We start from the raw sequence: 115,343 nt of genomic DNA, 5'->3' as shown, positions 1-115,343 counted from the left end.
GGGCAGCTGGGAAACAGCGAAAAGTTGTCTCGATATGGGTTTCCATCTCTCCTTCGGAGGACCGATTACATTCAAAAACGCAAAGCAACCCAAAGAGGTGCTGGCGAAGGTTCCAATGGACCGATTTTTCATTGAAACCGATGCTCCGTATTTGACACCTCACCCTTATCGTGGGAAACGAAATGAGACAGCGCATGTACGTCTGGTTGCAGAGGCAGCTGCGGAAATTAAAGGCATTTCGGTGGAGGAAATTGCTGCAATAACCACCAAAAATGCCATGGAACGATTTGGAATTCGTTAAAAAAACGAGCAAATGAGGTGAAAAAGGCAGGTAAGCGGAGTTAATTTGCCCTTTGATCCAAATAAATCAAGAATATTACAATATTTTAACCAAATATTCAGAAAAACGTACTTGATCAACGCTTTACAACATGCATCAAAACAGGATATCATCTTTTCAGTGAATTGTTGTGCGGAAAATTGGACAGATGTTCGGGGGATGAACAAAGGGACACTTTCCGATGAAACAACATTACTTTCATGAATCAGTCTCGCTGAGTCTCCGTTAACGGAGAGCGGGGGAACCAATAGGGCTTAAACATCGGTGTATTTGGCCGATGCGCAACGTTCGCTGACCCAAAAGCAGCGAAGAGAACTGCGAAGCCGTATTTGATTTCTTCTTTGGGTCTCGGGGTGAATTCAAGGGCGTCCGCCATGAGCGGGTGACCTAAGATAGGGCGGCTCTCTTTCGCCCGAACCCGACAGCTAACCTCGCAAGCGGAAAAAGAGAGGCAACCTCGTGCATGAATTTCCGATATTCAAAATCATTCGGAAGCCACGAAAGAGTTCCTCTTACACTCTTTCTTTGGCTTTTTTGTTTTGAATAAAAGAAATGTTGTCATCATACGGTAGGTATTCAGGAGGATGACATCATGTTGCGAAGATTGATTCATGGTGCAGAACCGATCAGTTGGTCCGATCTGTGTTCTGTAGAAAATTTGGTATAGTCACGTCAAAGACATCATGCGTTACTTTAGACGGCGAGGCTATGAAGGAGGACGGAGAAGTGGGCACATTCCAACCAGAAGAGACCCATGAGTCACGATCATCCAGTAAGTCTTTCGCGTTGCGGTGGAAGCATGAGAACATGCGTCAAATGGCATTGATCGCGATTTTCTCAATTGCGCTTACAATCATGATCTTGTTAGTCGTTTACGGTCAGGCCGGGAAACAAATTTCACTGGTTATTGATGGCAAAGCTCAGGTGGTAGAGACTCGTACAGGAATGCTTCAGGAAATGCTGGAGGAGCAGTCGATCACAGTCAGCCCTCACGACAAGGTATCCATGTCCATGAACGGGGCGATTACTGATGGAGACCGAATCGTTATTGAGCGGGCCGTTCCAGTTAACATTACGGCAGACGGAGACACCAAGACTCTGTATACAACGGATTCATCCGTAGAAGATGCAATTCAAAAATCAGGTATTCAAGTTGAAAGTAATGATAAGGTGTATCCGGCGCTTGGAACTGCGATCAAAGCAGATATGAAGATCCGTGTAGTGCGCGTAACAAAGCGTACAGTGGATGTAGAGCAGCCAATCGCTTACAAAGTCATTAAAACGGCTGACCCTAGCTTGTACAAAGGGGATAACCGTGTCGTTGTGAACGGCAAAGAAGGCACACTTGTACAGCACATCGAAAAGGTATTTCAGGATGGAGAATTGGTCTCCAAAAAAATGGTCGGCAAATCTGTCGCGAATAATCGTGTAGATAAAGTGATTGCTGTCGGCACCAAAGCAAAACCTGTTGTGAAAAAACCAGAGATTCAGACCGTATCAGCTCAAACTTCAACGACGAAGAAGGCTACAACAACGAACTCGAAGAAAACATCTGCCTCGGGCAGCAAAGTGATTACCGTATCCGGGACTTCTTTTAAATACTCCAAAGTACTTAAGAATGTATCCATGACTGCCTACTCTTCCGAAGAGCCTGGCATTGGAACTAAAACAGCTTCCGGTACTCGTGTAACGGAAGGGCGCACCATCGCGGTTGATCCCAAAGTCATTCCAATTGGCTGGTGGGTATATATCGAAGGTCTGGGATTCCGTCGTGCGGAAGATACAGGCGGCGCCATTAAAGGCAACAAAATTGACGTATATTATGACAGTGTGAAGCATGCCCTGAATTTTGGACGCAAGAAAGGCAAGACGGTCTACGTGATCGGTCCGGTGAAGCCGGAAGCGAACTAAAATCGTTTTACTTTGAAATGGGAATGCTATAAAATAGTTGCATGAATGATTCATGCGGAATATGCGGCGGAGGGGTCTGAATTCAGTCTCCCCCGCCGTTTGGCAGAGAAGAGGATATTCCTCTTCTTTTTGCGTTAGAAAGGAAGAAATGGAACATGATAAAAGAAGTCATTGTGGTAGAAGGCCGTGATGATACGGTAGCCATCCGTCGGGCCGTGGAAGCCGATACCATAGAAACAGGTGGATCAGCCATCAACCAACGCATTCTGAAGCGGATTGCGCTTGCTCAGGAGAGACGGGGAGTCATTGTACTGACAGATCCGGATCATGCCGGCGAACGCATTCGTAAAATCATTGCGAATAAGGTGCCTGGCTGCAAACATGCTTTCATTCCGGAAGCCGATGCCACACGCAAAGGGGATATTGGGGTGGAGAATGCCTCACCGGAGGCGATCCGTCATGCTCTGGCACGCGTACATACTTCATACGAAGGCGCTCCTAGCCTGATCGATTGGGAGGACCTGATCGCGGCAGGACTTATTGTGCATCCGCAGGCTGCTGCACGTCGCATGGAGATGGGCAATCTGCTGGGAATCGGATATTGTAACGGTAAGCAGTTCCACAAACGTCTCGGTGTATTTCAGATTACACGGGAAGAGTTCTCTACAGCATTAGCGCAAATTGAACGTGAAGGATTGTGAGCATATGAAGGATATGGAAGAGACGATAGAAATTGCAACGCCCAAGCGAACCAAAGAAATTATTCAAAGACACGGATTCTCATTTAAGAAAAGTCTAGGTCAGAACTTTTTGATCGATCAAAATATACTGAACAAAATTGTGAATGCAGCCGACTTGGACGAGTCCAAGGGTGCGTTAGAGATCGGACCGGGAATTGGAGCCCTTACGGAACGATTGGCCCGGGTAGCTGGCCCTGTCACAGCCGTAGAGATTGATCAGCGCTTGATTCCCATTCTCGGAGAAGTGATGCAGCCTTATCCGAATGTACGTGTGCATCATGGTGATGTGCTGAAGCTTGATCTGGCTGAACTGTTCCAAAGCGATTTTGCATCGGTGGACAAAGTCAGTGTTGTGGCTAACCTGCCTTATTATGTAACGACTCCAATTATGATGAAACTGTTGGAAGAGAAGCTGCCAGTGGACAGCATTGTTGTCATGATCCAAAAAGAAGTGGCTGAACGCATGGCTGCTGCACCGGGATCGAAAGACTACGGCAGTCTGAGCATCGCAGTCCAGTACTATAGTATTCCTGAGCTTGTGTGTATTGTGCCGCCGACGGTCTTCATTCCCCAACCTAATGTGGAATCAGCTGTTATTAAGCTGAAGGTGCGTGAGCAACCACCAGTTGAGATTCCCGATGAAGCACACTACTTCGAAGTGGTACAGGCTTCTTTTGCCCAGCGGAGAAAAACAATCTCGAACAACCTGAAGGCACGTTTCTTCACAAAGGAGAACCGGGAACAGGCAGACATTCTGCTGGAGCAGGCAGGTATCCAGCCGTCCCGACGCGGAGAGACGTTAAGTCTGCAGGAGTATGCTACACTCAGCACCGTAATGTGGGAAGCAGGGGTACGCGCAGCATTATAAAATTCGAATGAACCAAACCGGGTCTCTGCCCATACGATGGGGTAGAGGTGATTACGTTGATGAATATCGGAGACTTGGTCGTTCGGAAGTCATACGGCGGCGATGTGACTTTTCGGGTGGAAGGCCTTCAGTTGGATGCTGCGGTCATTAAAGGGACTGAGTTCCGGCTGCTTGCCGATTCCCCAGTGGACGATTTGATACAGGTTCCCTACGAACCGCAAAGCGCCAAGACCAGACAGGCGCATATTAAAGCACATCAGACCCTTTCCCGCCTGCAACAGATTCGTATGGAACAGGCTGAGCGGAATCGTGAAGGTCTGGTACAGGACTGGTCTGCTCAACAGGAGCCGGCTTATTTTGAAATGCCGGGAAAGGTGCTTCATCTGGATGGTGATCCGAACTATTTGAAAAAAAGTATGGATCTCTATGAGCAACTTCGTGTTCCCGCAGAGGGACAATACGTTCATGAATCGGCAATGGCAGATACCTTATACCGTTTATTACCCAAAGTACGTCCAGATATCGTGGTCATTACGGGTCATGATGGGGTGTTAAAGACACGTCAGCCCTATGACTTATATAGTCTTGGTAGTTATAAGAACTCGCAAAATTTTGTGGCGGCCATTCAGGTGGCCAGACAATATGAACGTCATCTGGATGCACTCACTATTGTGGCAGGGGCCTGTCAGTCCCATTTTGAGGCACTGCTGCGCGCTGGAGCGAACTTTGCCAGTTCTCCAGGCAGAATCCTCATTCATGCACTTGACCCGGTCTACGTGGCAGCCAAGGCTTCCTTCACATCGGTACGGGAAACGGTCAACATGAATGATGTGCTGCACAATACGATCAGTGGTAGCCAAGGAGTGGGTGGTGTCGAGACACGGGGGAGCTACCGGGTAGGCCTGCCGGGGCTGAATGATTTATCTACGCTAAAAGTGAACCCGTCGGCAGTCTGATGTAGGCCATTTAAAGTCCCAATTTGGGGCTTTTTTTGTTTGCAAAAAAATTCATTGACAACAACTTTTTGATGCTGATATAATAATTAGTTTTGATTTGACAATGACTGTAAAATCCGGTATAATGGACAAGAAAAGAGGTGGTCGTCGACAATGGCTAAAAACACGCTGTTGGATATCAAACGCAATCTCGATGCACATATTGGTCAGAAAATTATGCTGCGGGCTAATGGTGGCCGCCGTAAGACCATTGAGCGTACGGGTGTATTGGAAGAAACGTACCCTTCTGTTTTTATTGTTAAGCTTGATGAAGAGCAAGAAACCTTCAAGCGAGTATCTTATAGTTATGCGGATATACTTACGGAATCGGTGGAAGTCATGGTTTTTGACCCGGGCAGCCAGACGCATAGCTCCTATATGGAGACGTAAGTATCGTTGTACAGGCGATTCGCCCCTTGGGTGGATCGCTTTTTTATGTCTAGAAAATCAAATCAACCATTTATCTTCTAAAGTAACCCATACATACGCAGGAATGAGTGAGGAACGGTCGCGGCATACTATATGTACAAGTGAAAGGACAGTTTCTTAAGCAATACAGGAAACTTCATTTGGCCTGATGGCAATATGTCCAAAACGTGAATGAACTCATCACATTATGATGGATACTTTGGAGGAGGATGGTTCATGAGTCGCAGAAGAAGAAGTGTCATGTCCGAGGATCTGAAGAATGAGCTCGCGAAAGACCTGGGCTTCTATGATACGGTCCAACAGGAAGGTTGGGGTGGAATCAAAGCCAAGGATGCAGGAAACATGGTGAAAAGAGCCATTCAACTTGCTGAACAGGCTGCCCGCAAATCTTAATCCGGTTCAAGCAGATTGAAAAGTGGGGAAATCCGTCAGGGACAACCCCGCTTTTTCCCCTTAGATGCGGAATAGAAATGACTTGACAGCCCCATTTTGATATAATATGTTAAGTTGTCTTAGGGAAAAGGTGAGGACGGGTGAACGCCTTGAAAATTTACGAAAAAGCGCCTGCTAAAATTAATTTGATGCTGGACGTTTTACATAAAAGAAGCGATGGATTCCATGAAGTTGAAATGATCATGACCATGGTCGATCTTGCTGATCGGCTGGAAATGTCGGAGCTGCCGCGAGATACCATTTTCATCTCCAGTCAGGCGGGTTATATCCCGCTGGACGAGAAGAATCTGGCTTTCCAGGCAGCCAGACTGATTAAGGAGCGCTATAACGTGCGTACGGGCGTCCATATTCATCTGGATAAAAAGATTCCAGTTGCAGCCGGCCTTGCCGGAGGCAGCAGTGATGCAGCAGCAGCTCTGCGTGGATTGAACCGTCTGTGGCGATTGAATATACCGGATCACGAACTGCAGGAGCTTGGAGCTGAACTCGGTTCGGATGTTCCATTCTGTATCACAGGAGGGACTGCACTCGCTACAGGCCGTGGTGAGAAGTTGACTCCCATTCCTAATCCGCCGCAATGCTGGGTAATTCTGGCCAAGCCTCCAATCAATGTGTCTACAGCCGATGTATACGGACGGTTCCGCAGTGACAAGATTGTTCGTCATCCGAGTGCTGCTAAAATGGAACAGGCAATTCGCAACCAATCCTTTACGGAAGTCTGTGACCAGATGGGCAATGTGCTTGAAGATGTAACGTTGAAGCTGTATCCGGAAGTTCAGCATCTGAAGGATGCCATGATTCGGTTGGGCGCAGACGGTGTGTTGATGTCCGGTAGTGGTCCAACGGTATTTGGACTGGTCTCCAAAGAATCCAAGGTTGCCCGGATATACAATGGCCTGCGTGGTTTCTGTAAAGAAGTGTACGCTGTACGTATGTTGACATGAAATTCGCTTTTATAATGTACAAACACGTATAAAGGTGGTATATTTTTAAATAATTATTCGGATTTGGATGTTTCCGTGATCGTGAGGATGGATCTCTGTGAAGAAGTTAAAACGAAGCGCAAGGCTGGTTGAAATGACGCAATATTTATTGTCCAGACCGCATACGGTTATTCCGCTCACCACATTTGCCGAACGCTATGGTGCCGCAAAGTCTTCAATTAGTGAAGATTTGGCGATTATCAAGGAAGTGTTCGAAGAAGGTGGCTCAGGAGAACTGCATACACTGGCTGGAGCAGCCGGGGGAGTAAGGTGGATTCCGAAGGTATCCCGAGAACTGGCACTTGCATTTGCGGAACGGCTCTCGACCCAGCTCGCGCAACCTGATCGGATCTTGCCTGGAGAATACCTGTACATGTCCGACTTGCTTGGTCAGCCCGCATTGATGAATGAAGCCGGCAAGATCTTTGCAACTGCCTTTGGCAATATGAATATTGATGTGGTTATGACGGTAGAAACCAAAGGAATTCCACTGGCTTATGCGACCGGAGCCCAGCTCAACCTGCCTGTCGTGCTTGTACGCAGGGACCATCAGGCTACAGAAGGATCGGCCGTAAGTATCAATTATGTATCCGGGTCCCATAAAAGTCTGCATACCATGTCCCTCTCGCGTAGGGCGATGCGTGAGCATTCCAGAGTACTTATTGTGGATGACTTCATGAAGGCTGGGGGTACGGTGCAAGGAATGATCGATCTTTTGGCCGAGTTTAATGCTACAGTTGCCGGGGTAGGGGTACTGGTGGAATCTGGTTCTGTAGATTCAGAAGAACGGCTGTTAACCGATTACGTATCTCTCGCGAAGCTGACAGCGGTTGATGCCAAGAGCAGACAGATTTCCGTCAAGCCTGGCAACTATTTTGACCTGTAGAAAGATGACGAATGTTATGTCGTTAAAGGGTCTTTTCCATCGACCTGGCATGAACGTTGTCGAATTGTGTATTAAATAAAAAAATTCCTGAAATTAGGAAATTTTTATGGTTATAAAAAGAAGGAGTTCGTATATGCCGTGTGGAATTATACACCAAGTTCTGATGGAAAAAGGTGGTGAACACACACATGCAAATTACGGATGTCAGACTCCGCCGTGTTAACTCGGAGGGGAGAATGAAGGCTATCGCATCCATTACCATCGATAACGAATTCGTCGTTCATGACATTCGTGTCATTGATGGTAACAACGGAATGTTTGTTGCTATGCCGAGCAAGCGCACTCCTGATGGAGAGTTCCGTGATATCGCCCACCCGATCTCTTCCGGTACGCGTGAGAAGATTCAGGCAGCAGTTCTGACTGAATACGATCGTGCTGCAACTGAGGAAGAAGTCATTGAAGAAGGTGCCTGAGAACATTATTGGGGTTCGAAGGAAAAGAGAGCCATGTCTTATGGCTCTCTTTTCTTTTTGATCGGAATAAGATATATTCAGTATTGAGTTTATTAGCAGAGAACAAAAAGCGCATCGTGCGCTTGGTGGCAGGGCGGCATCTTAGGAATCATTGGGATTCGGTTAAGCTCGCAGGTACACGGCGTATACATATAGGTCACATTTCGTTGGTGTCCGCGTTGTTACGTGTGATTACAGAGACAGCAGGCGATGAACAAGACCGGCGTGAAGCCGGCTGAACGATACTCATTGGATATAGATAAGCAATGCATTTCAATGGGTTTTTCAGAACAGGAGGTCGTTAACTTTGAAACGAATGGCAATTGTTCTTGCCGCAGGGCAAGGCAAACGAATGAAGTCAAAATTGTACAAAGTACTGCATCCCGTATGCGGTAAACCTATGGTTGGACATGTGCTGGATGCAGCACTCAGCGCAGGCGTTGAACGCAGTGTGGTAGTTGTCGGCCATGGTGCCGAAGCGGTGCAGTCATTTTTAGGTTCCAAGGCGGAGTATGCACTCCAGGCGGAACAACTGGGCACAGGACATGCAGTACAGCAAGTTAAATCCTTGCTTGGCGGCGAAGCAGGATCCACAATTGTGGTCTGTGGGGATACACCGCTCGTGACTCGTGAGACATTGGAAGGTCTGATGAATCACAATGAGAGTCGCGGAGCAGCAGCTACAGTACTTACGGCTCAGTTGGACAATCCCAAAGGCTACGGCCGAGTAATACGTGGAGAAGATGGTTCCGTACAGCGGATCGTGGAACAGAAGGATTGCAACGAACAGGAAGATGCTGTGAATGAGATTAACACAGGCACATACTGCTTCGATAATGCAAAATTGTTCGCTGCCCTGGATAAAGTAACGAACCAGAATGCTCAGGGAGAATATTATCTCACAGACGTAATCGGCATTTTGCGTAATGATGGAGATGTGGTTGAGGCTTACATGTCGGATGACATCGCGGAATCCATCGGGGTTAACGATCGATTGGCGCTTTCGCAAGCAGAAGCCTTCATGCGTGAACGTCTCGCTGTACGTCATATGTTGAACGGTGTTACAATCATTGATCCGTCATCGACATATATCGGAGCGGATGTTACGATTGGAGCAGATACAGTATTGTATCCGGGAACCATTCTCAAAGGTACAACTTCGATCGGCGAAGCATGTCATATTGGTCCTCAAGCAGATGTGGAAGACAGCGTTATTCAGGACGGAGTTACAATCAAACATTCGGTGTTATCCAATGCCGAAGTTGGTTCTGATGCAACGGTTGGTCCATTTGCTAATTTGCGTCCAGGAACTAAACTGGGTCGCAACGTAAAAATTGGTGACTTTGTTGAAGTGAAAAATGCTACAATTGACGAAGGTTCCAAAGTATCTCATCTCAGCTATATTGGGGATGCCAAAGTAGGGAAAAACGTAAATGTTGGATGCGGGGCAATAACTGTCAATTATGATGGTTATAATAAGGCTGTAACGACGATTGAAGATGATGCTTTCGTAGGTAGCAACGTCAATCTGATTGCACCAATTACGGTAGGAAAAGGCGCATATGTGGTTGCTGGCTCTACCGTTACCCATTCCGTTCCCGAGAATGATCTGGCCATTGCTCGTCCACGTCAGGAGAATAAACCTGGTTATGCGGAGAAGATTCGCGGACGTGCTAAAGCCAAGAAACAAAATGCCAAACCCCAATAAGGGGTTTTGATAACAAGATTGCCTCCCGAAGATCCGGGAGGTGCCGACATGTCGCAGACGCTTATAGATTCCAATGAACCAGCACGGAGGGTTTTTATTTTATGACTTATTTTGATTCGAAATTAAAAATATTTACTTGCAATTCTAACCCCAAGCTTGCCCATCAAATTGCTGATTATATCGGGATCCCTATGGGTGAATCCCACACGACCAGCTTTAGTGATGGCGAGATTCAAGTGAAACTCTCCGAGAGTGTTCGGGGCTGTCACGTTTACATCGTGCAGTCCACTTGCTTGCCGGTTAATGATAACCTGATGGAAATGCTCGTGATGATTGATGCACTCAAACGGGCATCTGCCAAGACGATTAACGTTGTTATACCTTACTACGGCTATGCAAGACAGGATCGCAAGGCACGTTCGCGTGACCCGATTACAGCGAAACTGGTTGCTAACCTGATTGAAAAAGCGGGTGCAACGCGTGTCATCGCGATGGACTTGCATGCAATGCAGATTCAGGGATTCTTCGACATTCCGGTTGACCATTTGCTCGGCGTGCCGATTCTGGCTCAATATTTCCGGTCGAAACAGATCGAAAATCCGGTTGTTGTGTCGCCTGACCACGGTGGCGTAGTGCGTGCACGTAAACTGGCTGATTTCCTGAATGCACCCCTGGCGATTATTGATAAACGACGTCCTGAGCCAAATGTGAGCGAAGTGATGAACATTATTGGTAATATCGAGGGCAAAACAGCCATTCTGATCGATGACATTATTGACACGGCGGGAACGATTGTACTGGGAGCGAATGCCCTGATGGAAGGCGGCGTAAAAGAAGTATACGCGTGCTGTACTCACCCGGTATTGTCCGGACCTGCGATGGAACGTTTGGAGAATGCACCATTGAAGGAAGTCATCGTAACGGATACCATTCCAATTACGCATGCTAATCCGACAAGCAAACTCAAAGTGTTGTCTGTAGCGCCTTTGCTCGGAGAAGCCATTATCCGGGTTCATGAGGAATTGTCAATCAGCAAGCTGTTTGAAATTGAATAAGGACGTCTGCATAAAGTAGTAGAGGGGTTACGTTTTCCGGTTCAATGGAAAATGTAACCCCTGTCGGCGTGCCGTTTTATTAAAAATGAAAAATACACCCTGATCAGTCCATATAAGTTGAACTACTCATTTACACCGAAAGATGTTTCTACACGCGTAGTGATCCGGTGTAAAATGGTTCGTTCATCTTATATGGTTAATACCCGGGACGGGAGATAAATCGGAAACGCCGCCGATGAAAAAGTGTATCGGCAATTTCGACAAATTGATTATCAAAACGGGTGATGAGTCCAATCTCAATATGGGTGTCGCGGTCGTATACCTGTACAGGTACGTGATATTCGAGATGATAGATAAAATCGCTATGTTGAGTCAGTTGTCCGTTGTCTTCGCGCAAAACCCGCTCACCTTCCTGGGTTGATAAAATATTAACTGTGAATACTACAGTAAATCGGAACTTTACTTTCCTGATATTATATGAAATATAACATTCGAAGTCTATGCCTCACCTCAGGCTAATCCGAAGGAGGGAACAAGATGAAGTGGATTGTCGGACTTGGAAATCCAGGCTCGAACTATGCCAAAACCCGTCATAATATCGGTTTTATGGCACTCGATCGGTTGGCTGATCGTCATAGTATCTCCGTTACACAGAGTAAATGTAAGGCTCTGATTGGAGAAGGCCATATTGGCGGTGTGAAAACCGTGCTGATTAAACCTATGACTTATATGAACTTATCTGGTGAATCAGTTCGGGCGTATATGGATTTTTATAAAGTCAGTCTTGAAGATCTGATTGTTGTGTACGACGACATGGATACAGAGATTGGCAAAGTCAGATTGCGTTACCAAGGCAGTGCAGGCGGGCATAATGGGATCAAGTCCATCATTCAGCATACCGGTACACAGCAGTTTAACCGGGTACGCATGGGAATATCCCGGCCTGAACCAGGACATGCCATTGTCGATTATGTACTGTCGACATTCATGAAGAAAGAAAAGGAAGCCCTTGATCAGACCATTGAGCAAACATGTGATGCTCTGGAGCATAGCTTGACTCATACGTTTGAACAAACAATGGCGAAGTTTAACGGATAATGTTGTAAAACAACCTGGTAAAATGATCAAAAAGACGGGTTCGATTCAGCCATACTGGACATACTGGACGTATAAACCATGTTCAGGAGGCATAAACATGTCAGTGAATTACGTATGTAGGCATTGCCGTACCTTTATCGGACGAATCGATTCTGCCCGGATAACGGAAGCAGAGCTCGGCTTTCATTTCTTGACCCCCGACGAGCGGAGGGATATAATAGCGTATAATTCCGGTGGTGACATTACCGTTCGGATTACATGTGATTACTGTAAGGAAGCCCTGGAGCACAATCCAGAGCTTAGCCTGCTCGCGAGTCCGCTTCAGTAGACATCGCTAAGCAGGAACGAATGACAGTTGAGGGCGGTTGCGTAATAACGCTCCACCTTTTATAGCCTTGGCAGCCTGCTGAGGCTTCTTTTCAGTTGGCATGAAATACACCGCTATCTCCACACCAGGTCCCGCCACATCAACAGATGTGGCAATGTTGCGAGTAATCCTTTATGATGAAACAGGACAAAAAGGAATTTGTATCCATTTTATTAGTGATACTACGCGTATGCGTGAGATAATCAAGTAAGTTATAAGAGAGGTGCCCCTTTTGTTACAAGCACTTATACAGGCTTTTTCCAAAGATCCGGACTTCGGGTCCATTACAGCCGGAATCAAGTCCGGCATGAAGGAACAATTGGTTTCGGGTCTATCCGGCTCGGCGCGTCAGATTATGCTGGCAGCTCTGCATCAGGAAATGAACCGACCATTGCTCGTAGTAACACACAATATGTTTTCAGCTCAAAAAATTGCAGAAGATTTACAGGAAGCGCTTTCACCTGATCAGGTGTTAATCTATCCTGCCAACGAACTTGTCGCTGCTGAAGCTGCTGTTTCCAGCCCGGAAACATTGGGTCAGCGTATTGATGTGTTGGTCCGCTGCGCCCAGGGATTCAGGGGCGTTGTTGTTATTCCTTTTTCCGGGGTAAGACGTTATGTTCCGCTTCCGGAAGTGATGGCCAATGCTCGAATTTTAATTAAACAGGGTAACACACTCCAACTGGACTCCTTCCTGCTGGAGATGGTAAAGCTCGGATATGAGCGTGTGGAGCGCGTGGAATCTCGTGGTGAGATGAGTGTACGCGGAGGTATTATCGATTTCTATCCGGTTACTTCATCGATCGCATATCGAGTGGAGTTATTTGATGACGAAATCGATTCCATTCGGACATTTGACCCAGCCGATCAGCGTTCGATTGAACGAATTGAAGAGATTACGGTTTTGCCATGCAAGGAGTTAATTGCAGATCGTGAACGGATGGAAAAGGCTGCCGATGCGGCTGCTCTTTTGCTTGAGCAACAGCTGGAGAAAATGACGGACCGGCAGGCGAAGCTGCGCCTTCGTGAAGAAATTCACCGGGAGATCGAGCTTTTGCGGGAGCATGTGTATTTCTCCGAAATGTATAAATATATTTCTCCGCTTTATCCGGAGAACAAAACGATTTACGACTATATGCCAGAAGATACCCTGCTGGTCCTTGATGAGCCTGCCAGACTATCAGAGACATCAAAACAGCTGGACCGTGATGAATCGGAGTGGAACCTGCATTTGATGCAAAACGGAAAAACACTTCCGGATCTTCCATTATCCGCAGACGGTGATGAACTCTTGTATGAGCGTCCATTCCAGACGCTGTTTATGTCGATCTTTTTGCGCCAAGTTCCACATACCCAACCACAGAACATTCTGAACTTCATCAGTCGTGGCATGCAGGATTTCCATGGACAGATGAACGTACTGAAGGCTGAGATGGAGCGCTGGCATAAGGCCGGAGTTCAAGTACTCATGCTGGCGAACGGTGAGGAACGACTCGACCGAATGCGCCGGGTATTGATGGACTATGATATTCCAGAGCCAGAGATGATGATCGGTAACTTGCAAACGGGATTTGAAATGCCGTCCATTCATTTGGCTGTCGTGACCGAGGGCGAGATGTTCTCGCAAAAACAGCGTAAAGTACGCAAACCGATTCGGAATGTAGACAATGCGGAACGAATCAAATCCTACAGCGAGCTAAAAGTGGGCGATTATGTCGTTCACCAGAACCACGGGATTGGTAAGTACCTTGGAATCGGCACCCTCGAGGTTGGCGGTATTCATAAGGACTACATGCATATTCTCTATGCCGGTGGAGACAAACTGTCTGTACCTATTGAGCAGATCGATCTGATTCAGAAATATGTGGGTTCCGAAGAAAAAGAACCAAAAATATACAAGCTGGGCGGTAATGAGTGGACACGGGTTAAAAATAAAGTCCGCACATCCGTACAGGATATTGCTGATGATCTGATCAAGCTGTATGCAGAGCGTCAGACCTCCAAAGGGTTTGGATTCGACAAGGATTCTGCAGAGCAACAGGAGTTTGAGGACATGTTCCCTTACGATGAGACACGTGATCAGGTGCGTGCGATCGAAGAAATCAAGAAGGACATGGAACAAAACCGTCCAATGGACCGTTTATTGTGTGGGGATGTTGGTTACGGCAAAACTGAGGTGGCTATTCGGGCTGCATTCAAAGCAGCTATTGAAGGAAAACAGGTGGCTGTACTCGTTCCGACAACGATTTTGGCACAGCAGCATTTTGAGACGTTCCGTGAGCGGTTCTCCGGTTATCCGTTCAACATCCATGTGCTTAGCCGGTTCCGCTCCCGTAAAGAGCAGAATGAAACTGCCAAAGGCATCAAGGCAGGCACAGTAGATATTGTCATCGGAACGCATCGATTGCTGTCGCAGGATCTGGTGTTCAAGGACCTGGGGCTGCTCATTGTTGATGAAGAACAGCGCTTCGGAGTAACCCATAAGGAGAAACTGAAGAAGCTGAAAACCAATGTGGACGTGCTGACGCTAACGGCAACCCCGATTCCGCGTACGCTTCACATGTCCATGCTGGGTGTGCGTGATCTGTCCGTTATTGAGACTCCGCCAGAGAATCGTTTCCCGGTACAGACCTATGTGGTTGAACACAGCCAGGCGCTTGTTCGTGAAGCCATTGAACGTGAGCTTGCTCGTGGCGGGCAAGTGTATTACCTCTACAACCGTGTTCAGGGAATTCAGGAGATGGCTGCCGAAATTTCTGAACTTGTGCCTGAAGCCAAGGTTGGTGTGGGACATGGTCAGATGTCGGAAACAGAGCTGGAGAAGACGATTCTGGACTTCCTGGATGGTGAATATGACGTGCTTGTGAGCACAAGTATCATCGAGACCGGGGTAGATATTCCGAACGTAAATACACTAATCGTACATGATGCGGATAAAATGGGGCTCTCCCAGCTGTATCAGCTGCGCGGACGTGTGGGGCGTTCCAACCGTATTGCGTATGCCTATTTTACGTACCAACGGGATAAAGTGCTTACAGAAGTTGCTGAGAAGCGTCTGCAATCGATCAAAGAATTTACCGAACTGGGTTCAGGATTCAAAATTGCCATGCGTGACTTGTCGATCCGTGGTGCAGGAAATCTGCTAGGCGCAGAGCAACATGGATTCATCGCTTCCGTCGGGTTCGATCTGTATTCTCAGATGCTTGCAGAGGAGATCAACAAACGCAAAGTTACGATGCTTGGCGAAGAGCCGGTACCTTCCGACCAGTGGAACACAACGCTGGATCTCAGTATCGATGCCTACTTGCCGTCCGATTATATTTATGACAGTATTCAGAAGATTGAGATCTACAAAAAAGTGGCGGTCATTGCATCCTTCGACGATGCGATGGAGTTGGAAGACGAATTGGTTGACCGGTTCGGTGATCTTCCGGAAGCCGTCATTAACTTGCTGGCTGTTGCGCGGATGAAAGTATACGGCAAAATTTACGGTATTGAGTCCATTTCCCAACGTGGTGAGGACATTACCGTGAAGTTTTATGAAGGGCGTGAACATGCCTTTGAACTCTCGAAAATCGCGCACATTGGAAATCAGTTCGAAAGACGTGTACAATTTGAACAAGGACCCCATATGCTGATTCACGCTAAAGGCAAGGGGCTTGGGGATAAGCAACTGATGGAGCTGGTAGAGAAAATTCTGGAGTCCATGAAGACGGCTTTTAAATCAAAGGGGGAACTAAAAGATGTTACCAAAGTATAAAAAAGTAGGAAAAGTACTGTCTGTGAGCATGGTCGCAGTACTATCCTTATCACTGCTTGCTGCATGTGGCAAGAAGGAAGAAGCAAAAACACCTGAATCGACGGATACGAGTGCTGTAGTCGCTACGTATGATGGTGGTACCATTACAGCCAATGAATTCGACATGGAGCAACGTGTCATGAAATTCCTCTATCCGGAGTATGCACAAATGATGGATATGGACGATTTCAAAGAGTATTTGGTGAAACAGGAAGTTGCTTATGAATATCTGAGTGGCAAAGCAAGTGAGGAAGCCAAAACAGCAGGTTCCAAAGCGGCAACTGAGCAATTCGATAAAATGAAAGCTTCTGTACAGGCAGATCAATGGACTGAGATGCTGAAAGCTCAGAACCTGACAGATGATAACATTAAAAACTACATGACTCGCATCATGACAGTTATTAAAGACAAAGAAACAGGCGTTACGGAAGATGCAGTTAAGGCTGAGTTTGAGAAAAACAAAGATCAGTTCACAACAGCTTCTGTTCGCCACGTGTTGATTAACTTCACAGATCCAAAAACGCAAAAAGAGCGTAAAAAAGAAGATGCATTGAAAATTGCAAAAGAAGTAAAAACGAAATTGGATGGCGGAGCTGATTTTGCTAAAATTGCAAAAGAATATTCCGAAGATCCAGGTTCTGCTGAAAAAGGTGGATTGTACGAAGAAACACCTGTAGGCAGCTGGGTAGAGGCATTCAAGGAAGCTGCAAAAACATTGCCACTGAACAAAATCAGTGATCCGGTTGAGACGGAGTATGGTTACCACATCATGAAAGTGGAAGCTCGTACGGAAGCGGACTTCACCAAATTGACAGCTGAGCAAAAAGAAAGTCTGAAGAGCCAATTGGCAGCTGCTGAGATTGATACGTTCATGCAAAATGAATTGGACAAAATCGTAAAAGAAGTTAAATTGCCAAAAACAGAAAAAGCTGAAGAAGGCACGACTGAAGGTACAACTGAGGGCACAACGGGTACAGGAACTGAAGGAGAGAAAACAACCGAACCAAAAACGGATGACTCCAAAGGTACAGATGCCAAGACGGACCAAGGTACGACTGGAACAGACAAAGACGCAACTACTGATGAAGGTACAAGCAGTAAGTAATGCTGTGTTAGCACACGTTCAGGGTTAATTCTGCCCGAATATGTCTTGTACTACGTAAATATGGACAACCATGCAGAGAAGCAAGGGGAGGACTTAGGACCTCCTTCTTGCTTCTTCTTGTATATATTCAGGCTGTATGGGTACATGGTCGCCTTCTTCGAAAGTTACACAACTATATTCTCCGAAGCATGTATAAGGAAATGGGAACAGATGAATACTATGGTCAAGATATCACACTAAACGTTCTGGGACTTTCCTCTACCCATTAAGGAACAGTAGTTGAAAAATCTTCTCGAGAAAGTGGGGCAACATGTGAAATGAAAGCTACTGGTATTGTCCGCCGTATAGATGACCTTGGTCGTGTGGTCATTCCAAAAGAAATTCGCCGTACGTTACGTATTCGTGAAGGTGATCCACTGGAAATTTTCGTGGATCGTGATGGAGAAGTTATCCTTAAAAAATATTCGCCAATTGGCGAACTTGGTGATTTTGCCAAAGAATATGCAGAATCCCTGTATGAGAGTACGGGTCATGTAACGATGATATCCGACCGGGATACGATCATCACGGTGGCAGGTGGTTCCAAAAAAGAGTATTTGGACAAGCAGGTAGGTCAACTGTTAGAGGGCTGTATGGAAAACAGAAAGACCATTTTGGAAACAAACAACGGTTCCTATGAGCTTAGCAAAGATCATGACGAGACGTTATCATCATTTGTTATTGCGCCGATTATATCAGGTGGTGACCCCATCGGAACGGTTATCCTGTTCAATAAGGATGAATCGGTGAAGATGTCTCAGATGGAAGTGAAGATGTCGGAGACAGCTGCTGGTTTCCTTGGCAAGCAAATGGAACAATAGATAGCAAATCAACTCCTGGTGCCCTAGTTTGGGCATGCGGGAGTTTTTGCGTTTTAAGGGAAAGGAGTTGATCGAGACGGGTGTCATGGTGCAGAGTTAGTCTGTATGCCCTCAGGCAGGTATAATAACAAGGTATGCTTAAAAGGATTATGTAGGAGGGACTTATGAAACAGCCGTCTACAGGCTCAAGGCTACTACAGGGTGCATTTGTTCTTGGGCTTGCCGCCATTATCTCCAAAATCATTGGTGCTTTTCAAAAGATTCCGTTGCAGAATCTGGGGGGAGACGGTGTTTTTGGCATTTACAATACGGTGTATCCGTTATATATGCTCATTGTTACGCTTGCTGCTGCCGGGCTGCCCCTGGCCGTATCCAAATTCGTAGCAGAGCAAAATGCACTGGGGAGACAGGAAGAGAGCAGAAGGATTATCCGCTTATCTTCCGTACTGCTCGGGGGAATAGGACTTGTTATGGCTCTCTTGATGTATGCAGGTGCGCCGCTAATCGCTGACATGATTGGCAATCGACATGTGGTTCCATCGATTCGTGCAGCTTCATGGGCGTTATTGTTCGTTCCGGTGATGACCGGACTGCGTGGATATTTCCAGGGGTTACAGCAGATGGTGCCAACAGCGGTATCGCAAGTGGTGGAGCAGACGATACGTGTCACCGTCATGATTGTTCTGCTTGTATGGTTGATGAGACGAGACGCTTCGCTTGAGACGATTGCCGCTGGAGCCATGATGGGCTCCGTTGCCGGCGGAATGGTTGGACTGTTAACGATGTTAGGGTACATGGTCCGTCATCGGCGGAAACGTAGGGAAGTGGGAACCGGACCATTGGATTTGGGAAGGAGCAGTAATGGCAGAGAGGTTGGATCAGATCGTCATGAGCGTCAAGAGCATCAGGAGCATAGGCCGGTTACGCCACAGAAGAAAACGGTGAGTGTCATTAACCCCGCTCTGGCAGACCAATCTCGATCCAATGCCGAATGGATCAGGACGCTGCTCATGTACGCCATTCCGGTCTGTCTCGGGTCGCTTGCTGTACCACTGATGAATCTGGTGGACACCTTCACCGTGCCACGGCTTTTGCGGGGAGAAGGACTGGATGAACTCCAGTCGATGGTTTCCTTCGGCATCTACAACCGCGGATTGCCGCTGGTTCAACTGGTGACGATGCTGGCTACGTCACTGTCTGTGCTGTTTATTCCGGCGATGGCGGAAGCCCGGTTAAAGGGCGGGCCAGAAGCCGTCCGGCAGCAAGCAGGCCTCGCGCTGCGCTGGTTCTGGTTGATCGGCCTGGCGGCATCCGCGGGTCTCGCGGTGCTGGCGGAGCCGATTAACCGCATGCTGTACGGAGATGCCGCAGGCACCGAAGCACTGCGGTACATGGCGCTGACGGCTGCGGGAAGCACCGTCAGCATTATTGCGGCGGCGCTGCTGCAAGGTCTCGGCGCCGTGCGCGCACCCGCGTTCAGCATGCTGGCCGCCGCAGGCGTCAAGGCGTTGCTGAACGTTATGCTTGTGCCGGCGCTGGGCATCAGCGGCGCGGCCATGGCAGGCGCAGTCGCCTACATGCTGGCGGCTGGCCTGAATGTGGCGTTGCTGGCGCGACTTGTCGCCCTGCGCCCTGCCCCTGGCGCCGTCCTGGCGAAGCCGGCGCTGGTGATCGCCGCCATGAGTCTGGCGGCGGTAGGCATGGCCTTGGCCGCCGAAGCGGTACTCGGCGGCATGGGTATCGCGGCCGACCGCAGGCTGGCCGCAATGGGCGTGAGCCTGCTGGGCATCGCCGCAGGCTCGGCCGTGTTCTTGCTGGCGGCGGCCCGGACAGGGTTGCTGACCGCCGCAGAGCTGGCGGCTGTGCCCAAGTTGGGGCCTCGCCTTGCCAAGCTGCTGCGCAGACTGCGTGTGCTGCGCTAACTTCATGCTCACGGTGCTTCTGCATGAGCACAGCCAATATGCAATTATAGGATATCGACTGATTCTGGTATAATACGTGGTAATTATAGAGCGCCATCCTGTATAGGCACGATAATTGTAGGCTTGCAACAGGATGGTTCGGATGGAGGTTTACGTAATGAGTGCAGCTTTAACCGTAGTAGGTCTTGGATCTGGAGATGCAGACCAACTGACCGTAGGTATTATCAAAAAAATGAAACATGCAGCTACGCTGTATGTGCGTACGCTGGATCATCCCGTATTGAATGATCTGAAGCAAGAGGGGCTGGAGATGACCTCGTTTGATGCCATCTATGAGGCGAAGTCCTCCTTCCCCGAGGTGTATGATGAGATCGCGAACCAATTGATAGAGGCTGCTCGCAAGGGTGAGGCTGGAACGGAGATTGTGTATGCCGTACCCGGTCACCCCATGGTGGCAGAAGCCAGTGTGCGACTGCTCAAAGAACGCTGTCCACAAATGGGCATTTCACTGCGCGTAATGGGTGGAGAAAGCTTTCTAGACGAAGCCTTTATACGGCTTGGATTTGATCCTATTGAAGGCTTTCAACTCCTGGATGCCAGCAGCTTGAATACAGAACTGGTACAACCACAGCTGCATACGTTGATCGGACAAGTCTATGATGTGTTCACTGCTTCGGACGTGAAGCTGTGCCTGATGGAAGTTTACCCGGATGACTATCCCGTATTTGTCGGTCATGCACTGGGTGTACAGGGCCAGGAGATCATTCACAAAATTCCGCTACATGAACTGGACCGGATCGAAGGGTACGGCAATCTGTCACTGATCTATGTACCGAAGAACACCGATGATGCCCTGCGTCGCCGATCCTTCGCACGTTTGCATGAGATCGTGAATATTCTTCGCAGCCCGGGTGGCTGTCCATGGGATCAGGAGCAGACGCATCAGTCCATTCGCAAAAACCTGATTGAAGAGACATATGAAGTCATTGAGACAATCGATGAGGATGACCCTGACCATATGAAAGAAGAGCTGGGTGATCTGCTGCTGCAGATTTTATTGCATTCCCAGATGGAAGAAGAAGTGGGCACATTTAATGTCTATGATGTCATCGAAGGGTTGAATGATAAGCTAATCTTCCGTCATCCCCATGTTTTTGGCGAACATCAGGCAGAAGATGCGAATGAAGCTCTTCAGAACTGGGAACAGATGAAAGCAGAGGAGAAGAAGCGCAAAGGTCAGGATCAGCAGAAGGTTTCCGTGCTGGATGGTATACCGCGTGACTTGCCTGCACTGATGAAGGGATACAAGTTACAGAAGAAAGCAGCCAAAGTTGGCTTTGACTGGGATGATGTTGACGGTGTGTTTGCCAAGATCGAGGAAGAACTCGCAGAATTGAAAGAAGCGGTGCAACAAGGCCAGTCTGCGGAAGAACGGAAGCTCGAACTGGGTGATTTATTATTCGCAGCCGCGAACGTTGCAAGATTCATCGATACAGACCCGGAAGATGCACTTGCTGCGACGAACCGCAAATTCATTGGGCGTTTCCAATACATTGAGGAGCGCCTTCATGAACAGGGGAGAACACCAGCAGATAGCAATGTGGAAGAGATGGAGCAATTCTGGCAGGAAGCGAAGAAGGCAGGATTATAACGGGTTCAATTTTCTGGAAAATACCGATTAGCCTTATTCCATCATGCTTTGCAGTGTGTTATGATATACGAACATGTGTTCATCTGTATGGATTAGGCTTGGTGTTTAGCGACAGATGATTTCGGGTACTGGTCTTAGACTGTTCCCTGCGGACCATCGACAAAAAGCTAAAAAAAGTCGCGGACCAAGGCAGGATTTCAGATGCCAAGCCAGAATACATGTGTAGTGACCTAACGCGAATCAGCGGCAATCGATGTATTGTCAGGATCGCAGATACTTTTTTTTCAATTTGGGAGGCTTTTAAAAATGAACAAAACAGATCTGATTAACAACATTTCAACCAAAAGTGGTTTGACTAAAAAAGACGTTGAGTCCGTATTGAACGGCTTTTTGGGAGAAATTACAGATGCACTTGCCAGCGGAGACAAAGTACAATTGATCGGCTTTGGCACTTTTGAGACCCGCAAACGTTCCGGTCGTACCGGACGTAACCCACAAACAGGGAATGAAATCGTGATTCCTGAGTCCACTGTTCCTGCATTCAAAGCAGGCAACAAACTTAAAGAAGCCGTAAAATAATGCGTCTTGATAAATTCCTGAAGGTCTCCCGGCTAATCAAACGCCGCACTGTGGCCAAGGACGTCTCTGAACAGGGACGTGTTCTGGTGAACGGACGTGAAGCAAAGCCCAGCGCCAATGTCAAAGTGGGCGATGAGCTGACGGTTCAGTTCGGTCAGAAACTGGTCACCGTGAAGGTGGAACGAATTGCCGAGAGTACCAAGAAGGATGAGGCGAGTAGCCTCTACACCTTGGTGAAGGAAGAGCCGATCGCCAAGGATAACGGGATGAACTGGTAACAGTACATCTGGTATTGAATATGCATTCAATGCAAGTTGAATCGAAACGTCCTCCTATCACAGGGAAGGGCGTTTTTGTTTTTACTGGAAGACGGGTTATTTGTTCAACAACGCTGGTTCTATTCCGACCTCCACATCCATAAGCTAGGTGTAAGAAGGAGGGGTACATGCCATGGTTGAGCACGGTAAGGCCAAACAGCATCATCTGAGCATGCAGAATCGGAAACTGCTGGATCTGACGGGTGTCTCCAACGTGGAGAGCTTCGACAGTGAGGAATTTTTGCTGCAGACTGAACTTGGGCATCTGACCATCCGGGGGCACAATTTACATATCAAAAACCTGAGCCTTGAGGAAGGTCTCTTATCCATTGAAGGCACAGTTAGCTCTCTGCAATATCTGGACCCCGGTTCCCAGAACAAGAATAGTAAAGGCCTGTTCGGCAAGATGTTCCGATGAGTCCGGATACTCAATGGATCACATTGATGTGGATGCTTACTTCGGGGGTCGTGATGGGAATGGCCTATGACAGTTACCGGGTACTGTCCGGACAGCTGCGGTTTCCGAGATGGAGTATTCACACGCTCGATCTGTTGTATTGGGTTGCTTCCGCGCTGTTCGTTTTTCGGATGCTATACGCCGGAAACCACGGACAGTTGCGGTTTTATGTCTTTTTGGGGCTGATTATAGGGGTTTGCTTCTATTTTTGGCTTTTAAGTGTTACAACCCAGCGTTTTGTGGTAATGTTAATTAAACTCGCAAGAACGCTGATTCATTGGTGTGGACATATCCTTAACATCCTGATCGTTATGCCGGCTAAAGGAATTTATAAGTTCATTCGCGTATTATTCGGTTTTGTAATTGCGATACTATTATTCCTGGGCAGGCTGGTACTGCAATGTTTGGTACCTTTCGGCAAGTTGTTCCGCTGGATGTTTAGGCCGCTCCTGAAATATTGGGTAACGCCACGCTTCATGATCCGTGTGGGTACAAGAATTGCAGCGATATGGAAACGCTGGTTTTAAGGAGGTCCGTAATGGGTAAAACACCTGTGGGCAGATCAAAGGCTCCAACTAACCAAGGAAAATCTGCCGGTGCAAAAAGGCGCCTCATGCTTTGGATGACGTTTATGATTGTATTTGTAATATGGGCAGGATATACATTCCTTGTGCAGAATGCACAAATTTCGGACAAGAGTTCTCATCTGGCTACTCAGCAAGCTTCAAAGGCAGATACGTTGAAGAAGCTGGAACAGTTGAAGTACGAAGTCAGCCGGTTGAATGACCCTGAATACATAGGACAGCTGGCACGGAAAAAAGGATATTATCTTCCTGAGGAAACGCCAATCCAGGTTGAAGAGTCAGGGAACTGATGGAATTCGGTCCATTACCGAGCTAGGTTTGTTATCCGTGTGTCTGAAGCCGTTAAACCGGAAAAAATAGGCTCTCTGATGGGGTAGTGTTCAGTTGACCTTGGTTTACGGCATAAGGTATAATTACATTAGCGCAGCATTGATTTTGGCATTCAAAAAATCGGGTTGTATATTTTTAAGGGAGGATCATTTTATTCTATGGCAATTGAAGTGGGCACCAAGTTAGAGGGCAAGGTGACAGGAATCACGCATTTTGGAGCATTTGTGGATCTGTCAGGAGGTGTCACGGGTCTCGTTCACATCTCGGAAATCGCCGACAATTACGTCAAAGATGTCAACGACCACCTGAAGCTGAATGACCTCGTTACAGTGAAGGTTATCAACGTTGACAAGGATGGCAAGATCGGACTTTCCATTAAGCAAGCTGTTGACAAACCGGTTGAGCAACAAACACAATCCAGACCCCCGAGAGCTCCTAGACCGGAACGCAGTGGAGGAGATCGCGAACGATTCAGCGGCGGAGGCCCAAGTGGTGGCCAAGGTCGTGGTGGCGGCGGCGGTGGATTTAACCGTGGTGACCGCGGTGGCCGTTCTTTCAAGCCCGCAGCAGGCAAACCTTCATTTGAGGATAAAATGTCACGCTTCCTGAAAGATAGTGAAGAGCGGATCTCTTCGCTTAAGAAGAACACAGAAGGCAAACGTGGAGGCCGCGGAGCCAAGCGTGTGTAATCTGGCACAACCTGATCTAAACATATAAGTAAAACCGTTAGCCCTTGGGCTAACGGTTTTTTTGCATTTCTTTCACAAATGATTTTCACAGATAAGAGTGGAATAGCTTTTTTTGTAAAGTGAATCTCCATATCCCCGGTTTTTCTGCACGACAAAATGGAACCATAAGAACATTTGTCGTCTACCATTTTTTACCGACAGGTTTCCGTGGCATTCCACAGCTATCCTGCTCAAATGATGGCGAGACCAAAGCATCGCCAGTTCAAAATCAGACATTGCCTTTGTCGGAATGAAGTAAGGGAAGGACAGAAACCACAATAAGGCCGGGGGTTTTGCTCCACCGCGCCAGGTTCGTTTCTTTTGTCGTAAACTTTTTGGACCCTGCCCACCTATTCTGACAAACTACGTCTTCTATTCTATCTATAATCAGAACCATCGAGAACGAAACACGAAAATTCAAATTAATCGAATGGGGTGCCTTGAGGATGATGGAAAAGTGGAATGTCATTCAATTTCCGGGAATGAAAGCAGGTAAAGGTGGTACGGAAGCTCGGGAGGAGTTGTCTGTACGTCTGAAACAGTGGCTTGGCTCCCGCAAGGCTGTCCAAATGGTGGCTTCCCGCAAATGGGTACTGCTGCTTACGTTTATGGGATTTCTGCTCGGAAAGGCGATGATCCTGAATGAGTTATCTCCTTTTGCCATTGCGTACTTCGCCGTAATTGCTTTCATGCGCAGGGATTACATCATTCCGGTAGGCGCCGCTCTACTCGCAGGTAGTCTCTTTGCACCGTTTCCCGTACCACTCATTGTTGCATCAGAGATCGCCATCTTTTATCTGCTCTTCCGCGGTCTGGAGTCATATGATCGTGCTGAATTATCTTATGCGCCGACGATGGTGTTTACCACTACATTTATGGTCAAATTATTCGCGGTTGTGATCGGGCCATCCTTCAGCTGGTACGCTATGTTGATGCTCACGATGGATTCGGTACTAAGCTTCGTGCTTACCCTTGTTTTCATACAAGCCATACCGATCTTCACCTACCGCAAAAAAAAGTTCAGCCTAAAGAACGAGGAGATCCTCTGCCTGATTATATTGCTCGCTTCCGTTATGACGGGAGCCGTGGGGTGGACCATTCAATCCTTATCCGTCGAGCATATGCTCTCCCGTTATCTCATATTAATCTTTGCGCTGGTGGGCGGAGCCCCCCTCGGAGCCTCAGTTGGGGTCATTACCGGCTTGATTCTGAGTCTGGCTGACATGTCAGCGGTGTATCAGATGAGCCTGCTTGCTTTTGCCGGGATGCTGGCAGGGATGCTTCGAGAGGGTAAAAGTGCGGGGGTTGCACTGGGCATGCTGCTAGGTTCGTCCATTCTATCCATCTACTTGGGTGGGCCAGGTGATGTGATGAATTCATTATGGGAGACATGTGCGGCTATCGTTCTGTTTATGTTGACACCTAAGAGCCTGATGACGGCGATATCGAAATATGTACCAGGTACGCAGGACCATACTAAATCCCAGCATGAGTATGCCAAACGGATTAGGGATATCACGGCAGAACGGGTCACTCGCTTCTCGCAGGTATTCCGTCAATTGTCACGCAGCTTTGATCAGATGTCCGGTGCGGGCGAGCCAGTACAGAAAGAAAGTGGAATGGATCATTTCATGAATGCGGTTGCCGAGGGCACATGTGCAAGCTGCTTCAAGCGTACGCAATGTTGGGATGCCAAGTTTATTCAGACCTACAAATACATGACCGATGTGATGAGTACCATTGAAGGGAACCCGGAGATTTCAGGTAAGCAGATTCCAGTGGAATGGAACAGGGTGTGTTCGAAGCCGGAAGAGGTACTTGAAGTCATGCGTGCCCAATACGGGCTGCATCAGCATAACATGCAGTGGAAACGCCAGATTATTGATAGCCGGCAGCTGGTTGCAGAGCAATTGTCCGGTGTATCTCAGGTCATGGAGGACCTGGCCAAAGAAATTCAGCGGGAAAGTGAGGAAATGGTGCAACAGGAGGAACAGATTCGGGATGCACTGGAGTCACTGGGCCTGTCCATTCACTCTATTGAAATCATCAATCTGGAAGCGGGCAATGTGGAAATTGAGATAGTACATGCATATACACGGGGATTCGATGAGTGCCGGAAAATGATCGCTCCGCTGATCTCGGATGTACTGGACGAACATATCGCCGTCTTGCATGAGACGATGACCGACCCTCGCCAGGGACTGGCGACTGTTACGTTTGGTTCAGCCAAAACGTTCGAGGTAACCACCGGTGTTGCTGCTGCTGCCAAAGGGGGAGATGTGATGTCAGGCGACAGCTTTAGCACGGTTGAGTTAGGAAACGGTACATTTGCGGTTGCACTCAGTGATGGAATGGGCAATGGGGAACGGGCTCGCATGGAGAGTAGCGCGGCACTGAACATACTGGAGCAGTTGCTACAGTCAGGCATGGACGAGAAACTGGCGATCAAATCCGTGAATTCCGTTCTGATGCTGCGCTCCCCTGAAGAGATGTATGCCACAGTGGATATGGCACTGATTGATGAGTATACGGCAGAGACAACGTTTATGAAAATCGGATCAACACCAAGCTTTATCAAACGTGGACAGGAGGTTATTCAGGTTTCAGCCAGCAATTTGCCAATTGGTATTATTAAAGATATTGAAGTGGATTTGGTGACGGTACAGCTACAACCAGGTGATATCCTCATTATGATGACGGATGGCATCTATGATGCACCGGGGTATGCTGTTAACAAAGAGCTATGGATGAAACGGCTCATTCAAGAGATTGATACAGACGATCCACAAGATTTGGCCGATTGCCTGCTTGAAAGTGTCATAAGATATCAGCAGCATGAAATTCTGGATGATATGACCGTCGTTGTTGGAAAAGTAGAGCATTTCCGTCCTGAATGGGCCACACTGCGTGTGCCCGGCATTAATCGGATGGAGCGACCACGGACCGTCAGCTAATTGCATATTCTTCTGTTTGAAGTCTCTTCAATCTGGCAATGCTAGTCATAGAGTTGGAGAGTAACGAATAACGGAGGGATATCGGATGAAGCAAATCTTATTGATCACCGACGGTTGTTCCAATGTAGGACCAAGTCCGGTGCTGGCAGCGGCCGAAGCACAGGAAGAGGGCATTACGGTTAATGTAGTTGGCGTGATTGATTATGGAACCATTGGTGAGTTGGGCAGTCGGGAGATTGAGGATATTGCCAGAGCCGGAGGTGGAATCAGCCAAATCGTAGGTACACGGCAGCTTGCCCATACCATGCAGATGATGACAAGGAAAACGGTGGTTCAGACTATTCAGCAGGCGGTTAATAGAGAGTTAACACAAATTTTGGGGGAGAAGGAGCCCAAAACGGTAACCGATCTGGAGCCTGCACAACGCGCCCGGGTCGTGGAAGTGATGGATGACATGGCTGAAACTACAGCCTTACAGGTGATATTGCTAATCGACGTCAGTGCCAGCATGAAGCCCAAACTGGCAGCGGTTGAAGAGGGCATTCGCGATTTAATGTTGAGTTTGCAGGCGCGTGTAGGTCAGAGCAAGCTTTCCGTATTTCATTTCCCGGGACGACACAGTGGAGAAGATGCGGTAATGGATATTGACTGGACAACGGATCCAGGTCGTGTTCGGTCCCTGTTTGGAAGGTTGCAGATGAAGGGTGCAACACCGACAGGTCCTGCAATTCAGAAGGTGATTGATTTTTACCGTTATGGTACACTGGAGGAACAGCAGGAAATAGAAGGGAACTATCGCATTGAAAGAGAAGGGATGCTCGGTGACAACGTTGTCTGACGCCTCTTTCCCGCCAGGAACAGTGGTTACAGGGAAATGGAATCGCAGTCGTTACACGATTCGGAAGCTACTGGGCAAAGGAGCCAATGGCATCGTTTTTCTTGTCCAACGGGGTGAAAATGGCAAACACTACGCGCTAAAAATGGGATTTGATCCGGTAGATCTACAATCGGAAGTCAATGTGCTCAAATCTTTTCAACTACAGCGTAATCATGAAGCCCTTCGGCAGAGCGGCATTCCTTCCTATCTCAAAGATGTGGATGATTATGCCGTTCGTGGCCGGGATATTCCCTTTTATGTGATGCGTTACGTTAGAGGTGAGGCTCTTCATCACTTCATTCGGCGTCAGGGGACAGACTGGACACTTCTGGTGGGACTTAGGCTCTTGCAGAAGTTGGCACAATTGCATCAGGCAGGATGGGTGTTTGGTGATCTCAAACCTCAGAATGTGCTGGTGTCCGATTATGGGCAGGTAGAACTGATCGACTACGGCGGAGTTACGTCTATTGGTCGAAGCGTCAAGCAGTTCACCGAATGGTATGATCGGGGCTTCTGGAATGCAGGCAGCCGTACAGCCGATGGTACCTATGATGTGTTTGCATTTGCATTATTGTTGATTCATGTACTTGAAGCAGACGCGCTCAAGGCACTGGCAGCAGAAGGATTACCACAACTGCGAAGTGTGAATCAGCTCGTAGCGCTGGTGGAACGCAGTGAACGACTGGGTCCTTTTCGCAATTGGACGATTCAGGCACTACGAGGTCAGTTTCGTGATGCAGGTCATGCGGCACAAGCGTGGAAGGAAATGATGGCTCGTCCCACGCCTCTACGCCGTCGTTCCAAAAGTACAACACCGCGCTGGCTTAAGAACGCATTCGCTGTATCTGTGATATTACTTATTGGAGTGCTCATCTATGCACTGCGTTTCTGATCTGTGAGAGTGCATATACATAACGCAAGGAATGAGGAACAGGTATGGAGGCTTTACGCTGGAACATGCTGGTGAAGAACGTGCTGGATGCAGCGGAAGAGCATCAGTTATGGGTTCCCGGGGATCGGATTGTCGTCGCAGTATCGGGCGGGCCGGACTCGGTGGCTTTTTTGCATATCATGCACGAGATCAGCAAGCGGCATGTCCCGCTTGAATTGATCTGTGCGCATGTGCATCATGGTTTCCGTCCCGAATCGGATGATGAAGCCGAAAAAATGATGGAACTGGCACAGCAGCTTGGCATTGCATTTGAATGGACCAAGGCCGATGTTCCTTCATATATGGAGCTGACGGGTCAAGGACCACAGGAGGCTGCCCGCAACAAGCGGTATGCTTTTCTACATGAAGTAGCTACCAAGTATAATGCCGCAAGCATCGCTTTGGCACATCATGCGGATGATCAGGCGGAGACAGTCATGCTTCATTTGCTTCGTGGAACCGGCTTGTCGGGACTCTCAGGAATGAAGTTTAAAAGGCGAGAAAAAAATGTGGAACTTATTCGTCCATGCCTTCGTATAAACAAGACAGACCTTGTAGAAGCTTGTAATACCCAGGGTTTTATGTATTTTAATGATGAAAGCAACACCCTGCGTAAATATCGGCGTAATGCCATTCGCTTGGATGTGCTTCCTTTTTTGGGGCAGTATAATGGACAACTCACGCCGTCATTGAATCGGCTTGCCGAAATTGTGGGTGATGAAGACGATTTCATGGAGCAGAGTGCATATGACACATACAGGTGTCTAGTGCAGGTGAACGGCGGAAGGCAAACCTTTGAGGTGCCTTCCTTCTTGAAGTTACATGTCGCTTTACAACGAAGGTTGATTAAACTAATATTGAATTATCTGCCTTTGGACAGTGATTTTGTCGACTTTACCCGTATAGAAACCATTCGACACAAGGTCATGGAGACCCATGTGACGACCTGGAGCCTGGATATAGGACAGACACTCGCCTGCACTAGGGAGTATAATCTGATTTCTTTCGGCATACGGACGGACGTACAGGATCAATCTTACGAGTATCGTCTTGCGCAATGGAGTGGAACTTATGAGCTTTCACTCACCCCAATTAATCGATATATTCGGTTGATGACGGTGAGTCCCGAGGACTATCATGTACCGGAATCGGCGGATCAAGCCGCGTTTGATGCGGATCAACTGCTTATGCCGCTGGTTGTGCGTTCACGGTTACCTGGAGATACCATGAAAGTAATGGGATTAAACGGAAGCAAAAAGGTGAAAAATATTTTCATCGATGAGAAAATCCCCCCATCTGTCCGTCCACGTATTCCTGTGGTATGTGATGGAGCAGGTCATATCATCTGGTTACCGGGTGTTCGACGGTCCAGTGTGGCTCCTGTCAGGGAGGGCACTTCCGCAATCCTGTACATGACTGTAGGCGATTCAGCGATTCAGGGGTAGTGGTTATGGTTCAGGTAAGGCTTTCATAGTATAACTTAGGAGGTTCGCACAGTTGCAGAACGACATTCAAGAAGTATTGATCAGTGAAGAAGAAATTCAGAGTAAAGTCAAGGAATTAGGTGCAACACTAAGTGCCGAATATGCAAACCGCAATCCTTTGGTCATTTGTGTGCTCAAGGGTGCGTTTATATTTATGGCTGATTTGGTTAAAAACATAACGGTACCTGTTGAAATGGATTTTATGGCGGTATCCAGTTACGGCGCTTCCACCAAGTCATCAGGTGTTGTCAAAATCATTAAGGATCTGGATGTGTCCGTTGAAGGACGGGAAGTTCTGATTGTCGAAGATATTATCGACAGCGGACTTACACTCAGCTATCTGATTGAACTGTTAGAAAACCGCGGTGCCGAATCGGTGCGTGTGGTTACGCTGTTCGACAAGCCTTCAGGCCGTAAAGTTGAGTTGGAAGCTCATTACACAGGCTTTGACATTCCTGACGCGTTCATCGTTGGTTACGGTTTGGATTTTGCGGAGAAGTACCGGAACCTGCCCTATATCGGGATTTTGAAGCCGGAAGTCTATAGTAGCTAATATCCTGCCCGACCCAAGCCTTGAGCTGTTCTTGGCTTCTGTTGAGAAGCCATGTCGGGCTATGTTAAAATAATTAAAGTGTCTCGAGAGGAGGTAGGGGATGAATCGGTTCATCCGGAATTCTGGTTTTTATTTGATTCTTTTTTTAGTTGTGGTGGGGATAGTCCAGTTCGTCAGCAATGGCGGCGAAGCCACCGATAATCCTAGATATGATCAGTTGCGTGCAGCGATCAAAGCCAACAATGTCTCTGAATTGACGGTTCAATTCAACGGTCAAACGTATCTCGTGACCGGTCAATACAAGAAGGCACCAGATGGCGCCAAATCAGAAAATTTCTCAACGTATATTCCTCCTACGGATGAGGCAATTAGTGAGCTTGTAGCTGCAAGTGAAACTAACAATTTCCAATATCATCAGGAGCCAATGAAAGGTGACAGCATCTGGTTGACGTTGCTGACTTCCTTTATCCCTTTGATCATTATGTTCCTGCTGTTCTTCTTCCTGTTTAATCAGGCTCAAGGCGGCGGCGGTAAAGTAATGAACTTTGGTAAAAGCCGTGCTCGTCTCTATAACGAAGAGAAGAAGCGGGTTACATTTGAAGATGTTGCGGGTGCTGACGAAGAGAAACAGGAACTTGTTGAGGTTGTAGACTTCCTCAAGGACCCTCGTAAATTCGCAGCAGTAGGTGCACGGATTCCTAAGGGCGTATTGCTCGTAGGTCCTCCAGGTACAGGTAAAACGTTGCTCGCTCGTGCGGTAGCCGGTGAAGCGGGTGTACCATTCTTCAGTATTTCAGGTTCCGACTTCGTGGAAATGTTTGTCGGTGTCGGTGCATCACGTGTACGTGATTTGTTTGAAAATGCAAAGAAAAATGCGCCATGTATCATCTTTATCGATGAGATTGATGCTGTAGGACGTCAGCGTGGTGCTGGTCTTGGTGGTGGTCACGATGAGCGTGAGCAAACACTCAACCAGTTGCTCGTTGAAATGGACGGTTTCGGAGCTAACGAAGGTATTATCATCGTAGCTGCAACGAACCGTGCGGATATTTTGGACCCTGCCTTGCTGCGTCCAGGACGTTTTGACCGTCAAATTACGGTTGACCGCCCTGATGTTAAAGGTCGTGAAGCTGTCCTGAAAGTACATTCCCGTAATAAACCACTGACTAAAGACGTGAAGATGGATATTATCGCGAAACGTACAACAGGCTTCTCTGGTGCAGATTTGGAGAATCTCTTGAACGAAGCGGCATTGCTCGCAGCACGTCGTAATCGTAAAGATATTTCCATGAAAGAAGTTGACGAAGCGATTGACCGTGTCATCGTTGGTACGGAGAAGAAAAGCCGTGTCATCAGTGATCGTGAGAAACGAATCGTTGCTTATCACGAAGCAGGCCATACCATTGTAGGATACTTCCTGGAACATGCTGATATGGTACATAAAGTGACCATTATCCCACGCGGACGTGCGGGTGGATATGTAATCATGTTGCCAAAAGAAGACCGTATGCTGGTTACCAAGCAGGAACTGTTGGATAAAGTAACCGGACTTCTCGGAGGTCGTGTAGCTGAAGAATTGTTCATCGGAGAGATTGGTACTGGTGCATACAGTGACTTCCAGCAAGCGACAGGTATTGTTCGCAGCATGGTTATGGAATACGGAATGAGTGAGAAATTGGGACCTATGCAATTCGGAAGTTCACAAGGACAGGTATTCCTTGGTCGGGATATCGGTCATGAACAGAATTACTCGGATTCCATTGCGTATGAGATTGATCAGGAAATGCAACGCTTTATCAATGAATGTTATGAGAAATGTAAGGACTTGCTTGTTAAACATTCAAAAGAGATGCATCTGATCGCTCAAACTTTGCTTGAGGTAGAGACTTTGGAAATGGATCAGATCAAGCAATTGATCGAAACAGGTTCCTTAACTCCAAAAGCAGAGAACGACAATGATGGTGAAGGCACACCAACTGAAGGCGGAGAGCCAATCATCGACAACATCGGTGATGTGCGTGTCCGTATTCAAGGTAAAGATGAAACGCCTGAGCCACCAGCCGGAGATATTCCAAACGAGTCTCCGAATCTGGAAAAAGGTAATAACAATAACCCGGATGATGGCGGAACGAAGCCAACGTCTTAATGAATAATACATCTGGCTATGCTAGCAGGTGAAATCAGGAGAGCCCTTGGGCTCTCTTTTTTTGTCCATTATTTTAAAAGAGGATAGATACAGATAAACGGGAGTTAGATGGCGAACCAGTTAGCAAACAGGTGGTTAAGGTGCTGTACCGGGTCTTTTTCATTTATTGACAGAGTCGTGAACGTTGTGTAGATTAGTTGTTAAACCGCTTGTGATTCGTTTCTCAAGCGACATTAACGACTTAGGATGGCCCTACGAAACAGCGTATGACGCTGTCCCGATAAAGGAGAGGATCACAGGTGGAAGCTCTGGCTTTAGAGCGCAAGGCTGAGATGAACCGCGAGTTGCGTGAGCGGCTGATGGAATTGAAGAAGGAACGGAATGCCATTATTCTTGCCCATTATTATCAACGTGACGAGGTACAGGAGGTTGCTGACTTCCGTGGAGATTCGTTTTTATTAGCCCAGAAGGCAGCACAAACCGATGCCGATGTAATTGTTTTCTGTGGTGTTCATTTTATGGGTGAAAGCGCTAAAATTCTGGCGCCTAACAAAACCGTTATTATTCCGGATGAACGTGCGGGCTGCCCGATGGCAGATATGGTGAACGTGGATGGATTACGCAAATTGAAAGCACAACACCCTAACGCCAAGGTGGTTACTTATATCAATTCCTCGGCTGAGATTAAGGCTGAGACTGACATCTGTTGTACTTCAGCGAATGCAGTTCGGGTTATTCAATCGGTGGATTCCGACGAGATTATCTGGGTACCTGATAAAAACCTGGGACATTACGTGCAGCAGCATACAGACAAAAAAATGATTATCTGGGAAGGTTACTGCAACACGCATGATATGCTCACAGTCAAGGATGTAGTGGAGATGAGAGCCAAGCATCCAAATGCAGAGTTTGTTGTTCATCCAGAGTGTCGCCCTGAGGTTGTGGAAATGGGTGATTTCGTGGGCAGCACAACAGCTATTCTGGAGTATTGCAAAAATTCATCAGCGAAGGAATTTATCGTAGGTACGGAAGATGGCACAGGATATCAGCTTCGTCTGGATAGTCCGGATAAACAGTTCCATTTTGCTACCAAGTTCCTCGTATGTCCCAATATGAAGGTGAACAACTTGAAGAAACTGGTGAAATGCCTGGAAACGATGAAGCCGCAGATCTACGTGCCACCGGCTGTTGCCGACAAAGCCAGAGAATCACTAGAGCGCATGTTGTTAGTAAAATAGGATGCGCTACTCTTGCTCCAAGACAGGTGAATAACATGATACCGCAATATTTAGTAGATTTTGATCTGTCTGCGCTACCCATGGTAGAGACGGATGTACTGGTTATAGGCTCAGGGATTGCTGGCTTGTTTACTGCTATTAAGGCCAGTGAACAACAACGTGTATTAATGATCACGAAGAAGTCATTACTTGAAAGTAACACCAGATATGCGCAGGGAGGAATCGCTGCGGTTATTGCTGAGGATGATTCACCTGCTTACCACTTGCAGGATACACTTGTTGCAGGAGCGGGCTTATGCCGCTCCGAGGCGGTAGAGGTATTGGTGAACGAGGGTCCGGACGGAGTGAAGGAACTGATTCGTCTGGGTACTTTGTTTGATCTGGAGAACGGCGAGTTGGCATTGACGCAGGAAGGTGCGCATAGCCACCGCCGTATTTTGCATGCCAACGGGGATGCCACGGGATATGAGATTGTACGTGCACTTGCTGTCGAAGTGAATGAGCATCCCGGGATTGAAGTATGGGATGAGCATTTTGTTGTTGACCTGATTACAGAGCGAGGGGAATGCATTGGCGCACTGGTTCAAAAGGATGACGGATCGCAAGTGTTCGTGAAAGCACAGGCAACCGTTCTTTGCTCTGGCGGGGCAGGGCAACTATACCGATACACAACGAACCCGGATGTAGCTACTGCCGATGGTGTAGCAATGGCCTACCGGGCTGGGGCTATCGTGCGTGACATGGAATTTATCCAATTCCACCCAACCTCTCTTTGTTACCCGGGGGCCCCGCGTTTCCTTGTGTCAGAAGCCGTACGTGGTGAAGGAGCATATTTGCGCAATGTGAAGGGCGAACGCTTCATGGATCGTTATCATGTCCAGCTTGAACTGGCCCCACGCGATATCGTGGCACGAGCGATTGTTAGTGAGATGGAGTCCACCAACAGTACGTTCGTGTATTTGGACATTACGCATGAACAGCCAGAGATGATCAAGCACCGGTTTCCTACCATATATGAGACTTGTATGCGGTATGGATTGGACATGACAACCGACTGGATTCCCGTTGCACCTGCTGCCCATTACATGATGGGTGGCGTGAAAACGGATTTAAGTGGAGAGAGCAGCATCTCCCGATTATTTGCTTGTGGCGAGGTATCTTCTACAGGAGTGCATGGAGCTAACCGACTGGCAAGCAACTCCTTATCAGAAGCGATTGTATTTGGTCGGAGAATTGTTGAGCGTATTCAATCTCTTCCTCCGCTTGGTTCATTACAAGGAAGAGCGGGTGCGCCTTCATCTGCGGGCATGAATATCAAGATCAACAAGATCATGGAAGAGCAAAAGCCGGTATCCGAAAGACGCTTACGATTACAGAAAATGATGGTTCGTCAGGTAGGCTTGCGCCGAAAAGGTGAGGACCTGCAGAAGGCCATGGAGAAGCTGCAACAGGAATTGCAGTTTTTTGATCAGACACTTACTCATAAGGAAGAGTTGGAGTATGCCAATCTTCTGACCTGTGCCTGGTTAGTTACCGGCGGCGCATTACACCGCGAGGAGAGTCGGGGGGCTCACTATCGTGAGGATTTCCCGGTACGTGATGACATGGTGTGGCAGAAGCATAGTCTGCAGCAGCGAGAACAAGCGATTGTGGAGGAATTGATGTCATGATACTGAACGGATATAATGAAGGGCTTATCGAATCAATCAAAAACTGGCTTCGTGAAGATGTCGGTGCAGGTGACGTTACAACGAGTGTGACGATCCCAGCAGGCAACCAATCCAAGGCTATTATACACGCCAAAGACAATGGTATTATTGCAGGCATGACTGTGGCTGAACTTGTATTTCAGATCGTTGATCCTGATCTTGTTTTTACACCGAAGGTAATAGACGGAGACAAGGTTACCCACGGCACAATTTTAGCCGAGGTAGAGGGAAGTACACACTCGCTACTTACGGGGGAACGACTGGCACTCAACTTGCTGCAACGTATGTCCGGGATTGCTACGCGTACGCGTGCTTACGTTGATCTGCTGGATGGACTTGAGACCAGACTTGTGGATACTCGTAAGACAACGCCGGGTCACCGATTACTTGAGAAATACGCAGTGCGCGTGGGTGGCGGAGCGAATCATCGATTTGGACTGTACGATGCCGTTATGATTAAGGATAACCACATCAAGGGTGCAGGCGGAATCACTGAGGCGGTACAGCGTGCGCGAACCGTTATTCCACATACGATGACGATTGAAGTGGAGACTGAAAATCTGGAGCAGGTGAGAGAAGCCTTGCAAGCGGGGGCAGATATCATTATGCTGGATAACATGCATCCAGAGCGGATGCGTGAAGCGGTTGAGCTTATTCATGAACAGGCTCCTCATGTGAAGGTTGAAGCATCCGGCAACGTATCCCTCCAGACCATTCGTGGTATTGCTGAGAGTGGTGTGGATGTAATCTCGGTTGGCAGGTTAACCTATTCTTTTGAGAGCCTGGATATCAGCCTGGATTTAAATGAAAAGAAAGAGGGGTGAACCTCTTTGATTCTAGTTGTAGACGTGGGGAACAGCAATATGGTACTCGGCGTATATCAAGGCCGGGAATTGCTGCACCACTTTCGTCTGAGTACATCCCGTCAGTCAACAGTGGATGAATACGGCGTATTGATTTATAATTTATTTCATATGTCGGGCATCAGGGCAAGTGACATCGAAGGTGTCATCATCTCATCTGTGGTTCCGCCACTGGTGAATGTCATCGAAGCGATGTGTGAGAAATATGTAGGAAAAAAAGCTTTACTCGTCGGGCCCGGCATCAAAACCGGCTTGAACTTGCGATATGAGAACCCTCGTGAAGTGGGTGCAGATCGTATTGTGAATGCAGTGGCAGCCGTTGAGAAATATGGCGGCCCTCTCGTCGTGGTCGATTTCGGTACCGCAACGACCTTTGACTGTATTGACGAGAAAGGTCACTACCTGGGTGGAGCTATTGTACCTGGCATTCAGATCGCCACGGAAGCCCTTTATGAGCGGGCATCCAAGCTGCCTCGTATAGAGCTGGAGAAACCTAAAAAGGTGATTGGCCGTAATACTATTCATGCCATGCAAGCAGGTATTATATTTGGCTATGCAGGGCAGGTAGACGGTATTGTAGAACGCATTCGCGAAGAGATGGGTGCGAAACCCAGAGTTATCGCGACGGGTGGTCTCGCTACACTTATCGCAGAAGAAACCCGTAGTATAGAGGAAGTTGATCCGCTGCTTACGCTTGAAGGGCTGCGTATTATATATGAGCGGAACCGGGAAAGGTGAGCATAGAGACGGCATACAGCGGGCTGAGATTACAGCTTAAGTGTTGTGCCGTTTTTTCTGTGTTACGACTATTATGGCGATACGCCAAAGGAGGCTGAATGACTTGGAAAACAACAACAAGCATGACCGGTTAATTCGTGGTACAGCAATGAATGGAAAGGTAAGAGCCTTTGCTATCCAGACTACGGAACTGGTTGAGGAACTACGCAGAAGACATGATACGTTTCCCACGGCTACAGCTGCCATGGGGCGTACGGTTACAACTGCAGCCATTATGGGTGCAATGCTCAAAGGTGAAGAGAAGTTAACGGTACAAGTTAACGGCGATGGTCCAATTGGACAGATTGTAGCCGATGCCAATGCCAAAGGCGAAGTACGAGGATATGTTTCTAATCCACATGTACATCTGCCAAGCAACAGTGTGGGGAAACTGGACGTTGCCGGTGCGGTTGGAACGGAAGGTTTCATTAACATAACGAAAGACCTGGGATTGAAAGAGCCATATCGTGGCAGTGTACCTATTATTTCAGGAGAACTGGGTGAAGACTTCACGTACTATTTTGCTCAATCGGAGCAAACCCCTTCTGCTGTAGGCGTTGGCGTGCTCGTTGATACGGATAATTCCGTTATTGTCGCAGGCGGTTTCATTATGCAGCTGTTGCCGGGGTTGACAGATCAAGAGATCACGGCGATCGAAAATGCTATTAGTGAATTGCCGCCAGTGACGACTTTACTGGAGCAGGGGCTTGAATTGGAAGAGTTGCTTCGCCGATTGTTGCCAGATGTACAAGTAATGGAAGGATTGGATATTCATTTTAGCTGTGAGTGTTCACGTGAGCGGGTAGAGAAGACGCTAATCAGCCTGGGCCAAACGGAGATGGAACAATTAATTGAAGAAGAGGGCCAAGCTGAAGTAGTTTGCCAATTCTGTAATGAAGCTTATGACTTTAATAAAGAACAACTTGAGACCATCCTAGAGCAAGCCAAGAACTGATCTATGCGGGGACGGGATGCGGAATGACAAGACAGGAAAAAGGGTTGTGGACGGCTGTCATTGTCCTGACGCTGGGCATGCTGGTCATGGGTACGGTGATGGCTCTGCATGGTCTAAGACAGGGCAAAGACGAGGCAGATGCATCCCATGATGCCAATACGGAAGAAGGAAGCACCGTAGCGACGATCAACGGAGAAGTAATCACGGATAAAGAGTGGACCGATGCGCTGAAAAGACGTTACGGCAGTGAGTTATTACTCCAGATGTTAAACCGTAAAGCGGTATATGCCGAAGCAATTGAACGCAAGCTGATCGTCACTCCCCAAGAGATTGCAAGAGAGCTTGCGGCCGCGATGGATGGGTATGATTCGGAGAATGCGTATTATGACGAAATGAAGTCTCAATTGGGCCTGTCGAAACAGGAGCTTGAATTGGAAGCCGGCTACAGGCTGCTGTTGGAGAAAATCGCAACGATCGGCGTACAGATCAAGGATGCAGATATTGAGCATTACTGGACTGAACACCGTGAGGACTACGTTTCCCCCGAGAAATATGACTTGTCCATTATCGTAGTGAAGGAAGAAGAGGAAGCCGATTCCTTACTGGATGCGTTGGAGAAGGGGGAAGACTTTGAAGAAGCTGCCCGCAGGCAATCGACAGACAGCTTCTCTCGTGATGCTGGTGGCAGGCTGGGCTGGATTGAGCGGAATGATCCATTCCAGTCCGAAGAAATTCTTCAACTCGCTGCCGGACTGGATATAGGTAATATTGGTGGTCCAGTTCAAGTGGAAGAGGGCTATGCGATTATCAGACTCAATGATAAAGAAGAACAACAGGTGCAATCGGCCGAAGAGGTCCGTGAGGAGATTCGAATGCAGCTGGCTCTGAGTCAGGCGGATCCCTTGCCACAGGTCGAACAAATGCTGCGTAACAAGTATGAAGCCGTAATCCTGTCCGAGATTCCTGCCTCCTGAAATTTTATGGGAATATGGTCTCGCTCTGCAGCATCTTGATAAAAATACTCTGTCTGCGGTCTTAGGGCCGAAGGCAGAGTATTTTTTTGAGTACTCATATTGACAATAAGGGTTAACGTTGATAAGATGAAAATAATAAATACCTACTCGTTTACTCGGATATAAAAGATTTACTTATGAACAAAGAAACTTACGGAAACCTTCACCCTGTCTTGAAATATTTGCAGTAAGGGATGGGAGCAGCAGGATTTCCGCAGTTCTTCTATAACATCCCAGAGGCTATCGGCCGCACAGTATAGTTAACAGGACTCAAGTTTTATTCATCCACTAAGGAGGGCATTCATATGGCTAAAGTAGTTAATAACGTAACAGAACTCATCGGAGGTACTCCGCTTGTTCGTCTAAACCGTATCGTACCTGAAGGCAGTGCTGAAGTATTCGTGAAGCTGGAGTATCAGAATCCAGGTTCAAGCGTGAAAGACCGTATCGCAATTAGCATTGTGGAAGAAGCGGAAAAAGAAGGCAAGTTGAAACCAGGTGATACCATTATCGAAGCAACAAGTGGTAACACGGGAATTGGACTCGCGATGGTGGCTGCAGCCAAAGGCTACAAGTCCGTTATTGTAATGCCTGAGACCATGAGCTTGGAGCGTCGCAACTTGCTTCGTGCATACGGTGCTGAGCTTGTGCTTACACCTGGAGCTGAAGGTATGAACGGTGCTGTTAAAAAAGCCGAAGAACTGCTGAAAGAAAACCCATCCTATTTCATGGCTGAGCAATTTAAAAATAAAGCCAACGTGAAGATTCACCGTGAAACGACTGGCCCTGAAATTGTTGATGCAATCCAGTCTGTGGGCGGTACGTTGGATGCGTTCATTGCCGGAATTGGTACAGGCGGAACCATTACAGGTACAGGCGAAGTGCTGAAAGAAGCTTTCCCTGGTATTAAAATTGTTGCAGTTGAGCCAGCAGCTTCGCCAATTCTCGCAGGCGGCAAACCAGGACCTCATAAGATCCAAGGAATCGGTGCCAACTTTATTCCTGAGATCCTCGACCAAGAAATTTATGATGAGATCATCCACATTGAGAATGATGATGCATTCGAGACGGCTCGTCAGGTAGCGAAGGAAGAGGGCATCCTGTCCGGTATTTCTTCCGGTGCAGCGATCCGTGCAGGTCTCCAGGTTGCCAAACAGCTGGGTGCAGGCAAACGCGTTGTTGTAATCGTGCCAAGTAACGGTGAACGTTACCTCAGCACACCGCTTTACAACTTCGAAGGCTAAACCTACAAATGACAAAACCAATCCTCCTTGCCCGCTGACGGGTATGGAGGATTTTTGGTGTAATGCTTTTAAAAGGAGCGGCGCTTTAGTATACTATCAGACAATAGAACTAGCGACAGATGGAGGGCGGCAAACCGCAATGACACACCTGATGACAACATACGCCGACTGGATGGAGTGGGCTGAGCAAGGCTGGACCATGATGCCCTATATCACCAAGTCGGATGAGGGGCCGTATCATGGCGGTTTACCGTTATCTTGGGAGGCAGCCTGGGAACAGGCGTCACCCTACGCAATGGTGTTGGAGAATGGCAAAGGCGGAAGATATACATTTCTGGGACTAGACCCCGTATCCGTTATTTCCGGGAAGGGTCAGGAAGCGGTTATTCGTGATGTACCGGAAGGAACCACCTCGACGGATAGTGGCAAGCCGCTTGATGTATTGAAGAGATGGACAGCCCCTTATCGTGCGCCTAAGGTTGCTGGGGCTCCAGACTTTGGGGGTGGATACGCAGGTTATCTCAGCTATGATGTAGCGAGATCGTTGGAGAAGCTCCCAGCCTTGGCTGAAGATAACCCGGCTCTGCCGGATTACTGGTGGATGCGTTTTGAAGAAATATGGGCGTATGACCATCAGCAACAGGCACTTTTCTGCATGGTTCATCTGGCTGTAGAGCCTAATCCGAACGAAACCGATATCCGTGGTCTATATGCAGTGGCCGAAGCACGAGCGATAGCGATGCAGCAACGATGGCTTCATATTATGGGGGTTGCGCAGGCCGAGGAACAAATGCAGGCACTGGAACGCCGCAACAAGCAGGTCAATCGTACACCGCAGCCTGAAGATGCGAACAGGGAATCCGAAGGGTGGGCAACCTCCTTCCCACAGGAGGAATTTGAACAGGCTGTACGCACAGTACAGGAATATATCAGACAGGGCGATGTGTTCCAGGTGAATCTGTCCTTGAGACAGGAAAAACGGCTTCATTCGAGCGCTGAGCATATTTATGAATGGCTGCGCCTCGTGAATCCATCACCGTATATGGGTATGCTTCGTAGTCCAGACTTTCAACTGGTAAGCGGATCTCCCGAGCTGCTGGTCAAAGTGGAGAACGGGAAAGTCAGTGCACGTCCCATCGCAGGAACCCGAAGAAGGGGCCGTGATGAGGCAGAGGATAAGGCTATGGCGGATGAACTGCTGGGCAGTGAGAAGGAACGGGCAGAGCATATTATGCTCGTCGATCTGGAACGTAATGATATCGGACGGATTGCAGCCTACGGTTCGGTTCATGTGCCTGAATTGATGACCATCGAGAAGTATTCCCATGTCATGCATCTCGTTTCCCAGGTGGAAGGCAGACTGGCAGAAGGGTTATCCGTATTTGATGTGATTGCTGCGACATTCCCGGGTGGAACGATTACCGGAGCGCCCAAAGTCCGCACCATGGAGATTATCGAGGAGCTTGAGCCTGTGCGTCGTGGACCTTATACGGGTTCCATCGGGTGGATGGATTACAGTGGAAATATGGAATTGAACATCGTCATCCGTACACTTGCCATTAAGGATGGTATTGGTTATGTACAGGCCGGTGCAGGCATTGTCATTGATTCCGATCCATATCGGGAATACAAGGAATGTCGCAACAAGGCAAGAGCGATGATGAGAGCTGTGAATTACAGCGAAGAGGCAGAAGCAAGCAGAGCTATGGAACAAGAACAAGCGGAGCGAACGGAAGCGATTAAAAAATAAAACGAAGCAACCGTCATTAGCATTGACGGAAGATGAGGAGGCGCAGGCATATGATACTGGTTATCGATAATTACGATTCCTTCACGTACAACCTGGTTCAATATCTGGGTGAACTGGGTGAGACGGTGGAAGTCCGCCGCAACGACGAGATTGATTTGGCAGGCATAGAGGCACTGGCACCTAATCATATTCTGATCTCTCCGGGTCCTTGTACACCGAATGAAGCAGGTATTAGCCTGGCAGTCATCGAGCATTTCAAAGGAAGCATTCCGATCTTTGGTGTTTGCCTGGGGCATCAGTCCATTGGACAAGCGTTTGGTGGCAATGTCATTCGTGCGGAGCGCATGATGCACGGCAAAACATCCGAGATGCACCATAATGGAACATCCGTATTTGCCGGATTGCCATCCCCGTTTACAGCTACCCGTTATCACTCCCTCATTGTAGAGCGCAGCAGTCTGCCGGACTGCCTGGAGATTACAGCGGAGACAGCTGAAGGTGAAATTATGGGTTTGCGTCACAAAGAATATGCGATTGAAGGGGTTCAATTCCACCCGGAATCCATTATTACAGACCATGGGCATCAGATGCTTCGCAACTTCTTGTCCCAACAGGTGAAGGTATAATATGCAATATGCCGCGATAAACGGAGAGTTGGTTAATATGGCGGCAGCCGTGGTTCCTGTAACGGATCACGGCTTTTTGTACGGACTTGGATTGTTCGAGACGTTTCGGACCTATCGAGGCATCCCTTTTCTGCTGGAACGGCATCTGGAGCGGATGGCTTCGGGGTGTGAAGAACTGGGCATTCCTTTTACAACGACCGCGGCAGAGGTGACAGATTGGATTCAACGTTTGATGCAGGCGAATGAACTTCAGGATGCATACGTCCGATACACGGTATCCGCAGGTGAAGCGCCGCTAGGTTTACCTTCTGGTGATTATTCGAAACCAAATCATATTTTACTGGCAAGAACTTTACCTGAGCCCACTCCCTCTTTATATGAAAGTGGCAAAATGCTTCAAAGGTTGTCTACACCACGCAACACGCCCGAAGGTGAAGTCCGATTCAAGTCACTGCATTACATGAACAGCATTCTGGCGAAACGGGAGCTGAATGCGTATGGGCAGGATGCACAGGGTGCAGAAGGTCTACAATTAACCCGTGACGGGCATGTCGCTGAGGGCATTGTCAGCAATGTATTTTGGATACGGGAAAATGTGCTCTACACGCCAGCACTCTCAACCGGCATTCTGCCAGGCATCACGAGAGCCGTGGTGCTTGAGATCGCCACGGAGCAAGGCATTCCTTGCATAGAAACGTTAGCTGCCTGGCAAGATCTTCTGCGAGCAGATGAAATATTTCTAACAGGCTCAGTTGCCGAACTGCTTCCGGTTACGACTCTGCGGGATCAGGACGGAGTCGTAACGATAATCAGCAACGGACATATAGGCCCGGTTACAACAGTCCTTCTGGGTATGTACCGGCAGAAAGCGGGGTATACTTCATGACACTTACACCTGTCATCTATGAACGGAACTATGCATGGGGGCCAGCTGAGTTGAAGCTGGGTGCAAGAACACAGATTATGGGCATTCTTAACGTCACACCTGACTCATTCTCGGATGGTGGTCGGTATACCAACGTGGAGCGGGCGGTTGCTCATGCCATGCAGATGATGGAGGACGGGGCGGACCTTATTGATATCGGCGGGGAGTCCACACGGCCAGGTTCAAATGTAGTGGGCGCCGATGAAGAGCTGAGCCGGATCATTCCGGTTATCGAAGCATTGCATCAGCAAGCCCCGCACATTCCGATATCGGTAGACACGTATAAGGCCGATGTTGCGCGTCAAGCTATTCTGGCCGGTGCCCATATCATTAATGATGTGTGGGGGGCCAAGGCAGATCCAGATATGGCACGCACGGCAGCAGCGCTGGGGTGTCCCATTATTCTGATGCATAATCGACAGGAACGAAACTATACCGATTATTTGAGTGATGTCGTCAGCGATTTGCAGGAGAGCATACAGATTGCGCTGGGATCCGGTGTAAAAGCAGATCAGATTATCCTAGACCCGGGCATTGGTTTTGTGAAGGATCTCGCAGAAAATCTGAAGCTCATGTCATCGCTCGGTGTACTCAATGAAATGGGTTATCCGGTTCTGCTAGCCACCTCACGCAAAAGATTCATCCAGAACACCCTGGATGTTGGTGCCGATGATGCGCTGGAAGGAACGGCTGCGACTGTTGCCTTCGGCATCGCCCAAGGCTGCCAGATGGTTCGGGTTCATGATGTGAAGTCGATTCGGCGGACGGCAGACATGTGTGATGCCATGTTATACGCTTCTCCGGGTATACGGAGGAAATAATTCTGGCGGGTCAAAGTGACCCGTCCAGTGGAAGCGCAGCGTTTTTTAAAAGGCGATGCTAAGGGATAACTTCAAATAGATTAGAATTTCAATATATATAGAGGGCAGGCGGATCGTATGGATAGAATGGTTATGCATCGCATGGAGTATTACGGATATCACGGTGTATTTGCCGAGGAGCGGAAGCTAGGGGCACGTTACTATATTGATCTGGAGATTGACATGGACCTGAGTGAGGCTGGACGTAATGATGATCTGACCAAAACGATCAATTATGCGGAGATCCATGAGCTGGTCAAACAGATTGTAGAGAACAAATCATTCCAGTTAATTGAAGCTTTGGGCGAACATATTGCATCTTCTTTACTAGACACTTATACTATTATCAATGCATTGACAGTCAAGGTGACGAAGCCACATCCGCCATTCGATATTCATTTTGAGGGCGTAACGGTAGAGCTTCGCCGCACAAGAAAGTGAGAACCGATCATGATTGCACATTCGACCTCTGAATCTTCAGAGGCTTATATTGCTTTAGGGGCCAATTTGGGTGACCGGGAAGAGACATTGCTTGAGGCGTTGTCTTTGCTCGATGAACACCCTCATATATCCGTTCTGCGTTGTTCTTCGCTATATGAGACGGAACCTGTAGGGTATGTAGATCAGCCTGCGTTTCTGAATATGGCAGTCGCCGTACAGGTGATGCTGACACCGGAGCAGTTGCTTACGGAATTACTGGATATCGAGAACCGGCTTGGTCGTGTTCGTGATATTCGCTGGGGACCGCGCACCGTTGATCTGGATCTGCTCTGGATGCAGGGTGAGACGCGAGATACCGAATTGCTCCAATTGCCTCATCCCCGAATGGGCGAACGGGCTTTTGTACTGGTCCCACTGTCGGATATCGTACCGGAGGACGAGGTTTCAGGTTTGTATACCTTTGTACACGCATCGTTGTCTGTACTGGATGGAAAGGATGGAATACAGCTTTGGAAAACATGCAATTGGCCAATCGAATCCGGGCATTCCGGAAGCTGAAAGGTTTAACACAACATGAACTTGCTGCCGAGACCGGCATCTCGCTGGCCATTCTGGGAGCCATTGAGCGGGGGAACCGTAAGGTATCACAGCAAGAACTGGATCGAATTGCTGGTGTGCTGGCAATCAGTATCGAGGAGTTGCAGGGTAACTAGGACCGTTTCGGTTTTGTCATGCTATAACAATAGAGATATCGATCGAACCATAATCGTTGATTCATATAGAATTGTAAAAGGAGTGAAACGACTACCGTGCTTAACATTGGTGGCATTGAAATGAAAAATCAGGTCGTACTTGCGCCGATGGCTGGCGTATGTAATCCGGCTTTTCGATTAATCGCAAAAGAATTCGGAACAGGCCTCGTATGTGCGGAGATGGTGAGTGGCAAAGCCATTGTCCATGGCAACCAGCGTACACGGGAGATGTTGTTTGTAGATGAGCGTGAGAAACCGCTGAGCCTTCAGATTTTTGGAGGAGATCGTGATTCCCTCATAGAAGCAGCCAAGATTGTGGACAAGGAAACGAATGCAGACATCATCGACATTAACATGGGATGCCCTGTGCCTAAGGTAACAAAATGTGATGCAGGTGCACGTTGGTTGCTTGATCCGAACAAGATCTATGAGATGGTATCCGCTGTAGTAGATGCGGTTGAGAAGCCGGTAACGGTCAAGATGCGTATTGGCTGGGATAACGAGCATATCTTCGCGGTTGAGAATGCGCTCGCGGTGGAACGTGCAGGTGGACAGGCGGTAAGTGTACACGGCCGAACACGAGAGCAACTCTATACAGGCACTGCTGACTGGTCACACATCAAAGATGTTAAAGAGGCTGTCTCTATTCCGGTGATCGGCAACGGTGATGTCCATACACCAGAGGACGCACGCCGTATGCTGGATGAAACGGGCTGTGACGGAGTTATGATTGGTCGTGCCGCGCTGGGAAACCCATGGATGCTGTATCGTACCATTCAATACTTAAGCACGGGTGAATTGCTTCCTGACCCGAATGGTGAAGAGAAGATCCGTGTTGCCATCCTGCATATGGATCGTCTGATTGCATTGAAGAATGAGACAGTTGCCGTACGCGAGATGCGTAAACATCTAGCTTGGTATCTGAAAGGCTTGAAAGGATCTGCCCGTATCAAGGATGTTATTATGGAAGGCACCAAGCGGGATGAGATGGTACAGATTCTGGAGAACTTTGTGAGTCAGCTGAAAAGTGAAGGTAATTTGGAGTCAGAACCGGTGATTGCCGGAAGTGCATCGTAATTAAGTCTGTAAAACGTTTACAGCTACAGATGACGTAACATTGACTTTTCGAGATCGTTCCCCTATACTTTCACAGTATAAATTCGCCATGTGCGTTAATTAAAGGCTAGTCATCAGGAGGAATATTCTATTTCTCTGGAGAACTTCATATAGTTTTGAAGATGTATGCGGGCGGAGCTATGTAATTACCACTGATTCCGTTGCCGTACAATCAAATTATTCCCATGACAGGAGAATCGGTTGAGATGAGCGACAAGGAAGTTATCCTTACACCAGAGGGACTTAAGAAGCTGGAAGAAGAACTGGAAACATTGAAATCAGTGAAGCGCCGCGAAGTGGCTGAACGGATTAAGGTAGCCATCGGGTATGGAGATATCAGTGAGAACTCTGAATACGAAGATGCCAAGAACGAACAGGCTTTCATTGAAGGTCGTATTATTACTTTGGAGAAAATGCTTCGGAACGCACGCATTATTAACAGTGATGAGATTGACACCGATGTCGTGAGTGTAGGTGCAACAGTTACTGTGGAAGATTTGGAATTCGGCGACATCACAGAATATACAATTGTAGGTTCTGCTGAATCAAACCCGCTTCAGAACAAGATTTCCAACGAAAGCCCTGTCGGTAAAGCGATCTTGGGCAAGAAAAATGGTACAGTTGTTGATGTAAGTGTGCCTGCTGGCGTAATTCAATATAAAATTGTAGATATTAAAAAGCTATAGTAACGAAGCAGTTGGGCACGGTAAACAAAAGCTTCCTTAGGGAAGCTTTTTCAACATTTGAGGAAGAGTGTCCTCACGCGATGCCTGCAATGTAAATAAGGAGATGAATATAGATCATGACGGATGAAGTCTTGAATCAGGAAACCGAACTTAGCGAGCTTTTACAAATTCGCCGTGACAAATTGGACGAGCTCCGCAAATTGGGAATCGATCCTTTTGGCCAAAAATACGTACGTAACGAAGAAGCCGGCTCCATTCTGAAAAAGTATGAAGAACTGACCAAGGAAGAGCTGGAAGAGAAGCACATCGAAGTCAGTATTGCCGGACGGATTATGGCGAAGCGGGGAATGGGTAAAGCAAGCTTTGCACATATTCAGGACCTGAGCGGCAGAATCCAGATCTATGTTCGTCAGGATACCGTACCTGAGGACAAGTATGCGGCATTCAGCCTGCTGGACCTTGGCGATATCGTTGGGGTAACTGGCGTAATCTTTAAGACCAAAACAGGTGAAACTTCTGTCAAAGTTAAAGATCTTGAAGTGCTGTCCAAATCGCTCTATCCGCTTCCGGACAAATTCCATGGTCTCACTGACGTGGAGCTTCGTTATCGCCAGCGTTATGTTGACTTGATTATGAGCCCGGACGTACAACAGACCTTTATCGCACGTTCCAAAATCATTCAATCAATGCGTCGTTACCTGGATTCCCTTGGATATCTGGAAGTGGAAACACCTACGTTGCATACCATCGCAGGAGGAGCTGCAGCACGTCCGTTCATCACACATCACAATGCGCTGGATATGGAATTGTACATGCGAATTGCGATTGAGCTTCACCTGAAACGTCTGATTGTTGGCGGACTGGAGAAGGTGTATGAGATCGGCCGTGTATATCGGAACGAAGGGATGTCCACACGCCACAATCCGGAATTCACAATGATTGAATTGTATGAGGCATATGCCGATTACAAGGACATTATGCAATTGACGGAGAACTTGGTAGCTCATATTGCACAGGAGGTACTGGGTACACAAGTGATCCAGTATGGAGACCATGAAGTAGATCTTACGCCGCAGTGGCGTCGTGTTACGATGGTGGATGCAGTTAAGGAAGTTGTGGGCGTAGACTTCTCCGTACATATGACGGATGAGGAAGCACATAACTTGGCGAAGGAACATAAGGTTCCGGTTGAAAAACATATGACATTTGGTCATATTCTGAACGCGTTCTTTGAAGAATTTGTGGAAGAGACGTTGATTCAACCGACATTCATCACGGGACATCCTCTTGAAATCTCACCACTGGCGAAGAAAAACGATGTAGACCCGCGCTTCACGGATCGTTTCGAATTGTTCATCGTTGGACGCGAGCATGCCAATGCCTTCACAGAGCTGAATGATCCAATTGATCAACGTCAACGCTTTGAAGCACAGATGCTGGAGAAAGAACATGGGAACGACGAAGCTCATGAGATGGATGATGACTTCATCCGTGCGCTTGAATACGGTATGCCTCCGACAGGCGGATTGGGAATCGGGGTTGATCGTCTGATCATGCTGCTGACCAACTCCCCTTCGATTCGTGACGTACTGCTCTTCCCGCACATGCGTCCTCGTACGCAAGATTAAATAAGGAACGTACCATACGTTCATAATAGAAGAGGAACCTGCGTTCAGTATGATGCTGAGGCAAGTTCCTCTTTAGGTTTACATAGGCGCTTAAAATAATGTTCATCAGAACGTTCTGTTCAAAGCACAACAACAATATGGTGGAACTGCGTCGTGGATTCAAGTTAGACTAACTTGTTCGTATTTTGTTAAAAGAGGTGCCCTTCATGAAGTTCAGGCTTCACTTTGCCAAATTTTTATCTCCCCCGTTAATCCTGGTCGGTGGTTTTCTGCTTATCATTGCGATTGGAACAGTGCTTCTCATGTTGCCAATCTCTAACCAAAGTGGTGAGCATTTGGCGTTTATTGACGCGCTCTTTACATCAACCTCTGCCGCATGTGTGACAGGACTTGTCGTCGTGGATGTAGGGACGACCTTTAATCTGTTTGGTCAGCTCGTCATTATGGTATTAATGCAGCTTGGTGGACTCGGTTTCATGACCATAGCTACCCTTTTTGCACTTGTATTGGGCAGACGAATCTCACTCAAGGACAGGCTACTGCTCAAAGAAGCCATTAATGCAGACAGTATGGAAGGGATTGTACGCATTATCCGCAAGGTGTTGATCTTCTCTTTTACCATTGAAGGGGTGGCTGCTGTCATACTGGCGATGCGTTGGGCAACAGAGATGCCATTGATTCGGGCTGTATACTATGGAATATTTCATTCCGTTTCATTGTTTAATAATGGGGGATTTGATCTGTTAGGCAACAGCTTTCAATATTACACTGGAGACTGGATATTCAACCTGATTGCATCCGTGCTTGTTATCTCTGGTGGACTAGGTTTTGTTGTGTTAAATGATCTGTTTGAGTATCGCAAACGCCGTCGTCTTTCCCTACAGTCGAAACTGGTGCTGTCTGTGTCGGGAGCGCTGATTGGTATAGGCGCAATTGTGTTGTTTGTTTTTGAATTTACCAATGGACATACACTGGCTTCACTCACCTGGAGCGAGAAGATCTATGCATCCTTCTTCCAGTCAGTCTCTACACGTTCGTCTGGAACAAGTACAATCGATATCACGGAGATGAGGCAGGCTACCCAATTTTTCTTCATTCTGCTGATGTTTATCGGGGCTTCCCCAGGATCGACCGGGGGCGGGATCAAGACGACTACATTCCTGATCATGATTGGTGCAGTGTATGCCATGATTCGGGGCAATAAAGATATCGTGTTTTTCCGCCAGCGTGTCCCGAAGGAGCTGTTGATGAGAGCGTTGACCATTATTATGGTTTCTCTGATCATATTCATGATCGTGGTGATGCTTCTCCTTACGACCGAGGATGCACCATTCCTTTCACTGATGTTCGAAGCTGCATCGGCTATTGGTACCGTGGGTCTTTCTGTGGGAGTAACGGATGAGTTGACCAATTGGGGAAAAATCATTATTACCTTTACCATGTTTGTAGGTCGTATTGGGCCATTAACCATCGCGTATGCTCTTCGTCCGCGCAAAGAGAAGAAACTGTATCGTCATCCGGAGGGCCGGATCATTATCGGATAAAAAGAAAAACCGTCAGACATTCAGAACTAACTCCTGTTATCGTAACAGGGCTTGGTCATAACGAATGTGCTGCGGTTTTTTTTGGTTTAACGGCATAAGGAGGCAAGATGCACACCAAGGATATCATCCATGAGTTTGGCATTCATCTGATCGGGTCTAAGCACCGTATGGATACCCAAGCCATCCACGAGTGCATACAATCTCTCGATCTCAAGTTTAATATCAAGATTTGGTCTCGTGAGATCATGTTCGATCAGGTGAGTGATAACATAGCCTACAGCCAGTCTGAGTTCATCATACACTGTATCGGCAAGTTCTTTGAGCGTTGCATCGGTTTTGGATCTGGCTGTAAAAGCGTACCACACCTCCATTTCGGCCAGTTTTTCATCTGTGTTTGGTAATAACTCGAGTAATAAACATTTCATATTATCCACGGGAGATCCGGTGAAGGACATGTGTTGGATTCGGTTGGATACCCGTTCGGATACCAGATTCATGGCATATAGTAGTAGTTCTGACTGAGTGGAAAAGTAGTGACGCATCGAACCAACCGAAATTCCTGCTTCTTCAGCGATATTCCGAACAGAGGCTTGTTCCATGCCATCTCTTCGTATAACACGCCAAGCTGCCTCGGCCACGAGCATACGCTGTTTATCATGATCAACAATTTTAGGCATAAGAACATTATATCATTGTTGATTATTATGATACAAATGTGCTAAATTATATTTAATACAATCGTATTATAAAAAAGGGGGCTAATAGATGATTGGTTATATCATTATAGGATGTGAGATTGCCTTTTGGGTGTTTGTGTTTGCGGGTCTAAGTGTCAGGTATCTTCTTGGCATGAAAAGGTTAGGCATTGGTTTGTTGATGGCTACACCAATAGTGGATCTGTTGTTGCTGGTGGCCACTGTGATAGATCTTCAAGGTGGAGCTACAGCGAGCATGATTCATGGTATTGCTGCGGTGTATATCGGAGTAAGTATCGCCTATGGTCATCAGATGATCACTTGGGCGGATCGATATTTCCTGTATTGGTTCAAAGGCGGAGAGAATCCTCGTAGCAACAAGTTATATGGAAGGGACCATGCACGTCATGAGCGTAATGGATGGTTTAGACATCTTTTGGCTTGGGCAATAGGTAGTGCATTTCTATTCGCCATGATCTGGTGGATTGGGGATGCTGAACGTACAGCCGTCTTCTATAATCTGATTAAAATGTGGGGAATCATAATCGGAATCGATTTTATAATAAGCTTTAGCTATAGTTTATGGCCAAGAAAAGTTCCTGCTAGGAATGTTAAACAATAAAATCAAGCGGGACGCGCATAAGAATCTGCTATATTGGGAGGCCACTCTATATTCATTTAGGACGTATCATTTCGGTAACTATAAAAGTTGAAAAAAAGACTTGCAATCAAAATCTGTACATGGTATATTCTAAATCCGGCCAAGAAAACACGGTTTACACGGTGCGGCAAGTTAATCAAATAAGCTTCGAAAGAAACTTAAAAAAAGAGCTTGCAAAGTTGGTTCGGATGTGGTAAGATATAAAAGTTGCTGAAGAGAATGACATTCGGTAACAAAACAAGTTTGATCTTTGAAAACTGAACAACGAGTGAGTGAACATTCTGCTTGCAGAATGAACGCGAAAGTTTGAAACAAGCCTTGGCTTGGATCGGCTGGAGCACAAATGAGATTTTTAATCTCGTCAGATTCAAAATGAGCTTATCGCTCTTTTCAATACTTTATTGGAGAGTTTGATCCTGGCTCAGGACGAACGCTGGCGGCATGCCTAATACATGCAAGTCGAGCGGAGTTGATAAGAAGCTTGCTTCTTTGAGACTTAGCGGCGGACGGGTGAGTAACACGTAGGCAACCTGCCCTCAAGTTTGGGACAACTACCGGAAACGGTAGCTAATACCGAATAGTTGTTTTCTTCGCCTGAAGGAAACTGGAAAGACGGAGCAATCTGTCACTTGGGGATGGGCCTGCGGCGCATTAGCTAGTTGGTGGGGTAACGGCTCACCAAGGCGACGATGCGTAGCCGACCTGAGAGGGTGATCGGCCACACTGGGACTGAGACACGGCCCAGACTCCTACGGGAGGCAGCAGTAGGGAATCTTCCGCAATGGGCGAAAGCCTGACGGAGCAATGCCGCGTGAGTGATGAAGGTTTTCGGATCGTAAAGCTCTGTTGCCAGGGAAGAACGCTTGGGAGAGTAACTGCTCTCAAGGTGACGGTACCTGAGAAGAAAGCCCCGGCTAACTACGTGCCAGCAGCCGCGGTAATACGTAGGGGGCAAGCGTTGTCCGGAATTATTGGGCGTAAAGCGCGCGCAGGCGGTCATTTAAGTCTGGTGTTTAATCCCGGGGCTCAACCCCGGATCGCACTGGAAACTGGGTGACTTGAGTGCAGAAGAGGAGAGTGGAATTCCACGTGTAGCGGTGAAATGCGTAGATATGTGGAGGAACACCAGTGGCGAAGGCGACTCTCTGGGCTGTAACTGACGCTGAGGCGCGAAAGCGTGGGGAGCAAACAGGATTAGATACCCTGGTAGTCCACGCCGTAAACGATGAGTGCTAGGTGTTAGGGGTTTCGATACCCTTGGTGCCGAAGTTAACACATTAAGCACTCCGCCTGGGGAGTACGGTCGCAAGACTGAAACTCAAAGGAATTGACGGGGACCCGCACAAGCAGTGGAGTATGTGGTTTAATTCGAAGCAACGCGAAGAACCTTACCAGGTCTTGACATCCCTCTGACCGGTACAGAGATGTACCTTTCCTTCGGGACAGAGGAGACAGGTGGTGCATGGTTGTCGTCAGCTCGTGTCGTGAGATGTTGGGTTAAGTCCCGCAACGAGCGCAACCCTTGATCTTAGTTGCCAGCATTTCGGATGGGCACTCTAAGGTGACTGCCGGTGACAAACCGGAGGAAGGTGGGGATGACGTCAAATCATCATGCCCCTTATGACCTGGGCTACACACGTACTACAATGGCCGGTACAACGGGCTGTGAAGCCGCGAGGTGGAACGAATCCTAAAAAGCCGGTCTCAGTTCGGATTGCAGGCTGCAACTCGCCTGCATGAAGTCGGAATTGCTAGTAATCGCGGATCAGCATGCCGCGGTGAATACGTTCCCGGGTCTTGTACACACCGCCCGTCACACCACGAGAGTTTATAACACCCGAAGTCGGTGGGGTAACCGCAAGGAGCCAGCCGCCGAAGGTGGGATAGATGATTGGGGTGAAGTCGTAACAAGGTAGCCGTATCGGAAGGTGCGGCTGGATCACCTCCTTTCTATGGAGAATCGTTTCCTGTAACGGAAACATTCAAATATAAAATCTAGCCAGGTCGGCTAGTTACTCACTCGTTGCTCAGTTTTGAGAGCTCAAACTCTCAAACAGCTTGCTTTTGCATGGAGCTTGTTCTTTGAAAACTAGATATCGAAACGAAAGTTAATGCGAATTAGAACATTCCTTTTTAGCTGAACTTGTGTATAACAAGTTTCAATAAAAACGGTAGTTAATTGCTGTTGCGATGGTATCGAGTGGGAGCGACTTTTGGCTTTGGACACAGTCCAAAACAAGGGAAGCGAGCGATCGAAACCGGAGCAATTTGGTTAAGCTACTAAGAGCACACGGAGGATGCCTAGGCGCTAGGAGCCGATGAAGGACGTGGCGAACAACGAAACTGCCTCGGGGAGCTGTAAGCAAGCTTTGATCCGGGGGTGTCCGAATGGGGAAACCCAGCTGGGGTAATTTCCAGTTACTCACAACTGAATACATAGGTTGTGTAGAGGCATACCAGGGGAACTGAAACATCTAAGTACCCTGAGGAAGAGAAAACAATAGTGATTCCGTCAGTAGCGGCGAGCGAACGCGGAGAAGCCCAAACCAGAGAGCTTGCTCTTTGGGGTTGTGGGACGTCTCACATGGAGTTACAAAGGAACCGGTTAAGCGAAGAGGTCTGGAAAGGCCCGCCAAAGAAGGTAAAAGCCCTGTAATTGAAAGTCTGTTCCCTCCGAGACGGATCCCGAGTAGTGCGGGGCACGTGAAACCCCGTATGAATCCGGCAGGACCATCTGCCAAGGCTAAATACTTCCTAGCGACCGATAGTGAAGCAGTACCGTGAGGGAAAGGTGAAAAGCACCCCGGAAGGGGAGTGAAATAGAACCTGAAACCGTGTGCTTACAAAAAGTCAGAGCCCGTTTTAGGGGTGATGGCGTGCCTTTTGTAGAATGAACCGGCGAGTTACGTTCCCGTGCAAGGTTAAGGTGAAGAGCCGGAGCCGCAGCGAAAGCGAGTCTGAATAGGGCGACATAGTACGTGGACGTAGACCCGAAACCGGGTGATCTACCCCTGTCCAGGGTGAAGGTGCGGTAACACGCACTGGAGGCCCGAACCCACGCACGTTGAAAAGTGCGGGGATGAGGTGGGGGTAGCGGAGAAATTCCAATCGAACTCGGAGATAGCTGGTTCTCCCCGAAATAGCTTTAGGGCTAGCCTCGGAAAACAGAGTCGTGGAGGTAGAGCACTGATTGGGTGCGGGGCCCGCAAGGGTTACCAAGCTCAGTCAAACTCCGAATGCCATAGACTTACTTCCGGGAGTCAGACAGTGAGTGCTAAGATCCATTGTCAAAAGGGAAACAGCCCAGACCATCAGCTAAGGTCCCCAAGTGTGTGTTAAGTGGGAAAGGATGTGGAGTTGCACAGACAACCAGGATGTTGGCTTAGAAGCAGCCACCATTGAAAGAGTGCGTAATAGCTCACTGGTCGAGTGACTCTGCGCCGAAAATGTAACGGGGCTAAACACACCACCGAAGCTATGGCTTGATGCTTGCATCAGGGGTAGGGGAGCGTTGTATAAGGGTTGAAGGTGTACCGTAAGGAGCGCTGGACATTATACAAGTGAGAATGCCGGTATGAGTAACGAAAAGATCAGTGAGAATCTGATCCGCCGAAAGCCTAAGGGTTCCTGAGGAAGGCTCGTCCGCTCAGGGTAAGTCGGGACCTAAGGCGAGGCCGAAAGGCGTAGTCGAAGGACAACAGGTCGAAATTCCTGTACCACCGTAAGCCGTTATGAGCAATGGGGGGACGCAGTAGGGTAGTGACGCGGACTGATGGATGTCCGTCTAAGCAGTAAGGCTGATGTGTAGGCAAATCCGCACATTGTAAGGCTGAGCTGTGATGGGGAGCGAAAATTATAGTAGCGAAGGTCATGATCTCACACTGCCAAGAAAAGCCTCTAGCCAGGTGAAGGTGCCCGTACCGCAAACCGACACAGGTAGGCGAGAAGAGTATTCTAAGGCGCGCGGAAGAACTCTCGTTAAGGAACTCGGCAAAATGACCCCGTAACTTCGGGAGAAGGGGTGCCCCGGTAGTGTGAATAGCACGAGGGGGCCGCAGTGAAAAGGCCCAAGCGACTGTTTAGCAAAAACACAGGTCTGTGCGAAGCCGTAAGGCGAAGTATACGGGCTGACGCCTGCCCGGTGCTGGAAGGTTAAGGGGAGTGGTTAGGAGCAATCCGAAGCTGTGAACCGAAGCCCCAGTAAACGGCGGCCGTAACTATAACGGTCCTAAGGTAGCGAAATTCCTTGTCAGGTAAATTCTGACCCGCACGAATGGCGTAACGACTTGGGCGCTGTCTCAACGAGAGATCCGGTGAAATTTTAATACCTGTGAAGATGCAGGTTACCCGCGACAAGACGGAAAGACCCCATGGAGCTTTACTGCAGCTTGATATTGAATTTGGGTACGATCTGTACAGGATAGGTGGGAGCCTTTGAAGCGTGAGCGCCAGCTTGCGTGGAGGCAACGTTGGGATACCACCCTGATCGTATCTAGGTTCTAACCTGGTACCGTAATCCGGTGCGGGGACAGTGTCAGGTGGGCAGTTTGACTGGGGCGGTCGCCTCCTAAAGAGTAACGGAGGCGCCCAAAGGTTCCCTCAGAATGGTTGGAAATCATTCGAAGAGTGCAAAGGCATAAGGGAGCTTGACTGCGAGACCTACAAGTCGAGCAGGGACGAAAGTCGGGCTTAGTGATCCGGTGGTACCGCATGGAAGGGCCATCGCTCAACGGATAAAAGCTACCCTGGGGATAACAGGCTTATCTCCCCCAAGAGTCCACATCGACGGGGAGGTTTGGCACCTCGATGTCGGCTCATCGCATCCTGGGGCTGAAGTAGGTCCCAAGGGTTGGGCTGTTCGCCCATTAAAGCGGTACGCGAGCTGGGTTCAGAACGTCGTGAGACAGTTCGGTCCCTATCTGTCGTGGGCGTAGGAAATTTGAGAGGAGCTGTCCTTAGTACGAGAGGACCGGGATGGACGTACCGCTGGTGTACCAGTTGTTCCGCCAGGAGCACCGCTGGGTAGCTATGTACGGACGGGATAAACGCTGAAAGCATCTAAGCGTGAAGCCCCCCTCAAGATGAGATTTCCCAGTATGTAAGACCCCTTGAAGACGACGAGGTAGATAGGCTGGGGGTGGAAGTGCAGCAATGCATGGAGCTGACCAGTACTAATCGGTCGAGGGCTTATCCAATAGCAAGTTGTCATTCGCATGTTTCGTTTCGAATCTAGTTTTCAGAGAACGAACTCTGAAATGTAAGCACCGCGTTTGGTGGCGATGGCGGAGGGGTTCCACACGTACCCATCCCGAACACGACCGTTAAGCCCTCTAGCGCCGATGGTACTTGGACCGCAGGGTCCTGGGAGAGTAGGACGCCGCCAAGCAAAGAACCACTGCCGATGTTATTCGGTGGTGGTTTTTATTTATATACAAATTAGTACTTGAGGTATAAAAAAAGCCTGAAAACGGAAACTTTGTATCCTAAATGGCTCAATAGAAATAGACGTCGTTTGATTTGTGCAGACATTTATAGGTTATATTTTTTCAAGTTGTCCGCACGACAAAAACAGTTGTATTCATCAGGCAATACACCTAATATAACCAAGTACTTTTCCTTGACAGTCTAAATATCGCTTTGCTAAGATGGCAATAATAAATTTTTCAGAAAACGTATTTTCGGCGTAAAATACAGCCTGGAATCTTCGGGTTTTGGACCGTAAAGCTGAGCAACCATAAGGAGGAACACTTGCGTGTGGGAAGATAAATTTGGTAAGGAAGGCCTCACCTTTGATGATGTATTGCTAGTGCCACGGAAATCCGAGACACTGCCTAAAGAAGTAGATGTATCTATTCGTTTAAGCGACACTGTGAAGTTAAATATTCCTTTGATTAGTGCAGGAATGGATACGGTAACTGAAGCGACTTTGGCTATTGCCATTGCACGTGAAGGCGGTATCGGTATCATTCATAAAAATATGTCTGTTGAACAACAGGCTGAAGAAGTAGATCGGGTTAAACGTTCAGAGAGTGGTGTAATTACGAATCCATTCTCACTCACAGCAGATCATCTGGTATCTGATGCAGAAGAAGTTATGGCGAAATATCGGATCTCCGGCGTACCCATTATTGAAGGAGATCAGAAGCTGGTTGGTATTTTAACCAACCGTGATTTGCGTTTTATCCATGATTACGGCATCAAAATCAGCGAAGTTATGACTCGTGAGAATCTGGTTACCGCTCCTGTAGGTACTACATTGCAAGAAGCTGAAGGTATCCTTCAGAAACATAAGATTGAGAAACTTCCATTAGTTGATGAGACGAACACACTGAAAGGTCTTATCACTATTAAAGATATTGAGAAAGCCATTCAATTCCCTCATGCAGCCAAAGATGCTCAAGGTCGTCTGTTGGTTGGTGCAGCGATTGGTATCTCCAAGGACACCTTTGAACGTGCGGATGCTTTGGTACAAGCTGGTGTCGACTTGATTACGGTAGACTCGGCTCATGGACACCACATTAATATCATTGAAGCAGTACGTCAGCTTCGCGAACGTTTCCCTACCCTGACCATCGTTGCAGGTAACGTGGCTACTGGTGAAGCTACTCGTGACCTGATTGAAGCAGGGGCTTCGGTAGTCAAAGTGGGTATTGGTCCAGGGTCGATTTGTACAACACGTGTAATTGCTGGTATTGGTGTACCTCAAGTAACGGCAGTGTACGATTGTGCAACAGTGGCACGTGAATATGGAGTTCCAATTATTGCGGACGGCGGAATTAAATATTCCGGTGAAATTACGAAGGCACTGGCTGCAGGTGCACACGCGGTTATGTTGGGAAGTTTGTTTGCCGGTACAGCGGAAAGCCCGGGGGAAACTGAAATTTTCCAAGGACGTAGCTACAAAGTTTATCGCGGCATGGGTTCAATGGCTGCAATGAAACAAGGTAGTAAAGATCGTTATTTCCAAGATGATGACAAGAAACTGGTTCCAGAAGGAATTGAGGGTCGCGTCGCTTACAAAGGTCCATTGTCTGATACGATTCACCAACTGATTGGTGGTTTGCGTTCCGGTATGGGTTACTGCGGTACAAGCAACCTGGAGCAGCTACGGAACGATACTGGCTTTATTCGTATTACAGGTGCAGGCCTGCGTGAAAGCCATCCACATGATGTACAGATTACAAAAGAAGCACCTAACTACTCTTTGTAATCGGAAGAGAGTTAATTATTTCCAGGACAGGCTCGGTGATTTTCACCGGGTCTGTCTTTTTTTGCAGATACCCCTGTGATAGAATAGAACAAGCGGTGACGATCCATGGATGGATTAAGGCGTTGCGGCGGCTATTTGACGTGAATCTATGAATATGGTTATGAAAAGCAAATGCAGTGCAAGAAAAGGCTGCCAGCCAAACAGAAGCGCGGACGTCCTTTTACATAAGCATTCGCAAAATGCGGACTAAGTGACAATCGATAACGAACTTTAGGAGCAATAATATTGCTCGTTCGATACAGCGCATATAGCACACATCTCACACATCAAACATGCAGTTTAGGGAACAAGAAAATCGCAGCATAAGCTGCACTGAAGCAATTAACAATGCTTTGGATCGAAGGGAGTATTCATCATTGAAAGCCAAACACATGAATAAGAAGAAACGCCAAATGCTCAAAAAGAGCGTAGCCTCGGTAATGCTAATTAACATGCTTTGCATGTCTGCAGTAATGCCAGTCATGGCTGCTGCGAACGACTCCGGGCAGGTCCTGACTGCTGCAGCAACAACAACGAAGACGGAGAAAGCTGTACAGGTACCTGGGGTAGACTCATTAGGGCTTGAGGTTAGGTCAGCCGTTCTCATGGAGGCATCAACGGGGCAGATTTTGCTCAATGTCGATGCAGATAAAGCCATGCCACCTGCCAGTATGACCAAAATGATGACAGAGTACATTGTCGCTGAACAAGTTAAACAAGGTAAACTCGGCTGGGACGATATTGTAACTGTTAAAAAGAATGCTGCACAAAGTGTCGGATCGCGTATTTTCCTTGCTGAAGGGGACCAACACACAGTTAAGGATCTCTATATTGCTATGGCTGTTGGGTCTGCTAATGATGCTACGGTCGCTTTGGCTGAACATGTTGCAGGTTCGGAAGAAGATTTCGTGAAAATGATGAATGATGAAGCGAAGCGTATGGGCATGAAGGATACGTTCTTCATCAACTCTTCCGGTCTCGATCGAGCAGATATGCCTGCTGATTTCCGCCCAGCTGAAGACAAGGAAACAGTCATGTCCGCACTGGATGCTGCAATTCTATGCAGATATATCATCATGGATCACCCAGACTACAAAGATTTTACAACCATTCAATCCTATAAGTTCCGTCCAAATGATAAAGCACCAATAATCAATTATAACTGGATGCTGGAAGCGAATAAAAATATAACCAATTTCAAAAGCTATGCCTATGAAGGTCTGGATGGAATGAAAACAGGCCATACCACGAACGCAGGTAATAACTTTACAGGTACAGCCGAACGTAACGGTATGCGTCTAATTAGTGTTGTTATGGGCACAGATTCGGAATCCGCACGTTTCAGAGAAACTAAAAAGGTGTTGGACTTTGGATTTAACAACTTTGAAGTGAAGCAGGCTGTCGCAGGCAAGACCAAAGTGACGGGCTGGGAAGCTGTACCTTTGAAAAAAGGTAAAGAAACAACCGTTCCTGTCGTAACGGATAATGCGGTAAATTTCGTTGTACCCAAAGGTACTCAGAACCTGGATGTGACGTTCAAAGCCAACGTAACTGAGGCTGACAAGCTGGTAGCACCAATCAAAGCGGGTACGAAGGTTGGTACAGTTACGTACACGTACAAAGCAGATGGAATTGAGCCTCAGGAAAAAACAGTGAACTTGATCACAGCGGAAGAGGCTGATAAAGGCGGATGGTTCCGTTTGTTTTTCCGAGCTGTTAAAGATTTCTTCGTCGATCTTTTTGACGGGATCAAAAACCTGTTCTAGCTTATAGGATACTTCTTGTAAAAAAGTATGATCGTGAATTGGATGATATGTGGTTATATCATTGCCAAAATACAAGTTATTCGACCGGATGGATTGTATATTTACAATTTTTCCGGTAAAATATCAAGTTAGAATTCACGTATAATGAGGCGGAAAATTCCAAGTTTTTTTTACCTAGTGGAGTGGGTTAACTGCTCTATATAAGGTAATGAACGACACATACATTACGGGCCGAAGTGTCCAAGTATCTTGGAGCACCGATGAAGGGCATAGAGATATCCAAACTTGCACCTTCCGAGCGTATGCAAGATCGCGGCTGGTATGAGAAGGGGAATGTGCAAATGAAGATCGGCGTATTAGCGCTTCAAGGGGCTGTCACAGAGCATATACGGAGTATTGAACGCGCTGGAGCAGAAGGTGTGGCTATCAAACAGGTTCAGCAATTGCATGATCTGGATGGTCTTATCCTTCCTGGCGGGGAAAGTACAACGATTGGCAAACTGATGCGTAAATATGGGTTTATGGATGCCATTCGAGCGTTTGCTGCTGACGGCAAACCGGTATTTGGTACCTGTGCTGGCTTAATCGTTATGGCTAAGCACATCACGGGACAGGAAGAGGCCCATTTGGAGTTAATGGATATGACTGTATCCCGAAATGCATTTGGACGGCAGAGAGAAAGTTTTGAAACAGACTTGCCGGTCAATGGCATCGAGGAAACGGTGAGAGCTGTGTTTATCCGGGCTCCCTTGATTGAGCGTGTTGGAGAGCAGGTAGAGGTACTCTCTACTTACAATGATGAGATTGTTACAGCTCGTCAGGGACATTTGCTGGCTTGCTCGTATCATCCGGAGTTAACGGATGACTATCGTCTGCATGCTTATTTTGTAGACATGGCCAAGTCCTACAAACACGCGGTAGACCCTAAATAGTGTATGATGTACAACCTATGATCTCCCGGTCATCGGATCACTTCCCCAGCAGCCTTGTAAGGCCGCTGATTGGCAGTTGCATCTGAACGGATGCCTGATGTTGCCTGTATCTGCTTCATAGCGGGAATCGCAGCGGAGGGTCGCACCGGGACATAGGTTGTTTTTGTGGTTACAGATTCCGATAAGTATATAGTAAGGTATACACAGTAGATTTTTGAGAATCGATTTAACATAAGGCTTCACTTCGTGGGGTTATTTAGGAGGGGTATATCGTGCTTGATGTGAAAATATTGCGGAATGAGTATGCACGTGTAGAGGAAGCATTGACTAAACGTGGCAAATCGTTGGATCTTATCGCTGGATTTACCGAGATGGATACCAAACGTCGGGAATTGCTTCAAGAGAGTGAGACGCTGAAGAGCCGTCGGAATACGGTCTCTGCGGAAGTTGCTAGACTGAAGAAGAATCGTGAAAATGCAGATGATCTGATTGTGGAGATGCGCGAAGTCTCTGATCGTATCAAAGCCATGGACGAAGAAGTTCGGGAACTGGAAGTGAAGATCAATGATCTCACCATGGCGATTCCGAACATTCCTAACGAAAGTGTACCTGTTGGAGCTTCTGAAGACGACAATGTTGAGATTCGTCGTTGGGAAGAGCCCAAGTCATTTACTTTTGCACCAAAAGCTCACTGGGAAATTGCCCAGGATCTCGATATCCTTGATTTTGAAGCGGCTGCCAAAGTAACAGGATCACGTTTTACCTTTTATAAAGGATTGGGTGCCCGTCTGGAACGTGCATTAATCAACTTCATGATGGATCTGCACAGCGATCAACATGGATATGAAGAGATTCTGCCTCCATACATCGTTAATCGGGATAGCTTGTTTGGAACAGGTCAACTGCCTAAGTTCGAAGAAGATCTGTTCAAGTTGAAAGATACCGAATATTATCTGATCCCTACTGCTGAAGTTCCGGTAACGAACTATCATCGCGAAGAGATTCTGAATGTAGATCAATTGCCGAAGCACTTTGTGGCATACAGCTCATGTTTCCGTTCTGAAGCCGGTTCGGCAGGACGGGATACACGCGGATTGATTCGTCAGCATCAGTTTAACAAAGTAGAGCTGCTCAAGCTCTCTACTCCGGAGACTTCGTATGAAGAGTTGGAGCAAATGACTCAAAATGCGGAGCGTGTGCTTCAATTATTGGGATTGCCGTATCGCGTTTTGACACTGTGTACCGCGGATATGGGCTTCACTTCAGCTAAAACGTATGATATTGAAGTATGGTTACCTGAGAGCAACACCTATCGTGAGATTTCCTCCTGCTCCAACTGTGAGGACTTCCAGGCACGCCGTGCCAATATCCGTTACCGCAGAGAGCCAAAAGCCAAACCGGAATTTGTGCATACATTGAACGGGTCAGGATTGGCCGTTGGACGGACGGTAGCCGCTATCCTGGAGAACTATCAACAGGAAGATGGTACGGTTGTTATTCCTGAAGCATTGCGTCCTTATATGGGCGGCACAAGTGTGATTGCACGTCGCTCTTAAGCGAGAGTTAACCATCCTTATCAAGAGGAATACAACTTCAATCCGTCATTTTGAATGACGGGTTGGAGTGTTTTGTATTATAAGGGCATTTGTCTGATACGGATCATAAATTTTTATATAAAAAAAGGTTGCATTATGCTGTCGAGATATGGTATGATAATTTTCGTGGCAAGTTTATAAAAGTTAATTCCCTGGAGAGGTACCGAAGCGGTCATAACGGGGCGGTCTTGAAAACCGTTAGGGGGCAACTCCACGTGGGTTCGAATCCCACCCTCTCCGCCATAACCTTTAAATGACACGCCGTACATTGCTTTACGGCGATTATGATTGAAACGCACTAGACTGTTGAACAGCGGTCTGGTGCGTTTTTTTGTATTGGTGACCGTTAGTGAAAAATCTAACGGGAGGTAATCAATATGAGTTCAAGCAATGGAAAAACACCGCAAAAGCGCGGGCAAAGGAAGAATAATTTAGACATTCCCCAGCGGTTATTAGACCGCCTTACTCCTTCGGTCTTGGAAACGCCTCGGTCCACGCTTCAAGAAGCCGAGAAACCTCGCCCTGAGACGTTGACACTGGACAAGCTATTTAACCGTTACTACGCCGCACGACAAGCGGCAGGGGCGGCAGAAGGCACCTTAGAAGACTACAGAAAGCATATGAACTGGTTTCGGCGTTTCTTAGCCAACGAGTACAGCGGTCTTGATAACTTTGTACCTAACCGTGATGTCATCCGTGTATGGATTTCATCTATGTTGACGGTACAGAGGTTGAAGCCTTCAACAATAAATATTAGATTACGTACAGTTAAGGCAATGTTTAATTGGGCTATAAGTGAAAGAATCATAAAAGAATCTCCATTTGAAAATGTTGAGTTATTGAAGGTACCTGAAGAAGATTTCCAAGTGATTTCAAAGGCACAGGAAAGAAAGCTCTTCAATTGCTGTGAATTGACTACTTTCTTGGGACTGCGTGATGCATTATTGATGTCTTTTCTGCTTGATACTGGGGTGCGTATTGGGGAGTGCATGAGAATATTTGTAGAGGAAATTGATTTACAGAATCGCTCTGCTTCCGTACGTGCAGAATCAGCTAAAAATAGAAAAGCACGGACAGTTTACTTTGGAGTAAGAACCCAAGAACTATTGGTTATTTACCTTGCTTGGCATGAGATGAACGGACAAGCTCCAAACTTATTTCTAAATGAATATGGTCAGCCATTAGATAAGAATTGGGCAACAAGATGTATTAGCTACATCGGGAAGAAGGCAAAGATTACGGGGGTTCGTATAAGTCCTCACACATTCCGCCATACATTTGCTACTCGTTATATAAAGGCAACAGGTGACCCTTTTTCATTACGACGATTGCTCGGACATTCATCAATGGAGATGGTCAACCGTTATGTTAATCAGGATGTTGCTGATGTTCGTGAGCAATATGAGAAGTTTATGAACAGAGGGGACTGAGCGGTGCTTATGGACTAAGGTATGGCTGGGAAGATGGTGTAACTACCACCTGAACTTCTGGGCATTTTCAGAAAAGTATCTAAGCGATGTTGTAGATAAGATGATGAGCACTATGTAGGCTAACATTAGCGTAATTTTTGTGATAAAATATGTAAGGGAATACTACTTATAATATAACTTCACTACCCCCCTTACGAAATAATAAGGGGGGTGTTTTGGTTTGTTTTCAACCAGTATTCTTAACCATATCGATGCTGATTTAGGGAATGGAATTAAAGAATTTCTAAAAACTTATTGGTTTGTAATTGGAATGCTATTTGGTGCCATCCTGTATCTGATTGAGCAAAAGTTTAAGAAATAACTTTGAGGAGGAATACGATTGAAGCAAGTGAGCAAAATTATTGGAATTGAGGAATACAGAAGGATAAGGACTTTAAGGAAATATTCTAAATCAAAACCTATTAAGAAACTGACGGCAGAACAAATGAAGTCCTCAAATGAGAAGAAAAGACGAGAAGATTGAAGTCAGCGGAACAACGAATATTTTAATTATTAGGAGTGGGCGCCATGAGCACAAAAAAGCCGTTAGAGCAAATTATCGAAGATGAAACAGCTTTGAAGTTCTTGGAGATGGCTGGTGAGTTTAATCAATATACTGAAAATACTCGCACAAAATTAAACCATTTGATAAAAATGGTTTTTGGGCAATATAGATTTGGGGGAGACGCCAACTACGATTTAGTTCGTAGATTAGATAGGGTCATTCAAGGATGGGAGACAACGGAGGAGCTCATTGGATTTATTAAAAATCGTCAGGACAAGCAGGACTAATATTTATCTTTCCCGCCGCCGCAAAGTCCTCGGATTTCAGTAGGAAAGAAAGACTGTACTTCTCCTTAAAATCTAATATTTGATTGTAGGCGACTTTCTAGACTGAGGTCGTCTTTTTTTGTTTCCGCAACTTTGGCAGTATCAGCATTCCAGATGTTTTGTTCCCCCCCTCTCCAGCATCCATTATGAGTTTGAATTTCATTCGACTATGTGGGGATTTTTGAAGCTGTCTTCTTAAATATATAGATGTGTCCGAATAAGGCATATTAAGTCAGAATCAAAGCTCTTAAAGTAGATTATTCAAAGGAGAAGTGGGAATGGAAAGTTTAGTGAGTTCAAATATAGTGTGTGACAAGTACAGCATTTCTAAACGCACGCTATGCAGATGGAAACATGAGGGATTACCTTCTGTCAAATTATCATACAACATGGTCAGGTATCAGCTTGCTGAAGTGGCTAAATGGATTGAATCTAACAAAGTTATGGTGGCAGGAGCGGGAAAAGAATGAGTATAGCGCGTGAGCTACTCGAAGAAGCAGACAAAAGATTAAAGAGAAGTAGAGTTAATAGAGTAATAGATGGGAATGGGGAAGAACGAACCGATTGCATAGTAATAACCCCTGAAATGCGGGAAGCGGCTAGAAGGAGGGGGAAGCTGGAGACTTACAGGAACAGGACGGAAAATCCATTTACGATGGTGAATATGGAAGGAGCAAAACAATTAGCGACAATGGAGAGGTTGAGTACAAAGGAGTTGGGATATTTTTTGGTGCTTCAATCATATATAGGTTATGACAACATGCTTAAAATGTCGTTAGATGCAAGAATACCTATGACTGAGAAGGGACTAGCGGAAGTACTAAGGATAAGAGATAAAAGAACATATTCCAACTTGCTCAGAAGGTTCGATGAACTAGGCTTAATACAAAGCCAAAGGGTTTCTTTATTTAAGAAAGAATATGAAGCGTTTTACATCAGTAAAGCCTATTGCCTAAGGGGAACAAGCAAAGAGACTAGACTAGTCAAGGTTTTCATCGAAGCTATGCATGAACTGTACAGTCAGCAGGATATAAAGCCCGCTGATATTGGTTTCTTATATCGTATACTCCCATATATGCACTTTGAAAGTAATCACCTTGTAAGGCATCCCTACGAAAAGGATTTATCCAGTGCAGAAGCATTATCTCTAAGGGATGTAGTAGAAATCACTGGTATGGATGAAAAGAATGTCAAGGAACATCTTAGAATTAAGCTGTCTGGCGAGCATGTTTTTGGCTCGTTTAAGGCTGGGAAGAACAGTGTTTACAAAGTCAATCCATCATTATTCTATCGAGGTATTGCATCGGAACTAGTGAAAGCAGACTTTACTTTGACGGAACAGAGCCGTAATTAATGCGCTGTTCCTGTAACATGTACCGGAAAGTGATATTCACAAATTTTATAAGAGGAAAATGCAATCTCAATCGAGGGGTGTTTTTGCAGGAATATTGAACAACCGAGGGGTATTTTTGCAAACTTTAAAGTGGTCTCAGCCTTAGAGCCATAAGGGTTTTAGGGACTTCCCAAAAGTAGTATCTCTCTTATCTTAGAAGATATATATAATTATTAAAGTTATAACTATAGGCAGAAAGGTTATTTATTACCCAAAATAATCCGTTTACCGCGAAGCAAAGCAAGCAATCGTCAATCTTATTCAACATGTCCCTGTTGACGATTCAAATTATAGGCATTAGCAAAGAATATATAGCTGATTAATGATATAACATATATATGATTGAAGTACCCAGTCATCTTAGTTAAATGGTTAGGTACTTGCCGCCTGAACTGGAATGAAATATAATCCGCATGTTTAAAATCAAATATGCATTGGCAGAGGAGTGAACAATATGACGTATTAAAATTAAAATTATACTCTACTTGCCAATGGATAAAATATATTCTTATGCAAGTCGTCGTCCAAATCTAAGCGCTTACGTAATCATTCCTATAGTGGCGGCGCTAAGATTCAGATAAAAGGATGTTATGGGCTTGTCAGAATATTGCCAACAAAAATGTTGCTTAGCAGAATGTTGTCGTTGGAACCGATGGATACATAATCATGACTTATACTTCATCTAACTAAAGTGCGCTTGGTAAACCGGAGTTTTTGTGTGTGACCCTGCGTAGCCCTAACTTCCTCGTTCTGATTCCGTTCCGGCGAATATCCCCCTCCCCCACTTCAGATAAGGTATATTATCAGAATCAGTTTGTTCAGAATATCGTATTGAAATGTAACGGTATATATATAGATGAATTTGGATTTAATAACAGTTTAATTGACGATAAATGTTTTTTAACTACTTGTAATAGATTCGCCTTATTTCGACATACATTGTCAAACAAGGCAGTTAGAATATAAGTAACTTAAAATATTTAGCCTTGAAGAGGTGCTTTAATTGGGGACTTTATCGGAAAATGTAAACAAAGACAGAGATGGCGGATACTATGCAGTAAAAGGATTTCTATATCAATTCGATATGACTATAAAAACTATATTGCTGAATCCTTCTCAAGACGTTCTATTTGAACAATTGCAAGATATCAGCTATGAAAATTTTATCATTCAAGTAAAACATAAAGAATCACAAACATATGCTCATAGTAAAATTAGAAAACCAATTGTTCAGTTGTTAGATTTACATAAAGAGGATGAAAGTAAAAAATATCGCTTGCATTGTTACTTTAAAAATACAGTTTCACACAAGAAGAATTTATCTATAAAAGAATTAAACGACATTCTATCGGTTGAGAAATCTAATTATACAGCTCAGCAAAAAGCAAAATTCTTAAAATGCTTTGAACTTTATTATACTGAGGATTTTATTACGCAATTTGACGAGGTCATTTCATTAATTGAATCTTCCTACAGTTTAAAAGATAGGCAGGAGGCTATTTTACATCATGCAATGATTCGCTCTCATTTACTTCAATTATCAATAAATAAAGATAAGTTACAAAGGATGATTAATAAATCAAATTTAGATTCATATGTAATAAAGGCGAGAAAGTTGTTCTTCGATTCGGGTTACGCTAGTTATCTTGGAAGAGAAAAATATGAAAGATACCTTAAAAAGATGTATTTTACAGTTGACTTAAATTTATTAAATTTAGAAAGGTTATTCATAGTAGATGTATATGAAGATTTGCACTTCTCTATTATAGCCAAGATAATGTCTAAGATTATAAGAAAATATAAGAGACTTAGTAAATCGCCACCTCCTATTTTTTATTTGAGAAAATTGAGCAGAGAGAGAACAAATCATTTCAAACAACTTGTGTATGATAACGGCGACAAATTTAATGATGGCACATTTTTTGATGGGGACAGATTTAGAATTGAGAAGTTTAAAGATGACAACGATTGCCTTTTTAAAATTATAAATGAGAAGAATTTAGAAGAGGTACTAAGTGCTAATTACATTAATGAAATTTACCATTTCTATTTAAGTGATTATCTTGAGATAGATGGAGCTAAAGACCGAATTACAAACATTCATCTTGAAGATATTTCTCAGATATTAAATATAATTTAACCTAGGAGGGCGATGTACAATGAGTATGTTTGATATTGAGGAGAAAGTCGCAAAGGTTATTTCTGTTCTACCTAACAAAATTAAAATTGAAATCAATAATATTGAGCAATTTAAGCTACAGAGTGAAAAGTTTTCTGTGGGTTCTTATTTGAGAGTATCTGATAGCGAAGATTGCGCATTAATTTGTATAATTGAAAATTTTACAATTCAAAAGGAAGAAAACAAAGATAGTATTTATCTTATAGAAGCAATGCCCATAGGCTTTTTAGATGTTGATGGTAAGTTCACAAGGGGAGGCAATAACATTGCTATTCCTCCAACTGATGTAGAGACAGCAAAAAATGAAGAAATTCAACAAATTTATGATTCAATCGAAATTGATAGTAAGTTCTGTTTTGCAACACTTTCTCAAGATAAATCAATTAAAGTACCTGTTAATGGAAATAAATTTTTCAATAAACATATTGCTGTAGTTGGGTCAACTGGTTCAGGTAAGTCACATACAGTTGCGAAGATTTTACAGGAAGCGACATTAACAAAAAATGTTGGCTACAAAAACTTGAATAATTCTCATATAGTTATCTTTGACATCCATTCTGAGTACCATACTGCGTTTCCGCATGCGAACTACCTTGATGTTGATTCTCTGTTTCTGCCTTATTGGCTTATGAATGGAGAGGAATTAGAAGAATTATTGGTGGAAACAGGTGAAAATCAAGCTTATAATCAATCATCTCTCCTGAGAAGGATAATAACTAGAAACAAACAAACTACCCATGATAACAGCAATTTAACTTATGATGCACCTGTTAAATTTTCAGTTTCTGAGGTTTTGAATTGTCTACTAAATTTAAGTAGAGAAACAAAAAATTATAAAAGTCCAAACAAAATGAGCATAAAGAGTAATGAGCAATCTTTTGAAACAGATGAAGAAAAATTTGACTTTTATTTTAAAAAACAATATGAGTTCGAAGAAGCGAAAAGCCAGAGTTTTAGCAAGGGGACTTATAATGATGGAAGTTTAGAAAAGTTTATTTCGCGTATAAGAAATAAATATTTGGATAAAAGGTTAGAATTTTTATTTGGAGAAAAAAGTGAAAGCCATACGTTTGAAAGCACCTTGAGACAAATATTAGGCTATGAAGAAGATGGAGAATCAAATGTCACAATAATCGACTTGAGTGGAGTTCCGTTCGAGGTGTTAAGTATTACTGTATCCTTAATATCAAGATTAATATTTGAATATGGATATCACTATAAAAAAATGCTGGAAAAGGTACAATCAAACAACGAGGTTAATTTAGAATATGCTCCTATATTGTTAGTATACGAGGAAGCCCACAAGTATGTACCAAAGAACAGCTCAGCAAAATACAATGCATCCAGAGTATCTATAGAGAGAATAGCTAAAGAAGGAAGAAAGTATGGTGTTAGTGCCATGATTGTAAGCCAGAGACCATCCGAAATTTCTGAGACAATATTTTCACAATGCAGCAATTTTGTCTCCATGCGTTTAACCAACCCTGAGGACCAGAACTATGTAAAAAGACTAATGCCTGATACGCTAGGTCCACTTACAGATTCACTACCCACACTTAAAGAAGGGGATGCAATTCTGTTAGGTGATGCATTGATTATGCCTTCTTTAGTCACAATTGATAGATGTGCCCCATCGCCTTCCTCAAATGACATAATGTATCTCGAACACTGGAAAAAAGAATGGCTGGACATCTCCTTTGATAAATTAGCCGAGAGATGGATTAAATAAATTAATTAGAATAAGGAGCCATTTATTGTGGCTCCTTTAATTTTAAAAATCTATATTTAGTTTTTTTTTCTTTCTTTTTGTAAGTGAAAGCTCAAATCTTTGTTGTAACCGCTCAGAGGAAGGATGGTTTTCTGGATTGTCTGGCAGAGAGATTTTATTATAGTTTGCAATTACGATTTCATCAATTACAAAATTGATTATTGTTCCGTCTGGTTTAATACATATGTTCCCTACCTCATATTCTGCATCGTGAATTGCACATAAGCATATTCCATTCTTAATTGAATCATCATTGCATTTATGTGCTGGATAAATATGAGCAGCTTTTAAAGAAGACTTCGCTTTTACCTCACACATTGCACATTTGTAATTATAAGCTTCGAGTACTTGTTTTCTAAAGTCTCTTTTTCTAACCAATTTTTTATGGACTTTTTCTTCATAAGGTCTATTATCGGGATGAGCTTTTCCATTTGGGTATGTAAGAATTACTCTACCTTCTTCATTTTTTGAAGCAACAGGTAATAAGTCATATCTCTTTTTTGACATATCTAAAAACCCATATAAGCCTTCTCCAAATACTATCTCTACTCGGACTTCTCCCTTATTATGATGGTCGAATGCTAAACAGATGGGATAATAGATTTCAGGGGATAACTTTTCTAAAAAATCTTCTTTTAATTGCCGATTTCTTTCTTCCTTTATTGCTGCATTATTTGCATGTATTAATTCCTCTTTAATAAAGACTTTACCGGAACAATCAATAGGGTGCATATCTTGCTCTCCTTAGTATTAGAATGTAAAAATATTACCATGCATTTTAATTATGGTAAACAGTCTGTCGCCTGCTAATTTATTTGAATATTTGAAGTGCAATTTTATTGTTAGTGAAATAATATCCAACGAATTAAGTAAATTGGAGATACAGATAAAGCGAAAAAAATGATGATAACTAGTATCTTTGTTATTAGAAGTTGATTTTGTGCTTCTGAGAATAATAAAATGAAGTTATCTAACGGTCATGTATCCAATTGAACCTATAACTGAAACCGCTGTAGCGGTTCAACAATAAGTGCCATAAAATCAGACAAAATAAGGGTTGGTGGGCTTTTACAATGAGGGGCGGTCTTGAAAACCGTTAGGGGGCAACTCCACGTGGGTTCGAATCCCACCCTCTCCGCCATACTACACTTATAACAAGGATTCGAGCGATCTCGCTCGGGTCCTTTTTTGCGTTATGCGATTGTTTAACGGAGTGATGGTACGGGTTGGTGACCCGTGTATACGTTGCTCAGTACAACATTATATTTTGAGTACGTCTGATATGTATAAAAACATCTTCATCGCCGCACTTTATAGGAGTGGAGGTGGTAAGATGAATCGCGAGTTAAACATCGATCAGACAGAGCTTGTAGGGGCTTGGCAAGAGCGTTTGCCTCAAGTCTTGAATGTGGGTGATCAGGCTCAAGTAATGGCGGATGAGGCCGATCAGCAGGCCATTCGGATACACATTGCGACAGCTGGTCATGAGATGTATTCTTTTGATTTCAAATGTGAGTATGTGGATTCCCGTGAAGTCAGTGTCCAGCTGATTGATGTGGAACGGGATGGACGAACGACAGATGAGCGTACAGAGCCAATTCAGGAACTGGCCCACGATTATACAAGGCACATTCACGAATGCGCCCAGTCGTTACAATCCCAGACGCGACAATAGCTTGAAATCTCAAGGAGTGAACTCAATTGACTAAAGCCAAAGCGGGAGTAGACCAAAACCTGCAAAATGTAGTTGATGATCTGGAGCAGCCAGCCGTAAACAGTCACCATGCCCAGCAAATCCAGCAAGATATCAATGATCGCCGTCATCAGGATGCACTAAATCATGATAAAACGGAAGATAGGGACCCATCCCATTCCTAACATTGATGAGGGGGCAACATTATGAGCAAACCGAAAACAATTCCTGTACCGGAAGCGCAAGCTGCCGAACAGCAGCATCATCATTCATCCAAACGTTCTTCCATGCAGGAGCCATTATCCGGTTCCAAAAAAGTAAAAAATCAAAATCATGTGGATCATCTGAATCCTCAAGGTTAACTTAGAAGAAGATTTACTCAAAAGTCCCTTGTTACCTAACAGGGGGCTTTTGCGTATTCATACATATACAAAGACAGGCACATGGTTATTTCCAAACCTCACGTAGGTCTTTGTAGCCATTTTAAAGAGGAAAGATCACATTTTTCCCAAATTAGGTTTCAGTATCTGGTGATATGGTATATCATTGATATTGAATTACTTTTTTTGGGGTTATCACGAGAGGAGAGAAACAAATGACTAAACGTATGGGGGCGCTTCTTCTTACGTTGCTGTTGACCGTATCCATGGCCTTGACAGCATGTAGCAGCAAGCAGGAACCAAAAGAGGCATTGAAGACGGCTGCGGCCAATGCTTCCAAATTAACTTCGTATGAAATGAGTTCCAACTTCACTATTAATGAATTGAGCTATAAACCTGGAGATGCTTCTCAAACAGATCCGAGCATGACTCAGTTTATGAGCATGTTGAAGGATGCTCAGTTGAATGTAACAGGTGTATACCAAAGTGAGCCAATGCAGACAGAGATGACTCTTGGCATTGAACTTAAAGGCGATATGGGTATGACCTTTACCATTCCAATGGTGATGACGGCTGAGAAGCTCTATGTGAAAGTGCCAAATATTCCGTTCTTCCCGATTCCGGAGAACGTTGTTGGCAAATTCCTGGAACTTGATCTGAAAGAACTGGCTGAACAAGAGGGTACGGAGTGGAACCCGGATGCTATGGACGCAGCCAAAACTCAAAAGCTGAGCAACGAAGTCATGGACGCAGTCCTGAGCGAATACGATCAAGCTAAATTCTTCAAAAACCTGGACACCAAAGATGCACAACTTCCTGAAGGTGTAGATGCGAAGCAAGTTGTACAATTCTCGGTGAATAATGACAATGTTAAAGAAGCCGTTACTGTACTGGTAACAAAAGCTATGCCTAAAGTGTTGGATATTCTGTCCAAAGAGGAATATCGTGAAATGCTGCAAATGGATCAGGCTGATATCGACAAAGCTAAAGAAGATTTGAAAATCACTGAAGCAGATCAGGCTGAAATGGCTAAAGACTTGGATAAATTGAAAGATGTTCTGACAATTAACCAATTCAACATCGATTTCGCATTGGACAAAAACGACTTCCCTGTATATCAGAAGATGGTCGCTGATGTGTTGATCAAGCCAGAAGATACGAAAGACGAAGTGAAACTGGCATTTACCGGTTCCAATACGTACACCAAGATTAACGAAAAAGCAGCATTCAAAATCAACATCCCTACGGGCGATGACGTAATTACTATGCAAGAGTTCGAAGAACTGATGAGCGCTTCATACGGATACTAATCTCGCTGAGTTCAAACCGTCTGTGATTCAAGTGAAGGATCATCTCCTTCCGCTTGGATACAGGCGGTTTTTTAAGTTAGATAGTGTAAGAGGGGATATCCACCGAATGATTGACCTTTGATTTTGAATGGTGGCTGAGGATACATACCAATAAAACCGCACTCCCTCCTACATAAATAGGATAGTGCGGTTTTATTGATTGAATGTGCATCATGTTGAATTGGGGGTGCAGACAGCTATGTGATGGAGCTTCTAAATTAGTTAATCGGCAAGTTCATCCAAGTCTTCAGCAAGTACAGCATAGATCTGATGATCCTGATATTTGCCGTTGATCTTGAGGTATTTGCGAGCCGTACCTTCAAACTGGAACCCGTTCTTCTCCAATACGCGCTGCGAACCTTTGTTGGTAGGCAATACCGCAGCCTGGACCCGATTTAACTTCAGCGCACGGAAGCCATAGGCTACGGCCAGTTTAACCGCTGCTGTCATTCGTCCGCCGCCCTGATAATCCGGATGGATAAAATAACCCATATCAGCATAATTGGCAACGCCTAATACGACATTGTTAAGACTTACTTGTCCAATCAACAGGCTGTCTTTAATGGTGTAGATTCCAAATTGGTAACCTGTACCTTCTTCTGCAGCATTGACCCGATCCTCAATTCGTCGAGTCTGAGCATCCAATGTATAGAAATCATCTTCTCGCAAGGGTTCTACGGACTGGTATGGGATTCGTGTAATCTGAATCAGGTCCAGATAGGATTGTGTATCTTGGGGTGTGAGCAACCGAAGGCTTATGCCATTGGCTGTATCATAGAGGGTTAACGCCATTACAGCACACTTCCTTTCCAATTGGTATGTTTGTAGTCGGTGATTATTTTAACTTTTGACGCAGACTTCTGAAAAATTGAGTTAGCATCGTGGAGCATTCGGGCTGAAGAATATCCGGGATCACTTCGGTTCGATGGTTAAATCGAGGCTCCTGTAGCAGGTTCATCAGTGTACCTGCACAGCCTGCCTTGGGATCAGCCGTACCAAAGATTACGCGGGGAACCCTGGATTGTACAATGGCGCCTGCACACATGGGACAAGGTTCCAGTGTGACGTACAGAGAACAATCCAACAAGCGCCAAGCTCCGATGGTCTCGCTTGCCTGACGAATAGCCACCATCTCTGCATGGGCGGTAGGATCCAGTGTCGTTTCTCGCAGATTGTACCCTCGGCCAACAATTTGGTTATTTTGTACAATTACAGCTCCAATCGGCACTTCCCCAAGGGCCTCGGCTTTGTATGCCTCAGCAATGGCCTCCCGCATCCAATGCTCATGTTGAGCTTCCTCGGATAATTGTGAAAGGTCGGGCTGGAGAGAATGATCATTCATTACAATATAACTCCTTCCAAAAAGCATTTATTCAGCGAACAGGCATTCGGGTTGTTAACATGTTGTGCATAGAAATGTGGATAACCATATAGTTGCTCACATAGTTATAAACAAACTATCCACAAGCCTGTGGGTATGTGGACAAATACAGTGATTAATTTCATTGTAGAGTTCAAAAATGCAAAAAACAACGAATTTCGAGCTTTTCCGTCATTCGGTAACTTTTGGTCACAGGTCAATTATCCTTTTCAAAAAGACATACAAGCGTTATGATGGAGATAGGTTTTGCCATATATCGCCAGAGGGTACAAGCCGAGAGGTGAACAAAAAAACTTGTCTATTAAAACGAAATTATCCATGATTATGTCCTGCTCAGTGCTCGTTATTTTAGTGTTGAATATCGCACTGAGTTATTATACTACAGAAGAGAATCTGAGGCAGGACAGTGAAACCAAGATGGTACTCACTGCAAAGCAGATTGCAATTGCTGTCGAACAGAATCAATACAGTTCAGATTATGTAAAAAGGCAGATTGGAAACAATCTGTGGCTTGCTGCTGTCATGGCAGCGGAAGAGTTGGACCCGGATATTAATAATATCACAAATGAAGAACTTGTTCGCTTGAGTCAAAAGGTCGGCGTTTCGCATATTTCATTGATGGAACAGACGGCTGATGATATTGTGGTTAGCCGCTCATCAGATCCAAGAGAGATCGGGCTGTCCACCAAATCCATGACCTATTGGTATCAGGCGTTTAAACAATTATTTGAAAAACAACAGGTAACGATTCCTCAAGGGCAGAAGCTGGAGCATTTCTGGTCCGATGGTTTCGAGTATTCGACATCCAGTCCCTCGGATATTGATATCTGGGGTTACTACCATGATGGAAAGAGAAACTACATAATCAATCCCTTCTATAATAATACGGAAGTTGATGACTATGTGAAAATCTCTAGTCCGGATGAGATTTTGAATAAAATCCGCGAGGTCAATCCCTCCATTCTGGAGATTACAGGCATCAATCCATTGACTTTTGGCAGCCCGAACATGGGTGATGACGGAAGAGATTCGAATTTTAGCAAGTTGAATAACAGACCTATTCGGTTTGGCACGTATCAGTATGGATCTACCGATGAAGATCATCGTGCTGTGGTGCGCGCCATTCGGACAGGGCAGAATGTATCTTTTGTCAGTGAAACACACGAACAGAAGGTGCTGAAGAGTTTTATTCCCATTTTCACACCTAATCAGTCTTCATATGTCATCAGTATTGTCATGGACTATAAGCAAATATCCTCCATGGTGTCTGAGCAACTGGTGAGCCATGCCTCAATATCGTTGGTGTTGCTGGAGATCGTGATCTTTGGTAGCTATCTGCTCGCAGGTTATATTACGCGTCCGATCCAATCCATACTGGGCAAAGTGAATGATGTAGCGGATGGACACTTTGACTTCCGTCTGAAAGTACGGAGGAAGGATGAACTCGGCCAACTGGCCAATCGGATTAATGCCATGATTCGTAATCTGGGCCATTATACGAGTCGTCTGAAACAGATGTATGAAGAAAATCGCGCGGTAAAAGAGCATCTGGAGTCTATTATCAATCAGACAGCCGATGCCATTCATATTACGGATCTTGAAGGGAAAGTGCTGCGGGTTAACCGGGCATTTGAACAATTATATGGCTTTCGAAGTCGCGAGGTGGAAGGTCGTAATCTGAAAATCATCCCGCCAGAGGCAGAGGAAGAAATGAAACGTCAGCATGCCCAACTCGTTGAGGGAATGTCTATTACGTCCAATGAAACCACCTGGATGAAGAAAGATGGGACTCGTGTAGAAGTCAGTGTCAGTACGGCTCCGGTACGAGACGAAGCTGGGGAGATTACCGCGCTCATTAGTGTCTCCAGAGACATTACGAGCCGTAATCGGATGGAAGAGCTGCTCAGACGCTCTGAGAAGCTAACAACCGTGGGCCAGCTTGCTGCAGGTGTCGCGCATGAGATACGTAATCCACTCACCACGCTGCGCGGATTCCTGCAGTTACAGCAAGAGAGCAACAAGCTGAATCATCGTCATCTGGATCTGATGTTATCGGAGCTGGATCGCATCAACCTGATCGTTGGTGAATTCCTGATTTTGGCCAAACCGCAGGCGGTTCATTTTCAGAATCGGGATATTCGTTTTATTCTCGGCGATGTCATCTCTTTACTGGATAGTCAGGCGCACCTGCATGGTGTAGAATTTGTACTGCGTGCCTCATCCGATTCGGCTATGGTACACTGTGAAGAGAACCAGTTGAAGCAGGTATTCATCAATTTGCTGAAAAACGGTATGGAGGCCATGCCAAATGGAGGAAACATCCACATCAAGCTCAAGCATGACGAGCAGTTGAAGCGCGTCAGAATTGAGATCAGGGATGAAGGCATTGGTATCCCGGAAGAGATGATGCCCAAGCTTGGGGAGCCTTTCTTTACGAATAAGGAGTCCGGGACAGGGCTTGGTCTGATGGTCAGTCAGCGAATTATTCAATCACATAAGGGCATGATGGATATTAAAAGCGTCATGAACAAGGGAACAACGGTTATTATTGAACTGCCTGCATCCGAGCAACAATCGGAGGTTATTGAGGCAGATCAGGTAACGGATGAACCAATTACAGATGAAGAGAAATAGATGAGGTGAGATTACCTTTTGCGTATTAATAAATTTATTAGTGAAACAGGTTATTGCTCGCGGCGTGAAGCCGACAAGCTGGTGGATCGTGGGCTGGTAACCATTAATGGAGTTAAGGCTGAACTGGGCAGTCAGGCAGAAGAAGGCGACGATGTACGAATTAATGGCAAACCGATCAATGAAAAGAGAAAACATGTATATATTGCGCTGAATAAACCGATTGGAATCACAAGTACTACTGAGCAGCATATTCAGGGGAACATTGTTGATTTTGTCGGACACGATGAACGTATCTTTCCAATTGGACGTCTGGATAAAGACTCGGAAGGTTTGATTCTGATGACCAATGATGGAGATATCGTTAACCGGATTCTTAGAGCAGAAGGACGCCATGAGAAAGAGTATATCGTCACTGTTGATCGAACGGTCACGCCGAGTTTCCTTAGAGGCATGAGCACCGGAGTTAAGATTTTGGGTGAAATGACACTGCCTTGTACAGTGACCCGGATGACGGATCGGGTATTCCGTATTATCCTGACCGAAGGAAAGAACCGTCAAATTCGGCGGATGTGTAGTGCCTTTGGCTACGAGGTTCGTAAGCTGAAGCGGATTCGGATCATGAACATCCATCTTGGAGAAATGGCAACCGGTTCTTGGAGAGAGCTCACCGCTGCTGAGAAAGCGGAGCTGGGCGGTCTGCTCGACTATTCACTGGAATAGTCGATTCGACTTTCTTTGACCCAATAAGAGAATGGTTATTGAAGAAAATATAAAGCAAAAGACCGCTCCCTATCGTTAGATGGAGAACGGTCTTTTTGGTCATTGGCGGCCTAGTGGCCTTTAATTTCCTCCGCCAACGGCTTTTACATTGGTATTGTTACTTTGATACTTCCGAATGATAGAAACCTCTACACGGCGATTCTGTGCCCGTCCGGCATTGGTGTCATTACTGGCAACCGGGTGATACTCTCCATAACCACTTGGTGTGAATTTGGAAGGGTCCAATTGTGTGTTCAGCAACAGGATTTTCAGGAAGTTAAGCGCACGGTCTGCACTCAGATCCCAGTTATCCTTATATTGGTTGTTCGAAATGGGAATATTATCGGTATGACCGGATACAACCACTTCGTATTCAGGAAATTCTTGCAGCATGCTTGAAATGGCTTTGGCCAGGGATCGTGATTCAGGCTTCACATCTGCTCGGCCTGAGGAGAACAGGGCGTTATCACTGATGGTGATTTTCAATTCAGACTGATTCAGCTTGGTGTTCAGCTGGTCCGAAAGGCCGTTCTTCGAGATATACTGGTCAAGCCGTTTCTTGAGCTTCTCCAGATCTTCCTGCTCTTTTTGAGCCATTTGTGCATCCGTAATCTGAGCTGGTGTTTTTTTAGTGATTTCTGTAGGTTCCTGTTTGTTCTTACCCAAGTCAACACCTGGCGTATCCGGATTCATGGACGTATGATCCAGAATACCAGAGCCTCCATTCAATGCACTGCTTAGTGCGGAAGCCATCTGCTCGAACTTGGCCGCATCGAGTGAACTCATGGAGAACAACGTGATAAACAGGGCAAGCAACAAGGTCATCAAGTCAGAATAGGGAAGCAACCAGCTCTCGTCTATATGTTCTTCATGTGGTTCGTGCTTTTTAGCCTTTTTCACCTGATGATCCCTCCTTCTCTTCCAGTTGTTTGCGTTCGGAAGGTGTCAGGAATACGGATAACTTTTGATTGATGGCAATGGTGGATACACCAGATTGTATGGATAACAACCCTTCAACCATCATCAGCTTGATCTCCATTTCTTGCTTGGACATCCGCTTCAGTTTGTTAGACATCGGGTGCCATAACACGTAACCACTAAATATACCAAGGAGTGTTGCGATAAATGCTGCCGCAATCGCATGGGAGAGTTTCTCCATGTCACTAAGATCGGCAAGTGCTGCGATGAGGCCTACAACGGCCCCGAGAACCCCGAGCGTTGGCGCGTACATCCCCGCTTGGGCGAAGATCAAGGCACCGCCGCGGTGGCGCTCCTCTGTAGCATGAATATCTTCCATCAGTACATCACTTACAAATTCCTGATCGTTGCCGTCGATAATCATACGCATACCGCCACGAAGGAACTGATCGTCAATCTCTTCTACTTTTGATTCCAGTGCAAGCAAACCTTCACGACGGGTAGTGGAAGCCCAATCCATAAACGTGCCGATCAGAGACACTCGATCAATAAGTACTTGATTTTTGAAAATAATCGCGAAAAGCTTAGGGATTTTCTTAACTTCTGACATCGGAAATGCAATAAAAATGGTTCCTGCCGTACCAACAAAGATAATAACGTAGGCTGCCGGATTGTTAACCAGGTTGATTAAGGGCGCACCCTTCAGGAACATACCGAGTACAAGGGAGACCAGCCCAAAAACGAGTCCAATAATCGTTGAAATGTTCATCATACACCTCATCCATGAGATAAAATTGAATCCTTTCAAGCGGCTGTATTCGGGCTTCCGGACGAATTTTTGGCCGCAATCCGTTCAATGTTAGGCATTCCTTGCGGTTGCTAAAACAGTTCAAACGGTCATATATAGTATTTATCGACCAGAAGGCCTTTTTTTTTAAGGGCTATTTTCAGGTATAATAAGATCAAATCCGCTCCTTAGGGGCCGAATAGGAGTGAAAAGCCAATGGGCGTAAAGCATGGACGGGATTATGAAGGAATTTTGACAGATCTGACAACGGCAATTGGACGCATACCGGATCGGTATGTTTTCTTTGAAATGGACGCGGAAGAGTGGGAGAGACTGGCTGCACCTGAGCAACTTGAAGTGGATGAGGCGTTGGCGGAAGATTTGTTCTATGCGCTGGGCGAAGAGTCAGTGATTCCGGTTGGAAGTGGCGTGGTCATCCATGATAAGGAACAGCACCGCATTCATATTCTGATCGGGGAAGAAGAGTTAACATTTGTACCTTTAATCTAGTGTATATACATGCATTTTAAGGTGTATGAATGGAACTGGAATTTTCCACAAAGCCTTATGGTTAGTGGTTCTACGCCATATAAGTTGATTGGATTTTGAAGCTTGTCCGTGGTAAGATGTTAGTCGTGAAATGGGCTGATCGCATGGCGATGAGCCTGGCCTTTGAGGTTGCTGACGATAGCGCCGAAGGTGTTGGTGGTTATACGGACGCACGTCTGTAATGTACCATCCTATGGGGAGGAAGATAACGCATGGTTTTTTCGCAAGAGGAAGTCGAAGCTCATCTGGGAAGGCTGGAAGGCTGGGAACTGGAAGAGGGACGGTGGATTGTACGCAAATTTGTGTTCTCCAACTACATGAAAGGGATTGCATTTGTGGATGAGGTCGCTGCGATCTCGGAAGCGTTCAATCATCATCCTTTTATTACGATTGACTATACAACGGTTACGCTGCGTCTCACGTCATGGGATGCGGGCGGTATTACATCTGTAGATATTAAGGAAGCAGGGCAGTACAACGAAGCTTATGACAAAATGAGGTCGGAATAACAAGGTTGGTTATTATCGCACGCCTGAAAGTGAGTGAACCCATACATGTCAGACTATAATCAGGAACAACCTCTTATTGCTGTCGTAGGCAGTCTCAATATGGATCTCGTGGTGAAGACAGATACGATTCCGGAAGAGGGAGAGACAGTGAGCGGTGAGGAACTCCACTATCTCGCTGGCGGCAAAGGTGCAAATCAAGCTGTCGCTGCTGCGCGTCTGGGTGGACAGACTACAATGATTGGTGCGGTGGGATCGGATGGTTTTGGCGAACGTCTGCTGCACAGTCTGACGGAAAGTGGTGCAGATGTCTCGCAGGTTCGCAGATTGGAAGACACGTTTACAGGGACAGCTTCCATCTGGCTCTCTCGGGGAGACAATCGGATTATCGTTATTCCTGGTGCGAATGGGCAAGTAGTGCCTGAGATGCTGGAAGAGGCGGATACGGTAAAAAGCCTGACTGTAGCCGCAGCGGTGCTGCTACAGCTGGAGATCCCGCTGCCAGCGGTTACCCGCGCCGCCCAACTGGCGGCTGAAGGCAGCGCACTGGTGGTGCTCAACCCGGCTCCCGCGGTGCCGGGTCTGCCCCAGGAGCTCCTGCAGTGCGTCGACGTTGTCACGCCGAACCGCAGTGAGCTTGCCGTGCTGACCGGCCGGGATCATCTCCGGCCGGAAGACCTGGATGCGGCGGTCGCAGAGCTCGCCGCATCCCTCGGGGCCGCTGTCGTCACGACGCTTGGCCCCGAGGGGGCTGTGTACGCGGCGGCGCCTGGTGGCCGCGTACAGGCAGGGCGTGCCGGCGCATGCCGTGCGCCCGGCTACGCTGTAAGCGCCGTCGATACGACCGGCGCTGGCGATTGCTTCAACGGCGCGCTGGCGGTAGCCCTCGCGCGCGGTGAGACATTGGACGCGGCCGTAGGCTTCGCCATGGGTGCGGCCGCGTTATCCGTGACGAAGCTCGGCGCCCAGTCCGGGATGCCGTCCGCACGTGAAGTTGAGGCCTTTCTGGCCGAGCATGCGGCAGAGGCCTAATCAATAGCATAACAAAGAGGCTCTTATTCTCCCAAAAGGGGATTAAGGGCCTCTTTGTTATGTGCGTACAGAGATTATTTCTTCTCTGACAGCCACATGGCGATATTGGCAATCTCTTCATCCTGCAGTTTGCCCTTGAATGAAGGCATACCGCCACCTTTACCTTTGACAATCGTAGTGTAGATCTTCTCCAGATCATCCTGGCTGCCGATGTTAGCCAGAGCAGGTCCTACGCCGCCTTGAAGCTGATCCCCGTGACAGGAGATACAATTGGCTTTGACCAGTGCTTCAGCCTGTCCGGCATCCAATGTGACTTCCGGCATGGTTGGCTTGGCTTCTTCAGCCACTTCTTCTTTCCCTGGAAGCGTAAACATTAAAACAATAGCTAAAGCGCATGCTGCAAAAAATACTCCGCTCATGATCCATTTGTGCATCCCTTATGTCCCCTCCAGAATGAAAGATCATCTAACCTGAAACTATCCATATCATTATACCGGAACCTGTACTGACATCATAGCATTTTGTGGGAAATTTTTGAACTAATCACATAACAAGGCGCAAATTTGGTTGTTTTGCAATGGATTTTAATCACGAGGCCCTTCATAAACCATACAGTGAAAGGGCTTCAAGCCGCTTGGGGTCTGTCGTTCGTATGTATCCTGGGTGACAAATCCACTCTTTAGATATACTTGAATGGCACGAGCATTCCAAGTGAGCACTTCCAGATCGATCTCATTCATCGGATTTCGGCGAATGGCTTCCTGTACAATGGCTGTGACAAAAGCTGTCCCTTGCCCCTGACCACACAGCTCTGGATGCATGCCGAGGCCAATCCGGGTTACCCCTTGAAGTGGGAAGTATTGAGCAAATCCACATATACGATCGTTCTGATCCAGGACAATCGCATATTGCTCCTGCCGCAGCTGTGCATCTCCGAATTCCACTTCCAGCGCTTTCATCTGCTCCCAGGGGAGCCAGCTGTAGATATTGTAAGGCGGATCATACTGCCAACTGCAGATGAGCTCCGCATGTTCTTCTCGCATGGGTACAACGTGAAACGTTACGGGGGCTTCCTTCATACACCTGCATGCTCCTTTCCTTGAAACAGAACTCTCTGTCCACTCTACAAAAGAGATATTCATTTAGCAAGTCTCTCTTACCAGAAAAAATATGAAACAAAAGTTCCGGTAATTCCGTTTATATTATAACAGGATGGGTAAAAACATCATAAGGGCACGGACGAACGAGGACAAAATGAGCCTGTTGATGTTGCAGGATAGCCCCGAGCGTAACTTGCAATATGAATCAGGATGGAAGCACAAAAAAACCGCCGGATACATTCCTGCGGAGAATGTACCGGGCGGTTCTGTTATGCTTCTTGCTTCGTTACAGTATGGTTCATGGTTACAGTATCATGTTGCTCAGCTTGTCCCTAGTCAAGGGCCAGTGATTCATACGCGTCCGTGCTCATAATCCGTTTAGCGCCAACATAACGATTGGCCCAATAGCTTTCACTCAATGCACTGATTGTAACGCCTTTGGAAGAAGAAGAGTGTGCGAACTTTCCATCCCCTACAAAGATTCCTACATGGGATACGCCTTTACCTGTAGTATTAAAGAATACCAGATCGCCAGCTCTCATTTCCATGCGGGATACGGAATCGCCCATGTCGAATTGGGAACTGGATTGGCGTGCCAAATCAATACCCAATTTGTCGAATACATACCGTGTAAATCCGGAGCAGTCAAAGCCGTTAAGCGTTGTTCCCCCACTTTTGTATGTAGTTCCCATTGCTGAATCAATTACTTTATCCATTTTTGAATCTGCGAATGCGCTACCTGCACCAAGCGATAATGCGAATGTGAGGCTAAGTACAGCTGCGGTTAATTTCTTCTTGAACAAGAGATATTCCCCTTCCAACGCCTGCGAGGTTAGCTTAAGGATTCGGTTGAAGGTCCCCTATGATCCCTCTGTAGCAAGATCAATTCACCCATAACTGGTTCCCCCGCTTCCCAGGTGCCAGGAATTTGGCTATGCTAGTTATGCACCTGCGAAATCAAGAAATGACGATTTAATTTTAAGTAGTTACAAATATGAATGTAAAGATTACAAAGTTGTTACTAAAAACTCACTGCGATTATTGTAACAGAGGAGTACGGCTTTGGCAATGTTTAGCAACAAAATTAGCAAAAAAAACCTCGACCTTTGACGGGGAAAGGTTGAGGTTTGCCTATTTATAAGTACATAGCAGGCCATGAGTTTAACATGTGATGGTAACAATTTTTAAACTAAATGCTCTCACCTTTGGATACTTTGGACTGCCACAATCGGAAATGGCTGCATATTTTCCACAGACTCAATAGACATCTGGCAAGTGGATACGTCTGTTGTAGTATAAGTCCGGTAAGTCCCGTTAATAACCATGAGGCTGAAGTGAATGCCCCAAAGACGAGTAAGTGGACTCCGCCCAGCAGGAGAGCAATGCCGATAACGGCGATGAGATGACGCATTGCAATCCAGAGTGCTTTGAGGGTGCCGTGAGCCCCGCCTTCGCCTTCTGGTGCCGACACACCGAACTGCATGTAGAGCATGACATGGTGGATGACCCATCCATATACAATCCAGGCAGCAACATAAGGTATGCCGGGCAAAAGTAATTGAAGGGAATGAAATCCGTCCATGAGGATCGAGTAGAGCTTCGGTATGAGCCAGTAGGCGGGCAGAAGTATCAATAATGTACGTATGGTGTGCAGCAGCAGCATCGGTTTCCACAGTTTTTTGATTCCACGGACGAATGGGATGCGCTCTTCTGTAGAATTAAAGTGCTGAAGTGAGTAGATCAGTCCTGCCTGAATGAGTGGGCTGATCAACATGCGAACCAGCAGCATGCCCCCCAGAATCCATAGATAACGATGAACCTCCGGATGGGTAGACAGGTTAAGTTGGCTTTCCATTTTGAACAAAAGTGTACTCAGTTCCCCGGCATCAGAATCTGGATAGCGCAGGAGGAGTGGGATGACTGCCGATTGTACCATTCGATAGAAGAAATATCCCCAAATGAGTTGATAAAGAAATAAGAGTGCCGCAATGAACATATGCTGACGGACGAGAAACCAGCCTTCACGTATTTTCGCTTTCACCGTTTCCACCTCACCATGACAGACCTCCGAATATGGCTTCTATTAGTTTGGTTACACTCATGCTCCAGCGGGACTTCGTCTGCTCATCCAGTCCGGATTTTAGGAAATTGTTCATATGGCGGTTCTCCAGCACGATCGTGTACAGGGGATCGGTCATGGCCCAGGCTACGGGGGATGTGTGCGTTAATTTATAGGTAATGCGATCTTCTATGCCATCCCATTGCTTGGTGAGGGTATGTCCGTCTTCAAAAGCAATGCGAACAGGAACGGCGTTGTAATCACTGCCTTTTTTGACGATCGTCACGGATGACTCGTACCATGTTTGACCGTCTTTCTGTACAGGCGTAACACGAATCTTCTCCACAGCAAAGTCAGCCATTCCATTACCGTAGACGTATTGGTCAAAATAATCAGACCAGGACGTGCGGGTCACTTGTTCCACAACGTTCTGAAAATCTGCCGTAGTGGGATGTTTGAAGCGGTACTTCTTCACATAGGTAGAGAGAATGCGTTCCATCTTTTTTGTGCCGACTTGATGTTCAATACCAAGCAATACAAGCTTGCCACGTGTGTAGACATTGGCTGCATACTCATTCTGTGAATCGAACTTCCAGGATTCTTGTGTTAAGGATGAAGGAGACGTAATCAGGCCCGATTGTACCGGCAGATTCGGAATCAATCCGTATTCCTGCTCCATCAATTTGTCTTCTGCATAAGAGGTGAATCCCTCATCCAGCCAGGCTTCCTCGAATTCGTTGCTGGCAACCATGCCGTAGAAGTACTGGTGTCCGATCTCGTGGACTACGGTACGTTCCAGGTCATAACCTGGAGTAGTGTCATCGGCTCCAAAGGCCGTTACCAGCGTAGGGTATTCCATACCTCCAGCACCGTTCCCCGCTTTGGGTGGAACAACGATGGATAAGGTAGCATAAGGATACGGGCCAAACCATTTGCTATAATTGGCTAGTGCGGCCTTCGCGGCGTAGAAATAACGTTCCTTCAGATCCTGATGAGCAGGATCCAAATATAACTTGATTCGTACACCAGGCACATTGGGTGCAGAGAAGGGCTCCTCTGCGTACACAAAATCGGGTGAAGCTGCCCAGGCGAAATCATGCACATCATCGGCATAGAATTGATAGACTTTTTCTCCGTTCTTCACCACGGCTTGTTGCGTTGGAAATCCGGTAGCAGCAACTTTGTATGTTTCAGGCACCCGAATACGCACACTATATATACCGAAGTCGGCGTAAAACTCTGAATTGCCATGGTATTGGTGCAGATTCCAGCCTTCCGTTGTCCGTCCGCGCCTGCCCACAGGTTCATAGGCACTTAATTTGGGAAACCATTGACCTGCCATGACAAAATCATCAGCAGTTCCCATCCGGGCAAAAATCTTTGGCAGATTCACTTGGAATCGGGTGTGGAGTGTAATGCTTTCTCCGCCTTTGACGGGTTTGGGTAAGCGTACTTTAATGAGGGTGGTGTCCTTGATATTTCCGTCATCTGGTTGCACATACTGCATCCGGTGCAGCAGAGAGAGCCCGTCCTCCGTTTTCATTTCGGTAATATTCATGGAGCCATAACCGTTGGTAGGCATGACATCACCCCGAAGTTTTCCGCCGGATTCCTTCATAAAGGTGGTGTCAGCAGAAGAGAAGGCGTTGGGATACATATGAAAATAAAGCTCGTTGACGGTTTTTTTACCTGGATGTGTCCAGGTAATCGTCTGAGTCCCTTCCAGTACGTTCCCTTCGACCAGTTTTACATCCATGTGATATTCCACAACACGGTTGCTGTACACTTCGGCAGTAGGGGTCTGTACACTTTCTGGAGGTGCTGGGGTTGGGGCTTTTGCCTTAGGCTTGCCCGATTCCGGGGCAAGTGTTGGCAATCCGGAATGAGTTGAGTGAGTATAACCCAGAGTGATCCATATCCCTCCGGCCAGCACACACAGGGCCAGGGATGCGGTGAGCCAGCTCTTGGCGCGTCGTGGAATCATCGATAAATACCTCCCGTTGACAAGCATCTACAGCATGTATATGTTTGCAATGGGCCGATTATTAGTTAAAATATTTGTATCAACCCTTGGAGGCTATAAACATGGACCAAAACGAGCAAAACGGCAAAAAGCAGATTGCCTTGAATATCGTTAGTGCAAAGAGCAAGCATAAAGGCTTCGGTGCAGGCTCCATTGATCTGAATAACCTATCTCCGGTCATTATTGACAATGGCGAAGCCAAAATTGATATTGGTGCGATGCATGCGAAGAGTAAAGTGGAGCGCAATATCAAGTTCTCGACGAATCGTGAGGATGTACCCAACGGACGCCAGGTATGGCTGGTGTGGGTAGCTGTAGATCGCACGGAGCAGGGGCAACTGTATGGTGGAGCAACGGCATGTGAGATGTGGATCGATACAGAAGCGAGACGTGGATGGAAACTGCTGGCTGAACATGTGAATCGCATGGATTATGCCATGAAGCGCCGTTTCATGCTGGATGAACTGGGGCCGGAAGATAAGGCTGCACTCAAGACGCTGCTGATCTCGCATAACGAAGAATGGTGGAATGCTTCTCCAGATGAATTGAAAGACGCACTCGCCTAAGGCAGATCATTTAATAAGTAAAAAAAGCAAAAAGGCCCCTTGACCGGAAAGTCGGTTTGGGGTCTTTTGCTTGTGCATTAACCATATTCATCGATCTGAATAATTATGAGTTTTCATCCGTAGTGAATTTCCAAATGCCCAATATACATAGTGGTCATAGGTGACGCAATTAAGTCATTGCGCATTTGCGTCATTCTACCCACCAACGTTTGAAATCACCCCACCAGGAATGTTTTTCTTCCTGTATGCCTTGTTGATTCTCTACCTGACGGGCCTTCTCATCTTCTTCAGACTCCGAATCATCCGTCGTACCATGACATACCTCTGTTGGTTCTGTGCCATCAATAAAAACTTCTAGCCGTTTCTCTTCGCAACCGTTGCCTGCCAGCTTGCCGGAATCCGGGTCAATATAGACACTTACGACGTGATCAGGAACAGTGAAAATTTTGGGTGGTACGCTCGCGAGCGCCTGCTCTGTGAATTGGGCAAAGATTGGTGCCGCGCGGCGGCCGTCCGAAGTCGATATGGCTTTGCCTTGGTCATATCCAACCCATACGGCGGTAGAAAGTTCTGGTGTGAATCCAACGAGCCAGGCATCCGTATTGGTTGTGCCTGTCTTTCCGGCTACCGGACGTTTAATTGTAGCAGATACCCGGTTACCGGTTCCTCCATTTTCGAATACACTTTCCATTAATCGAGTTAGTACATAAGCTGCCGCAGGTTCCACAACGGTCTCAGCCTTGGTTTGAGGCGACTCATAGAGTACACGTCCTGCTGCATCCGTCACTTGCAGAATGGCGACAGGCGGCGTCCGTTGTCCACCAGCAGCAATGACGGAAAAGGCCGACGCCATCTCCAGCGGGCTGACAGGTGACGTTCCCAGTGCAAGAGAAGGTACGGCGCTCAGGTTGCTTGTAATGCCGAGGTTTTTCGCCATACTCACAACCTGCTCAGGACCGATCTGCATAATGGTGTTCACTGCATAGATATTGTCTGAAGCGGCGATCGCTTGTCTAAGGTCAATCTCACCCAGATACTTGTCTCCGAAGTTGCCGGGTTTATAGGTCTTGCGGTCATTGTCGTAGTGAAACAGTGTAGGTTCACTATTAAATATGGATGCACTGGTGAGCTGTTTGGACTCCAGGGCAGCCAGATACATAATGGGTTTAAACGCCGAACCTGGCTGGCGGGTTGTCGCCAGTACATGGTTAATCTGATTGGTGCGGTAATTCTTACCGCCCACCATGGCTTTAATGTAACCCGTCCGAGGGTCGATGGACACCAGAGCCGTCTCCAGCTCACTTTTGGCATCCATACCCTTCGCTATGGCGTCTTCCGCTGCTTTTTGTACACGCAGATCCAGTGTGGTGTAGATGTTCAATCCTCCGTGATCCAGCATCGCTTCACTGATTCCCAGCTCTTTGATGGCCAGATTCCGGATATAGTCACGGAAATACGGGGCGCTTTCCACCGTTTTACGCTCACTTTCCGGTTTGAACACCAGCATTTGCTCATAAGCTTTATCCGCTTCAGCTTGGGTGATCTTGCCGATATCAGCCATGGCATTCAGTACAATCTTCTGCCGGTCTTTGGCGTTTTTCATATGGTTATAGGGTGAATAGTAGGTTGGCCCTTTTGGGATGCCTGCCAGCATGGCGCTCTCTGCGAGATCCAGCTGTTTGGCGGATTTGCCAAAATACATTCGCGAAGCTGCTTCGATTCCGTATGCACCATGCCCATAATAGATTTCATTCAGATACATCTGTAAAATTTCATCCTTGCTGTATTTCATCTCCAATTGCGCCGTGTACATGGCTTCTTTTGCTTTGCGAGTCCATGTTTTCTCATGAGATAGATATAGATTGCGCGCCAGTTGCTGGGTCAATGTACTCGCGCCTTGCGACATCTGCATATGTTCGAGGTTAACGAGCACGGCCCGTCCCATTCCTTGAACGTCAAAACCGTAGTGATTATAGAACTTGCGATCCTCTACAGCCAGAGTGGCGTTGACGAGATTCGGAGCGATATCCTCCAGTTGAACCGGAACAGAGTCTTTGCCACCGGCGGAGAAGGTAGCGATCACTTCCCCTTGACTGTCCAGCAATCGGGAATTCCGATCAGAGTCTGCGAGGGGCAGGCTGGTTGCGTATAGGTAGACCAATCCTGCAGCGGTAGCAAGCATGGCGAGCACGGCGAGCAGAGACAGGTTTTTAATGAATTTACGTACACGGAACCCGCGTTTGCGGGTCTTTTGATTTGGCTTGGTCATGGAACGGGCTCCTCTCTTTTCTTCCAGTATGGGACTTCATTGGCAGGGATATTCAATCAGGTGCATAAGCAGACAAAATGTAGCGTTTTCGCCGCAAAAACCGTTTTGCAGTATAAACGTCAATCGCGTATAATGCAAAAGGGTAATGAAAAGGTAAGATTCGGCACAAGATACTAAAGCGCGTAAGGACGAACAGACGAATGGTCATTGATTCATTGATTAGTCAGACGCTTGCACGCTCTGGTCAATTTAATCTATATAATGAAGTGAACCGCGGACTTTTCCCGCAGGCCAGCAATCATAACGTGATATGGCGCCGAACGCTGGACGTGCTTGGGCGAACCGATTATAGTGCATCGCACTTGATCGGGTATGGCTGATCATTAACTTTACGGAAAGAAGGTAGAGATTATGGAATTGTGGTTTACGGAGAAACAGACCCCGGTATTCGGGATCACCGCGAAGATTAAGCAGACCTATGTTACAGAGAAAACCGATTATCAAGATTTGGCCATGGTAGAAACCGAGGAATTCGGTAACATGTTGCTTCTTGATGGCATGGTGATGACGACCGTAAAAGACGAATTCGTATATCACGAAATGGCGGCACATCCTGCGCTGAACACTCACCCGAATCCGAAAAAAGTTCTGGTTGTCGGTGGCGGCGATGGCGGGGTCATTCGTGAAGTGATCAAGCATGCTGCTGTAGAAAAAGCAGTTCTCGTCGAGATCGACGGAAAAGTCATTGAATACTCCAAAAAATATTTGCCTGAAATCGCCGGCAAGTTGGACGAGCCTAATGTTGAAGTGCTTGTCAACGACGGCTACATGCATATTATTGAACATAAAAATGAATACGATGTGATTATCGTAGACTCTACAGAGCCTGTAGGTCCGGCTGCTCCATTGTTCGAGCGCGGTTTCTACCAAGGTATCTATGAAGCGTTAAAAGAAGACGGAATCTTCGTTGCCCAAACGGACAACCCGTGGTTCAAGGCGGATCTGATCCAGAAGGTGAACAAAGACGTCAAAGAAATCTTCCCGATCGTACATGTGTACGGCTGTAATATTCCAACCTATCCAAGTGGTTTGTGGACATTCACCATGGGTAGCAAGAAACATGACCCGCTCGAAGTGGATGAGAACCAAATCCCGGAGATGGATACCAAGTATTACTCTCCGCGTCTGCATAAAGCAGCATTTGTACTTCCTAAATTCGTGGAAGATTTAACGAAATAAAGGGGAAATCATTAATGAAACTGGATCAAGCCTATTCAGGAAACGTATTTATTTGCAGCTCTGAGGATTATGAGAACTCGAAAGCAGTTATCTATGGTATGCCCATGGATTATACTGTCAGCTTCCGTCCGGGTTCCCGTTTTGGCCCATCTCATATCCGTCAAGCATCGGTTGGACTCGAAGAGTACAGCCCATATCTCGACAAAAGCATCGTAGACATGACGTACTTTGACGCTGGAGACTTGCTACTGCCTTTCGGTAACGCGGGACGTAGCCTTGATGTAATTCATGAATACATCGGCAGTCTGCTTGCTGATGACAAGTTCCCAGTTGGTCTCGGTGGCGAGCATCTGGTTACTTGGCCAGTCATCCAACAAATGTACAAGAAATACCCGGATCTTATCCTGATTCATATTGATGCACACGCAGACCTTCGTGAAAATTATGAAGGCGAGCCATTGTCCCACTCCACGCCAGTGCGTAAAGCAGCTGAGTTGATGGGTGGCCAAAACATCTATCAGTTCGGTATCCGTTCTGGTTCCCGTGAGGAGTTCCAGTATGGTCGCGAGAACATCAACTTCTACCCATTTGAAGTGGCAGCTCCGATGAAGGAAGCTCTTCCGAAGATGGGCAACCGTCCAGTATATGTGACCATCGACATCGATGTGCTTGATCCGTCAGCAGCTCCAGGAACAGGTACAGCAGAAGCGGGCGGCATTACGTCCAAAGAACTGCTGGAAGCCATCCATATGATCGCCGGATCTGATGTAAATGTAGTTGGTTGTGACCTGGTTGAAGTAGCACCAATCTATGATCCCACACAACAGACACAGATTGTAGCTGCGAAGCTGATCCGCGAAATGCTGCTTGGATTCGTGAAATAACACAGAATAATTGATAAAGATAACGCTCTCTGTCTGCGCTGTTTCAAATTAGCGCAGGGAGGGCGTTTTTTTGTTCACGTTTATCCCTGTGTCCTCAACTATTCTAGCCTAAGGAACGGAATTGATTGTTGGACCAAAAGTATTCTGGCAAACCAAATAACGAAGTTAAATTAAGTTAACTTAACTTAATTTAACTTTTGGAAAGAGCTATGCTATACTGACTACATAAGTATTCAGTAGTATATGAATTGATATATTACATTCGTGAAGTATATGGTGATCGGGTTCGACCATATACTAAAAAAGAGTCTTCACCGCGCCAACGGCAAAGACTCTTAGGACCCGAAAGGCCGTGGATTGCCACGGCGCGCATGAACTAAATAATGCTATTCAAGCGAAACCCACCGTCAGGCTTCCGACCTTATGAGGTGGGTTTTCGCTTGCTACGAAACTTTTTGCGTAACCAACGGTAAAGCTTTCGTCCACTCAGTACAATACTGAGGATCGCAGCAATCCATCGGATCACATCAAGCAACGCCACAAGTTTGACCATCGACGTCACCCCCTCTCGGGAAGCTGCGCCGTGATCTGGAAAACATCCACCGTTATTCAAAAGTCCATAATATAGATTATAGCACGTATGTTCCTATGCCTCTACCATTTATTACTTGTCTTAGTATAGGCTTTCATATGCAGATATCTTGCCTTGGCATGACTCCATCTTAATATTTATGCCTTTTCTTATGTATCAGTTTTGTTATCCTTTCTGTGGGGACTTATCCCATTTAACTTAGAGTACATAACGTTTGTTGATGCACCATCCTTGCCTACATGATCCAATCATGGGTAAAGGTGGTTTTTTTCTTGCGAAATTGTCATCGAAGTGCACCAGATTGTTACGTTATCATCACCCGATTTGGGTAAAACCATAGAAGGAGGTGTTACGATGACAACCAAGAGTACAGTGACATGGAAACGGATTGGTGCACTCGCATTATCGTTAACGCTGGCTTGGGGGATGGGACCGGTACATATGCTTTCAGGCGCAAACGCTGCATCCTCGCAGGCATGTGGAAAGGGAGATCACGGACTAGCTACTACACTGAAAAAAGGTAGCGGCGTGGAAGAGCAGCACCTGCAATTTACAGACATTGATTTTCTTAATGATACGACTGGACGAGCTGGGGGTGAAGGCTTCCTGATCGGAACCTCAAATGCAGGATGTACGTGGCAGTCCATATATACCGGACAGTGGCAATTTACACAGCTTGATTTTCCGAATAATGTGAATGGATATGCGTTGGCCCAAGTGAAAAATTCACCTGCAACCTATTTGATCCGTAGCCATGATGGGGGATCGCACTGGACGCGGCTCGATACGCCGGGCATTCAATTCAAGCGAATCGATTTTCGCAATAAAGATGTAGGTTATGGTTACACCTATAATGGTGCATATCAGACGAAGGATGGCGGGGTAACCTGGAGCAAAATGAATACACCTGCCAACACGCGTGCAGCCGCCTTTATCACAGAAAAGCAAGGATATGCCGTGGTGGTTGTACCCGGATCGGGATATCATTTGAAGCAAACGAGTGATGGCGGCAAGAACTGGACAACCTCTCTTCGAGTTGTCTCAAACACATGGAGTGGAGCGGATCTCTATGCACATGGTCAGCAAGTGTGGGCCCTTCTGTATGGTGATGCAGGCATGTCCCAACAATCGTACTCCCTCTATGCGAGCGGCAATCAAGGTAAGAACTGGACCCAAGTATTTGCGCAATCCACAGCAGGAGGAGGTCCTGCGCCAGGTACAAACAGTACGGGTAAAGGAACCGGACCTGCCAATCCAGGTGGTCATCCAGGTAACATGGCGTTGATTGGTAACCAGACAGCTTATCTGTCTGCAGGTTCACCAGCAGCTGGAAAAGTGGGTATTGGACGTTCTTATGATACAGGTTCCACGTGGAAAAACGTTGACTTGAAAGATCCGGGGTACAGTTCCCGTATCTCTTTCCCATCGGCCAAGACGGGTTGGCTCGTCGTAACAAGTGATAAGTCCCCTGCGATCTATCAGACTACAGATGGCGGAACAACGTGGACACAAAAAATGTTGTTGCCTTCAGAGCAGGATTAAATAGCCTCTTAATCTGAAATAACAACAGAGCAAATCCAAATTAGAAATGAATGATAATCAATCTGGTATGTCTCTGCATGGATATCTATAATGAATGAGCCTCTTCCTGGCTAATGATGTGGGAAGGGGCTTGTTTGTGTAGAAATAAAAACGGTTGAAACCTGCTTTAAAACAAGTTATTGTAAGCGATAACAATACATTATATGGAGGTTGAAATCATGGTTGATGTTATTCTAAAGGCAGATTCAGACCAAGGATTAATAAATCGCAATATATATGGTCACTTTTCCGAACACTTGGGACGTTGTATTTATGAGGGGCTGTGGGTAGGAGAAGATTCACCTATTCCGAATACGGATGGAATTCGAAATGATGTATTGACGGCCTTGCAGAAGCTTAATGTTCCAGTCCTTCGTTGGCCGGGCGGTTGTTTTGCCGATGAATATCACTGGAAAGATGGTGTGGGTCCGAAAAGTGAGCGTGCTCGTATGATCAATACGCACTGGGGTGGCGTGGAAGAGAACAATCACTTTGGTACGCATGAATTCTTGAGATTATGTGAGTTGCTCGGCACCGAGCCATATATCAGTGGCAACCTGGGTAGCGGAACCGTGCAGGAAATGCAGGAATGGGTAGAATACATTACGTTTGATGGCGAGTCTCCTATGGCGAACTGGCGGAAACAGAATGGCCGGGAAGAACCGTGGAAGCTGAAGTATTTTGGCGTGGGAAATGAGAACTGGGGATGCGGCGGCAATATGCGTCCTGAATATTATGCGGATGAATATCGTCGGTATGCTACATATGTACGTAATTATTCCGGGAACCAGATTTATAAAATCGCTTGTGGCCCGAACGATAGTAACTATGAATGGATGGAAGTGTTGATGCGGGAAGCTGCCCGTTTCATGGATGGCATCAGTCTTCATTATTATACAATTCCGACAGGTGTGTGGGAAGACAAAGGGAACGCTACCGGTTTTGGAGAGGCTGAATGGTTTACCACGTTAAAGAAAACGCTGTTTATGGATGAATTGCTTGTGAAGCACTCCGAAATCATGGATAAATATGATCCAGAGGGCAGAGTCGGCATTATTGTGGATGAGTGGGGAACGTGGTATAACGTTGAGCCGGGGACCAATCCGGGCTTCCTCTACCAGCAAAATACGATGCGGGATGCAGTTCTTGCAGCGGTGAACCTTAACATTTTCAATCAGCATAATAAACGGGTACAGATGGCCAATTTGGCTCAGATCGTGAACGTGCTTCAATCGCTTGTGCTCACGGAAGGGGACAAAATGCTCCTGACACCTACGTATCATGTATTTGATATGTATCAGGTTCATATGGATGCGCAGCGGCTGGATTTGAATTATGATAGCCCTGGGTATACTTTCGGAGAAGACACCATTCCTCAGCTCAGCTTATCAGCGTCCCGCAACAAGGATGGGGTCATTCATGTGACAGCTTGTAATCTGAGCCACACGGATGAATTGGAAGTCGTGTGTCAGCTGGACGCAGCCCAAGCGGCTAAAGTATCCGGGCAGATTCTGCACCATACTGATTTTGGCGCATTCAATACCTTTGAACAGCCGAATCATGTTCAGCCTGTGGCGTGGGAGGGACTCACACTCGAGAATAACACCTTGCGTTTTGTTCTTCCTCCAGCATCGGTTGGGGTCATCGCTATAGAGGGATAATGATGAAAAGGCAGGAACCTTGCAAGGGTTGTAATGATCAGTATGATGTGAAGATTAGCGATGCCAAAATGGCCAGACTTGTTGAGATTGCTTCACGCTCGCGTCCGACGGTACAGGATGAGGAATACGAGCGGCGGCTATCCATCTGCTCTGCCTGTCCGGGATTGCAATATGGCACAACTTGTCGGCACTGTGGCTGTCTTGTACAGGTGCGAGCGAAGTTGAGCGAGTCGACATGTCCTTTTCCTTATGAATCACAATGGGCCTGATCGGATGAATGAATATTACTATAATGAAGCAAAAGGGAGTTGCACTTTACAGGGTGTAGCTCTTCTTTTTTGGCTTGATGAGGAAAAAACTCTGAATTTGGATTTGAATTGAGCGAGGGAACTGGATATAGTTATACAGTAGAGTGTAGGATAGCGAGCTATCCGGGAATATGAGCGCGTATAGCGACACAACAATACGGGAAGGGCTGTTCTCACCGGCCGTGCCTGATTTTGCGTCGCCTCGAATATAATGGAGGTTAACATTCATGTCGAACATGCGACCGGTACACATCCGGCTGCACAGCCGTTATGAAGGTGAAGATGTGCTGCAGGAAATGCAGGGTGAAGCCGTGTTGAAAGGGTCTGTTCTTTATGTTCGTTATGAAGAACCGCAGGTTGGACCCGAGGGAGGCACAACTCGTACCACATTGAAGCTGGGTGGACAATCCATCAAGATTATACGTCATGGTGAAGTGGAATCGGAGCAGACTTTTGAATTGAATCGGAAGCTTCCTGGTTTCTACCGATCACCATACATGTCGTTTGCCCTGTCCACGCATACACAGAAGCTGGAACTTTCCATTCAGGGATTGAGCGCACGCGCAGCGTGGAGCTACGACTTTTACCGCTTTGATGAAGAATCCGGACATTTCGCGATTAGTTTGCATATACAGGAGGAACCAATTTCATGACACGTAATCCATTAGATACGATTAACGAACGGGTAAGCACGGCCATCGGCAACGCCATTGTGGCGGCCGGAATTGTTACGCAGGAAGAATTGCCAGCCATTACATTGGAAGTACCGCGTGAGAAGACACACGGGGACCTGGCGACCAATGCTGCCATGCAGCTGACCAAGATTGCCAAGCGCAATCCGCGCCAGATTGCTGAAGAGATTATTGCCAATCTGAATCTGGCTGAAGCAGGAATCGAGAAGGCTGAGATTGCCGGTCCAGGATTTATTAACTTTAAATTGGACAAGAGTTACCTTTATCCAGTGCTTGCACTTGTGCAGGAGCAGGGCAAAGACTACGGAAGAATTAGCATCGGAGAAGGGCGCAAAGTCGAGATGGAGTTCGTCAGTGCCAACCCGACAGGCAGTCTGCATCTGGGTCATGCCCGTGGAGCAGCTGTAGGTGATGCTCTATGTAACATCCTTGACTACGCTGGATATGAAGTAACCCGTGAATACTACATTAATGATGCAGGTAATCAGGTGTTTAATCTGGCGCGTTCCATTGAAGCTCGTTATCTGCAAGAGCTGGGTCAGGATGCTGAGATGCCTGAAGATGGTTATCACGGTGAAGATATTAAAGGATTTGCCAAGCAACTCGTTGCTGAAAAGGGTGATGAATTACTGTCCATGCACCCGGGTGACCGTGCAGCATATTTCCGTGACTTTGGACTGGAGAAGGAATTGGACAAGATCAAACGTGACTTGAATCGCTTCCGTGTTAACTTTGACATCTGGTTCAGCGAGACTTCCCTGTATGACAACGGAGAAGTTCTGCGAGTGCTTGATGAATTGCGTGACCGCAATGAGATCTATGAGCAAGATGGAGCAACTTGGCTGAAAACGATGCAGTACGGTGATGACAAAGAACGTGTGTTGATCAAGAACGATGGTACGTATACTTACCTGACACCAGACATTGCTTATCACCGCGACAAATATGCGCGTGGATACGACACAATGATCAACATCTGGGGTGCGGATCACCACGGATATATTCCACGGATGAAAGCTGCGATGCAAGCACTGGGCAATGACCCTGAGAAACTGGTCGTTTTGATTGCACAGATGGTGAGCTTGTTCCAGAACGGTGAGAAAGTGAAGATGTCCAAGCGTACAGGTAAAGCTGTAACGATGGAAGATCTGATGGATGAAGTCGGCATTGATGCCATCCGTTACTTCTTCACAATGCGCAGCATGGACTCCCATCTGGACTTTGATATGGACCTTGCGATTTCGACATCCAATGAAAATCCGGTATTCTACGTACAATACGCGCATGCGCGTGTATGCAGCGTATACCGTCAGGCTGAAGAACAAGGTATTGAACTGCTGCCACTGGAACAGATCGACCTGTCCAAGCTGACAACAGAGCACGAGTATGACCTTCTTCGCAAAATGGGAGAACTGCCTGAAGAAATCTCGGCAGCGGCAACAGGATATGCGCCTCATCGTATCATCCGTTATGTATACGAGCTGGCATCCCTGTTCCACAGCTACTACCGTGCAGAACGTGTCATTACGGAAGATGCACAGCAAACTCAGGCACGTCTTGCACTGATCGGTGCTGTGCGTACCGTTATCGCAACGGCGCTTCGTCTGGTAGGCGTAAGCGCACCGGATAAAATGTAAATTCCAGGCTTGCGGCCTGCCGCCGCTCCGCCTTAATTAAAAAGTCTCCGTGTCCGCGTTGTGTCTTCAACGTGGTACATGGAGACTTTTTTTTGTTTTGTACCCGGAGCTGAAGAAAACGAATTTCCCTATCTAAGGTACGCTAGCCTCCCCAGACATCACAGCGGGTGCCACTTGAGGATTCAGCCGCAAGCAAGATCCCTTCGCACATTCAAGTCGGGGGTGGGTTACTGTGATTCGCCAAACATCAATCCAAACGAGTTCTGCTAATGGTTAGATAGCCTACTCACTCTTCGCCCTCCTGCATTAGCTTCAGGGCGTCAATCTCACCGCCACGTATTTTGGTTTTCGCTGTGGTAGTCTTGCGGGCTCGCAGTGGGATCGTAGCACGTTTGACGAGGGTCTTGATTTCACTGGGGGATAATCCCGGATGCTTAGCAAGCAGCAAGGCGATAGCACCGCTCACATGCGAGGTTGCCATGGAAGTGCCGCTCATCTCGTGATGCTTGCCTTGCACCCACGAGGAGACAATCTTATCACCAGGTGCATAGACATCCACATATGCGCCACGATTGCTGAAGGAAGCAATCCGTCTGTTTTTGTCAGTTGCTCCGACAGATATGGTCTGCGGATAACGTGCTGGATAATCAATACTGCGTCTTTTGCCATCGTTTCCTGACGAAGCAACAATGACGATTCCGGCATGGTACGCACGATTGACAACGTCAAGCAACGCCTTGCTGCGTGTTTTCATGCCAAAGCTCATATTGATGATATCGACCTTGTTGCGCACACACCAATCGATGCCAAGCACAATGTCGGATACATAAGCCGATCCGTTGTGGTCGAATGCCTTCACGGGATAGATCAGGGACCGTGGAGCTACACCAATCATGCCTGCGGTGCTGTTGGCTGCGGCGATGGTCCCCGCAATGTGGGTGCCGTGTCCGTTATCATCATGAGGAAGCAGGCTGCGGTTTAACAGATTGATTCCGCGTGCCAGGGAATATCGAAGATCAGGATGGTGATAATCAGCACCGGTATCAATTACACCGATTTTGATCCGGTGACCTGTAGATACAGACCATACTTTGGGTGCCCGAATCTGCTTCACTCCCCAGGGTATGCCTTGGGCATTGCTCGGTTTGCTGTGGAGTGCGGTGGCGTGAAGGGAGATGGGGATGTCTTCCTCAATCGTAATCTCATCCCCATAGCGGTATAAATCCTCCGGGCGTTGTACTGTAGCGATAATGGAACGAGCTAGTCGCGAGGAGCGGACGGCCCCAAGGTCGGTAAATTCATTCCGCATTCGGGATAATTCCACGAGGCAGGCCTCGTACTGCTGCGGTTTGGCAAATCGGATCAAATATCGCCCTCCCTGTTCTGGTTCAGGGCGTCTCATTCCGTCAATTAATTGATGCAATAAACCAGTATAGTCCATAATGGGCAGCCCCCTTCGGGATGAACATGCTGAGGTATTCTATGAATGCGCTCATCCCGCCGCATGGGGAACTTGCCCTTTTTTTATAAAAACACATTCACTTCGTGTCAAAACGGGCGCAGGGACATATGATGGATGGAGAGCTAGAGGGCTCTTGCGGGGAACCTGGTGAGGAGCAATCCTTCAAGGGTATACAGTCAAAAGGCGGAGGGGACTCCGTCTTTTTTATTATGGAGTTGTCTCTTTTGCAATGAAGGACACGTATGAGTTTAATGTCGTATCGCGATGAATATATTGGACAGATTGGAGCTGCTCTCCGTATTTGCGTCACATCCGTACATAAAAACTTGCTTTTTAACGCTAAATAGGTTTTACTTAGGTTTGTTAATGGATATGTTATACGTAACAGTCCAGTTCGTAGGGGTTAAAAAGTGAATTTTGTGTGAGAGGAAGTGTCTGCAGTGAGTACCTCGCTCAATTTGAAAATTGATAAAGAAAAGGTAAAAGAGATCCCTTTGGTGGACCTTGCCTTTATGGTGCTGAAAGCGGCTAATACGCCGTATTACTATCGTGACTTGATGAATGAGGTAGCGAAGCAGCGCGGAATGACTGATGAAGAAATCAACGAGTTTATCGCCCAGCTATATACCGAGATTAATATCGATGGCCGTTTTGCTTGTGTCGGTACAAGTCTGTGGGGCTTGAAGCGCTGGTATCCGGTAGCTGGAACAGAAGATTCCATGACGGGTGCGAAGCGTCCGCGTATCATCAACGATGAAGATGATGATCTGGAAGATGAAGACTTCGGTGAAGAAGAAGATAGCTATAACAGCGATGAAGACTTCGACAGCACGGATAAAGACGAAGATGAAGACGAAGAAGATGAAGACGAAGATGACATCTTTGATGAAGAAGACAGCGAAGAAGAAGTGCTGGTTGAAGATGACGATCTGGAAGATGAAGACCTCGAAGAAGACGAAGAAGAGTCCGAAAACGAGGATGAATTTGACGACGATTCTGATAATCGGTAGTCATTTTTGACGTCTATAATTTACCCGTTTCCCCGGAATAGTCAGCCTTGACAGCAGACGGGGTAACGGGTAAACTATTGCATGGGCTTATGAATGAGCGACAATATATTTATGTTTTTTATAGAAGGTGCCCCGTCCTGCGGGAGTACTTTTTTTTGTATTTTTAGAGGCATAATTTTGCAAAATAATTTCCTTTCCGTATGCTCCCGGCCAACATTTCGTGGCCCGTTTTTGTATATCAAAAACACCAAATGAAATGAAGGCTACCGGAATATTTGCACCATTTTTTGCTGTAAAACAACGTGTATTTAAACCGTCTTCGCAGAAAGAGCAGTTTGCAGATGCAGGGAATTTCTGCCATTGCTCTTTTTAACGATGATTACCTGGGAAACAGGTTACGATAACACCATATATCGCCTGAATTTCTGTACTTATATTAGGAGGGTAATAACAGTGACAAAGTATATTTTCGTGACGGGCGGAGTTGTGTCCTCCCTGGGCAAAGGGATTACAGCTGCTTCGCTGGGCAGATTGCTGAAAAACAGAGGGCTTAAAGTAACGATCCAGAAATTTGATCCATATATCAACATCGACCCGGGGACAATGAGCCCTTATCAGCACGGCGAGGTTTTTGTAACGGATGATGGCGCGGAAACGGATCTGGACCTTGGCCACTATGAACGTTTTATTGATATCAATCTCTCCAAAAACAGCAACGTCACGACTGGTAAAGTATACTCTTCCGTCATCAGCAAAGAGCGACGCGGGGAATATCTGGGCGGAACGGTACAAGTTATTCCACACATTACGAACGAGATCAAAGAGCGTGTATTCCGCGCTGGACGTGAAGCTGGTTCGGATGTGGTTATTACGGAAATTGGCGGAACAGTGGGCGACATCGAGAGTTTGCCTTTCCTGGAAGCCATTCGTCAGATCAAGAGTGATGTAGGCCGCGACAATGTGATGTACATCCACGTAACCCTTATTCCTTATATCAAAGCAGCGGGTGAAGTGAAAACAAAACCAACGCAGCATAGTGTTAAGGAATTGCGCAGCATCGGTATTCAACCGAATGTGATTGTCTGCCGTACGGAGTATGAATTGTCTGACGACATGAAAGCCAAGATCGCTCTCTTCTGCGACATTGATGAGAATGCCGTGGTTGAATGTCGCGATGCAGACACCTTGTATCAAGTGCCTTTGAACCTGCGTGAAGAAGGCTTGGATGAGATCGTGGTAAATCACCTGAAACTGACTACTCCTGCACCGGATATGAGCGAGTGGGAAGGGCTGGTTGACCGGATCAACAAGTTGGAGCATACGGTTGAGATCGCTATTGTTGGTAAGTATGTAGCGTTGCACGATGCATACCTGAGTGTTGTTGAGTCGTTGTCTCATGCTGGATTCGCATCGAATGCGGATGTGAAAATTCGCTGGGTTCCTTCTGAAGATATTACCGATGAGAATGTTGGCGACCTGTTACATGGTATTGGCGGTATCCTTGTTCCTGGTGGCTTCGGAGACCGTGGTATTGAAGGTAAAGTATCCGCAATCCGTTATGCTCGTGAGAAACAAATTCCGTTCTTCGGTATTTGCCTGGGTATGCAGGTTTCCGTTATTGAATATGCACGTTCCATCGTTGGTTTGAATGGTGCGAACAGCTCCGAGATTAATCCGGCTACCGAATTCCCTGTGATCGATCTGTTGCCTGAGCAAAAAGATATCGAAAATCTTGGCGGTACGATGCGTCTGGGTCTGTATCCTTGTAAGCTTCAGGAAGGTTCTTTGGCGATGGCTTGTTATGATGACGAGCTGGTGTATGAGAGACACCGTCACCGGTATGAGTTCAACAACGAATACCGTGAAGCGATCGAAAAAGCAGGACTGGTTATCTCGGGTACATCCCCGGATGGACGTCTGGTTGAGATCGTGGAACTTCCAGGACACCCATGGTTCCTGGCGGTACAATTCCATCCGGAATTCACTTCCCGTCCGAACCGTCCGCAACCATTGTTCCGTGAGTTCGTGAAAGCTTCATTGGAGAATGCAAAAAAATAATCATGTTTTAGTGTTAACGTAATAGATATTTGGGATGTTCATGGCAACCGTAGGGGGTGCCGGAACATCCCTTTTTTTGCGTAAATAGCAGGTGGAAATGCTTTTTGTCATTTTGTAAAGGTAGCAGGATTTTAATGGAAGAGGTAGAATACTTATCATGACGACTATGGGATAGTTATCCAGATTCGATGATGCACATGCTTTCCTAATTCTAGGAGGTTACAGAGTGGAAGATAAAAAAGTTTTGATTGTTGATGACCAGAATGGAATTCGAATCCTGTTAATGGAAGTGTTCAGCAGTGAAGGGTATAACACGTTTCAAGCACCCAACGGCAAGGTTGCTCTGGAGATTGTGAATAATGACAAGCCTGACCTGGTATTGCTCGATATGAAGATTCCCGGGATGGATGGTTTGGAAATCCTGAAGCATATTAAAGAAATTGATCCGGGGATCAAGGTGATCATGATGACCGCTTATGGTGAACTGGACATGATTAAGGAAGCCACGGATCTCGGAGCGCTCATGCACTTCACGAAACCGTTTGATATCGACGAGATGCGAGTGGCTGTGAATATGCAGCTTCGCAATGGTACTGTCAATAAATGCAGTTGAATCCTGTTGATACAGGATTTTTTTGTATGCGGACAACATAGATGGTACATGGTGGGGAGAATGGGGTATTTCACCGCTTTATCGGGGGAATATTGGAAATGGGCAAGTTATAAAGCGGTGTCTATGAAAACTGTGCTGCAAAGCACAGCATTTTTGCAAATGCTTGTTTAGTATTTGACATGGGATGTGGTATAATAAGGCCGTATGTGATTTCGGCTAAAAACCATAGACACAACCCAAACCCCTAGGAGGATTGAAACCATGCCATTAGTATCTATGACAGACATGTTGAACAAAGCACTTGAAGGAAAATATGCAGTTGGTCAATACAACATCAATAACCTTGAGTGGACTCAAGCGATTCTTGGTGCAGCTGAAGAAGAAAAATCCCCAGTAATCCTGGGTGTATCCGAAGGCGCAGCACGTCACATGGGCGGCTTCTACACTGTAGTTAAAATGGTAGAAGGACTCATTCACGACATGAAAATCTCCGTACCAGTTGCGATCCACTTGGACCACGGTTCAAGCTTCGACAAGTGTAAAGAAGCGATCGATGCTGGATTTACATCCGTTATGATCGACGGTTCCCACCACTCTATCGATGAAAATATCGAAATGACTAAAAAAGTTGTTGAATATGCACACGCTAAAGGCGTTTCTGTAGAAGCTGAAGTAGGTACTGTAGGCGGACAAGAAGACGACGTTATCGGCGGAATCATGTACGCTGACCTGAACGAGTGTATCCGTATCGTTAAAGAAACAGGTATCGACACATTGGCACCGGCTCTTGGTTCCGTACACGGTCCTTACCATGGCGAGCCTAACCTGGGCTTCAAAGAGATGGAAGAAGTTCGTGACGCGGTACAAGTTCCACTCGTATTGCACGGTGGTACAGGTATTCCTAAACACGACATCGACAAAGCCATTTCCCTGGGTACATCCAAAATTAACGTAAACACAGAGAACCAAATTGCTTTCTCGAAAGTGGTTCGTGAAGTGCTTGCAGCTAAACCAGATGCTTACGATCCACGTACATTCATCGTACCAGGCCGTGATGCAATCAAAGAAACCGTTAAAGGTAAAATCCGCGAGTTTGGTTCCAACAACAAAGCGTAATTTATCTTTGCCAGTTCCATACTGTGAAATGGAAGAACACCGCCTAGCCGGTGTCTTTCCATTTTCACACCTTATTTCTACATCGGAAGCCAACAGCACGTATTGCCGTTCATCGGCTGCAAAACACGTAGGGGGACATTAAGCTTTATGGAAAAATTGATGATTAGTGGCGGACGTCCGTTACAGGGAACTGTAACTATAAGCGGCGCCAAGAACAGCGCCATTGCGCTTATTCCTGCAGCATTGCTTGCCGAGTCAGAAGTCGTGTTGGACAACCTGCCGCTTTTGAGTGATGTGGCGGTTTATGCAGAAATTTTGGAGGAACTCGGAGCACGTGTAACTTGGGAAGGCAGTCAGATGAAAATTGACCCTTCTGAGATCAAATCCATTCCTATGCCGAATGGTCCCGTGAAGAAGCTTCGCGCTTCGTATTATATGATGGGTGCATTACTGGGACGTTTCAAAGAAGCAACGATAGGTTTACCAGGGGGCTGTAATTTTGAGCCTCGTCCAATTGATCAACATATCAAAGGTTTTGAAGCGCTTGGCGCAACCGTAACGAACGAACATGGTTCCATTCATTTGCACGCCAAAGAGCTTCGCGGCGCAAAAATTTATCTTGATGTAAGCAGTGTGGGCGCAACCATTAATATTATGCTGGCGGCTACTCGTGCCAAAGGCTCTACAATTATCGAAAACGCGGCTAAAGAGCCTGAGATTATAGATGTAGCAACACTTCTGAATTCCATGGGTGCCAGCATCAAGGGTGCAGGTACCGAAACGATCCGTATTGAAGGGGTCTCGGAGCTGAAAGGCTGTCGTCATTCCATCATTCCGGACCGTATACAAGCGGGAACGTATATGATCGCTGCAGCGGCGACGCGTGGAGATGTTCTGATTGACAATGTGATTCCCAAACATCTGGAAGCTTTAACGGCAAAGCTGTTGGAGATGGGTGTTGGCATTGAGGAATTGGATGAAAGTATACGTGTTATTGGCAAACCGAACTATAATCATGTTGACGTGAAGGCGCTGGTGTATCCTGGTTTTCCGACGGATCTTCAGTCACCAATGACCAGTGTATTAACACAGGCAACCGGTGTAAGTGTCCTAAGCGACTTTGTATACAGCAATCGGTTCAAGCATGTGCCTGAGTTGGTACGGATGGGCGCAAAGATTCGAGTAGAAGGACGGTCAGCGATTATTGAAGGCAGTGCATTAAACGCGGCCAAAGTAAAAGCATCCGATCTTCGCGCTGGTGCAGCGCTGGTGATTGCAGGTCTCACCGTCAGTGAAGGTGTGACTGAAGTAACCGGGGTTGAATATATTGACCGTGGTTATGATCATCTGGTGACTAATCTTCGTTTGCTCGGTGCAGATGTATGGCGGGAAACGGATTAATTAATAGGAAGCATGATGCATGATTCAGTCCTACACATGTTTATTTTAACTGAACTGCATATCTTTTCGGTGATTAGGCAAACCTGTTTTAATAGAGTTCTCAGTCTCTCCGGCATAAGACGAAATGTTACTGTTTCCTTTACCGGAGGGTCTTTTTTTGAATTAAACTTCATATGGCTGTAAGAACATCATTTCTCATCCCCAACCCCCGGTTTTGTTTGAACTGCGCTCCATAGCCGGTCTATCCGGATTGATCGCCTCAATGCATCGTTCACTCAATAGCGGATCATGCCGAATGTTGGCCATCCCACCCGGAAAACTTACACTCAAAGACAAGTATTTGCATTATAACGGTTACATTCCGTACAATGGACAGAAGAGATTGTGGCAGACGCTGCACTCTATAGCCGGAACATCTAGCGAAACTATCCATCACACGGACTTATTAATTGAATAGGTGGTTATTATATGGATCTACAAATTTCCGATTTGGAAGAAATGAAACTAACGGACCTTTACAAACTGGCCAAAAAATATCAGATACCTTACTATGGTACGTTAAAAAAGAAAGAATTAATCTTTGCTATACTACGCGCACAAGCCGAACAGAGCGGTCTGATGTTCATGCAAGGCGTACTCGAGATTTTACCTGAAGGTTACGGATTTCTTCGGCCGATTAACTACTTGCCAAGTACGGAAGACATCTACATCTCAGCTTCTCAGATTCGCAAGTTTGACCTAAGAACAGGCGACCTCGTATCAGGTAAATGTAGAACACCTAAGGAAAACGAGAGATACTTCGGTTTGTTGCAAGTCAACGCTGTAAATGGTGAGAATCCATCGGCGGCTGCAGAGCGACTTCACTTCCCGGCACTAACCCCACTGTATCCGCAGAAAAAACTGGTTCTCGAAACATCCCCCAACCATTTGTCCACACGAATTATGGATGTGCTCGCCCCGGTAGGATTGGGACAGCGCGGATTGATCGTAGCACCTCCGAAAGCGGGTAAAACGCTTCTCCTCAAAGAAATTGCCAACAGCATCTCAACTAACAATCCTGAAATTGAACTGTTTGTCCTGTTGATTGATGAACGTCCAGAGGAAGTAACGGATATGTCGCGTTCTGTAAAAGGGGAAGTTGTGGCTTCGACATTTGATGAACTGCCTGAGAATCATATCAAGGTGGCGGAATTGGTACTTGAGCGTGCGCTTCGTCTCGTTGAGGCCAAAAAGGATGTTGTTATCCTGTTGGATAGCATTACGCGTCTTGCCCGTGCATATAACCTGGTTATTCCACCATCCGGTCGTACACTTAGTGGTGGTATTGATCCAGCTGCATTCCATCGTCCGAAACGGTTCTTCGGTTCTGCCCGGAATGTGGAAGAAGGCGGAAGCTTGACGATCCTGGCAACGGCATTAATTGATACCGGATCACGTATGGATGATGTCATTTATGAGGAGTTTAAAGGTACAGGAAATATGGAGCTTCATCTGGACCGCAAACTGGCAGAACGTCGTATTTTCCCTGCGATCGACATTCGTCGCTCGGGTACGCGTCGTGAAGAAGTGCTTCTCAGCAAAGAAGAACTGGATACAATTTGGGCGATTCGTAAAAACATGAATGATTCCCATGACTTTGTCGAAGGATTCCTGAAGAAACTTCGTAACAGCAAGACAAATGCAGAGTTTTTGGCGGCATTTGATTCGGCTGGTAATAGCCCGACAAGCAATTCCGGGACAACAACTACCCGCCGCTCACCTAGACAGACAGCTACGTCAGGTACATCGACGTAAGTGTCGTTCAACTAATCACTTTCTTTTTGCAGCACTGCTGTGAATGTTACAATATACCCGTCGTTAGGTTTAACCCATTAGATGTGAGGAGAACATCATGTATTTAGTATACGCAGATGAAAAAGGTAATGTATTTGATCATCCTTCCCTGTACGGGCTTGCCCGCAGTGGAGATATGATCGTGGAGATTATGGAAGACGAACTTATCCCTTTGCCAGAGGGCGCGACGTTGGTTGGACTCCCGAGCACCCGGCCCATTGGTATGGATCCGGACACTGGTGAGATGCTGCCAATGCCAACGGACACACAGGCTGTAGGTGCTTTGCTTCCGCAAGGATTTACTCGTTTGTGTCTCCCTGGATATGTGAAGACGGATAAGGAGTATAAGTTGCCGTTGTTCGGTTATTCCGCAGTAGTCTGGAAAGATGGCGGTTTTTATGTCACCGCTTCGAAGTCGGATAGTCCTGACAAGTGGAATCCGCTCAACTGTGACCGTGACGATGTGCGTTCTGGCGTTAAACGATTGACAGAGCAATACCCCGAGAACCGTCTCTATACCCATCTATCCAACTGTGCGCTTGGATATGAATGTCTGACTTCATCGAACACGTTCCTGAATCGTTGGGAAGGTGGAGTGCCAGTATCCTATTCTTGCAATGCAGGTTGTTTCGGGTGTATCTCCGAGCAACCGGATGATAGCGGCTTTGTTTCCCCGCAGACACGTATGAACTTCCGACCACGTGTGGATGAGATTGTGGAAGTTATGCTGGAACACCTGAAGACGCCAGAGTCCATCATTAGCTTTGGACAAGGTTGTGAAGGGGAGCCTTCCACGCAGGCCAAGTTGATTATTGAAGCGATTCGCGAAGTGCGTTCTGTAACGGACATGGGGTATATCAACATTAATACCAATGCCGGTCTGAACGATCATATTAGAGGTATTGTGGATGCTGGATTGGATCTGATGCGCGTAAGTACAATCAGCGCACTGGATGACCATTATAACGCCTACTATAAACCGCGTGGTTATACCTTAGCGAATGTTGAAAAGTCGATGAAATATGCGGCGCAGCAGGGTGTATACACCTCGATTAACTATCTGATCTTCCCGGGTGTAACGGATCGTGAAGAAGAGATTGAGGCGATGATTGAGTTTGCAAGAAGAACCGATCTACGCTTGATTCAGATGCGTAATCTAAATATTGATCCGGAGAGCTATCTGGAATTAATCCCTCCAGCTCAAGGTGATATTTTGGGTATGAAGCAGATGATTGAGATCTTTGAAGACGAGTTGCCTGATGTTGTAATCGGATCGTATACCCATGTTCCACCCGCTGGAATGGCACGTCCGAAACGGTTGATTACCTCTTAACAATAATGGATTGCAACAGGCACAAGGCCGTGTTATAATCTCAGAGTTGTGCCATTTACTCTGGGTCCGCTTGAGGCTCAGGGCGGAAAGAGGTGAAAGGTAATGAAAGAAGCAATTCATCCTAAATACACGATTGGTCAAGTATCTTGCGCTTGCGGGAATACTTTTGAGACAGGTTCGGTTAAAGACGGACTTCGTGTAGAGATTTGCTCCGCGTGCCACCCGTTCTTCACAGGTAAACAGAAGTTTATCGATGCTGGCGGCCGTGTTGATCGTTTCAAAAAGAAATACGGAATCTAATAGGACAATTCTTGGAGTTGTCTGTTAATTGCATCCAACACACCCCTGCTGATCTGGCAGGGGTTTTTATATGTTATGTGTAAGCGTAGCTGCTTCCGATTTTTACTCTGGTTGCAATTTGGATAACCTTACGTTATACTATTTCTTACCGTGCTAGATGGGGAGGTAGCGGTGCCCTGTAACTCGCAATCCGCTATAGCGAGGTTGAATTCCTGCTAGAGGTTTTGCCGATGTGAGGTTTGGTCCCTAAACGTGGTGTTGACGGTTGGGTCCTCCGCAATGAGTACTCATGAACCTGGTCAGGTCCGGAAGGAAGCAGCCATAAGTGAGATCACTCTTGTGCCGGAGGGTTGCCTAGCCCGAGCTATTGTTCAGGGGTGCCACTTGGATCGCAAATATCGATAGCAGGTGCACGGCTTACCATTTAAATGTAGAGACCTTTGCAGTTGTATGTATGCAGAGGTCTTTTTGATATGTCTTAAAAAACCATGCATGAATGAGTCAGATAAAGTTTGGATTCACCCTGGAATATAGTATAATGGGGGAACGACAAAGGACTCGAATGCGAAGTGGAAGGAAGGTAACGCATCATGGAGCATATCGCGTTATACCGGGCTTGGCGTCCCCAGTCGTTTCAAGATATGGTGGGGCAACAGCATATTATTCAGACCTTGCAGAACGCGATTCGTGAACAGCGGACTTCCCATGCCTACTTATTTAGCGGGCCCAGAGGAACGGGGAAGACAAGTGCCGCCAAGATTTTGGCCAAAGCTGTGAACTGCGAACGTGGGCCTGCGCCTGAACCTTGTAACGAGTGCGAAGCTTGCCGCAGGATTACGACTGGCGCCGTGATGGATGTGCAGGAGATTGATGCTGCATCCAATCGGGGCGTTGAAGAAATCCGTGATCTTCGGGAAAAGGTTAAATATGCGCCAACCGAAGTCCGGCAGAAAGTCTATATTATTGATGAAGTGCACATGCTGACGACGGAGGCATTCAATGCTTTGCTCAAAACATTGGAAGAGCCACCGCCACATGTGATGTTTATTTTGGCAACAACAGAACCACACCGTCTTCCGGCTACGATTATATCGCGCTGTCAACGATTTGATTTTCGTCGGGTTTCCCTGGAAGAGCAGACAGCGAGACTTACCCTGATCTGTGAACAGGAAGGCATGGAAGCGGACCAGGATGCGCTCCAATACATCGCCCGTTTATCAGACGGTGGAATGAGGGATGCACTCAGTGTGCTGGATCAGATTTCTTCATTTACAGATGGGCGAGTAACGTACCAGCAGGTTATGGACATGACGGGTGGAATTGCTTCAGAGCAATTTGCCAAACTGGCTGCTTCGCTGCTCAAGGGTGATGTTGGTCATATTCTGCAGATGATTGAAGGTTTCATGCATGAAGGAAAGAGCGCAGACAAGTGCATGGAGAATTTGCTGTATTATTTCCGCGATTTACTTATGATTAAGATGGTACCTGATGCAGATAAACTGACGGACCGGGTACTTAATCCGGAATCTTTCCGTGATATGGCAGAGTCATTTACCAGGGAACAACTGTTCCACATGATTGATACTCTTAATCGGTACCAGAGTGAAATGAAGTATGCAGTACAGCCACAGACATTGTTTGAAGTTGCATTGCTTAAACTGTGTAGTATTCCAGCTCAGGGTGAGGCTTCTGTTCAAGTGGGAGCTTCAGTTCATGCGGCACCTGCTGATGGGGGAGAGATCAACCGCTTGAAGCAGCAACTTGCTGAGTTGGAGAAGAAGTTGGATCGTGCATTGAAGAGTGGATTGTCTGGTGGAGAGGGTTCATCGAGCGCTCCATCGCGTCCGGCAACACGAGCACCTGTATCGAGAGGCAACTCGCCTGCCAAGCTTCCTGCTCAGTTGGATCAGTATGTTGCGCGCAAGGGAGCCCCTGAGTTCGCAGAGATCAGCAAAAAATGGAGTCAAATCCTGCAACGGGTGAAGGAAGAGAGGGTTACCGTTCATGCCTGGTTCGTGGATGGTGAGCCGGTATCATTGCTTGAGGACAACGTGTTGGTTGCTTTTAAAAACAACATTCACCGTGAAACAACGGAGAAGCAGGCTAACCGTGAAGTCATTGAGCGGGTGTTGTCCGAGCAGCTTGGGCGTCCTGCGCGATTGGTGACGATGATGCTCAAAGATTGGACCGGAGCAACGGAGGGAGCTTCTGAAACGCCAAAGGAGGACTTTAAGCTTGAACCCGAGCATGAAGACGGTGGTTCAAGCAGTAAACAGCCTTGGATAGATGAAGCCATTCAACTCTTTGGTGAGGACCTTGTAGTGATCAAAGAATAATGCGCATAGCGCGATAACCATAACAAAGGAGATGAACAATTATGAACAACATGAACCAAATGATGAAACAAGTGAAGAAAATGCAGGAGCAAATGCTGAAAGCGCAAGAGGAATTGGCGGACAAAACAGTCCAAGGTACATCCGGTGGCGGTGTAGTGACGGCTGAAGTTAACGGACACAAGAAATTGCTTGCTATCACGATCAAACCTGAAGCGGTAGATCCGGAAGATGTTGAAATGTTGCAGGATCTCGTTATGACAGCTGTTAATGATGCAATGGCCAAAGCTGATGAAATTGCCAACAAGGATATGGGCAAGTTCACTGGCGGCATGAATATTCCGGGATTATTTTAATTAAAAATTGATCCTGTCAAAGGAGACACAATCGATTGTATTATCCCGAACCAATAGCCAAGCTGATTGATGCCTTCACCCGATTGCCGGGTGTTGGCCCCAAGACGGCAGCTCGTTTAGCTTTTCATGTGCTTAACATGAAGGAAGATGACGTTATTGATTTTGCCAAAGCACTCGTAAGTGTGAAGCGTAATCTTCATTACTGTTCTGTATGTTGTAATATTACCGATACCGACCCGTGTCGCATCTGTCAGGATAAGTCCAGGGATGTCTCTGTAATCTGTGTAGTTCAGGATTCGAAAGATCTGGTGGCCATGGAGCGCACCAAGGAATTCGATGGTTACTATCATGTGTTACAGGGTGCGATCTCACCTATGGAGGGAATTGGACCAGATGATATTCGTTTGAAGGAACTCCTGATTCGATTAAGTGATGAACGTATTAAAGAGATCATTTTGGCGACAAACCCCAATATTGAGGGTGAGGCTACAGCGATGTACATCTCCCGTTTGGTACGTCCGTTTGAGATCAGTGTGACCCGGATTGCGCATGGATTACCTGTAGGTGGCGATCTTGAATATGCGGATGAAGTGACCCTTTCCAAGGCGTTAGAAGGGCGCAGAGAGATGCGTTAGTGTTTTT

At 46.6% G+C, this 115,343-nt stretch carries 107 protein-coding genes, 1 tRNA gene, 3 rRNA genes, 1 other RNA gene and 2 riboswitches (1 of these 114 only partly in view); of the genes, 97 read left to right on the top strand and 15 right to left on the bottom strand.

The window, feature by feature from the left end:
- The 13 genes from MKY73_RS29625 to MKY73_RS29565 all read left to right on the top strand — a co-directional run.
- Positions 1-301, top strand: the final stretch of a protein-coding gene (locus MKY73_RS29625) for a TatD family hydrolase (protein WP_339238920.1). Its footprint begins 470 nt before the window's first position; the window shows 301 of its 771 coding nt (coding positions 471-771); its start codon lies off the left edge, out of view; it ends in the stop codon at positions 299-301.
- A gap of 241 nt (positions 302-542) precedes the next feature.
- Positions 543-796: riboswitch (cyclic di-AMP (ydaO/yuaA leader) on the top strand.
- A 270-nt stretch (positions 797-1,066) separates the two neighbouring features.
- Positions 1,067-2,251, top strand: coding sequence for a ubiquitin-like domain-containing protein (locus tag MKY73_RS29620; protein WP_339258163.1), 1,185 nt, complete (start codon positions 1,067-1,069; stop codon positions 2,249-2,251).
- Positions 2,252-2,406: 155 nt separating this feature from the next.
- Positions 2,407-2,952, top strand: a complete 546-nt coding sequence (gene rnmV, locus MKY73_RS29615) for a ribonuclease M5 (protein ID WP_150364162.1) — start codon at positions 2,407-2,409, stop codon at positions 2,950-2,952.
- A gap of 4 nt (positions 2,953-2,956) precedes the next feature.
- Positions 2,957-3,859: a 16S rRNA (adenine(1518)-N(6)/adenine(1519)-N(6))-dimethyltransferase RsmA gene (gene rsmA, locus MKY73_RS29610; RefSeq protein ID WP_339238924.1), complete on the top strand. Its 903-nt coding sequence runs from the start codon at positions 2,957-2,959 to the stop codon at positions 3,857-3,859.
- A gap of 59 nt (positions 3,860-3,918) precedes the next feature.
- Positions 3,919-4,815: a sporulation peptidase YabG gene (yabG, locus tag MKY73_RS29605; RefSeq protein WP_339238925.1), complete on the top strand. Its 897-nt coding sequence runs from the start codon at positions 3,919-3,921 to the stop codon at positions 4,813-4,815.
- A 153-nt stretch (positions 4,816-4,968) separates the two neighbouring features.
- A complete protein-coding gene (locus MKY73_RS29600) occupies positions 4,969-5,244 on the top strand; it encodes a Veg family protein (RefSeq protein ID WP_053778931.1) in 276 nt (91 codons plus the stop codon).
- A 255-nt stretch (positions 5,245-5,499) separates the two neighbouring features.
- Positions 5,500-5,676, top strand: coding sequence for a small, acid-soluble spore protein, alpha/beta type (locus MKY73_RS29595; RefSeq protein WP_017691375.1), 177 nt, complete (start codon positions 5,500-5,502; stop codon positions 5,674-5,676).
- 149 nt (positions 5,677-5,825) lie between these two features.
- Positions 5,826-6,680, top strand: a complete 855-nt coding sequence (gene ispE, locus MKY73_RS29590; RefSeq protein WP_026081373.1) for a 4-(cytidine 5'-diphospho)-2-C-methyl-D-erythritol kinase — start codon at positions 5,826-5,828, stop codon at positions 6,678-6,680.
- 97 nt (positions 6,681-6,777) lie between these two features.
- On the top strand, positions 6,778-7,605 hold the full coding sequence (gene purR / locus MKY73_RS29585; RefSeq protein ID WP_017691373.1) for a pur operon repressor: 828 nt from the start codon (positions 6,778-6,780) through the stop codon (positions 7,603-7,605).
- Positions 7,606-7,793: 188 nt separating this feature from the next.
- Positions 7,794-8,078, top strand: a complete 285-nt coding sequence (gene spoVG / locus MKY73_RS29580; RefSeq protein ID WP_017691372.1) for a septation regulator SpoVG — start codon at positions 7,794-7,796, stop codon at positions 8,076-8,078.
- Between the two features lie 83 nt (positions 8,079-8,161).
- The gene (locus MKY73_RS29575; RefSeq protein WP_339238927.1) at positions 8,162-8,356 is read left to right on the top strand and encodes a hypothetical protein; all 195 of its coding nucleotides are present in this window, start codon (positions 8,162-8,164) and stop codon (positions 8,354-8,356) included.
- A 68-nt stretch (positions 8,357-8,424) separates the two neighbouring features.
- A complete protein-coding gene (glmU, locus tag MKY73_RS29570) occupies positions 8,425-9,825 on the top strand; it encodes a bifunctional UDP-N-acetylglucosamine diphosphorylase/glucosamine-1-phosphate N-acetyltransferase GlmU (RefSeq protein WP_301289664.1) in 1,401 nt (466 codons plus the stop codon).
- Between the two features lie 101 nt (positions 9,826-9,926).
- Positions 9,927-10,880 carry a ribose-phosphate diphosphokinase gene (locus MKY73_RS29565; protein WP_017691370.1) on the top strand — a complete coding sequence of 318 codons (954 nt, stop codon included), beginning with the start codon at positions 9,927-9,929 and terminating at the stop codon, positions 10,878-10,880.
- Positions 10,881-11,076: 196 nt separating this feature from the next.
- Here MKY73_RS29565 and MKY73_RS29560 read toward each other — a convergent pair whose 3' ends face one another.
- Entirely contained in the window at positions 11,077-11,277 is a 201-nt protein-coding gene (locus MKY73_RS29560) for a hypothetical protein (protein ID WP_024633712.1), read from the bottom strand.
- Between the two features lie 140 nt (positions 11,278-11,417).
- Here MKY73_RS29560 and pth point away from each other — a divergent pair, with 140 nt between their 5' ends.
- From pth to MKY73_RS29375, 37 genes are all read left to right on the top strand, one after another.
- Positions 11,418-11,978: an aminoacyl-tRNA hydrolase gene (gene pth, locus MKY73_RS29555; protein WP_339304980.1), complete on the top strand. Its 561-nt coding sequence runs from the start codon at positions 11,418-11,420 to the stop codon at positions 11,976-11,978.
- 97 nt (positions 11,979-12,075) lie between these two features.
- Positions 12,076-12,306: an anti-sigma-F factor Fin family protein gene (locus MKY73_RS29550; RefSeq protein ID WP_253428884.1), complete on the top strand. Its 231-nt coding sequence runs from the start codon at positions 12,076-12,078 to the stop codon at positions 12,304-12,306.
- Positions 12,307-12,577: 271 nt separating this feature from the next.
- Complete coding sequence (gene mfd, locus MKY73_RS29545) at positions 12,578-16,105, top strand: transcription-repair coupling factor (protein WP_339304979.1); 3,528 nt, start codon at positions 12,578-12,580, stop codon at positions 16,103-16,105.
- Positions 16,089-17,249, top strand: coding sequence for a peptidylprolyl isomerase (locus MKY73_RS29540; RefSeq protein WP_339304977.1), 1,161 nt, complete (start codon positions 16,089-16,091; stop codon positions 17,247-17,249). The genes mfd and MKY73_RS29540 overlap by 17 nt, the downstream gene beginning before the upstream one ends.
- 317 nt (positions 17,250-17,566) lie before the next feature.
- Positions 17,567-18,109: a stage V sporulation protein T gene (spoVT, locus tag MKY73_RS29535; protein ID WP_036606123.1), complete on the top strand. Its 543-nt coding sequence runs from the start codon at positions 17,567-17,569 to the stop codon at positions 18,107-18,109.
- A 164-nt stretch (positions 18,110-18,273) separates the two neighbouring features.
- Positions 18,274-20,031: a polysaccharide biosynthesis protein gene (locus MKY73_RS29530; protein WP_339304976.1), complete on the top strand. Its 1,758-nt coding sequence runs from the start codon at positions 18,274-18,276 to the stop codon at positions 20,029-20,031.
- Positions 20,032-20,188: 157 nt separating this feature from the next.
- Complete coding sequence (gene mazG, locus MKY73_RS29525) at positions 20,189-21,682, top strand: nucleoside triphosphate pyrophosphohydrolase (RefSeq protein WP_339304974.1); 1,494 nt, start codon at positions 20,189-20,191, stop codon at positions 21,680-21,682.
- A 306-nt stretch (positions 21,683-21,988) separates the two neighbouring features.
- The gene (locus tag MKY73_RS29520) at positions 21,989-22,261 is read left to right on the top strand and encodes an HU family DNA-binding protein (protein WP_017691362.1); all 273 of its coding nucleotides are present in this window, start codon (positions 21,989-21,991) and stop codon (positions 22,259-22,261) included.
- Entirely contained in the window at positions 22,261-22,539 is a 279-nt protein-coding gene (locus tag MKY73_RS29515) for an RNA-binding S4 domain-containing protein (RefSeq protein WP_124118808.1), read from the top strand. Before MKY73_RS29520 ends, MKY73_RS29515 begins: the two co-directional genes overlap by 1 nt.
- A 172-nt stretch (positions 22,540-22,711) precedes the next feature.
- Positions 22,712-22,996, top strand: coding sequence for a sporulation protein YabP (gene yabP, locus MKY73_RS29510; RefSeq protein WP_105602444.1), 285 nt, complete (start codon positions 22,712-22,714; stop codon positions 22,994-22,996).
- Positions 22,993-23,562 carry a spore cortex biosynthesis protein YabQ gene (yabQ, locus tag MKY73_RS29505; protein ID WP_339304972.1) on the top strand — a complete coding sequence of 190 codons (570 nt, stop codon included), beginning with the start codon at positions 22,993-22,995 and terminating at the stop codon, positions 23,560-23,562. The genes yabP and yabQ overlap by 4 nt, the downstream gene beginning before the upstream one ends.
- Positions 23,563-23,573: 11 nt before the next feature.
- Positions 23,574-23,909 carry a septum formation initiator family protein gene (locus MKY73_RS29500; protein WP_339304970.1) on the top strand — a complete coding sequence of 112 codons (336 nt, stop codon included), beginning with the start codon at positions 23,574-23,576 and terminating at the stop codon, positions 23,907-23,909.
- Between the two features lie 198 nt (positions 23,910-24,107).
- Positions 24,108-24,638, top strand: a complete 531-nt coding sequence (locus MKY73_RS29495; protein ID WP_017691357.1) for a S1 domain-containing RNA-binding protein — start codon at positions 24,108-24,110, stop codon at positions 24,636-24,638.
- 485 nt (positions 24,639-25,123) lie between these two features.
- On the top strand, positions 25,124-27,631 hold the full coding sequence (gene spoIIE, locus MKY73_RS29490; protein WP_339304968.1) for a stage II sporulation protein E: 2,508 nt from the start codon (positions 25,124-25,126) through the stop codon (positions 27,629-27,631).
- A gap of 85 nt (positions 27,632-27,716) precedes the next feature.
- Complete coding sequence (locus MKY73_RS29485; protein ID WP_339238937.1) at positions 27,717-28,469, top strand: VWA domain-containing protein; 753 nt, start codon at positions 27,717-27,719, stop codon at positions 28,467-28,469.
- Entirely contained in the window at positions 28,453-29,400 is a 948-nt protein-coding gene (locus MKY73_RS29480; RefSeq protein ID WP_253428901.1) for a serine/threonine protein kinase, read from the top strand. Before MKY73_RS29485 ends, MKY73_RS29480 begins: the two co-directional genes overlap by 17 nt.
- A 44-nt stretch (positions 29,401-29,444) precedes the next feature.
- Positions 29,445-30,884, top strand: a complete 1,440-nt coding sequence (gene tilS / locus MKY73_RS29475) for a tRNA lysidine(34) synthetase TilS (RefSeq protein ID WP_339304966.1) — start codon at positions 29,445-29,447, stop codon at positions 30,882-30,884.
- Positions 30,885-30,936: 52 nt separating this feature from the next.
- A complete protein-coding gene (gene hpt, locus MKY73_RS29470; protein WP_017691352.1) occupies positions 30,937-31,476 on the top strand; it encodes a hypoxanthine phosphoribosyltransferase in 540 nt (179 codons plus the stop codon).
- A 100-nt stretch (positions 31,477-31,576) separates the two neighbouring features.
- Complete coding sequence (gene ftsH / locus MKY73_RS29465) at positions 31,577-33,622, top strand: ATP-dependent zinc metalloprotease FtsH (RefSeq protein ID WP_339238940.1); 2,046 nt, start codon at positions 31,577-31,579, stop codon at positions 33,620-33,622.
- A gap of 299 nt (positions 33,623-33,921) precedes the next feature.
- Positions 33,922-34,860, top strand: a complete 939-nt coding sequence (gene nadA, locus MKY73_RS29460; RefSeq protein ID WP_017691350.1) for a quinolinate synthase NadA — start codon at positions 33,922-33,924, stop codon at positions 34,858-34,860.
- Positions 34,861-34,895: 35 nt separating this feature from the next.
- Complete coding sequence (gene nadB, locus MKY73_RS29455) at positions 34,896-36,530, top strand: L-aspartate oxidase (protein WP_339304965.1); 1,635 nt, start codon at positions 34,896-34,898, stop codon at positions 36,528-36,530.
- On the top strand, positions 36,527-37,393 hold the full coding sequence (gene nadC, locus MKY73_RS29450) for a carboxylating nicotinate-nucleotide diphosphorylase (protein WP_339304964.1): 867 nt from the start codon (positions 36,527-36,529) through the stop codon (positions 37,391-37,393). The genes nadB and nadC overlap by 4 nt, the downstream gene beginning before the upstream one ends.
- A gap of 6 nt (positions 37,394-37,399) precedes the next feature.
- On the top strand, positions 37,400-38,170 hold the full coding sequence (locus MKY73_RS29445; protein WP_026081372.1) for a type III pantothenate kinase: 771 nt from the start codon (positions 37,400-37,402) through the stop codon (positions 38,168-38,170).
- A gap of 103 nt (positions 38,171-38,273) precedes the next feature.
- Positions 38,274-39,164, top strand: coding sequence for an Hsp33 family molecular chaperone HslO (gene hslO / locus MKY73_RS29440; protein ID WP_339304962.1), 891 nt, complete (start codon positions 38,274-38,276; stop codon positions 39,162-39,164).
- 23 nt (positions 39,165-39,187) lie between these two features.
- On the top strand, positions 39,188-40,138 hold the full coding sequence (locus tag MKY73_RS29435; protein ID WP_339304960.1) for a peptidyl-prolyl cis-trans isomerase: 951 nt from the start codon (positions 39,188-39,190) through the stop codon (positions 40,136-40,138).
- 344 nt (positions 40,139-40,482) lie between these two features.
- Positions 40,483-41,421 carry a cysteine synthase A gene (gene cysK, locus MKY73_RS29430; RefSeq protein WP_339238945.1) on the top strand — a complete coding sequence of 313 codons (939 nt, stop codon included), beginning with the start codon at positions 40,483-40,485 and terminating at the stop codon, positions 41,419-41,421.
- A 139-nt stretch (positions 41,422-41,560) separates the two neighbouring features.
- Positions 41,561-43,171, top strand: a complete 1,611-nt coding sequence (locus MKY73_RS29425; RefSeq protein WP_339304959.1) for an anthranilate synthase component I family protein — start codon at positions 41,561-41,563, stop codon at positions 43,169-43,171.
- A 50-nt stretch (positions 43,172-43,221) separates the two neighbouring features.
- On the top strand, positions 43,222-43,797 hold the full coding sequence (gene pabA, locus MKY73_RS29420; protein WP_339304957.1) for an aminodeoxychorismate/anthranilate synthase component II: 576 nt from the start codon (positions 43,222-43,224) through the stop codon (positions 43,795-43,797).
- 1 nt (position 43,798) lies between these two features.
- Entirely contained in the window at positions 43,799-44,683 is an 885-nt protein-coding gene (locus MKY73_RS29415) for an aminotransferase class IV (protein WP_339304955.1), read from the top strand.
- Positions 44,680-45,543: a dihydropteroate synthase gene (folP, locus tag MKY73_RS29410; protein WP_339304953.1), complete on the top strand. Its 864-nt coding sequence runs from the start codon at positions 44,680-44,682 to the stop codon at positions 45,541-45,543. Before MKY73_RS29415 ends, folP begins: the two co-directional genes overlap by 4 nt.
- A 117-nt stretch (positions 45,544-45,660) precedes the next feature.
- A complete protein-coding gene (gene folB, locus MKY73_RS29405; RefSeq protein WP_339238951.1) occupies positions 45,661-46,023 on the top strand; it encodes a dihydroneopterin aldolase in 363 nt (120 codons plus the stop codon).
- 9 nt (positions 46,024-46,032) lie between these two features.
- On the top strand, positions 46,033-46,581 hold the full coding sequence (folK, locus tag MKY73_RS29400) for a 2-amino-4-hydroxy-6-hydroxymethyldihydropteridine diphosphokinase (RefSeq protein ID WP_339304952.1): 549 nt from the start codon (positions 46,033-46,035) through the stop codon (positions 46,579-46,581).
- Positions 46,533-46,736, top strand: a complete 204-nt coding sequence (locus MKY73_RS29395) for a helix-turn-helix transcriptional regulator (protein ID WP_339304950.1) — start codon at positions 46,533-46,535, stop codon at positions 46,734-46,736. Before folK ends, MKY73_RS29395 begins: the two co-directional genes overlap by 49 nt.
- Positions 46,737-46,832: 96 nt before the next feature.
- Positions 46,833-47,852 (top strand): tRNA dihydrouridine synthase DusB, encoded by a 1,020-nt coding sequence (gene dusB, locus MKY73_RS29390; RefSeq protein WP_339238953.1) that lies wholly within the window; start codon positions 46,833-46,835, stop codon positions 47,850-47,852.
- Positions 47,853-48,097: 245 nt separating this feature from the next.
- Positions 48,098-48,577: a transcription elongation factor GreA gene (gene greA, locus MKY73_RS29385; RefSeq protein WP_076216743.1), complete on the top strand. Its 480-nt coding sequence runs from the start codon at positions 48,098-48,100 to the stop codon at positions 48,575-48,577.
- Between the two features lie 116 nt (positions 48,578-48,693).
- Complete coding sequence (lysS, locus tag MKY73_RS29380; RefSeq protein WP_339238954.1) at positions 48,694-50,205, top strand: lysine--tRNA ligase; 1,512 nt, start codon at positions 48,694-48,696, stop codon at positions 50,203-50,205.
- 206 nt (positions 50,206-50,411) lie between these two features.
- Positions 50,412-51,749 carry a TrkH family potassium uptake protein gene (locus MKY73_RS29375; RefSeq protein WP_339304948.1) on the top strand — a complete coding sequence of 446 codons (1,338 nt, stop codon included), beginning with the start codon at positions 50,412-50,414 and terminating at the stop codon, positions 51,747-51,749.
- 86 nt (positions 51,750-51,835) lie between these two features.
- Here MKY73_RS29375 and MKY73_RS29370 read toward each other — a convergent pair whose 3' ends face one another.
- A complete protein-coding gene (locus MKY73_RS29370) occupies positions 51,836-52,426 on the bottom strand; it encodes a TetR/AcrR family transcriptional regulator (protein WP_339304946.1) in 591 nt (196 codons plus the stop codon).
- Between the two features lie 88 nt (positions 52,427-52,514).
- On the opposite strand from MKY73_RS29370, the gene MKY73_RS29365 reads away from it, so the two are divergent.
- The 16 genes from MKY73_RS29365 to herA all read left to right on the top strand — a co-directional run bounded on the left by MKY73_RS29365 (position 52,515) and on the right by herA (position 72,248).
- Positions 52,515-53,066: a hypothetical protein gene (locus tag MKY73_RS29365; RefSeq protein ID WP_339304944.1), complete on the top strand. Its 552-nt coding sequence runs from the start codon at positions 52,515-52,517 to the stop codon at positions 53,064-53,066.
- Between the two features lie 437 nt (positions 53,067-53,503).
- Positions 53,504-55,055: ribosomal RNA gene (locus tag MKY73_RS29360) — 16S ribosomal RNA — on the top strand.
- A gap of 320 nt (positions 55,056-55,375) precedes the next feature.
- A 23S ribosomal RNA gene (locus tag MKY73_RS29355) occupies positions 55,376-58,300 on the top strand.
- Positions 58,301-58,374: 74 nt separating this feature from the next.
- Positions 58,375-58,491: ribosomal RNA gene (gene rrf, locus MKY73_RS29350) — 5S ribosomal RNA — on the top strand.
- The 16S, 23S and 5S rRNA genes sit together here, the layout of an rRNA operon.
- Before the next feature lie 366 nt (positions 58,492-58,857).
- The gene (gene guaB, locus MKY73_RS29345) at positions 58,858-60,315 is read left to right on the top strand and encodes an IMP dehydrogenase (protein WP_339304942.1); all 1,458 of its coding nucleotides are present in this window, start codon (positions 58,858-58,860) and stop codon (positions 60,313-60,315) included.
- A gap of 416 nt (positions 60,316-60,731) precedes the next feature.
- A complete protein-coding gene (locus MKY73_RS29340) occupies positions 60,732-62,120 on the top strand; it encodes a D-alanyl-D-alanine carboxypeptidase family protein (RefSeq protein WP_339304940.1) in 1,389 nt (462 codons plus the stop codon).
- A 341-nt stretch (positions 62,121-62,461) separates the two neighbouring features.
- The gene (gene pdxT / locus MKY73_RS29335; RefSeq protein ID WP_339308793.1) at positions 62,462-63,052 is read left to right on the top strand and encodes a pyridoxal 5'-phosphate synthase glutaminase subunit PdxT; all 591 of its coding nucleotides are present in this window, start codon (positions 62,462-62,464) and stop codon (positions 63,050-63,052) included.
- A gap of 272 nt (positions 63,053-63,324) precedes the next feature.
- Positions 63,325-64,608 (top strand): serine--tRNA ligase, encoded by a 1,284-nt coding sequence (gene serS / locus MKY73_RS29330; RefSeq protein ID WP_339304938.1) that lies wholly within the window; start codon positions 63,325-63,327, stop codon positions 64,606-64,608.
- Between the two features lie 193 nt (positions 64,609-64,801).
- Positions 64,802-64,890, top strand: a tRNA-Ser gene (locus tag MKY73_RS29325).
- Between the two features lie 134 nt (positions 64,891-65,024).
- On the top strand, positions 65,025-66,077 hold the full coding sequence (locus MKY73_RS29320) for a tyrosine-type recombinase/integrase (protein ID WP_339304936.1): 1,053 nt from the start codon (positions 65,025-65,027) through the stop codon (positions 66,075-66,077).
- 379 nt (positions 66,078-66,456) lie between these two features.
- Positions 66,457-66,600 (top strand): hypothetical protein, encoded by a 144-nt coding sequence (locus MKY73_RS29315; RefSeq protein ID WP_215079060.1) that lies wholly within the window; start codon positions 66,457-66,459, stop codon positions 66,598-66,600.
- 44 nt (positions 66,601-66,644) lie between these two features.
- Entirely contained in the window at positions 66,645-66,908 is a 264-nt protein-coding gene (locus MKY73_RS29310) for a hypothetical protein (RefSeq protein ID WP_305025924.1), read from the top strand.
- Between the two features lie 317 nt (positions 66,909-67,225).
- A complete protein-coding gene (locus MKY73_RS29305) occupies positions 67,226-67,417 on the top strand; it encodes a hypothetical protein (protein ID WP_305025923.1) in 192 nt (63 codons plus the stop codon).
- Positions 67,414-68,301: a hypothetical protein gene (locus MKY73_RS29300; protein ID WP_305025922.1), complete on the top strand. Its 888-nt coding sequence runs from the start codon at positions 67,414-67,416 to the stop codon at positions 68,299-68,301. The genes MKY73_RS29305 and MKY73_RS29300 overlap by 4 nt, the downstream gene beginning before the upstream one ends.
- A 1,042-nt stretch (positions 68,302-69,343) precedes the next feature.
- Positions 69,344-70,480 (top strand): hypothetical protein, encoded by a 1,137-nt coding sequence (locus MKY73_RS29295; protein WP_339304933.1) that lies wholly within the window; start codon positions 69,344-69,346, stop codon positions 70,478-70,480.
- A 19-nt stretch (positions 70,481-70,499) separates the two neighbouring features.
- A complete protein-coding gene (gene herA, locus MKY73_RS29290; protein WP_339304932.1) occupies positions 70,500-72,248 on the top strand; it encodes an anti-phage-associated helicase HerA in 1,749 nt (582 codons plus the stop codon).
- A gap of 42 nt (positions 72,249-72,290) precedes the next feature.
- Here the strand turns inward: herA and MKY73_RS29285 are convergent, their stop codons facing one another.
- Positions 72,291-73,019 (bottom strand): HNH endonuclease, encoded by a 729-nt coding sequence (locus MKY73_RS29285; protein ID WP_339304930.1) that lies wholly within the window; start codon positions 73,017-73,019, stop codon positions 72,291-72,293.
- Between the two features lie 601 nt (positions 73,020-73,620).
- Between MKY73_RS29285 and MKY73_RS29280 the strand changes: the two genes are divergently transcribed.
- The 4 genes from MKY73_RS29280 (at position 73,621) to MKY73_RS29265 (ending at position 75,670) form a co-directional block, all read left to right on the top strand.
- Positions 73,621-73,962, top strand: coding sequence for a hypothetical protein (locus MKY73_RS29280; RefSeq protein WP_253428947.1), 342 nt, complete (start codon positions 73,621-73,623; stop codon positions 73,960-73,962).
- Between the two features lie 26 nt (positions 73,963-73,988).
- A complete protein-coding gene (locus MKY73_RS29275) occupies positions 73,989-74,165 on the top strand; it encodes a hypothetical protein (RefSeq protein ID WP_339304929.1) in 177 nt (58 codons plus the stop codon).
- 21 nt (positions 74,166-74,186) lie between these two features.
- Complete coding sequence (locus MKY73_RS29270; protein WP_339304928.1) at positions 74,187-74,342, top strand: small acid-soluble spore protein P; 156 nt, start codon at positions 74,187-74,189, stop codon at positions 74,340-74,342.
- 233 nt (positions 74,343-74,575) lie between these two features.
- Positions 74,576-75,670 (top strand): hypothetical protein, encoded by a 1,095-nt coding sequence (locus MKY73_RS29265; RefSeq protein ID WP_339304927.1) that lies wholly within the window; start codon positions 74,576-74,578, stop codon positions 75,668-75,670.
- Between the two features lie 261 nt (positions 75,671-75,931).
- Here the strand turns inward: MKY73_RS29265 and MKY73_RS29260 are convergent, their stop codons facing one another.
- Both MKY73_RS29260 and tadA read right to left on the bottom strand, forming a co-directional pair.
- Positions 75,932-76,501: a GNAT family protein gene (locus MKY73_RS29260; RefSeq protein WP_339258196.1), complete on the bottom strand. Its 570-nt coding sequence runs from the start codon at positions 76,499-76,501 to the stop codon at positions 75,932-75,934.
- A gap of 43 nt (positions 76,502-76,544) precedes the next feature.
- A complete protein-coding gene (gene tadA, locus MKY73_RS29255) occupies positions 76,545-77,051 on the bottom strand; it encodes a tRNA adenosine(34) deaminase TadA (RefSeq protein ID WP_339304925.1) in 507 nt (168 codons plus the stop codon).
- Positions 77,052-77,384: 333 nt separating this feature from the next.
- Here tadA and MKY73_RS29250 point away from each other — a divergent pair, with 333 nt between their 5' ends.
- The gene (locus tag MKY73_RS29250; RefSeq protein ID WP_339304923.1) at positions 77,385-79,724 is read left to right on the top strand and encodes an ATP-binding protein; all 2,340 of its coding nucleotides are present in this window, start codon (positions 77,385-77,387) and stop codon (positions 79,722-79,724) included.
- Positions 79,725-79,742: 18 nt separating this feature from the next.
- A complete protein-coding gene (locus MKY73_RS29245) occupies positions 79,743-80,444 on the top strand; it encodes a pseudouridine synthase (RefSeq protein WP_339238966.1) in 702 nt (233 codons plus the stop codon).
- Positions 80,445-80,564: 120 nt separating this feature from the next.
- Here MKY73_RS29245 and motB read toward each other — a convergent pair whose 3' ends face one another.
- Entirely contained in the window at positions 80,565-81,383 is an 819-nt protein-coding gene (gene motB / locus MKY73_RS29240; RefSeq protein ID WP_339238967.1) for a flagellar motor protein MotB, read from the bottom strand.
- The gene (gene motA, locus MKY73_RS29235) at positions 81,370-82,170 is read right to left on the bottom strand and encodes a flagellar motor stator protein MotA (RefSeq protein WP_339242860.1); all 801 of its coding nucleotides are present in this window, start codon (positions 82,168-82,170) and stop codon (positions 81,370-81,372) included. The genes motB and motA overlap by 14 nt, the downstream gene beginning before the upstream one ends.
- A gap of 234 nt (positions 82,171-82,404) precedes the next feature.
- Between motA and MKY73_RS29230 the strand changes: the two genes are divergently transcribed.
- The 4 genes from MKY73_RS29230 to rbsK all read left to right on the top strand — a co-directional run bounded on the left by MKY73_RS29230 (position 82,405) and on the right by rbsK (position 84,275).
- Entirely contained in the window at positions 82,405-82,698 is a 294-nt protein-coding gene (locus MKY73_RS29230) for a hypothetical protein (RefSeq protein ID WP_253428962.1), read from the top strand.
- Between the two features lie 95 nt (positions 82,699-82,793).
- Positions 82,794-82,919, top strand: coding sequence for a hypothetical protein (locus MKY73_RS29225; protein WP_339304921.1), 126 nt, complete (start codon positions 82,794-82,796; stop codon positions 82,917-82,919).
- A gap of 30 nt (positions 82,920-82,949) precedes the next feature.
- A complete protein-coding gene (locus MKY73_RS29220; RefSeq protein ID WP_062838136.1) occupies positions 82,950-83,246 on the top strand; it encodes a 4a-hydroxytetrahydrobiopterin dehydratase in 297 nt (98 codons plus the stop codon).
- 45 nt (positions 83,247-83,291) lie between these two features.
- On the top strand, positions 83,292-84,275 hold the full coding sequence (gene rbsK / locus MKY73_RS29215) for a ribokinase (RefSeq protein ID WP_339304919.1): 984 nt from the start codon (positions 83,292-83,294) through the stop codon (positions 84,273-84,275).
- A gap of 74 nt (positions 84,276-84,349) precedes the next feature.
- Here rbsK and MKY73_RS29210 read toward each other — a convergent pair whose 3' ends face one another.
- The 5 genes from MKY73_RS29210 to MKY73_RS29190 all read right to left on the bottom strand — a co-directional run bounded on the left by MKY73_RS29210 (position 84,350) and on the right by MKY73_RS29190 (position 89,418).
- Positions 84,350-84,709 carry a cytochrome c gene (locus tag MKY73_RS29210; protein WP_278297432.1) on the bottom strand — a complete coding sequence of 120 codons (360 nt, stop codon included), beginning with the start codon at positions 84,707-84,709 and terminating at the stop codon, positions 84,350-84,352.
- Positions 84,710-84,859: 150 nt separating this feature from the next.
- Positions 84,860-85,354: a GNAT family protein gene (locus MKY73_RS29205; RefSeq protein ID WP_339258202.1), complete on the bottom strand. Its 495-nt coding sequence runs from the start codon at positions 85,352-85,354 to the stop codon at positions 84,860-84,862.
- 353 nt (positions 85,355-85,707) lie between these two features.
- Positions 85,708-86,178: a C40 family peptidase gene (locus tag MKY73_RS29200; RefSeq protein ID WP_339304917.1), complete on the bottom strand. Its 471-nt coding sequence runs from the start codon at positions 86,176-86,178 to the stop codon at positions 85,708-85,710.
- A gap of 3 nt (positions 86,179-86,181) precedes the next feature.
- Positions 86,182-86,319, bottom strand: a riboswitch (cyclic di-AMP (ydaO/yuaA leader).
- 245 nt (positions 86,320-86,564) lie between these two features.
- Positions 86,565-87,416 (bottom strand): hypothetical protein, encoded by an 852-nt coding sequence (locus MKY73_RS29195; protein WP_339304915.1) that lies wholly within the window; start codon positions 87,414-87,416, stop codon positions 86,565-86,567.
- 10 nt (positions 87,417-87,426) lie between these two features.
- Complete coding sequence (locus MKY73_RS29190) at positions 87,427-89,418, bottom strand: M1 family metallopeptidase (RefSeq protein WP_339304913.1); 1,992 nt, start codon at positions 89,416-89,418, stop codon at positions 87,427-87,429.
- 101 nt (positions 89,419-89,519) lie between these two features.
- On the opposite strand from MKY73_RS29190, the gene MKY73_RS29185 reads away from it, so the two are divergent.
- The gene (locus MKY73_RS29185; protein WP_339304911.1) at positions 89,520-90,023 is read left to right on the top strand and encodes a YwhD family protein; all 504 of its coding nucleotides are present in this window, start codon (positions 89,520-89,522) and stop codon (positions 90,021-90,023) included.
- Between the two features lie 190 nt (positions 90,024-90,213).
- Here MKY73_RS29185 and MKY73_RS29180 read toward each other — a convergent pair whose 3' ends face one another.
- Positions 90,214-92,292 (bottom strand): PBP1A family penicillin-binding protein, encoded by a 2,079-nt coding sequence (locus MKY73_RS29180; RefSeq protein ID WP_339304909.1) that lies wholly within the window; start codon positions 92,290-92,292, stop codon positions 90,214-90,216.
- A gap of 200 nt (positions 92,293-92,492) precedes the next feature.
- Between MKY73_RS29180 and MKY73_RS29175 the strand changes: the two genes are divergently transcribed.
- The 3 genes from MKY73_RS29175 to speB are packed head-to-tail and all read left to right on the top strand — an operon-like array spanning position 92,493 to position 94,415.
- On the top strand, positions 92,493-92,672 hold the full coding sequence (locus MKY73_RS29175) for a hypothetical protein (protein WP_339304907.1): 180 nt from the start codon (positions 92,493-92,495) through the stop codon (positions 92,670-92,672).
- Between the two features lie 31 nt (positions 92,673-92,703).
- Complete coding sequence (gene speE / locus MKY73_RS29170; protein ID WP_339304905.1) at positions 92,704-93,531, top strand: polyamine aminopropyltransferase; 828 nt, start codon at positions 92,704-92,706, stop codon at positions 93,529-93,531.
- 14 nt (positions 93,532-93,545) lie between these two features.
- A complete protein-coding gene (speB, locus tag MKY73_RS29165; RefSeq protein ID WP_278297424.1) occupies positions 93,546-94,415 on the top strand; it encodes an agmatinase in 870 nt (289 codons plus the stop codon).
- Between the two features lie 421 nt (positions 94,416-94,836).
- Here the strand turns inward: speB and MKY73_RS29160 are convergent, their stop codons facing one another.
- Positions 94,837-94,968, bottom strand: coding sequence for a hypothetical protein (locus MKY73_RS29160; protein ID WP_017691304.1), 132 nt, complete (start codon positions 94,966-94,968; stop codon positions 94,837-94,839).
- 393 nt (positions 94,969-95,361) lie between these two features.
- Here MKY73_RS29160 and MKY73_RS29155 point away from each other — a divergent pair, with 393 nt between their 5' ends.
- The 5 genes from MKY73_RS29155 (at position 95,362) to argS (ending at position 100,886) form a co-directional block, all read left to right on the top strand.
- On the top strand, positions 95,362-96,549 hold the full coding sequence (locus MKY73_RS29155) for a hypothetical protein (protein WP_339304903.1): 1,188 nt from the start codon (positions 95,362-95,364) through the stop codon (positions 96,547-96,549).
- A gap of 218 nt (positions 96,550-96,767) precedes the next feature.
- Entirely contained in the window at positions 96,768-98,249 is a 1,482-nt protein-coding gene (locus MKY73_RS29150) for an alpha-N-arabinofuranosidase (protein ID WP_339304901.1), read from the top strand.
- Positions 98,249-98,518: a DUF6171 family protein gene (locus tag MKY73_RS29145; protein WP_237178610.1), complete on the top strand. Its 270-nt coding sequence runs from the start codon at positions 98,249-98,251 to the stop codon at positions 98,516-98,518. Before MKY73_RS29150 ends, MKY73_RS29145 begins: the two co-directional genes overlap by 1 nt.
- Before the next feature lie 266 nt (positions 98,519-98,784).
- On the top strand, positions 98,785-99,210 hold the full coding sequence (locus MKY73_RS29140; protein ID WP_017691299.1) for a DUF1934 domain-containing protein: 426 nt from the start codon (positions 98,785-98,787) through the stop codon (positions 99,208-99,210).
- Positions 99,207-100,886 (top strand): arginine--tRNA ligase, encoded by a 1,680-nt coding sequence (gene argS / locus MKY73_RS29135; RefSeq protein WP_339304899.1) that lies wholly within the window; start codon positions 99,207-99,209, stop codon positions 100,884-100,886. The genes MKY73_RS29140 and argS overlap by 4 nt, the downstream gene beginning before the upstream one ends.
- Positions 100,887-101,172: 286 nt before the next feature.
- Here argS and MKY73_RS29130 read toward each other — a convergent pair whose 3' ends face one another.
- The gene (locus MKY73_RS29130; protein ID WP_339304897.1) at positions 101,173-102,327 is read right to left on the bottom strand and encodes a S8 family peptidase; all 1,155 of its coding nucleotides are present in this window, start codon (positions 102,325-102,327) and stop codon (positions 101,173-101,175) included.
- A gap of 461 nt (positions 102,328-102,788) precedes the next feature.
- Here MKY73_RS29130 and rpoE point away from each other — a divergent pair, with 461 nt between their 5' ends.
- The 12 genes from rpoE to recR all read left to right on the top strand — a co-directional run bounded on the left by rpoE (position 102,789) and on the right by recR (position 115,336).
- Entirely contained in the window at positions 102,789-103,358 is a 570-nt protein-coding gene (rpoE, locus tag MKY73_RS29125) for a DNA-directed RNA polymerase subunit delta (protein WP_062838121.1), read from the top strand.
- A gap of 453 nt (positions 103,359-103,811) precedes the next feature.
- Positions 103,812-105,416 carry a CTP synthase gene (locus tag MKY73_RS29120; RefSeq protein WP_339238984.1) on the top strand — a complete coding sequence of 535 codons (1,605 nt, stop codon included), beginning with the start codon at positions 103,812-103,814 and terminating at the stop codon, positions 105,414-105,416.
- A gap of 226 nt (positions 105,417-105,642) precedes the next feature.
- Entirely contained in the window at positions 105,643-106,029 is a 387-nt protein-coding gene (locus MKY73_RS29115; protein ID WP_339238986.1) for a response regulator, read from the top strand.
- A gap of 261 nt (positions 106,030-106,290) precedes the next feature.
- On the top strand, positions 106,291-107,145 hold the full coding sequence (fba, locus tag MKY73_RS29110; RefSeq protein WP_091039193.1) for a class II fructose-1,6-bisphosphate aldolase: 855 nt from the start codon (positions 106,291-106,293) through the stop codon (positions 107,143-107,145).
- Positions 107,146-107,292: 147 nt separating this feature from the next.
- A complete protein-coding gene (locus tag MKY73_RS29105; protein WP_339238987.1) occupies positions 107,293-108,546 on the top strand; it encodes a UDP-N-acetylglucosamine 1-carboxyvinyltransferase in 1,254 nt (417 codons plus the stop codon).
- Between the two features lie 468 nt (positions 108,547-109,014).
- Positions 109,015-110,340 (top strand): transcription termination factor Rho, encoded by a 1,326-nt coding sequence (gene rho / locus MKY73_RS29100; protein WP_339304895.1) that lies wholly within the window; start codon positions 109,015-109,017, stop codon positions 110,338-110,340.
- A 97-nt stretch (positions 110,341-110,437) separates the two neighbouring features.
- Positions 110,438-111,712, top strand: a complete 1,275-nt coding sequence (locus tag MKY73_RS29095; RefSeq protein WP_339238988.1) for a radical SAM protein — start codon at positions 110,438-110,440, stop codon at positions 111,710-111,712.
- 102 nt (positions 111,713-111,814) lie between these two features.
- On the top strand, positions 111,815-112,012 hold the full coding sequence (gene rpmE / locus MKY73_RS29090) for a 50S ribosomal protein L31 (protein ID WP_056698168.1): 198 nt from the start codon (positions 111,815-111,817) through the stop codon (positions 112,010-112,012).
- Positions 112,013-112,160: 148 nt separating this feature from the next.
- An RNA gene (gene ffs / locus MKY73_RS29085) (signal recognition particle sRNA large type) lies at positions 112,161-112,428 on the top strand.
- A 174-nt stretch (positions 112,429-112,602) separates the two neighbouring features.
- Entirely contained in the window at positions 112,603-114,348 is a 1,746-nt protein-coding gene (gene dnaX / locus MKY73_RS29080) for a DNA polymerase III subunit gamma/tau (protein WP_339304893.1), read from the top strand.
- 41 nt (positions 114,349-114,389) lie between these two features.
- The gene (locus MKY73_RS29075) at positions 114,390-114,701 is read left to right on the top strand and encodes a YbaB/EbfC family nucleoid-associated protein (protein WP_036607248.1); all 312 of its coding nucleotides are present in this window, start codon (positions 114,390-114,392) and stop codon (positions 114,699-114,701) included.
- A 35-nt stretch (positions 114,702-114,736) separates the two neighbouring features.
- Positions 114,737-115,336, top strand: coding sequence for a recombination mediator RecR (gene recR / locus MKY73_RS29070; protein ID WP_062838113.1), 600 nt, complete (start codon positions 114,737-114,739; stop codon positions 115,334-115,336).
- Positions 115,337-115,343 lie beyond the last annotated feature (7 nt).

This window comes from Paenibacillus sp. FSL R5-0519 (assembly GCF_037974275.1).
Classification (GTDB): domain Bacteria; phylum Bacillota; class Bacilli; order Paenibacillales; family Paenibacillaceae; genus Paenibacillus.
This window is presented reverse-complemented; position numbering and strand designations above follow the sequence as displayed.

Coding starts and splice junctions, on each gene's coding strand:
- MKY73_RS29530 (WP_339304976.1), top strand. CDS start 18,274: ATGAAACAGCCGTCTACAGGCTCAAGGCTACTACAGGGTGCATTTGTT.
- MKY73_RS29190 (WP_339304913.1), bottom strand. CDS start 89,418: ATGATTCCACGACGCGCCAAGAGCTGGCTCACCGCATCCCTGGCCCTG.
- speB (WP_278297424.1), top strand. CDS start 93,546: ATGAAACTGGATCAAGCCTATTCAGGAAACGTATTTATTTGCAGCTCT.
- tadA (WP_339304925.1), bottom strand. CDS start 77,051: ATGAATGATCATTCTCTCCAGCCCGACCTTTCACAATTATCCGAGGAA.
- pdxT (WP_339308793.1), top strand. CDS start 62,462: ATGAAGATCGGCGTATTAGCGCTTCAAGGGGCTGTCACAGAGCATATA.
- MKY73_RS29550 (WP_253428884.1), top strand. CDS start 12,076: ATGTCAGTGAATTACGTATGTAGGCATTGCCGTACCTTTATCGGACGA.
- folB (WP_339238951.1), top strand. CDS start 45,661: ATGGATAGAATGGTTATGCATCGCATGGAGTATTACGGATATCACGGT.
- MKY73_RS29500 (WP_339304970.1), top strand. CDS start 23,574: ATGGGTAAAACACCTGTGGGCAGATCAAAGGCTCCAACTAACCAAGGA.
- MKY73_RS29130 (WP_339304897.1), bottom strand. CDS start 102,327: ATGGACTATACTGGTTTATTGCATCAATTAATTGACGGAATGAGACGC.
- MKY73_RS29520 (WP_017691362.1), top strand. CDS start 21,989: ATGAACAAAACAGATCTGATTAACAACATTTCAACCAAAAGTGGTTTG.
- MKY73_RS29365 (WP_339304944.1), top strand. CDS start 52,515: ATGATTGGTTATATCATTATAGGATGTGAGATTGCCTTTTGGGTGTTT.
- spoVG (WP_017691372.1), top strand. CDS start 7,794: ATGCAAATTACGGATGTCAGACTCCGCCGTGTTAACTCGGAGGGGAGA.
- MKY73_RS29305 (WP_305025923.1), top strand. CDS start 67,226: ATGGAAAGTTTAGTGAGTTCAAATATAGTGTGTGACAAGTACAGCATT.
- yabQ (WP_339304972.1), top strand. CDS start 22,993: ATGAGTCCGGATACTCAATGGATCACATTGATGTGGATGCTTACTTCG.
- MKY73_RS29435 (WP_339304960.1), top strand. CDS start 39,188: ATGACAAGACAGGAAAAAGGGTTGTGGACGGCTGTCATTGTCCTGACG.
- dnaX (WP_339304893.1), top strand. CDS start 112,603: ATGGAGCATATCGCGTTATACCGGGCTTGGCGTCCCCAGTCGTTTCAA.
- MKY73_RS29485 (WP_339238937.1), top strand. CDS start 27,717: ATGAAGCAAATCTTATTGATCACCGACGGTTGTTCCAATGTAGGACCA.
- MKY73_RS29270 (WP_339304928.1), top strand. CDS start 74,187: ATGAGCAAACCGAAAACAATTCCTGTACCGGAAGCGCAAGCTGCCGAA.
- ftsH (WP_339238940.1), top strand. CDS start 31,577: ATGAATCGGTTCATCCGGAATTCTGGTTTTTATTTGATTCTTTTTTTA.
- MKY73_RS29285 (WP_339304930.1), bottom strand. CDS start 73,019: ATGCACCCTATTGATTGTTCCGGTAAAGTCTTTATTAAAGAGGAATTA.
- folK (WP_339304952.1), top strand. CDS start 46,033: ATGATTGCACATTCGACCTCTGAATCTTCAGAGGCTTATATTGCTTTA.
- MKY73_RS29160 (WP_017691304.1), bottom strand. CDS start 94,968: ATGGTCAAACTTGTGGCGTTGCTTGATGTGATCCGATGGATTGCTGCG.
- MKY73_RS29140 (WP_017691299.1), top strand. CDS start 98,785: ATGTCGAACATGCGACCGGTACACATCCGGCTGCACAGCCGTTATGAA.
- MKY73_RS29265 (WP_339304927.1), top strand. CDS start 74,576: ATGACTAAACGTATGGGGGCGCTTCTTCTTACGTTGCTGTTGACCGTA.
- rbsK (WP_339304919.1), top strand. CDS start 83,292: ATGTCAGACTATAATCAGGAACAACCTCTTATTGCTGTCGTAGGCAGT.
- tilS (WP_339304966.1), top strand. CDS start 29,445: ATGGAGGCTTTACGCTGGAACATGCTGGTGAAGAACGTGCTGGATGCA.
- spoIIE (WP_339304968.1), top strand. CDS start 25,124: ATGATGGAAAAGTGGAATGTCATTCAATTTCCGGGAATGAAAGCAGGT.
- MKY73_RS29145 (WP_237178610.1), top strand. CDS start 98,249: ATGATGAAAAGGCAGGAACCTTGCAAGGGTTGTAATGATCAGTATGAT.
- speE (WP_339304905.1), top strand. CDS start 92,704: ATGGAATTGTGGTTTACGGAGAAACAGACCCCGGTATTCGGGATCACC.
- argS (WP_339304899.1), top strand. CDS start 99,207: ATGACACGTAATCCATTAGATACGATTAACGAACGGGTAAGCACGGCC.
- MKY73_RS29210 (WP_278297432.1), bottom strand. CDS start 84,709: ATGCACAAATGGATCATGAGCGGAGTATTTTTTGCAGCATGCGCTTTA.
- MKY73_RS29220 (WP_062838136.1), top strand. CDS start 82,950: ATGGTTTTTTCGCAAGAGGAAGTCGAAGCTCATCTGGGAAGGCTGGAA.
- MKY73_RS29205 (WP_339258202.1), bottom strand. CDS start 85,354: ATGAAGGAAGCCCCCGTAACGTTTCACGTTGTACCCATGCGAGAAGAA.
- mazG (WP_339304974.1), top strand. CDS start 20,189: ATGAGTGCAGCTTTAACCGTAGTAGGTCTTGGATCTGGAGATGCAGAC.
- MKY73_RS29260 (WP_339258196.1), bottom strand. CDS start 76,501: ATGGCGTTAACCCTCTATGATACAGCCAATGGCATAAGCCTTCGGTTG.
- nadC (WP_339304964.1), top strand. CDS start 36,527: ATGATACTGAACGGATATAATGAAGGGCTTATCGAATCAATCAAAAAC.
- rho (WP_339304895.1), top strand. CDS start 109,015: ATGGATCTACAAATTTCCGATTTGGAAGAAATGAAACTAACGGACCTT.
- pabA (WP_339304957.1), top strand. CDS start 43,222: ATGATACTGGTTATCGATAATTACGATTCCTTCACGTACAACCTGGTT.
- MKY73_RS29565 (WP_017691370.1), top strand. CDS start 9,927: ATGACTTATTTTGATTCGAAATTAAAAATATTTACTTGCAATTCTAAC.
- greA (WP_076216743.1), top strand. CDS start 48,098: ATGAGCGACAAGGAAGTTATCCTTACACCAGAGGGACTTAAGAAGCTG.
- herA (WP_339304932.1), top strand. CDS start 70,500: ATGAGTATGTTTGATATTGAGGAGAAAGTCGCAAAGGTTATTTCTGTT.
- fba (WP_091039193.1), top strand. CDS start 106,291: ATGCCATTAGTATCTATGACAGACATGTTGAACAAAGCACTTGAAGGA.
- MKY73_RS29180 (WP_339304909.1), bottom strand. CDS start 92,292: ATGACCAAGCCAAATCAAAAGACCCGCAAACGCGGGTTCCGTGTACGT.
- motA (WP_339242860.1), bottom strand. CDS start 82,170: ATGAACATTTCAACGATTATTGGACTCGTTTTTGGGCTGGTCTCCCTT.
- cysK (WP_339238945.1), top strand. CDS start 40,483: ATGGCTAAAGTAGTTAATAACGTAACAGAACTCATCGGAGGTACTCCG.
- spoVT (WP_036606123.1), top strand. CDS start 17,567: ATGAAAGCTACTGGTATTGTCCGCCGTATAGATGACCTTGGTCGTGTG.
- yabG (WP_339238925.1), top strand. CDS start 3,919: ATGAATATCGGAGACTTGGTCGTTCGGAAGTCATACGGCGGCGATGTG.
- pth (WP_339304980.1), top strand. CDS start 11,418: ATGAAGTGGATTGTCGGACTTGGAAATCCAGGCTCGAACTATGCCAAA.
- MKY73_RS29515 (WP_124118808.1), top strand. CDS start 22,261: ATGCGTCTTGATAAATTCCTGAAGGTCTCCCGGCTAATCAAACGCCGC.
- MKY73_RS29150 (WP_339304901.1), top strand. CDS start 96,768: ATGGTTGATGTTATTCTAAAGGCAGATTCAGACCAAGGATTAATAAAT.
- MKY73_RS29155 (WP_339304903.1), top strand. CDS start 95,362: ATGACAACCAAGAGTACAGTGACATGGAAACGGATTGGTGCACTCGCA.
- MKY73_RS29540 (WP_339304977.1), top strand. CDS start 16,089: ATGTTACCAAAGTATAAAAAAGTAGGAAAAGTACTGTCTGTGAGCATG.
- MKY73_RS29600 (WP_053778931.1), top strand. CDS start 4,969: ATGGCTAAAAACACGCTGTTGGATATCAAACGCAATCTCGATGCACAT.
- MKY73_RS29230 (WP_253428962.1), top strand. CDS start 82,405: ATGGGCGTAAAGCATGGACGGGATTATGAAGGAATTTTGACAGATCTG.
- nadB (WP_339304965.1), top strand. CDS start 34,896: ATGATACCGCAATATTTAGTAGATTTTGATCTGTCTGCGCTACCCATG.
- MKY73_RS29185 (WP_339304911.1), top strand. CDS start 89,520: ATGGACCAAAACGAGCAAAACGGCAAAAAGCAGATTGCCTTGAATATC.
- MKY73_RS29320 (WP_339304936.1), top strand. CDS start 65,025: ATGAGTTCAAGCAATGGAAAAACACCGCAAAAGCGCGGGCAAAGGAAG.
- folP (WP_339304953.1), top strand. CDS start 44,680: ATGACACTTACACCTGTCATCTATGAACGGAACTATGCATGGGGGCCA.
- MKY73_RS29175 (WP_339304907.1), top strand. CDS start 92,493: ATGGTCATTGATTCATTGATTAGTCAGACGCTTGCACGCTCTGGTCAA.
- MKY73_RS29375 (WP_339304948.1), top strand. CDS start 50,412: ATGAAGTTCAGGCTTCACTTTGCCAAATTTTTATCTCCCCCGTTAATC.
- yabP (WP_105602444.1), top strand. CDS start 22,712: ATGGTTGAGCACGGTAAGGCCAAACAGCATCATCTGAGCATGCAGAAT.
- MKY73_RS29105 (WP_339238987.1), top strand. CDS start 107,293: ATGGAAAAATTGATGATTAGTGGCGGACGTCCGTTACAGGGAACTGTA.
- MKY73_RS29310 (WP_305025924.1), top strand. CDS start 66,645: ATGAGCACAAAAAAGCCGTTAGAGCAAATTATCGAAGATGAAACAGCT.
- MKY73_RS29495 (WP_017691357.1), top strand. CDS start 24,108: ATGGCAATTGAAGTGGGCACCAAGTTAGAGGGCAAGGTGACAGGAATC.
- MKY73_RS29280 (WP_253428947.1), top strand. CDS start 73,621: ATGAATCGCGAGTTAAACATCGATCAGACAGAGCTTGTAGGGGCTTGG.
- MKY73_RS29370 (WP_339304946.1), bottom strand. CDS start 52,426: ATGCCTAAAATTGTTGATCATGATAAACAGCGTATGCTCGTGGCCGAG.
- MKY73_RS29095 (WP_339238988.1), top strand. CDS start 110,438: ATGTATTTAGTATACGCAGATGAAAAAGGTAATGTATTTGATCATCCT.
- MKY73_RS29300 (WP_305025922.1), top strand. CDS start 67,414: ATGAGTATAGCGCGTGAGCTACTCGAAGAAGCAGACAAAAGATTAAAG.
- lysS (WP_339238954.1), top strand. CDS start 48,694: ATGACGGATGAAGTCTTGAATCAGGAAACCGAACTTAGCGAGCTTTTA.
- MKY73_RS29425 (WP_339304959.1), top strand. CDS start 41,561: ATGACACACCTGATGACAACATACGCCGACTGGATGGAGTGGGCTGAG.
- rpmE (WP_056698168.1), top strand. CDS start 111,815: ATGAAAGAAGCAATTCATCCTAAATACACGATTGGTCAAGTATCTTGC.
- MKY73_RS29595 (WP_017691375.1), top strand. CDS start 5,500: ATGAGTCGCAGAAGAAGAAGTGTCATGTCCGAGGATCTGAAGAATGAG.
- rsmA (WP_339238924.1), top strand. CDS start 2,957: ATGAAGGATATGGAAGAGACGATAGAAATTGCAACGCCCAAGCGAACC.
- MKY73_RS29415 (WP_339304955.1), top strand. CDS start 43,799: ATGCAATATGCCGCGATAAACGGAGAGTTGGTTAATATGGCGGCAGCC.
- rnmV (WP_150364162.1), top strand. CDS start 2,407: ATGATAAAAGAAGTCATTGTGGTAGAAGGCCGTGATGATACGGTAGCC.
- MKY73_RS29075 (WP_036607248.1), top strand. CDS start 114,390: ATGAACAACATGAACCAAATGATGAAACAAGTGAAGAAAATGCAGGAG.